109 protein-coding genes and 2 tRNA genes (1 of these 111 cut by a window edge) are annotated in these 114,046 nt (G+C 68.5%); 59 read left to right on the forward strand and 52 right to left on the reverse strand.

The window, feature by feature from the left end:
* The 5 genes from IA22_RS0107285 to dnaA all read right to left on the reverse strand — a co-directional run.
* A protein-coding gene (locus tag IA22_RS0107285) for a DciA family protein (protein WP_015577903.1) crosses the window boundary here: on the reverse strand, nt 1-104 show its start. 457 nt of this gene lie to the left of the window's left edge; the window shows 104 of its 561 coding nt (coding positions 1-104); it begins with the start codon at nt 102-104; its stop codon lies off the left edge, out of view.
* Nucleotides 101-1,231, reverse strand: coding sequence for a DNA replication/repair protein RecF (gene recF, locus IA22_RS0107290; protein WP_014155226.1), 1,131 nt, complete (start codon nt 1,229-1,231; stop codon nt 101-103). Before recF ends, IA22_RS0107285 begins: the two co-directional genes overlap by 4 nt.
* Before the next feature lie 87 nt (nt 1,232-1,318).
* Entirely contained in the window at nt 1,319-2,197 is an 879-nt protein-coding gene (gene gnd, locus IA22_RS0107295; RefSeq protein ID WP_014155225.1) for a phosphogluconate dehydrogenase (NAD(+)-dependent, decarboxylating), read from the reverse strand.
* Nucleotides 2,198-2,342: 145 nt separating this feature from the next.
* Nucleotides 2,343-3,473, reverse strand: a complete 1,131-nt coding sequence (gene dnaN, locus IA22_RS0107300; RefSeq protein WP_014155224.1) for a DNA polymerase III subunit beta — start codon at nt 3,471-3,473, stop codon at nt 2,343-2,345.
* Nucleotides 3,474-4,549: 1,076 nt separating this feature from the next.
* The gene (dnaA, locus tag IA22_RS0107305; protein WP_081889769.1) at nt 4,550-6,322 is read right to left on the reverse strand and encodes a chromosomal replication initiator protein DnaA; all 1,773 of its coding nucleotides are present in this window, start codon (nt 6,320-6,322) and stop codon (nt 4,550-4,552) included.
* A 381-nt stretch (nt 6,323-6,703) separates the two neighbouring features.
* On the opposite strand from dnaA, the gene rpmH reads away from it, so the two are divergent.
* The 9 genes from rpmH to IA22_RS0107335 all read left to right on the forward strand — a co-directional run bounded on the left by rpmH (nt 6,704) and on the right by IA22_RS0107335 (nt 13,620).
* The gene (gene rpmH / locus IA22_RS35100; RefSeq protein WP_014047156.1) at nt 6,704-6,841 is read left to right on the forward strand and encodes a 50S ribosomal protein L34; all 138 of its coding nucleotides are present in this window, start codon (nt 6,704-6,706) and stop codon (nt 6,839-6,841) included.
* Between the two features lie 18 nt (nt 6,842-6,859).
* Nucleotides 6,860-7,231 carry a ribonuclease P protein component gene (gene rnpA / locus IA22_RS35105; protein ID WP_014155222.1) on the forward strand — a complete coding sequence of 124 codons (372 nt, stop codon included), beginning with the start codon at nt 6,860-6,862 and terminating at the stop codon, nt 7,229-7,231.
* Nucleotides 7,228-7,587: a membrane protein insertion efficiency factor YidD gene (yidD, locus tag IA22_RS35110; RefSeq protein WP_014155221.1), complete on the forward strand. Its 360-nt coding sequence runs from the start codon at nt 7,228-7,230 to the stop codon at nt 7,585-7,587. Before rnpA ends, yidD begins: the two co-directional genes overlap by 4 nt.
* A gap of 3 nt (nt 7,588-7,590) precedes the next feature.
* Entirely contained in the window at nt 7,591-8,859 is a 1,269-nt protein-coding gene (gene yidC / locus IA22_RS0107310; RefSeq protein ID WP_015577908.1) for a membrane protein insertase YidC, read from the forward strand.
* Between the two features lie 14 nt (nt 8,860-8,873).
* The gene (locus IA22_RS0107315) at nt 8,874-9,383 is read left to right on the forward strand and encodes a Jag family protein (RefSeq protein ID WP_014155219.1); all 510 of its coding nucleotides are present in this window, start codon (nt 8,874-8,876) and stop codon (nt 9,381-9,383) included.
* 99 nt (nt 9,384-9,482) lie between these two features.
* A complete protein-coding gene (gene rsmG / locus IA22_RS0107320) occupies nt 9,483-10,199 on the forward strand; it encodes a 16S rRNA (guanine(527)-N(7))-methyltransferase RsmG (protein WP_014155218.1) in 717 nt (238 codons plus the stop codon).
* A gap of 305 nt (nt 10,200-10,504) precedes the next feature.
* Nucleotides 10,505-11,599, forward strand: a complete 1,095-nt coding sequence (locus tag IA22_RS0107325) for a ParA family protein (RefSeq protein WP_078468314.1) — start codon at nt 10,505-10,507, stop codon at nt 11,597-11,599.
* On the forward strand, nt 11,596-12,696 hold the full coding sequence (locus IA22_RS0107330) for a ParB/RepB/Spo0J family partition protein (RefSeq protein WP_078640073.1): 1,101 nt from the start codon (nt 11,596-11,598) through the stop codon (nt 12,694-12,696). Before IA22_RS0107325 ends, IA22_RS0107330 begins: the two co-directional genes overlap by 4 nt.
* A gap of 306 nt (nt 12,697-13,002) precedes the next feature.
* On the forward strand, nt 13,003-13,620 hold the full coding sequence (locus tag IA22_RS0107335) for a GNAT family N-acetyltransferase (RefSeq protein ID WP_030123065.1): 618 nt from the start codon (nt 13,003-13,005) through the stop codon (nt 13,618-13,620).
* 81 nt (nt 13,621-13,701) lie between these two features.
* On the opposite strand, the gene trxA is transcribed toward IA22_RS0107335, so the two are convergent.
* The 7 genes from trxA to IA22_RS0107370 all read right to left on the reverse strand — a co-directional run bounded on the left by trxA (nt 13,702) and on the right by IA22_RS0107370 (nt 23,157).
* Nucleotides 13,702-14,037, reverse strand: a complete 336-nt coding sequence (trxA, locus tag IA22_RS0107340; RefSeq protein ID WP_014155214.1) for a thioredoxin — start codon at nt 14,035-14,037, stop codon at nt 13,702-13,704.
* Between the two features lie 43 nt (nt 14,038-14,080).
* Nucleotides 14,081-15,052 carry a thioredoxin-disulfide reductase gene (gene trxB, locus IA22_RS0107345; RefSeq protein ID WP_014155213.1) on the reverse strand — a complete coding sequence of 324 codons (972 nt, stop codon included), beginning with the start codon at nt 15,050-15,052 and terminating at the stop codon, nt 14,081-14,083.
* Nucleotides 15,053-15,178: 126 nt separating this feature from the next.
* Nucleotides 15,179-16,105: an anti-sigma factor family protein gene (locus tag IA22_RS0107350; RefSeq protein ID WP_030123066.1), complete on the reverse strand. Its 927-nt coding sequence runs from the start codon at nt 16,103-16,105 to the stop codon at nt 15,179-15,181.
* A complete protein-coding gene (sigM, locus tag IA22_RS0107355; RefSeq protein WP_030123067.1) occupies nt 16,102-16,803 on the reverse strand; it encodes an RNA polymerase sigma factor SigM in 702 nt (233 codons plus the stop codon). The genes IA22_RS0107350 and sigM overlap by 4 nt, the downstream gene beginning before the upstream one ends.
* A gap of 25 nt (nt 16,804-16,828) precedes the next feature.
* Nucleotides 16,829-18,520, reverse strand: a complete 1,692-nt coding sequence (locus tag IA22_RS0107360) for a protein kinase family protein (protein ID WP_014155210.1) — start codon at nt 18,518-18,520, stop codon at nt 16,829-16,831.
* A 130-nt stretch (nt 18,521-18,650) separates the two neighbouring features.
* Nucleotides 18,651-20,810, reverse strand: coding sequence for a murein biosynthesis integral membrane protein MurJ (murJ, locus tag IA22_RS0107365; RefSeq protein ID WP_030123068.1), 2,160 nt, complete (start codon nt 20,808-20,810; stop codon nt 18,651-18,653).
* A 49-nt stretch (nt 20,811-20,859) separates the two neighbouring features.
* Nucleotides 20,860-23,157, reverse strand: a complete 2,298-nt coding sequence (locus tag IA22_RS0107370; protein ID WP_030123069.1) for a DUF6049 family protein — start codon at nt 23,155-23,157, stop codon at nt 20,860-20,862.
* Between the two features lie 180 nt (nt 23,158-23,337).
* On the opposite strand from IA22_RS0107370, the gene IA22_RS0107375 reads away from it, so the two are divergent.
* Nucleotides 23,338-24,783 carry a CCA tRNA nucleotidyltransferase gene (locus IA22_RS0107375; protein WP_014155207.1) on the forward strand — a complete coding sequence of 482 codons (1,446 nt, stop codon included), beginning with the start codon at nt 23,338-23,340 and terminating at the stop codon, nt 24,781-24,783.
* 130 nt (nt 24,784-24,913) lie between these two features.
* Here IA22_RS0107375 and IA22_RS0107380 read toward each other — a convergent pair whose 3' ends face one another.
* From IA22_RS0107380 to IA22_RS37990, 4 genes are all read right to left on the reverse strand, one after another.
* A complete protein-coding gene (locus IA22_RS0107380) occupies nt 24,914-26,203 on the reverse strand; it encodes an MFS transporter (RefSeq protein WP_030123070.1) in 1,290 nt (429 codons plus the stop codon).
* 96 nt (nt 26,204-26,299) lie between these two features.
* Complete coding sequence (locus IA22_RS0107385) at nt 26,300-27,382, reverse strand: inositol-3-phosphate synthase (RefSeq protein ID WP_015577916.1); 1,083 nt, start codon at nt 27,380-27,382, stop codon at nt 26,300-26,302.
* Between the two features lie 62 nt (nt 27,383-27,444).
* Complete coding sequence (locus IA22_RS0107390; protein WP_030123071.1) at nt 27,445-28,146, reverse strand: PadR family transcriptional regulator; 702 nt, start codon at nt 28,144-28,146, stop codon at nt 27,445-27,447.
* Between the two features lie 504 nt (nt 28,147-28,650).
* Nucleotides 28,651-28,779, reverse strand: a complete 129-nt coding sequence (locus tag IA22_RS37990) for a hypothetical protein (protein ID WP_015577918.1) — start codon at nt 28,777-28,779, stop codon at nt 28,651-28,653.
* A gap of 21 nt (nt 28,780-28,800) precedes the next feature.
* On the opposite strand from IA22_RS37990, the gene IA22_RS0107395 reads away from it, so the two are divergent.
* Entirely contained in the window at nt 28,801-31,203 is a 2,403-nt protein-coding gene (locus IA22_RS0107395) for a transglycosylase domain-containing protein (protein WP_037659035.1), read from the forward strand.
* A gap of 167 nt (nt 31,204-31,370) precedes the next feature.
* A complete protein-coding gene (locus IA22_RS0107400) occupies nt 31,371-32,876 on the forward strand; it encodes a glycosyltransferase family 87 protein (protein ID WP_030123073.1) in 1,506 nt (501 codons plus the stop codon).
* Between the two features lie 13 nt (nt 32,877-32,889).
* On the opposite strand, the gene IA22_RS0107405 is transcribed toward IA22_RS0107400, so the two are convergent.
* The 3 genes from IA22_RS0107405 to IA22_RS0107415 all read right to left on the reverse strand — a co-directional run bounded on the left by IA22_RS0107405 (nt 32,890) and on the right by IA22_RS0107415 (nt 35,659).
* Entirely contained in the window at nt 32,890-33,921 is a 1,032-nt protein-coding gene (locus IA22_RS0107405; RefSeq protein WP_014155201.1) for an alanine racemase, read from the reverse strand.
* Between the two features lie 79 nt (nt 33,922-34,000).
* Nucleotides 34,001-35,119 (reverse strand): lipid II:glycine glycyltransferase FemX, encoded by a 1,119-nt coding sequence (locus tag IA22_RS0107410; protein WP_014155200.1) that lies wholly within the window; start codon nt 35,117-35,119, stop codon nt 34,001-34,003.
* Nucleotides 35,120-35,302: 183 nt separating this feature from the next.
* A complete protein-coding gene (locus IA22_RS0107415; RefSeq protein WP_014155199.1) occupies nt 35,303-35,659 on the reverse strand; it encodes a hypothetical protein in 357 nt (118 codons plus the stop codon).
* A 285-nt stretch (nt 35,660-35,944) separates the two neighbouring features.
* On the opposite strand from IA22_RS0107415, the gene rpsF reads away from it, so the two are divergent.
* The 4 genes from rpsF (at nt 35,945) to rplI (ending at nt 37,669) form a co-directional block, all read left to right on the forward strand.
* Nucleotides 35,945-36,235 (forward strand): 30S ribosomal protein S6, encoded by a 291-nt coding sequence (gene rpsF / locus IA22_RS0107420; RefSeq protein WP_006604399.1) that lies wholly within the window; start codon nt 35,945-35,947, stop codon nt 36,233-36,235.
* Nucleotides 36,236-36,306: 71 nt separating this feature from the next.
* Entirely contained in the window at nt 36,307-36,924 is a 618-nt protein-coding gene (locus IA22_RS0107425; protein ID WP_030123074.1) for a single-stranded DNA-binding protein, read from the forward strand.
* Between the two features lie 43 nt (nt 36,925-36,967).
* Complete coding sequence (gene rpsR, locus IA22_RS0107430) at nt 36,968-37,204, forward strand: 30S ribosomal protein S18 (protein WP_003967857.1); 237 nt, start codon at nt 36,968-36,970, stop codon at nt 37,202-37,204.
* 18 nt (nt 37,205-37,222) lie between these two features.
* Complete coding sequence (rplI, locus tag IA22_RS0107435; protein WP_014155197.1) at nt 37,223-37,669, forward strand: 50S ribosomal protein L9; 447 nt, start codon at nt 37,223-37,225, stop codon at nt 37,667-37,669.
* A gap of 98 nt (nt 37,670-37,767) precedes the next feature.
* Here rplI and IA22_RS0107440 read toward each other — a convergent pair whose 3' ends face one another.
* A complete protein-coding gene (locus tag IA22_RS0107440; RefSeq protein WP_030123075.1) occupies nt 37,768-39,105 on the reverse strand; it encodes an MATE family efflux transporter in 1,338 nt (445 codons plus the stop codon).
* Between the two features lie 476 nt (nt 39,106-39,581).
* Here IA22_RS0107440 and dnaB point away from each other — a divergent pair, with 476 nt between their 5' ends.
* Together dnaB and IA22_RS0107450 are read left to right on the forward strand one after the other, a co-directional pair.
* A complete protein-coding gene (gene dnaB / locus IA22_RS0107445; RefSeq protein ID WP_030123076.1) occupies nt 39,582-41,039 on the forward strand; it encodes a replicative DNA helicase in 1,458 nt (485 codons plus the stop codon).
* Nucleotides 41,040-41,146: 107 nt separating this feature from the next.
* A complete protein-coding gene (locus IA22_RS0107450; protein ID WP_030123077.1) occupies nt 41,147-42,532 on the forward strand; it encodes a serine hydrolase domain-containing protein in 1,386 nt (461 codons plus the stop codon).
* A 153-nt stretch (nt 42,533-42,685) separates the two neighbouring features.
* On the opposite strand, the gene IA22_RS0107455 is transcribed toward IA22_RS0107450, so the two are convergent.
* Genes IA22_RS0107455 through IA22_RS0107465 form a run of 3 tightly spaced genes read right to left on the reverse strand, consistent with a single transcriptional unit; the run spans nt 42,686 to nt 44,831 of the window.
* Nucleotides 42,686-43,849 carry a winged helix DNA-binding domain-containing protein gene (locus IA22_RS0107455; RefSeq protein WP_030123078.1) on the reverse strand — a complete coding sequence of 388 codons (1,164 nt, stop codon included), beginning with the start codon at nt 43,847-43,849 and terminating at the stop codon, nt 42,686-42,688.
* 42 nt (nt 43,850-43,891) lie between these two features.
* A complete protein-coding gene (locus IA22_RS0107460; RefSeq protein WP_015577928.1) occupies nt 43,892-44,344 on the reverse strand; it encodes a GNAT family N-acetyltransferase in 453 nt (150 codons plus the stop codon).
* 28 nt (nt 44,345-44,372) lie between these two features.
* On the reverse strand, nt 44,373-44,831 hold the full coding sequence (locus IA22_RS0107465; protein ID WP_014155191.1) for a MarR family winged helix-turn-helix transcriptional regulator: 459 nt from the start codon (nt 44,829-44,831) through the stop codon (nt 44,373-44,375).
* A 139-nt stretch (nt 44,832-44,970) separates the two neighbouring features.
* Here IA22_RS0107465 and IA22_RS0107470 point away from each other — a divergent pair, with 139 nt between their 5' ends.
* Nucleotides 44,971-46,212 carry an MFS transporter gene (locus IA22_RS0107470; protein WP_030123079.1) on the forward strand — a complete coding sequence of 414 codons (1,242 nt, stop codon included), beginning with the start codon at nt 44,971-44,973 and terminating at the stop codon, nt 46,210-46,212.
* A 158-nt stretch (nt 46,213-46,370) separates the two neighbouring features.
* Here the strand turns inward: IA22_RS0107470 and IA22_RS0107475 are convergent, their stop codons facing one another.
* The 4 genes from IA22_RS0107475 to IA22_RS0107490 form a co-directional block, all read right to left on the reverse strand.
* Nucleotides 46,371-46,850, reverse strand: a complete 480-nt coding sequence (locus tag IA22_RS0107475) for an NUDIX domain-containing protein (protein ID WP_014155189.1) — start codon at nt 46,848-46,850, stop codon at nt 46,371-46,373.
* Between the two features lie 52 nt (nt 46,851-46,902).
* The gene (locus IA22_RS0107480; RefSeq protein ID WP_014155188.1) at nt 46,903-47,799 is read right to left on the reverse strand and encodes a LysR family transcriptional regulator; all 897 of its coding nucleotides are present in this window, start codon (nt 47,797-47,799) and stop codon (nt 46,903-46,905) included.
* A gap of 274 nt (nt 47,800-48,073) precedes the next feature.
* Nucleotides 48,074-49,198 carry a cystathionine gamma-lyase gene (locus IA22_RS0107485; protein WP_030123080.1) on the reverse strand — a complete coding sequence of 375 codons (1,125 nt, stop codon included), beginning with the start codon at nt 49,196-49,198 and terminating at the stop codon, nt 48,074-48,076.
* 65 nt (nt 49,199-49,263) lie between these two features.
* A complete protein-coding gene (locus IA22_RS0107490) occupies nt 49,264-49,641 on the reverse strand; it encodes a phage holin family protein (RefSeq protein WP_015577931.1) in 378 nt (125 codons plus the stop codon).
* A 78-nt stretch (nt 49,642-49,719) separates the two neighbouring features.
* Between IA22_RS0107490 and IA22_RS0107495 the strand changes: the two genes are divergently transcribed.
* The 4 genes from IA22_RS0107495 (at nt 49,720) to IA22_RS0107510 (ending at nt 52,003) form a co-directional block, all read left to right on the forward strand.
* Nucleotides 49,720-50,037 carry a cupin domain-containing protein gene (locus tag IA22_RS0107495; protein WP_015577932.1) on the forward strand — a complete coding sequence of 106 codons (318 nt, stop codon included), beginning with the start codon at nt 49,720-49,722 and terminating at the stop codon, nt 50,035-50,037.
* Between the two features lie 156 nt (nt 50,038-50,193).
* Complete coding sequence (locus tag IA22_RS0107500) at nt 50,194-50,409, forward strand: DUF5326 family protein (protein ID WP_014155184.1); 216 nt, start codon at nt 50,194-50,196, stop codon at nt 50,407-50,409.
* Between the two features lie 287 nt (nt 50,410-50,696).
* On the forward strand, nt 50,697-51,464 hold the full coding sequence (locus tag IA22_RS0107505) for an IclR family transcriptional regulator (protein WP_276323071.1): 768 nt from the start codon (nt 50,697-50,699) through the stop codon (nt 51,462-51,464).
* 101 nt (nt 51,465-51,565) lie between these two features.
* Nucleotides 51,566-52,003 carry an SsgA family sporulation/cell division regulator gene (locus IA22_RS0107510; protein WP_030123081.1) on the forward strand — a complete coding sequence of 146 codons (438 nt, stop codon included), beginning with the start codon at nt 51,566-51,568 and terminating at the stop codon, nt 52,001-52,003.
* 60 nt (nt 52,004-52,063) lie between these two features.
* Here the strand turns inward: IA22_RS0107510 and IA22_RS0107515 are convergent, their stop codons facing one another.
* On the reverse strand, nt 52,064-53,419 hold the full coding sequence (locus tag IA22_RS0107515; protein ID WP_014155181.1) for a YibE/F family protein: 1,356 nt from the start codon (nt 53,417-53,419) through the stop codon (nt 52,064-52,066).
* A gap of 197 nt (nt 53,420-53,616) precedes the next feature.
* Here IA22_RS0107515 and thiC point away from each other — a divergent pair, with 197 nt between their 5' ends.
* A complete protein-coding gene (gene thiC, locus IA22_RS0107520) occupies nt 53,617-55,446 on the forward strand; it encodes a phosphomethylpyrimidine synthase ThiC (RefSeq protein ID WP_014155180.1) in 1,830 nt (609 codons plus the stop codon).
* Between the two features lie 64 nt (nt 55,447-55,510).
* Here the strand turns inward: thiC and IA22_RS0107525 are convergent, their stop codons facing one another.
* The 3 genes from IA22_RS0107525 to IA22_RS0107535 all read right to left on the reverse strand — a co-directional run bounded on the left by IA22_RS0107525 (nt 55,511) and on the right by IA22_RS0107535 (nt 58,865).
* The gene (locus IA22_RS0107525; protein WP_030123082.1) at nt 55,511-56,335 is read right to left on the reverse strand and encodes a hypothetical protein; all 825 of its coding nucleotides are present in this window, start codon (nt 56,333-56,335) and stop codon (nt 55,511-55,513) included.
* Between the two features lie 184 nt (nt 56,336-56,519).
* The gene (locus IA22_RS0107530) at nt 56,520-57,578 is read right to left on the reverse strand and encodes a metallophosphoesterase (protein WP_030123083.1); all 1,059 of its coding nucleotides are present in this window, start codon (nt 57,576-57,578) and stop codon (nt 56,520-56,522) included.
* A 174-nt stretch (nt 57,579-57,752) separates the two neighbouring features.
* Nucleotides 57,753-58,865: a LacI family DNA-binding transcriptional regulator gene (locus IA22_RS0107535; RefSeq protein WP_078468330.1), complete on the reverse strand. Its 1,113-nt coding sequence runs from the start codon at nt 58,863-58,865 to the stop codon at nt 57,753-57,755.
* A 415-nt stretch (nt 58,866-59,280) separates the two neighbouring features.
* Between IA22_RS0107535 and hisC the strand changes: the two genes are divergently transcribed.
* From hisC to IA22_RS0107565, 5 genes are all read left to right on the forward strand, one after another.
* The gene (gene hisC / locus IA22_RS0107545; protein ID WP_014155176.1) at nt 59,281-60,360 is read left to right on the forward strand and encodes a histidinol-phosphate transaminase; all 1,080 of its coding nucleotides are present in this window, start codon (nt 59,281-59,283) and stop codon (nt 60,358-60,360) included.
* A 300-nt stretch (nt 60,361-60,660) separates the two neighbouring features.
* Nucleotides 60,661-62,169, forward strand: a complete 1,509-nt coding sequence (locus IA22_RS0107550) for a cytochrome ubiquinol oxidase subunit I (RefSeq protein WP_014155175.1) — start codon at nt 60,661-60,663, stop codon at nt 62,167-62,169.
* A gap of 19 nt (nt 62,170-62,188) precedes the next feature.
* Nucleotides 62,189-63,190 (forward strand): cytochrome d ubiquinol oxidase subunit II, encoded by a 1,002-nt coding sequence (gene cydB / locus IA22_RS0107555; RefSeq protein WP_014155174.1) that lies wholly within the window; start codon nt 62,189-62,191, stop codon nt 63,188-63,190.
* A gap of 44 nt (nt 63,191-63,234) precedes the next feature.
* Entirely contained in the window at nt 63,235-66,813 is a 3,579-nt protein-coding gene (gene cydD, locus IA22_RS0107560; protein ID WP_030123085.1) for a thiol reductant ABC exporter subunit CydD, read from the forward strand.
* A gap of 61 nt (nt 66,814-66,874) precedes the next feature.
* Entirely contained in the window at nt 66,875-68,581 is a 1,707-nt protein-coding gene (locus tag IA22_RS0107565; RefSeq protein ID WP_030123086.1) for a sensor histidine kinase, read from the forward strand.
* A gap of 53 nt (nt 68,582-68,634) precedes the next feature.
* On the opposite strand, the gene IA22_RS0107570 is transcribed toward IA22_RS0107565, so the two are convergent.
* Nucleotides 68,635-69,477 (reverse strand): Cof-type HAD-IIB family hydrolase, encoded by an 843-nt coding sequence (locus IA22_RS0107570; protein WP_030123087.1) that lies wholly within the window; start codon nt 69,475-69,477, stop codon nt 68,635-68,637.
* Nucleotides 69,478-69,655: 178 nt separating this feature from the next.
* Nucleotides 69,656-70,567: an LLM class flavin-dependent oxidoreductase gene (locus tag IA22_RS0107575; RefSeq protein ID WP_030123088.1), complete on the reverse strand. Its 912-nt coding sequence runs from the start codon at nt 70,565-70,567 to the stop codon at nt 69,656-69,658.
* Nucleotides 70,568-70,764: 197 nt separating this feature from the next.
* Here IA22_RS0107575 and IA22_RS0107580 point away from each other — a divergent pair, with 197 nt between their 5' ends.
* Nucleotides 70,765-71,055 (forward strand): hypothetical protein, encoded by a 291-nt coding sequence (locus IA22_RS0107580; protein ID WP_015577944.1) that lies wholly within the window; start codon nt 70,765-70,767, stop codon nt 71,053-71,055.
* 13 nt (nt 71,056-71,068) lie between these two features.
* Here the strand turns inward: IA22_RS0107580 and IA22_RS0107585 are convergent, their stop codons facing one another.
* Together IA22_RS0107585 and IA22_RS0107590 are read right to left on the reverse strand one after the other, a co-directional pair.
* Complete coding sequence (locus IA22_RS0107585; RefSeq protein ID WP_030123089.1) at nt 71,069-71,611, reverse strand: RNA 2'-phosphotransferase; 543 nt, start codon at nt 71,609-71,611, stop codon at nt 71,069-71,071.
* 382 nt (nt 71,612-71,993) lie between these two features.
* The gene (locus IA22_RS0107590; protein ID WP_030123090.1) at nt 71,994-73,778 is read right to left on the reverse strand and encodes an SDR family oxidoreductase; all 1,785 of its coding nucleotides are present in this window, start codon (nt 73,776-73,778) and stop codon (nt 71,994-71,996) included.
* A 244-nt stretch (nt 73,779-74,022) separates the two neighbouring features.
* On the opposite strand from IA22_RS0107590, the gene IA22_RS0107595 reads away from it, so the two are divergent.
* From IA22_RS0107595 to IA22_RS0107620, 6 genes are all read left to right on the forward strand, one after another.
* On the forward strand, nt 74,023-75,042 hold the full coding sequence (locus tag IA22_RS0107595; RefSeq protein ID WP_234318855.1) for an ABC transporter ATP-binding protein: 1,020 nt from the start codon (nt 74,023-74,025) through the stop codon (nt 75,040-75,042).
* Nucleotides 75,032-75,940 (forward strand): ABC transporter permease, encoded by a 909-nt coding sequence (locus IA22_RS0107600; RefSeq protein WP_014155165.1) that lies wholly within the window; start codon nt 75,032-75,034, stop codon nt 75,938-75,940. The genes IA22_RS0107595 and IA22_RS0107600 overlap by 11 nt, the downstream gene beginning before the upstream one ends.
* Nucleotides 75,937-76,848, forward strand: coding sequence for an ABC transporter ATP-binding protein (locus IA22_RS0107605; protein ID WP_014155164.1), 912 nt, complete (start codon nt 75,937-75,939; stop codon nt 76,846-76,848). The genes IA22_RS0107600 and IA22_RS0107605 overlap by 4 nt, the downstream gene beginning before the upstream one ends.
* 30 nt (nt 76,849-76,878) lie before the next feature.
* The gene (locus IA22_RS0107610; protein ID WP_030123092.1) at nt 76,879-77,598 is read left to right on the forward strand and encodes an ABC transporter permease; all 720 of its coding nucleotides are present in this window, start codon (nt 76,879-76,881) and stop codon (nt 77,596-77,598) included.
* Between the two features lie 279 nt (nt 77,599-77,877).
* Nucleotides 77,878-78,570, forward strand: coding sequence for a hypothetical protein (locus IA22_RS0107615; RefSeq protein WP_030123093.1), 693 nt, complete (start codon nt 77,878-77,880; stop codon nt 78,568-78,570).
* 253 nt (nt 78,571-78,823) lie between these two features.
* Nucleotides 78,824-78,908 (forward strand) — tRNA-Ser (locus IA22_RS0107620).
* A 52-nt stretch (nt 78,909-78,960) separates the two neighbouring features.
* Here the strand turns inward: IA22_RS0107620 and IA22_RS0107625 are convergent.
* The 9 genes from IA22_RS0107625 to IA22_RS0107665 all read right to left on the reverse strand — a co-directional run bounded on the left by IA22_RS0107625 (nt 78,961) and on the right by IA22_RS0107665 (nt 88,739).
* Entirely contained in the window at nt 78,961-79,776 is an 816-nt protein-coding gene (locus tag IA22_RS0107625; protein WP_030123094.1) for an HAD family hydrolase, read from the reverse strand.
* The gene (gene serS, locus IA22_RS0107630; RefSeq protein ID WP_014155160.1) at nt 79,773-81,050 is read right to left on the reverse strand and encodes a serine--tRNA ligase; all 1,278 of its coding nucleotides are present in this window, start codon (nt 81,048-81,050) and stop codon (nt 79,773-79,775) included. Before serS ends, IA22_RS0107625 begins: the two co-directional genes overlap by 4 nt.
* A 592-nt stretch (nt 81,051-81,642) precedes the next feature.
* Nucleotides 81,643-82,578, reverse strand: coding sequence for a prephenate dehydratase (pheA, locus tag IA22_RS0107635; RefSeq protein WP_014155159.1), 936 nt, complete (start codon nt 82,576-82,578; stop codon nt 81,643-81,645).
* Between the two features lie 104 nt (nt 82,579-82,682).
* Nucleotides 82,683-83,996, reverse strand: a complete 1,314-nt coding sequence (gene efeB / locus IA22_RS0107640; RefSeq protein WP_015577954.1) for an iron uptake transporter deferrochelatase/peroxidase subunit — start codon at nt 83,994-83,996, stop codon at nt 82,683-82,685.
* A gap of 5 nt (nt 83,997-84,001) precedes the next feature.
* Nucleotides 84,002-85,927, reverse strand: coding sequence for a copper resistance CopC/CopD family protein (locus tag IA22_RS0107645; protein ID WP_030123096.1), 1,926 nt, complete (start codon nt 85,925-85,927; stop codon nt 84,002-84,004).
* Between the two features lie 14 nt (nt 85,928-85,941).
* Complete coding sequence (locus tag IA22_RS0107650) at nt 85,942-86,388, reverse strand: copper chaperone PCu(A)C (protein WP_014155156.1); 447 nt, start codon at nt 86,386-86,388, stop codon at nt 85,942-85,944.
* On the reverse strand, nt 86,385-87,041 hold the full coding sequence (locus tag IA22_RS0107655; protein WP_030123097.1) for an SCO family protein: 657 nt from the start codon (nt 87,039-87,041) through the stop codon (nt 86,385-86,387). The genes IA22_RS0107650 and IA22_RS0107655 overlap by 4 nt, the downstream gene beginning before the upstream one ends.
* 48 nt (nt 87,042-87,089) lie before the next feature.
* On the reverse strand, nt 87,090-87,818 hold the full coding sequence (locus tag IA22_RS0107660; RefSeq protein ID WP_014155154.1) for a YcnI family copper-binding membrane protein: 729 nt from the start codon (nt 87,816-87,818) through the stop codon (nt 87,090-87,092).
* A gap of 105 nt (nt 87,819-87,923) precedes the next feature.
* Entirely contained in the window at nt 87,924-88,739 is an 816-nt protein-coding gene (locus IA22_RS0107665; RefSeq protein WP_030123098.1) for a hypothetical protein, read from the reverse strand.
* Nucleotides 88,740-88,999: 260 nt separating this feature from the next.
* On the opposite strand from IA22_RS0107665, the gene IA22_RS0107670 reads away from it, so the two are divergent.
* The gene (locus IA22_RS0107670; RefSeq protein WP_015577958.1) at nt 89,000-89,575 is read left to right on the forward strand and encodes an ATP-binding protein; all 576 of its coding nucleotides are present in this window, start codon (nt 89,000-89,002) and stop codon (nt 89,573-89,575) included.
* Nucleotides 89,576-89,622: 47 nt separating this feature from the next.
* Here the strand turns inward: IA22_RS0107670 and IA22_RS0107675 are convergent, their stop codons facing one another.
* Both IA22_RS0107675 and IA22_RS0107680 read right to left on the reverse strand, forming a co-directional pair.
* Nucleotides 89,623-91,086, reverse strand: coding sequence for an aminopeptidase P family protein (locus IA22_RS0107675; protein ID WP_030123099.1), 1,464 nt, complete (start codon nt 91,084-91,086; stop codon nt 89,623-89,625).
* Nucleotides 91,087-91,183: 97 nt separating this feature from the next.
* Nucleotides 91,184-92,608, reverse strand: coding sequence for a PP2C family protein-serine/threonine phosphatase (locus tag IA22_RS0107680; protein WP_237691387.1), 1,425 nt, complete (start codon nt 92,606-92,608; stop codon nt 91,184-91,186).
* Between the two features lie 598 nt (nt 92,609-93,206).
* Between IA22_RS0107680 and IA22_RS0107685 the strand changes: the two genes are divergently transcribed.
* Entirely contained in the window at nt 93,207-93,890 is a 684-nt protein-coding gene (locus IA22_RS0107685; RefSeq protein ID WP_014155150.1) for a bifunctional DNA primase/polymerase, read from the forward strand.
* A gap of 672 nt (nt 93,891-94,562) precedes the next feature.
* Here the strand turns inward: IA22_RS0107685 and IA22_RS0107690 are convergent.
* From IA22_RS0107690 to IA22_RS0107700, 3 genes are all read right to left on the reverse strand, one after another.
* The gene (locus IA22_RS0107690; RefSeq protein WP_030123101.1) at nt 94,563-95,528 is read right to left on the reverse strand and encodes a DUF5926 family protein; all 966 of its coding nucleotides are present in this window, start codon (nt 95,526-95,528) and stop codon (nt 94,563-94,565) included.
* A gap of 148 nt (nt 95,529-95,676) precedes the next feature.
* Nucleotides 95,677-96,276 (reverse strand): ATP-binding protein, encoded by a 600-nt coding sequence (locus tag IA22_RS0107695; protein WP_078468317.1) that lies wholly within the window; start codon nt 96,274-96,276, stop codon nt 95,677-95,679.
* A 131-nt stretch (nt 96,277-96,407) separates the two neighbouring features.
* Complete coding sequence (locus IA22_RS0107700) at nt 96,408-97,244, reverse strand: glycerophosphodiester phosphodiesterase (protein ID WP_030123103.1); 837 nt, start codon at nt 97,242-97,244, stop codon at nt 96,408-96,410.
* 197 nt (nt 97,245-97,441) lie between these two features.
* Between IA22_RS0107700 and IA22_RS0107705 the strand changes: the two genes are divergently transcribed.
* Both IA22_RS0107705 and IA22_RS0107710 read left to right on the forward strand, forming a co-directional pair.
* The gene (locus IA22_RS0107705; RefSeq protein ID WP_030123104.1) at nt 97,442-98,950 is read left to right on the forward strand and encodes a S1C family serine protease; all 1,509 of its coding nucleotides are present in this window, start codon (nt 97,442-97,444) and stop codon (nt 98,948-98,950) included.
* 63 nt (nt 98,951-99,013) lie between these two features.
* A tRNA-Ser gene (locus IA22_RS0107710) sits at nt 99,014-99,100 on the forward strand.
* 150 nt (nt 99,101-99,250) lie between these two features.
* Here IA22_RS0107710 and IA22_RS0107715 read toward each other — a convergent pair.
* Nucleotides 99,251-99,589 (reverse strand): hypothetical protein, encoded by a 339-nt coding sequence (locus IA22_RS0107715; RefSeq protein WP_030123105.1) that lies wholly within the window; start codon nt 99,587-99,589, stop codon nt 99,251-99,253.
* Between the two features lie 47 nt (nt 99,590-99,636).
* Nucleotides 99,637-100,392, reverse strand: a complete 756-nt coding sequence (locus IA22_RS0107720) for a GntR family transcriptional regulator (RefSeq protein ID WP_030123106.1) — start codon at nt 100,390-100,392, stop codon at nt 99,637-99,639.
* Between the two features lie 78 nt (nt 100,393-100,470).
* On the opposite strand from IA22_RS0107720, the gene IA22_RS37510 reads away from it, so the two are divergent.
* The 7 genes from IA22_RS37510 (at nt 100,471) to IA22_RS35125 (ending at nt 105,143) form a co-directional block, all read left to right on the forward strand.
* The gene (locus IA22_RS37510; RefSeq protein ID WP_030123107.1) at nt 100,471-100,749 is read left to right on the forward strand and encodes a hypothetical protein; all 279 of its coding nucleotides are present in this window, start codon (nt 100,471-100,473) and stop codon (nt 100,747-100,749) included.
* 12 nt (nt 100,750-100,761) lie between these two features.
* On the forward strand, nt 100,762-101,073 hold the full coding sequence (locus IA22_RS38200; RefSeq protein ID WP_030123108.1) for a hypothetical protein: 312 nt from the start codon (nt 100,762-100,764) through the stop codon (nt 101,071-101,073).
* A gap of 199 nt (nt 101,074-101,272) precedes the next feature.
* Nucleotides 101,273-101,497 (forward strand): hypothetical protein, encoded by a 225-nt coding sequence (locus IA22_RS0107735; protein WP_030123109.1) that lies wholly within the window; start codon nt 101,273-101,275, stop codon nt 101,495-101,497.
* Nucleotides 101,494-102,237, forward strand: coding sequence for a GntR family transcriptional regulator (locus IA22_RS0107740; RefSeq protein ID WP_030123110.1), 744 nt, complete (start codon nt 101,494-101,496; stop codon nt 102,235-102,237). Before IA22_RS0107735 ends, IA22_RS0107740 begins: the two co-directional genes overlap by 4 nt.
* Nucleotides 102,234-102,536, forward strand: a complete 303-nt coding sequence (locus tag IA22_RS0107745; protein ID WP_030123111.1) for a hypothetical protein — start codon at nt 102,234-102,236, stop codon at nt 102,534-102,536. Before IA22_RS0107740 ends, IA22_RS0107745 begins: the two co-directional genes overlap by 4 nt.
* Before the next feature lie 327 nt (nt 102,537-102,863).
* Nucleotides 102,864-104,342: an RNA-directed DNA polymerase gene (locus tag IA22_RS35120; protein WP_078468319.1), complete on the forward strand. Its 1,479-nt coding sequence runs from the start codon at nt 102,864-102,866 to the stop codon at nt 104,340-104,342.
* 60 nt (nt 104,343-104,402) lie between these two features.
* A complete protein-coding gene (locus IA22_RS35125; RefSeq protein WP_234434513.1) occupies nt 104,403-105,143 on the forward strand; it encodes an SMODS-associated NUDIX domain-containing protein in 741 nt (246 codons plus the stop codon).
* A gap of 345 nt (nt 105,144-105,488) precedes the next feature.
* Here the strand turns inward: IA22_RS35125 and IA22_RS0107750 are convergent, their stop codons facing one another.
* Nucleotides 105,489-105,953 carry an NUDIX hydrolase gene (locus IA22_RS0107750; RefSeq protein WP_030123112.1) on the reverse strand — a complete coding sequence of 155 codons (465 nt, stop codon included), beginning with the start codon at nt 105,951-105,953 and terminating at the stop codon, nt 105,489-105,491.
* Nucleotides 105,954-105,971: 18 nt separating this feature from the next.
* Between IA22_RS0107750 and IA22_RS0107755 the strand changes: the two genes are divergently transcribed.
* The 12 genes from IA22_RS0107755 to IA22_RS0107810 all read left to right on the forward strand — a co-directional run bounded on the left by IA22_RS0107755 (nt 105,972) and on the right by IA22_RS0107810 (nt 113,311).
* Complete coding sequence (locus IA22_RS0107755) at nt 105,972-106,751, forward strand: GntR family transcriptional regulator (RefSeq protein WP_030123113.1); 780 nt, start codon at nt 105,972-105,974, stop codon at nt 106,749-106,751.
* 139 nt (nt 106,752-106,890) lie between these two features.
* The gene (locus IA22_RS0107760) at nt 106,891-107,250 is read left to right on the forward strand and encodes an SCO3933 family regulatory protein (RefSeq protein ID WP_030123114.1); all 360 of its coding nucleotides are present in this window, start codon (nt 106,891-106,893) and stop codon (nt 107,248-107,250) included.
* A gap of 2 nt (nt 107,251-107,252) precedes the next feature.
* Entirely contained in the window at nt 107,253-108,605 is a 1,353-nt protein-coding gene (locus IA22_RS0107765; RefSeq protein WP_030123115.1) for an FtsK/SpoIIIE domain-containing protein, read from the forward strand.
* Nucleotides 108,606-108,685: 80 nt separating this feature from the next.
* Entirely contained in the window at nt 108,686-108,871 is a 186-nt protein-coding gene (locus tag IA22_RS0107770; protein ID WP_030123116.1) for a hypothetical protein, read from the forward strand.
* Nucleotides 108,871-109,536, forward strand: a complete 666-nt coding sequence (locus IA22_RS0107775; RefSeq protein ID WP_030123117.1) for a DUF2637 domain-containing protein — start codon at nt 108,871-108,873, stop codon at nt 109,534-109,536. The genes IA22_RS0107770 and IA22_RS0107775 overlap by 1 nt, the downstream gene beginning before the upstream one ends.
* 18 nt (nt 109,537-109,554) lie before the next feature.
* Nucleotides 109,555-109,740 carry a hypothetical protein gene (locus IA22_RS0107780; protein ID WP_030123118.1) on the forward strand — a complete coding sequence of 62 codons (186 nt, stop codon included), beginning with the start codon at nt 109,555-109,557 and terminating at the stop codon, nt 109,738-109,740.
* Between the two features lie 5 nt (nt 109,741-109,745).
* On the forward strand, nt 109,746-109,928 hold the full coding sequence (locus tag IA22_RS0107785) for a mobile element transfer protein (RefSeq protein WP_030123119.1): 183 nt from the start codon (nt 109,746-109,748) through the stop codon (nt 109,926-109,928).
* A gap of 12 nt (nt 109,929-109,940) precedes the next feature.
* On the forward strand, nt 109,941-110,096 hold the full coding sequence (locus tag IA22_RS36400; RefSeq protein ID WP_106972196.1) for a hypothetical protein: 156 nt from the start codon (nt 109,941-109,943) through the stop codon (nt 110,094-110,096).
* 27 nt (nt 110,097-110,123) lie between these two features.
* Nucleotides 110,124-110,438 carry a hypothetical protein gene (locus IA22_RS0107795; RefSeq protein ID WP_030123120.1) on the forward strand — a complete coding sequence of 105 codons (315 nt, stop codon included), beginning with the start codon at nt 110,124-110,126 and terminating at the stop codon, nt 110,436-110,438.
* A 91-nt stretch (nt 110,439-110,529) separates the two neighbouring features.
* Complete coding sequence (gene repSA, locus IA22_RS0107800) at nt 110,530-111,945, forward strand: replication initiator protein RepSA (protein ID WP_030123121.1); 1,416 nt, start codon at nt 110,530-110,532, stop codon at nt 111,943-111,945.
* Nucleotides 111,946-111,947: 2 nt separating this feature from the next.
* Complete coding sequence (locus IA22_RS0107805; RefSeq protein ID WP_030123122.1) at nt 111,948-112,169, forward strand: helix-turn-helix domain-containing protein; 222 nt, start codon at nt 111,948-111,950, stop codon at nt 112,167-112,169.
* Nucleotides 112,169-113,311, forward strand: coding sequence for a tyrosine-type recombinase/integrase (locus tag IA22_RS0107810; protein WP_030123123.1), 1,143 nt, complete (start codon nt 112,169-112,171; stop codon nt 113,309-113,311). The genes IA22_RS0107805 and IA22_RS0107810 overlap by 1 nt, the downstream gene beginning before the upstream one ends.
* Nucleotides 113,312-114,046: the final 735 nt, after the last annotated feature.

Here is a 114,046-nt window from a genome sequence, read left to right on the forward strand (position 1 = left end):
TCCTTGGCGGCTCGCAGCGCCACGCGTGCCAGATCCACGCCCGAGACCTCCGGCTGCTTCGCCGGGCCCCGCGGGGCACCACCCTGATCGTCCTGGCCGCTCACAGCCGCTCCACCGCCCCGGCGGAGACCGCGTACCGCGCTCCGGCGAGCACGCCCGGAACGTCGTCGTCCACAGCCGCCGTCACCAGTACCTGCTCACCGGGGGCCACCAGCTCCGCCAGCCGCTCACGGCGGCGGGCGTCCAGCTCGGCGAAGACGTCGTCGAGCACCAGAACCGGTTCGTTGCCCTCCGTGCGCAGCAGATCGTACGAGGCCAGCCGCAACGCCAGGGCGTACGACCAGGACTCGCCGTGGCTCGCGTAGCCCTTCGCCGGCATCCCGCGCAGACCCAGCACCAGGTCGTCACGGTGCGGACCGACCAGGGTCACCCCTCGCTCGATCTCCTGCTTACGCGCCTGGACCAGGGCCGCCATCACCTGCTCGTACAGCTCCTCGCGGGTGCGCGCCGGCTCCACCTCGTCACCGACCGAACTGCGGTACTCCAGCGTCACGGGCCCGCCGCCGGGGGCGACGTCCGCGTACGCCTTGTCCGCCAGCGGCTGCAGGGTCGCGATGAGATCCAGCCGCTGCGCGAGCAGCTCCGCCCCCACCCGGCCCAGGTGCTGGTCCCAGACGTCGAGTGTGGACAGGTCCATCGAGCGGCCGCCGTGCCGACGGGCCATGGCGGCGGACTTGAGCAGGGTGTTGCGCTGCTTCAGCACCCGCTCGTAGTCGGAGCGGACACCCGCCATGCGGGGGGAGCGTGCCGTGATCAGCTCGTCGAGAAAGCGACGGCGCTCCCCCGGATCCCCCTTCACGAGCGCCAGGTCCTCCGGTGCGAAGAGCACCGTCCGCACGATCCCCAGGACATCACGCGGCCGGACCTGCGACGACCTGTTGATACGGGCCCGATTCGCGCGCCCCGGATTGAGCTCCAGCTCGATCAGCTGCGACCGCTCGCCCTGGGTGACCGCGGCCCGTACGACGGCACGCTCCGCACCCATCCGCACCAGGGGGGCGTCGGACGACACCCGATGGCTGCCGAGGGTCGCGAGATAGCCGACCGCCTCCACGAGGTTGGTCTTGCCCTGGCCGTTGGCCCCCACGAACGCGGTGACGCCCGGGTCGAGAGGGACCTCGACCCGGGCGTACGAACGGAAGTCGGCCAGCGAGAGATGCGTGACGTGCATGGTCGCCGACCCTTCCGACTGCTTGCTCTGCTGTGTTCAGCTGTGCCGCGGGCAGGCTGCTGCCCACGGCCCCGCTCTCGTGCGGTCCTACTTCTTGTTCTCGACCGCGTGGCCGCCGAACTGGTTGCGCAGCGCGGCGATCATCTTCATCTGCGGCGAGTCGTCCTGCCTCGACGCGAAGCGCGCGAACAGGGACGCGGTGATCGCGGGCAGCGGCACGGCGTTGTCGATGGCGGCCTCGACCGTCCACCGGCCCTCGCCGGAGTCAGCGGCGAAGCCACGGAGCTGGTCGAGGTGCTCGTCGTCGTCGAGCGCGTTGACCGCCAGGTCGAGCAGCCAGGAACGGATGACCGTGCCCTCCTGCCAGGAACGGAAGACCTCGCGCACGTCGGTGACGGAGTCGACCTTCTCCAGGAGCTCCCAGCCCTCGGCGTAGGCCTGCATCATCGCGTACTCGATGCCGTTGTGGACCATCTTGGCGAAGTGGCCGGCACCGACCTTGCCCGCGTGGACGGAACCGAAGTCACCTTCGGGCTTGAGGGCGTCGAAGATCGGCTGGACCTTGGCGACGTTCTCCTCGGTGCCGCCGTACATCAGCGCGTAGCCGTTCTCCAGGCCCCAGACACCGCCGGAGACGCCGCAGTCGACGAAGCCGATGTCCTTGATGCCCAGCTCCACGGCGTGCTTCTCGTCGTCGGTCCAGCGGGAGTTGCCGCCGTCCACGACGACGTCACCCGGGGACAGCAGATCGGCCAGCTCGTCGATGGTCGACTGCGTCGCGGCACCCGCCGGGACCATCACCCACACGACGCGCGGGCCCTTGAGCTTGCCCACAAGCTCTTCGAGGCTGTGGACATCGGCGACGTCCGGGTTGCGGTCGTAACCGATGACCGTGTGCCCTGCGCGGCGGATGCGCTCGCGCATGTTGCCGCCCATCTTGCCGAGGCCGACGAGACCGAGCTCCATCAGAGATTCCTTAAGCGTTGTGCCGATGTGTACCCAGGACCGAGCCTACGCCCGGGCCGGGCAGCACGGCGGGGTGCAGCACGGTGAGCCCGCTCGGCGCTGAGCCTGCCCGCCGGAAACTGCCATGACAGGGAACACGCCGGGATCAGCCGGAGAGGCGGACCGGCATGATCAGGTACTTGTACGCGTCGTCCGCCTCGGCGTCGACAGCGGGCCGGCCGCTGAGCAGCGCGGGCTTGGTCGACGTCGTGAAGGAGAGCTGAGCGACCGGGGAGTCGATCGCGCTGAGCCCGTCCAGCAGGAAGGTCGGGTTGAAGGCGATCGAGATGTCGTCGCCGTCGAGCACGGCGTCCACACGCTCCACAGCCTGTGCGTCGTCGCTGGATCCGGCCTCGAGGATCAGCACGCCCTGCTCGAAGCTGAGCCGCACCGGGGTGTTCCGCTCGGCGACGAGGGCCACGCGCTTGACGGCCTCGACGAACGGGGCGGTCTCGATGACCGCGACCGAGTTGAACTCGGTCGGGAAGAGCGTCCGGTACTTCGGGAGGTCACCCTCGAGCAGTCGCGTGGTCGTCCGGCGTCCGGCGCCCTCGAACCCGATGAGGCCCTCGCCCGCACCCGAGCCGGAGAGCGCCAGCGTCACCGTGTCGCCGCTGGTCAGTGCCTTGGCCGTGTCCAGGAGGGTCTTGGCGGGCACCAGAGCGACGGCCGAGGCCTCAGGGTTCTCGGGCTTCCACAGGAACTCACGCACGGCGAAGCGGTAGCGGTCGGTCGACGCGAGGGTGACGGTGTCGCCCTCGATCTCGATCCGGACGCCGGTCAGGACGGGCAGGGTGTCGTCACGCCCGGCCGCGATGGCGACCTGTGCCGCGGCGGAGGCGAAGACCTCACCGGGAACGGTGCCGGTGGCCGTCGGCATCTGGGGCAGCGCCGGGTACTCCTCCACAGGAAGGGTGTGGAGTGTGAACCGCGAGGAGCCACAGACCACCGTGGCCCGTACACCGTCTGTGGAAATCTCCACCGGCCGGTTCGGCAGGGCGCGGCAGATGTCGGCCAGCAGGCGGCCGGAGACGAGGACCGTCCCGTCCTCCTCGATCTCGGCGTCCACCGAGACCTTGGCCGAGACCTCGTAGTCGAAGCTCGAGAAGCTGAGGGCTCCGTCCTCAGCCTTCAGGAGAAGGCCCGCGAGAACGGGCGCCGGCGGACGGGCCGGGAGGCTGCGGGCCACCCAGGCCACCGCCTCCGCGAGTACATCGCGCTCCACCCGGATCTTCACCGGAACCGCCTCCTGCTGTTGCTCGCTCGCCCTGCTGGCCTTCGTCGTCTGAACGGGGCTCCCTGCCGAAGGGCTGGGGGAGACCGCCGGGGTCCAGTCTGACGTACGGGACCGACACTCGTTGCTGCTCGGGGTCAAGTCGCGCCGGGAGGCGTGCCGAGGTCGCCGCTCGAGTTGTGCACAGGCCCTGCTTCGAAGCTGATTCCTGGCTAACTCTGAGTGGTAGTAGTAGTAGGCCCTGTGGAAACCGTGGATAACGTCGTTTGCGCAGGTCAACATCGGTTTTTTGTCCACTGCCCCTGTGGGTGGCACCGGTGGACAACCACGCGGTTCTGTGGACACGCGAAAGTTCTGCACACCCGATGCACAGGGCGGGGTGACTTCTCCCCAGGGCTGTCCCCAGCTTTACCCCCGTTCCCCACAGCTCAATCCGCCCTCCCGGTGTGACGCCTTTCACTCTCGGCAGTGAAAGGCGGTGTCGGGTTGCCGAACAGTGGACAGGGGTGTGGAGAAGCTGGGGACAACGACGGCGTGCCTGTGGGCCGCCGGTGGACAACATCGTCGAGCACCTGTGGACGAAGATTCTGTCCACAGGCTGTGGATCATCGTTGACCACAAATCCCCAACCATGTGACCTGGCCTGATGGAGTATCGACAGCAGGCCCTGTGGACGCAATCTGGACAACTTCACAGTCCCCAGGCTGTGGATGCCGGATTCCGGCTTCTTCTGTGGAGAAGCCCTCGTCAGAGCCCTGTATTCGAACACTCCACATGGATCGAGCGGTCTCGCGAGCCGTCGGCCGGAGTGGGAGAGCGTGCCTGAAGACCCTCGGAGACGGCCGGCCGCAGCCGCGGAAGCGCGTCCGGAAGGCTCAGGAGCGCTCCAGGACAAGCGGCTCCGGTGACGTGCCGGGCGAGCGTGGCGTGCCGCCGCGGGCCTTTGCGCCGGCCGTCCACGGGCAGCCGCCGGCGCGGGTTACGTCGGCTTACGGCTTCGGCCATGAAGAAGGGCGCCTCATGAGGACCTCGTACGGTCCTCATGAGGCGCCCTGGGCGCGTTCTGCCGACGCCGGGCGTCAGCCGTTCTTGATGCGGTTGGTGAGCTCGGTGACCTGGTTGTAGATGGAACGCCTCTCCGCCATCAGCGCGCGGATCTTCCGGTCGGCGTGCATCACCGTGGTGTGGTCGCGCCCGCCGAACTGGGCACCGATCTTGGGCAGGGAGAGATCCGTCAGCTCGCGGCAGAGGTACATGGCGATCTGGCGCGCCGTCACCAGGACACGGCTGCGGGAGGATCCGCAGAGATCCTCGACCGTCAGCCCGAAGTAGTCGGCGGTCGCCGCCATGATGGCCGGCGCGGTGATCTCGGGAGCGGAGTCCTCGCCGCCGGGGATCAGGTCCTTGAGCACGATCTCGGTCAGGCCGAGATCCACGGGCTGCCGGTTCAGGCTCGCGAACGCCGTCACACGGATGAGCGCGCCCTCCAGCTCACGGATGTTGCGCGAGATCCGTGAGGCGATGAACTCGAGCACCTCCGGCGGGGCGTTGAGCTGCTCCTGGACCGCCTTCTTCCGGAGGATCGCGATACGCGTCTCCAGTTCGGGCGGCTGCACGTCCGTGGTGAGGCCCCATTCGAACCGGTTGCGCAGCCGGTCCTCGAGCGTCACCAGCTGCTTGGGCGGACGGTCCGAGGACAGCACGATCTGCTTGTTGGCGTTGTGGAGCGTGTTGAAGGTGTGGAAGAACTCCTCCTGCGTCGACTCCTTGCTCGCCAGGAACTGGATGTCGTCGACCAGGAGGATGTCCACGTCGCGGTACCGCTTGCGGAAGGTGTCGCCCTTTCCGTCGCGGATCGAGTTGATGAACTCGTTGGTGAACTCCTCGGAGCTCACGTACCGCACCCGGGTGCCGGGGTAGAGGCTCCGCGCGTAGTGGCCGATGGCGTGCAGGAGATGGGTCTTGCCCAGTCCTGACTCCCCATAGATGAAGAGGGGGTTGTACGCCTTCGCGGGAGCCTCGGCGACGGCGACCGCCGCCGCGTGCGCGAAGCGGTTGGAGGCGCCGATGACGAAGGTGTCGAAGAGGTACTTCGGGTTCAGCCGGGCGTGCGGCTCCCCCGGCGCGGACTGGTTGCCCATGGGTCCGCCGCCGGCCCTCCCGGTGCCGGGGCCGCCCTGGCGGTGCTGGGGCTGCTGGTCCTGCAGATCGTGGCGGTCACGGCTGTCCCGCTGCGGCTCGTAGCCCTGGTGTTCGGGCGGCTGCGGACGGTAGTCGTGCTGCGGCTGCTGCGGACGCGGGCTCGCGTAGGGATCACGTTCCTGGTACCCGCCGTGCCTGGGCTGCCAGGAGAGGTCCTCCTGGGCACGGGGCCAGGCTCCGGGCTCAGGGCGGTGCTGCTGGTAGTCGGGGTAGGCGGGGCGGGCCGTCGGCATGCCGTCGTCGGAGGGCCGGGGGCCGTAGTTGTCGTATCCGTCGTTGCGCGAGGGCTCGTCGTGCTGCGGTCCCTGGTACCGGTGGGCCTGCTGCCCCTGGCGGGGCTGGTGCATCGGGGGCGCCGGCGGGGCAGGCGGCTCGCCCGCCGAATCGTCGACGGTGATCGCGATCCTGATCGGGCGCCCGCACTCACGGGTGAGGGTCTCGCTGATCAGAGGTGCGAGCCGGCCCTCCAGGACGCGCTTGCCCCACTCGTTGGGTACGGCCAGCAGCGCGGTGTCGGCGACGAGTGCCAGCGGCTGGCAGCGTTCGATCCACTGCTTGTCCTTCGGCTCGATGCCCTGCTGGCCCTCCCCGAGGAGTTGTTCCAGCACTCGCGGCCACACTGCGGCAAGATCGGCAGGTACATCAGCCACAAGGCACGCTCTCTCGCATGTCCCACGAATGTGTGCTTCTCGGGACGGGATGGGTCGGGTCGGGTGAGGCCCGGCAGGCAGGAAGGAAAAGAACCGGAGTTCAGCCACGGTAGTCAGGCCGACCCGCGCGGTTCAAGTTGTTGTCCACAGGCTGTGTACAGCAGGGGGCGCTGTGGAGCCGGTTTGACCGGATGGCGTAGCCGCGCGTACCGTGACCAGGTCGAGTTGTCGATGGCTGCTGCCGCCTGCCTCCGATGGGCAAACATCACGATCTGTGATTGTGAAGCGGTGCACTAAGGCGTTTACGCGAGTTCCTCGTGGGCGCACGGTGACAGCCAGGCGATGTCCCGCCAACACACGAATCATTTCTGGAGCCCCCGAGTGAGCAAGCGCACCTTCCAGCCGAACAATCGTCGTCGCGCCAAGACCCATGGCTTCCGACTGCGCATGCGTACCCGTGCCGGCCGCGCGATTCTCGCGAACCGCCGTGGCAAGGGTCGCGCAAACCTGTCCGCCTGATCGCGGTCAGGTCATGACGTGCTGCCTACCGAGAATCGGCTGAGGCGGCGCGAGGACTTCGCGGTCGCTGTACGCCGGGGACGTCGGGCCGGACGCCCGCTTCTCGTCGTGCATCTACGCAGCGGTGCTACGGACCCGCACGTGACAGGGGAGAGTGCTCCCCCGCCACGTGCGGGTTTCGTTGTCAGCAAAGCAGTGGGTGGAGCAGTCGTACGCACGGCGGTGAAGCGCAGGCTTCGTCACCTGGTCCGCGATCGGCTTGCTCTGCTGCCCCCCGGTAGCCTTGTTGTCGTACGAGCGCTACCCGGATCGGGTGACGCCGACCATGCACAGCTGGCCCAAGACCTGGACGCCGCCCTTCAGCGGCTGCTGGGAGGGGGCGCGCGATGAAGTACCCGCTGCTGGCTCTCATCAAGCTGTACCAGTGGACGATCAGCCCGCTTCTCGGGCCTGTCTGCCGTTACTACCCGTCGTGTTCCCACTACGGATATACGGCGATCGACCGGCACGGTGCGATCAAGGGAACAGCGCTGACCGCATGGCGCATCCTGCGATGCAATCCGTGGTCACCCGGCGGCGTGGACTATGTACCGCCACGCAAACGTCCGCGTTGGCACGAACTGCTGCGCACCTGGGTGCGCGGCGGCAAGGGCGGGGACTCCGCCGCCGATGTGCCTTCCGGGGGGTCGGTCTCCGAACCCCTGAGCCCGGCCACAGAGACCTCGCCCAAAGCTCAAGGAGCCTGATTAGTGGACACGATTGCCAGTCTGTTCAGCTTTATCACCACGCCTGTTTCGTGGGTCATCGTCCAGTTCCACAAGCTGTACGGAGCGCTCTTCGGCGATGACACGGGGTGGGCCTGGGGCCTGTCCATCGTGTCCCTGGTGGTGCTGATCCGTATCTGTCTGATCCCGCTGTTCGTCAAGCAGATCAAGTCGACGCGGAACATGCAGGTGCTCCAGCCGAAGATGAAGGCGATCCAGGAGCGCTACAAGAACGACAAGCAGCGTCAGTCCGAAGAGATGATGAAGCTGTACAAGGAGACGGGTACCAACCCGCTCTCCTCGTGCCTTCCCATCCTGGCGCAGTCCCCGTTCTTCTTCGCCCTGTATCACGTGCTCTCGGCCATCGCCTCGGGCAAGACGATCGGCGTGATCGACCAGCCACTGCTGGACAGCGCCCGTCAGGCACACATCTTCGGCGCTCCGCTGGCCGCGAAGTTCATGGACAGCGAAGAGAAGGTCTCGGCTCTCGGCGCCTCCCTGACCGATGTCCGTGTCGTCACCGCGATCATGATCGTGATGATGTCCGCGTCGCAGTTCTTCACGCAGCGCCAGCTGATGACGAAGAACGTCGACCTCACGGTGAAGACGCCGTACATGCAGCAGCAGAAGATGCTGATGTACATCTTCCCGGTGATCTTCGCGGTCATGGGCATCAACTTCCCCGTCGGTGTCCTCGTCTACTGGCTGACCACCAACGTCTGGACCATGGGTCAGCAGATGTACGTGATCAACCAGAACCCGACTCCCGGCAGCAAGGCGCAGGACCAGTACCTGAACCGCGTGCTGAAGAGTGTGACCTCGCACGGTGAGGTACGTGGACGGACGCGGCGTAACACCGTCAAGCGGATCGTCGCCAAGGGGCCCGACCGCAACGACATCGAGCGCAAGTTCATCACCGGCCTGGCCAAGCTCGGCCTCGCCGCCCAGGAGGACGGGACGGTGACGAAGAGCGAAGCAGCCGTTCTGGAGGCCGAGGGCGGTGCTGCGCCCAAGCGTCAGCAGCCCAAGCGCCAGACCAAGGCGAAGCGCCACACTGCTGCCACGCCTCCCGCGACGGCGAAAAGCTCCGGCTCCACCGGCTCGGAAGCCAAGACGTCGCTGGAGAAGCGGGACGCCTCGCAGGACGACAAGCCGAAGTCGGCGGACAAGCCCGCCGCGTCCGGCTCCTCACGCCAAGCCAAGTCCGGACAGCGCAAGGGCCCGCAGCGGCCCAAGCACCCGTCCAAGAAGTAAGAAGGAGTCCATCCGTGACGGAAGGCACCACCACCACGGCCGCTGAGGGCAGCGACACTCTGACCCGCCTCGAACAGGAGGGAGAGATCGCGGCTGACTACCTCGAAGGCCTGCTCGACATCGCCGACCTCGACGGCGACATCGACATGGACGTGGAGGCGGACCGGGCCGCGGTCTCGATCATCAGCGAATCGGCGCGTGACCTGCAGAAGCTCGTGGGCCGTGACGGTGAGGTGCTGGAGGCGCTTCAGGAGCTGACGCGCCTGGCCGTTCACCGGGAGACCGGTGACCGCAGTCGCCTGATGCTGGACATCGCCGGCTTCCGTGCCAAGAAGCGTGAGGTCTTGGCCGCGCTGGGTGCCAAGGCCGCGGATGACGTCAAGAGCTCGGGCGAGTCCGTGAAGCTCGAGCCGATGACGCCGTTCGAGCGCAAGGTCGTGCACGACGCGGTCGCGGCAGCGGGTCTGCGCAGCGAGTCCGAGGGCGAGGAGCCGCAGCGCTTCGTCGTCGTTCTCCCGGCCTGACCGGATCCTTGTACTGTCGGCCCCGTCTGTTCGCAGGCGGGGCCGATCTTTGTCAGCCTGATAGTCAGCGTGCTAGTGCGGTACGGAAGGACGGTCCCCGTGACGGAGGAAGCAGAGCTCCCTCAGGCGCCCAAGGAGGCGCAGGCGGTATTCGGTGAGTTCTTCCCAGAAGCTGTCAGGTACGCGGAACTACTCGCTGACGCGGGCGTCAAGCGCGGGCTGATCGGTCCTCGTGAGGTGCCGCGTCTCTGGGAACGCCACCTGCTGAACTGTGCAGTGCTCTCCGAGGTGGTACCCGAGGGTGTCACGGTCTGCGACGTGGGTTCGGGTGCCGGCCTTCCTGGCATTCCTCTGGCATTGGTACGCCCCGACCTGAAGATCACGCTGCTCGAGCCCCTGCTGCGTCGTACGAACTTTCTCCAGGAGGTCGTCGAGCTCCTGGGGCTGAATCATGTGACGGTCGTTCGCGGTCGGGCCGAGGAAGTGCTCGGGACGCTGCAGCCTGTTCATGTGGTGACGGCCCGGGCCGTCGCCCCGCTCGACCGGCTGGCCGGCTGGGGTGTCCCCCTGCTTCGCCCCTACGGCGAGATGCTGGCTCTCAAGGGGGGCACGGCCGAGGAAGAGATCCAGGGAGCTCGTGCGGCGCTGAGCAAGCTCGGAGTGGTGGACACCGAGGTGCTGCACGTCGGTGAGGGGCTCGTTGATCCCACGTCCACCGTTGTTCGTGTGGTGGTCGGAGAGAGCCCCGGAGGTGTGAGGTTCGCCGCAAAGCGGGCCAAGGCCGCGCGGGTGGGGCGCACGCGGCGACGCCGTTGAGGGGCATTGCGCGAGGGCTCCGTCCGGAGCACCTTGTGATCCTTTGCTGCTGTTGATGGTTATCTGCCTTGATGCTCCATGCATGCAGCCATATGCGCTGCCTGCGGAGTGTCGGGTGCCTGCCGCTGGACCGCAGGGGCATCGTGTTTCACGTGAAACGTCGCTCTCTGCTGCAGGGAATCATCGGCCGCGGTCGTGCGGCTGCCACGCCGCGCGACCGCAAGCACGTGCGGGTTACTGAGTTGTCCACAGAACCGGTTTCATCCACAGAACAGTCGGCCTCGCTGGTTCACGACCCCGAAAGCATGGCAGGCTCTGTTCATTGCGAGCCTGAAGTCGAGGAGAGTGAATCCTTGCGGTCCGACGCCAACATCGCGGGACCGATGACCGACCCGGTCCCCGGTCCCCGTACCGAGTCCCTGGGGGACGGTGTTTCACGTGAAACACCGCCACCGATGGACGACACACCTATTGGGCGCGCGGCTCAGCTGGCGGTAGAGGCCCTTGGTCGCGCCGGTGAGGGGCTGCCTCGGCCTGACCGGACGCGCGTCATGGTCGTCGCCAACCAGAAGGGTGGGGTGGGCAAGACGACCTCGACGGTCAACCTCGCCGCTTCGCTCGCACTGCATGGTGCCCGCGTCCTGGTGGTGGACCTCGATCCGCAGGGCAACGCCTCTACGGCTCTGGGGATCGACCACCACGCGGAGGTCCCCTCGATCTACGACGTTCTGGTGGAGAGCATGCCGCTCTCCGAGGTGGTGCAGCCCGTCCCGGATGTCGAAGGTCTCTTCTGCGCGCCGGCAACGATCGACCTCGCTGGTGCGGAGATCGAGCTGGTGTCGCTGGTCGCACGGGAAAGCAGACTGCAGAGGGCGATCCAGGCGTACGACCAGCCGCTGGATTACATCCTCATCGACTGCCCGCCTTCGCTCGGTCTGCTGACAGTCAATGCACTCGTGGCCGGAGCAGAGGTACTCATCCCGATTCAGTGCGAGTACTACGCGCTGGAGGGTCTCGGTCAGCTGCTTCGCAACGTCGACCTGGTGCGGGGACATCTGAACCCTGACCTTCACGTGTCGACGATCCTGCTCACCATGTACGACGGCAGGACTCGACTCGCGTCACAGGTCGCGGAGGAGGTGCGCACCCACTTCGGCAAGGAGGTGCTGCGGACCAGCATTCCGCGTTCGGTGCGCATCTCCGAGGCGCCGAGCTACGGGCAGACCGTCCTGACGTACGATCCGGGCTCCAGCGGGTCTCTGTCCTACCTCGAGGCGGCCCGTGAGATCGCGCTGAGAGGCGTGGGGATCCACTACGAGGCTCAGCATGCTCCGGCGGTCGAGCCTGCCCACACGGGCGTCCAGAACAGTCAGCAGAGTCATTCGGAGGGCATGCAGTGAGCGAGCGTCGTAGAGGGCTGGGGCGTGGGCTCGGTGCGCTGATTCCCGCAGCTCCCCAGGAGAAGCAGGTCGCCGGTCCCGCATCCGGTACGAACGGGGCGGCTGCGTCCCCCACGATGACGGCAGAGCGTGGGGTGGCGGCTGCGAAATTGACGGCGCTTCCGTCCGGCCCTCTGGTGCCGGAACCGAGTTCACCGGTCGGGGAGAAGGAGCCCGCGGCCGAACAGACTGATTCCGCCGGTGCGTACTTCGCTGAGGTTCCCCTCGCCTCGATCACGCCGAACCCGAAGCAACCGCGCGAGGTCTTCGACGAAGACGCCCTCGCGGAGTTGGTTACCTCCATCAAGGAGGTCGGTCTTCTCCAGCCTGTCGTCGTGCGCAAGGTCGCTGACGACCGCTACGAGCTCATCATGGGTGAGCGCCGTTGGAGGGCGTGTGGCGAAGCCGGTCTGGAACGCATCCCGGCCATCGTCCGCGCAACGGATGACGAGAAGCTGCTTCTCGACGCCCTTCTCGAGAATCTGCACCGGGCGCAGCTGAACCCTCTGGAGGAGGCGGCGGCGTACGACCAGCTGTTGAAGGACTTCAAGTGCACCCATGATCAGCTGGCGGACCGCATCGGAAGGTCCCGTCCTCAGGTCTCCAACACACTGCGGCTGCTGAGGCTCTCACCCCCGGTGCAGCGCAGGGTCGCGGCAGGTGTCATTTCGGCCGGCCACGCGAGGGCCTTGCTTTCGGTGGACGACTCCGACGAGCAGGATCGGTTGGCTCACCGCATCGTGGCCGAGGGCCTGTCGGTGCGCGCCGTCGAGGAGATCGTGAACCTTCTCGGATCGGAACCGACGAGTTCCGCGAAGCCCCGGGGCCCCAGAGCCGGCGGTAGGGTTTCGCCGGCTCTGACTGATCTTGCTTCGCGTCTCTCCGATCGGTTCGAGACGCGGGTGAAGGTCGACCTCGGGCAGAAGAAGGGGAAGATCGTCGTCGAGTTCGCCTCGATGGAGGATCTGGACCGCATCCTCGGGAGCCTCGCTCCGGGCGAGGGACGGGTGCTGGAACGGAGTACCGAGGACGAGCAGGCTGTAGCCGACGAGGCCTGATTCTGCTGGGCCGCGAAGGGCGGGCCTGGACCCGGGAAGCCACCCGGATCCTGGCCCGCCCTTTGCCGTCTCTCGGTATCCCCATCACCTCTGGGTGGATACGATGCGTTCTGGTAGGGCGTATCCACCACCGTGATCCACCTCAGAGGAGGCGGGGGCCGTGCGATCAGTGAATCGCAGCCACCTGGTGACAGTCGGATTGGGACTAGGCGCTGTCGGGGGGTTTGTCGGCAGCCTGTTCCGAGAACGGAGTGCGCTGGCCGCCGCGCGCGATGCGGCGGCCGAAGGAAGTGAGGATTCGCCTACATGGGGCGTCGGCTCGTACCGCTCACACTGGACAACCTTCCGGATCTCCCCAGGCGCTGCCGCTCATGTGTCTTCTGGGAACTTGATCCGGTCAGCGGGGAAGCTGCCGTAAAGGCCGGCCGACCCGAACTCGAAAAGGAAGCCTGGATCTCCGCCGTACTGCTGGAGTGGGGCTCCTGCGGACGGGTCGTCTATGTGGATGATGCCGCGGTCGGCTTTGTTCTCTACGCACCGCCTGCGTATGTTCCCCGTTCCACAGCGTTTCCCACCAGCCCTGTCTCTCCGGATGCCGTGCAGTTGATGACCGCGTTGATCGTGCCGGGATTCCAGGGGCAAGGGCTTGGCAGAGTGATGGTTCAGACGGTTGCCAAGGACTTGCTGCGACGCGGCTTCAAAGCGATTGAGGCGTTCGGTGACGCGCGTTGGAAGGAGCCCGCGTGCGTGCTGCCCGCGGATCACCTGCTTGCGGTCGGCTTCAAGACCGTGCGTCCGCATCCGACTCATCCGCGGCTGAGGCTTGAGCTGCGTTCGACCCTTTCCTGGAAGGAAGACGTCGAGTTGGCGTTGGACCGGCTGCTGGGCGTCGTGCAGAAGGAGCCGGCGCTGAGGCCACTCTGATTGCGGCTGTGGATTGCTTCGGAACATGCGAAACGGGCCCATCCTCAGGGATGGGCCCGTTTCACGTGAAACAGTCAGCCGTTACTTCTGGCCGATGAAGTTCTCGAGATCGCGGAGGATCGCGGCCTTGGGCTTGGCACCGACGATGGTCTTGGCGACCTCGCCACCCTGGTACACGTTCAGCGTCGGAATCGACATCACGCCGTACTTTGCCGCAGTGGCCGGGTTCTCGTCGATGTTGAGCTTGACGATCTCGATCTCGTCACCGTGCTCCGCCGCGATGGCCTCCAGCGAAGGCGCGATCTGGCGGCACGGACCGCACCAGGCGGCCCAGAAGTCCACCAGCACGGGCTTGTCGTTCTTCAGGACGTCCTCGTCGAAGGAGTCGTCGGTCACGTTCTTCAGGGCGCCGGCCACGGCGACCTCCTTAACTTCGGGGGGTGGGGTTCGAGGGAAGCGGTCAGACTGCCGGGGTCTTCTCCGGCTCGGCGGGCTTCTCGTCGGAGAGAGCAGCGAGGAAGCGCTCTGCGTCCAGGGCTGCCGAGCAACCGGTTCCGGCAGCCGTGATGGCCTGTCGGTACGTGTGGTCGACGACGTCGCCAGCGCCGAAGACGCCCGTCAGGTTGGTGCGGGTCGAGGGGGCTTCGACCTTGAGGTAGCCCTCGTCGTCAAGATCGAGCTGGCCCTTGAAGAGCTCCGTGCGGGGGTCGTGGCCGACGGCGATGAACAGACCCGTCACCGGAAGCTCGGACGTCTCACCGGTCTTGGTGTTGCGCAGGGTGAGGCTGGAGAGCTTCTGGTCCCCGTGGACCGTGGCCACCTCGCTGTCCCATGCGAACTTGATCTTCGGGTCGGCGAAGGCGCGGTCCTGCATGGCCTTGGAGGCCCGCAGGGAGTCGCGTCGGTGAACGATCGTGACGGACTTGGCGAACCGGGAGAGGAAGGTGGCCTCCTCCATCGCTGTGTCACCGCCGCCGATCACAGCGATGTCCTGGTCCTTGAAGAAGAAGCCGTCGCAGGTGGCACACCAGGAGACTCCACGCCCGGAGAGCGCGTCCTCGTTGGGCAGGCCGAGCTTACGGTGCTGCGACCCCGTGGTGACGATGACAGCCTTGGCGCGGTGCACCGTTCCCGCAGTGTCCGTGACGGTCTTGATCTCTCCGGTGAGGTCGACGGAGACCACGTCGTCGGGGATGAGCTCGGCACCGAAACGCTCAGCCTGAGCGCGCATGTTGTCCATGAGCTCAGGGCCCATGATTCCGTCCTGGAAGCCCGGGAAGTTCTCCACGTCGGTGGTGTTCATCAGCGCACCGCCGGCGGTGACAGCTCCCTCGAACACCAGCGGATTCAGCGACGCGCGAGCGGTGTACAGGGCGGCGGTGTAACCAGCCGGCCCGGAGCCGATGATGATCACATTACGGACGTCGCTCACGGGTTCTTCCTCGTCTCTGCAGACTGCCTACTGCCTACTGGGGTCGGTTCCACGACTCTCACCCCACCCAACGGATCCTACGGGGCGTGCATTCCCGAAAGAGCGGTCCGGCTCCCGGCAAGGGCCTCAGGGACGGGCGTAGGAGTGCGTAAGCAGCAGCTTGCCCTTGGTCGAGGGCTTGGAATCCACACAGGCCGCATCCACGACGTAAGCCTGCACACGACGTGAGTCAGTCGTATGAGGCAGAACGACCAAGAACGCGGCCGTCCCTTCGTAGCTGCCCTCTTCCACCGCCAGGGCGGGAGTAGTCCGGCCCGTGCTCTTCTGCACGCACGGTGGAACAGGCACGACCGGCACGAACAGGCGAGTGCTGGGAGTCGCATCCTCAGGAGGAAGGTTTCCCGGGGACGGCGTGGTGTCCACCGACGGCTCGGCCGGGGCGCTGTCCGGAGCCTCGGACGTCTTCGTCTCGTTCAGAAGAGTGTGAACGCGGCCTTCCAGCGCTCCCTCCGAAAAGTCCTCCTCGCTCTTCTCCGCGGCGCTGACCCCGTGGTCGGCCATCGAACCCGCCGAATCCTGGGACGACGGAAGAGACTGGAAGAGGAAGGCGCTCATGCCGACGGCCGCGGCGCCGAAAGCGGCACCAAGAATCACTGTGCGACGCTTCCGGCGAGCCGGACTCCGGCCGGGACCGGTGGCGCCGCGAGGACGACCGGCCGGCCGCGGCACGGCCGTGGCATCCGTCGGCAGAGCCTCTGTTTCACGTGAAACAGAAGCTGCCTGGGCCGGTGACGTGGCAGCCGACCCTGCCTCCTGTGCCAGAGCAGTGCCTATGCGGCGGGCGACGTCCTCGGGCATGTGGTCGGAAGGGGTGCCGGCGGAGCCCAGCAGCGAGCGGATCTCCTCGAGCGAGGCATGGATGTCGCCGCACTCATCGCAGGAGGCGAGGTGGCTGCGCACGGCCGCCTCGCGTGAAGACGGCAGGAGGCTTTCGGTGAAGTCGGCGATTTCCGAGACATCGGGGTGCTGAGCCATGTCGGCTGCGGATGTCATGCGAGCCCACCTCCACCCTTCACGCCGGCAGGATCTCCGTCACCTGCGTCTCTTGGTCCTGACGCCGGTGGGACGGATGACCTCTGCGTCCGGTTCCTTTCCGTACGGCTGTCCATACTGTCCCCTCTGCTGCGTAGGTGGGTCAGCAGGGGAAGCAGTCTGGCCCGGCCTCGTGCGCAACGGCTCTTCACGGTGCCGGTCGGTACGTCGAGGATGCGGGCTGCTTCGGCGACCGGGTAGGCCTGCATGTCCACGAGGACAAGGGCGGCGCGCTGTTCGGCCGGCAGCGTGGCAAGCGCGGCCAGGAGCTCGCGGTTCAGATCCTGCCGCTCCGCAGGAGCCTCGGCCGACTCATGAGGCTCCATGAGCTGATCGAGCCGCTCGGTGTCGTCGACCGGCGAGGTTTTCCGAGAGGCCGTCTTACGCGCACGGTCGAGACAGGCGTTGACGGTGATCCTGTGCAGCCACGTGGTGACCGCGGACTGCCCGCGGAACGTGTGAGCGGCGCGGAAAGCAGAGACGAGAGCGTCCTGGACGGCGTCAGCAGCCTCCTCCCGGTCGCCGAGGGTGCGCAGGGCCACCGCCCAGAGGCGGTCACGATGCCGCCGTACGAGCTCACCGAAGGCGTCGGGTTCGCCTGCGACGTGCTGGGTCAGGAGATCCTGGTCGCTGATGTCGGCGAATCTGGCGTCGTCCAACGGTGAGCCCCCTCCCCTGATGCCGTCAGCTGGTGACCTTGATGTCCGAGATCTTTCCTCTGTAGTTCCCGTCGTCACCCAGAGGCAGTTCGGTCAGCCAGACCAGAAGGTACCTTGCCTGCACCGGCTTGTCGGGCTTGAGGGACACTTTCGTCCCGGAACCGCCGGCGGCTTTGGTAAAGCCCCCCGGCAGCTGAGGGAGGGACGAGTCCTCGGTGGTCCTCAGCTCGACCGACGTGTTGCCACCGAGGAAGGACACGTCCACGTTTCCGACCTGCTGGACCTTGCCGAGATCGAGAACGACTCCGACGCCTTCCTTGAGCCGTCCGAAGTCGGCGCTGTAGTAGCCGTCAGTGGTCCAGAAGGAGCTTGTGTCGCCGTCGTAGACGTTCTTCGTCGAACCGGGCTTCTCGGAACCGTCGCCGAGCGGATCGTAGTCCTGGGCTCCCACGACCGTGATGGGCTTGCTGGGCTCGGCAGCCTTGTTGTCGTCGCCCCCGCCGTCGGTGGTCTGGGTCGGAGTCGGTTCCCCCGAGTCCTTCCGGTTCAGAACGGTTTCCGCGAGCTGCCAGCTGCCCAGGCCCAGTGCCGCGATGAGCAGCGCGGACACGGCCCATTTGAGTGCCTTGCCCGTGCGGCTCTGGAGAGGGGGCGGCGGGATGATGACGGGCTGCGTGACCGAGGCGGGGCGTGCGGACGGGCGTCCGTAGGTGCCCTGCTGGTAGGTGGTGCGCTGGTACTCGGGCGGTGCGGTGAACGCGGGTTCCGGGGGCAGGATGCGCGGCATGGCCGCGACGGCCTTCGCCAGTTCGTCCGGGGTGGTGCAAGGCTGTTCCTGCCGTGACGCGGTGGCGCCGTCGTTGGCGAGCGCACGCATGGCGAGTTCGGAAAGACCTCGGTGGACGCCCGCCCGCACCTGGTCAGGAGGAATGAGGCCGAGGTCCTTGGGGAGCCCCGAGAGACCGTAGGCGTCACTCTCGTAGGGCCAGCGCCGGGTCAGAGCGGCGTACAGGAGCGCGCCGATCGCCTCGGTGTCCGTCCGAAGGGGCTGATCTGCGGTGATTCCGCGCAGAGCGGCGTTCACGGCCAGACCACGGATCCTGTACTGGCCCGTCGAACTGCGGAGCACCGCGCCCGGAGTGAGGCGCAGATGTGCGAGCCCTTCGCGGTGTGCGGCAGCCATGGCCTGCGAGATCTGGCTCACGAGCTGATAGGCGTCATGAGCTTCCAGAGGCCCGGCGGCGAGCAGTGCCGTGAGCTCGGTGGCGTCGGGGAGCCATTCGTGGACGACGTAGACGAGGTCGCCCTCCTCCACGGCGTCCAGTACCTGCACGAAGCGTGGGTCGCCGAGCAGTGCGGAGGAGCGGGCCGCTGCCAGCACGGAGCGGGCGCGCGGATGATCGGCGGTCAGCAGATGGACACCCACCGCGCGCCTGAGCTTCTCGTCGACGGCACGCCAGCTGCTGAATCCGTCCAACCGGGTGACGCACTCCTCGAGCCGGTAGCGTCCGGCCAGCTTGTGACCGCTGTGCAGGTCAGGGGATGCCGGCACAGCGGCAGGCCTGTCCTGGCCGCTCCGCGCGTCCTTCGAGCTCGCGCTCTCCGCGTCCTCGGCTTGTGCCGTCCCGTCGGTCGTGGCCGCGTCCGCCTTGGCGGTCAACGGCTCGTCGCCGCTGTTGTCGGCCACGTCGACAGCAGCCGTGCTACGTTCCGCCACCGTCGTTCCTGCCTCCCCATCCGTTGCGCGATGCCAGCCAGCTCTGCACAGTCACGCCAATTGTGCCCACACTCCGGCGCTATGCACGACACGCGGTGTCCAGCGATGGTTGTGCGGCTCGGCGTGTGTATCAGCGTCCGAGGCGCCCGCGGACCATGCCGACCATTCCGTTGAGCTCTTCGATCCGCATCTTCTTCGCCGCGACGAAGAAGACACCCAGCAGGACGACGCTGCCACAGACCAGTGCCACCACAGACCCGCCGGCGCCGTCGCCGAGGGCCTTCAGGAGAGCGAAGCCCACGCCGCCGCCGACCACAGCCGCGGGGATCGCGGCCAGGCAGAGACGGGCGTAGGTGCGCACCACACGGGCGCCGTCGAGGTCACCGCCGAGGCGGCTGCTCAGCCGTCGCCATGCGATACCGACACCGACCGCGTACGCCAGCCCGTAGGAGGCCGCCATTCCCACGACTGCCCACTGGGCCGGAAGAATCACGTAGCAGAGGGCCGAGGCCGCCGCGTTGACCGCTGCGACGATCACCGTGTTGTAGAAGGGGGTGCGGGTGTCCTCGTACGCGTAGAAGCCACGCAGCACCACGTACTGCACGGAGTACGGGATGAGGCCGAGGCCGAACGCCATCAGGATGAAGCCCATCGACCGCGCCGCCTCGGTGCCGCTGGAGGCGTAGAGCAGGGTGCACATCGGCAGCCCCAGCGCGAGGAAGGTGAAGGCCACCGGGACGATGGCGACCGCCGAGTTGCGCAGGCCCTGGGAGATGTCGTCCCGGACGGCCCCGGGGTCGTCGTCATGGGCGGCGCGGGAGATGCGAGGGAGCAGGGCCGCCATGACCGAGACGGTGATGATGGCCTGAGGCATGCCCCAGATCAGCTGGGCGTTGGAGTAGGCGAGGAAGCCCGTGCCGTCCTTGCCCGACAGCTTGCCGGCCGAGGTCGCCAGCTGCGTGACGACGATGACGCCCGCCTGGTTGGCCAGGACGAAGAGCACCGTCCACTTGGCGAGCCTGACCGTCTTGCCGAGCCCGTGCCCCTTCCAGTCGAAGCGGGGACGGAAGCGGAACCCTGCCTCCCGGAGGTACGGGATCATGGCCAGAGCCTGGACGACCAGGCCGAGCAGCGTACCGATGCCGAGCAGACGGACACCCTCGGCGGGGATCGTCTCCACGCCCATCCGGGATTCGGCCGACGAGCCGTAGACCCAGATGAACAGGCCGAACGTGACGATCATGACGATGTTGTTGAGGACCGGGGTCCACATCATCGCGCCGAATTTCCCGCGGGCGTTGAGGATCTGCCCCATGACCACGTGCACGCCCATGAAGAAGATGGTCGGCAGGCAGTAGCGGGCGAAGGTGACGGCCACGCTGTTCGCCGCCACGTCGTTCGCGATGGTCGGCGACATCATGTGGATGAGCCACGGAGCGGCGAAGACGGCGATCCCGACGATCACACCGAGGGTGACCATGACCAGGGTCAGCAGCCGGTTGGCGTACGCCTCGCCGCCGTCCTCGTCGTCCTTCATGGACCGGACGAGCTGAGGAACGAAGACGGAGTTGAGCCCGCCGCCCACGGTCAGGATGTAGATCATCGTCGGCAGGGTGTACGCGATGGTGAAGCTGTCACCGAGCAGTGCCGCACCCAGCGCAGCGGTGATCACGAGGCTGCGGACGAAGCCGGTCAGCCGCGATACCAGGGTGCCTGCCGCCATCAGCGCGCTGGACTTCAGTATTCCGGCGGCCCGCCCGCCGGACTTCGGCGGTACGGGTGCCGGGGCCGCCTCGGGTTCGGCCGGAGGGCCCGGCGGACGGCCGGACCCTTCCTGGTCGCGGAAGAGGTGTGCGAAGGCGTCCTGTTCCCCGAGGTCGTCGGAGGCCTGCGTGACCAGGTCGTCCACTCCTACGTACTGGGTGGTCGCGGCGTTGTCGCCGTAGGGAAGGTGCCTGGAGGGGCCTGCGGGCTCCGGGGGCGGCGTCTGGGCCCAGAGTCGGGGGTCAGGGGCGTGCTGGGCTGCCTGAGGCTGCTGGTAGAGAGCCTGAGGCTCCTGGTAGGTGCCTGGAGGCGGCGGAGGATGAGCGGCCCGGTCGTAGAGCGCCTCGGCCACCGGGTCCTGCGCGGCGAGGTCCTGGGCACGGTACGGATCGTGGTCGTACGCGTGCTGCAGGTAGGGATCGGGTGCCTCGCCTTCCTGTCCTGCGCGCGGCGGCACCGGCGGACCGCTGGAAGACCCAGCTCCGCCCGCGCCCTGGCCGCGGTCACCGTCGTACGGCGCGTTCATCGAAACCCCACCTCATTGTCCCCGGCCGACAGGCCCCGACAGACATCGCTCAACGGTCCACTTTCTCACCCGGGCCCGGTGGGTCGCCGCTTTCCGGACCGGTGTCCGACTCCGGGTCACTCGGCTGCTCGGGTTCCTCGCCGTCGTCCTCCGGCGCTCCGCCGGCCACGGTGCGCTTGCGGTGGGTGTACATCCTGATGCCCGCCAGCACCAGCAGCAGCAGGCCGCCCGCGATCACCAGAAGCACCGTCGGCGTGACCTCCGAGACCTTCACCGTGAAGGTCATCGCCTCGCCGTACGGCGTGCCGTCCGCGGTGAAGAGACGAGCCGTGACCTGCGCCTGTCCGTTGGCGTTGGCAGCGGCGTCGAATTTCACGGACTGGCTGTGTCCACCCGCGATCTCGACCGGCTTCTCGGCGACCGCTCCGCCGTCGTTCAGGTCGAGCCGTGTGGCATTGCCCGACGTCAGACGGAGCACGAGGTGATCGACGCCCTGGACCAGTTTGTTCTGCACGGTCACCGGGATCGTGGCGCTGCGCCCCGACAGGGTCACATCCGACTTCGTGATCAGCTGGACCTCGTTGGAGAGGCCCTGCAGATACGTGCGGACCGAGTCGCGGTAGCGCTGTGCCTCCAGCGGACTTCCGCGCCACGACGTCGACACGGAACGGTTGATCGCGTTCCCGAAGGGGGTGACCACCCGGTCGGGCTGCGTGAGGATGACCTGGAAGCTGTCGAGCGAGCTCTGTGTCGTCCTGATGTCCTGGAACGCCTGGGTGGGCAGTTCCTGGTTGCGCAGCTTCTTGGGGTACTGGGAGGCCCTGGGCACCCGCGTCGTGGCCTGTGCGTCAGGCTTCTGTTCCGCGGCCTCGGTCAGGTCGAGAGGCTTCGTCCAGTGCTCTGCCGTGAGGGCCTGCAGGGCGCGCGCCATGGTCTGTGCCTGAGCGGCGGTGGGCGTGCGTTGCGGGGCGACGACGATGCTGCGCTGCTTGTCGGGGGCCTGCTCCGTCACCGCCAGCGTCTGGGCCAGGAATTTCTGGACCGCGAGGGTCGAAGCGCCGGCCTTGGCCATGTCGCCGGTGAACGCGGTGGAGAGCCGATGGTCCGCGACGACCGCGGTGGTGCCACCACCGATCGGGCGGGCCGCAGTCGGCGTGTAGAGCAGTCCGCCGGTCTCCTCGAGGCTGTCGCTTCGGGCGATCACCTTGTGGGCGCCGGCCGATGTGGCGACATCGACGACCGAGGGATCGATCGCACCGTCCACCGGCCAGGCGAAGTCGGTGGACGGTTTCACGTGAAGCACGGTCTCGACCGTCGTGCTCGCGACCTCGGTCGCTGTCTGCAGATGGCTGAGGGCACCGGAGACGTTCTTGCCGCGGTGCGCGATGGAAGCCAGATCGGGGTCGGCGAAGGGCAGGGCGACCACCGTGCCGTCCTTCACGGCAGCCTGCAGATCCGCCAGCCACTTCTTGGCGATGGTCTGGTTCGTTCCGGCGACCGTGGTGTTGCCGGACCTGACGCGGTAGTTCTTGGTCATCGCGTCGACCGAGGCCAGGAGGTCCGGGTCGATCACCCAGGTCACGGGGAGCTGGCGGCCCAGGGACACCAACTGTTCCAGGCGCCCGCCGGGGGCGAGCTCGAGGGCCAGATCGTCGTTGGCGAACACGGGGGTCTGCTGCTCGTCCGAACCCGTCTCGGCGGTGACATGCGCCGATGCGATGAGCGGCCAGAGGAAGGTGAGGTCGGTCTTCTTCTTGGTGTCCTCGGGCTGCCATGGCAGGAAGGTCCGCTGGATGCCGAGCACCTGGTCGTAGGTGTAGTCGGAGGTTCGGCCCGTGAGGGACACCCCGAGCTGGTAGACACCCTCGGAGCCGAGGTCCAGCTTGTCCACCGGGACGGCAAGGGTGAAGTCCTGGCTGACCCCGGATGCCAGTTTGGGGACCTTCAGCGTGTACGAGCCGCCGAGCTTGGCCGGATCACTGCCGGGCAGGTACCCGGTGCGTTTGGCGGTCTGATCGATCTCTCCTCTGCCGGACAGCTTTGGTCCGACGCGCAGGTCGACTTCGGCGTCCGTGACCGTCTTCTTCCCCTTGTTGGTCAAGGTGCCGGAGACGGTGAGGGTGTCGCCCTCGACGGGCGCGCTCGGGGCGAGCGTGTCCAGAGACACATCCACGGTGCGCGAACCGGTAGGGACCTTCGTCTTCCCCTCGGCATGTGCGGAGGGGGTCGCGGGACCGGCAAGGAGGCCGGCGATCAGCGGCGCCCCGACGATCAAGGAGGCTGTGCGCCGGAGCCACCGGCGGGCAGGGGAGGGATTCATCCCCTGAAAGTCTGCCGCCTCGGCCACGCGTATCCGTCCCTCGTCGTCGTCAGCTGGTACTGGTCCTGCCGGTCTCTGCGTCCACGCATGGTAACGATGTGCCCGACGCCTGAGTGCCGGGGACCGTGTCACATGATCGGGAGAGTCTCGCAGGGTCACCGGAAACGATGACGCCCGGGCCGGTCGGGGCACGTACCCTTTTCTGTTGTGCCGAACGCCAACGAAGACAGCCCCCGTGCACTGAGTCATGTGCAGCACCGCGCAGTGAGCGAACTGCTGCGGGTGTCCCCCGTCGCCGACGACCTCGCCCTGCGATTCCAGGAGGCCGGATTCAGCCTCGCGCTGGTCGGAGGATCGGTCCGCGACGCGTTGCTCGGCAGGCTCGGAAACGATCTGGACTTCACGACCGATGCCCGCCCCGAGGACGTGCTCAAGATCGTCCGTCCTTGGGCCGACTCGGTCTGGGAGGTCGGAATCGCGTTCGGCACCGTCGGCTCGCAGAAGGACGGCTATCAGATCGAGGTCACGACCTACCGGTCGGAGGCGTACGACAGGACCTCACGCAAACCCGAGGTCTCCTACGGCGACTCGATCGAGGACGACCTCGTACGCCGTGACTTCACGGTCAACGCCATGGCCGTCGCGCTGCCGCACAAGGAGTTCATCGACCCGCACGGCGGCCTCGACGACTTGGCGCAGCGCGTCCTGCGTACCCCGGGCACGCCTGAGGCGTCGTTCTCCGACGATCCGCTGCGCATGCTGCGTGCCGCACGCTTCGCCGCCCAGCTGGATTTCGAGGTTGCCCCCGACGTCGTCAAGGCCATGACGGACATGGCCGGACGTATCGAGATCGTGTCGGCCGAGAGAATCCGTGAGGAGCTGAACAAGCTCCTGCTCTCCGGACACCCCCGCAAGGGTCTGGGACTCCTTGTGGACACGGGTCTGGCCGGCCACGTGCTGCCCGAGCTTCCCGCCCTTCGCCTGGAAAGTGACGAGCATCACCGCCACAAGGATGTCTACGAGCACTCCTTGACGGTGCTGGAGCAGGCCATCGATCTCGAGGAGGACGGCCCCGATCTCGTCCTGCGACTCGCTGCGCTGCTCCATGACGTCGGCAAGCCGCGGACACGGCGCTTCGAGAAGGATGGTCGCGTCTCCTTCCATCACCACGAAGTGGTGGGGGCCAAGATGACCAAGAAGCGGATGGCCGAGCTGAAGTACTCCAACGACATGGTCAAGGACGTATCGAAGCTGGTCGAGCTGCACCTGCGATTCCACGGATACGGCGACGGGGAGTGGACCGACTCCGCCGTGCGCAGGTATGTGCGGGACGCCGGGCCGCTGTTGGACCGGCTGCACAAGCTGACCCGCTCCGACTGCACGACGCGGAACAAGCGCAAGGCGAATGCTTTGTCGCGCACGTACGACGGGCTTGAGGAGCGCATCGCGCAACTGCAGGAGCAGGAGGAGCTGGAAGCTATCCGGCCCGACCTGGACGGCAACGAGATCATGCGGATCCTCGATGTGGGGCCGGGGCCTGTGATCGGCAAGGCCTATGCGTTCCTGCTGGAGCTTCGCTTGGAGAACGGGCCGATGGAACGCGAGGCCGCGGTCGCCGCCCTCAAGGAGTGGTGGGCCGCACAGGAGGGCTGATGCCAGGTCCGGCACGGGCGGATGGAGCGTGAGGAGTTCCTCGTGTTTCACGTGAAACACGACTGATCCTCCGAAGTGGCCCGGAAGGTTCATGAGGGGCGTTGTTTCACGTGAAACAACGCCCCTCACTTCACTTCGCGGTGCGGGTGTGCTGGACGGCCGCGCTCGCGCGGCGTCGGCGCAGCATGGACACCGACACGATGGCGTACAGCACGGCCACCGTGACCACGACGACGACGGACCGTCCGTCAGCGGGCAGGACGAGTGCGGACATCGCTGCGGCCGCGACGAAGGCGACGTTGAACAGCACGTCGTAGAGCGAAAAGATGCGTCCGCGGTAGGCATCGTCCACGGAGGTCTGCACCTCGGTATCCGTGGCGATCTTTGTCCCCTGGGTCACGAGCCCGAGGATGAAAGCTGCCGCCAGCATCGGGGCAGGGGCGAAGGAGAGCCCCAACGCGGGCTCGAGGAGGGCGGCTCCTCCGGCGCAGCCGGCCAGCCAGCCGTATCGGCCGAAGCGCCCGACCGCCCACGGAGACATCACGGCAGCCGCGAAGTATCCCGTGGCGGATGCGCCGAGTGCGAGGCCGAGGAGGGCCAGGCCGTCGGACTCCCCGTCGGACCAGGCGTAGCGGCACAACATCAGCACCATCACGGTCAGCGCTCCGTAACAGAAGCGGACCACCGTCATGGCGGCCAGGGCGTGCGCCGCGTCCCTCCGTTCGGCCAGATGACGCAGACCCTCGGCCAGCCCTCGTGCGGTGGTGGTGAGGGCCTTCCGGAGCGGCACGTGGTCCAGGTCGCGGTCCGGTCCTAGGAGCGTGCGGGACAACGTCATGGCGGCCAAGGCGGAGAGGAGGTAGAGGGCCGCACCCAGGAGGACCGCGGCGGCGTCCGACCCGTCCGTCAGTACGCGGATGGCCAGGGCGAGACCTCCGCCGGCCGTGGCGGCGAGCGTGCCTGCCGTCGGGGACAGGGAGTTGGCGAGGACGAGCCGTTCGGTGTCGACGACTCGGGGGAGGGCTGCCGACAGCCCGGCCAGTACGAATCGGTTGACCGCAGTGACGCAGAGGGCCGAAGCGTAGAACAGCCAGTCCGGGACTGAGCTCAGGAGCAACAGGGCCGTACAGCAGGCCAGCACGGCGCGAAGCAGGTTTCCGTACAGGAAGACCTGTCGACGGGGCCAGCGGTCGAGCAGGACTCCCGCGAAGGGTCCGATGAGCGAGTACGGCAGCAGCAGCACCGCCATGGCGGAGGCGATGGCGCCGGGCGTCGTCTCGTTCTCCGGCGAGAAGACCACGTAGGTGGCGAGCGCGACCTGGTAGACGCCGTCGGCCGACTGGGAGAGAAGCCGTACGGCAAGTAGGCGGCGGAAGTTGCGAAGGCGCAGGAGTACGCCCAGATCACGCACGACAGGCATGTGTGCAAGCGTCACACATGTGGGGGGCCTCCGGGCGGATTGCCCGGGGACCCCCCAGATGGACAAACGGTGTCACCGAAGTGGTGACAGGCTGGATCAGCGCTCGACGTCGCCCTTGATGAACTTCTCGACGTTCTCGCGGGCCTCGTCGTCGAAGTACTGGACCGGCGGCGACTTCATGAAGTACGAGGAGGCCGAGAGGATCGGGCCACCGATACCGCGGTCCTTGGCGATCTTCGCCGCGCGCACGGCGTCGATGATGACACCGGCGGAGTTCGGGGAGTCCCAGACCTCGAGCTTGTACTCCAGGTTCAGCGGAACGTCACCGAAGGCACGGCCCTCGAGGCGCACGTAGGCCCACTTGCGGTCGTCCAGCCAGGCCACGTAGTCCGAGGGGCCGATGTGGACGTTGTCCGCACCGAGCTCGCGGTCACGGATCTGCGAGGTGACGGCCTGCGTCTTCGAGATCTTCTTCGACTCCAGGCGCTCACGCTCGAGCATGTTCTTGAAGTCCATGTTGCCGCCGACGTTCAGCTGCATCGTCCGGTCCAGGATGACACCCCGGTCCTCGAACAGCTTCGCCATCACACGGTGGGTGATGGTGGCGCCGACCTGGGACTTGATGTCGTCGCCGACGATCGGGACACCGGCCTCGGTGAACTTGTCCGCCCACTCCTTGGTGCCGGCGATGAACACCGGGAGAGCGTTGACGAACGCGACCTTGGCGTCGATGGCGCACTGCGCGTAGAACTTCGCAGCCACTTCGGAGCCGACGGGCAGGTAGCAGACGAGGACGTCGACCTGCTTGTCCTTGAGGACCTGGACGACGTCGACGGGGGCGTCGGCGGACTCCTCGATCGTCTCGCGGTAGTACTTGCCCAGGCCGTCGTGGGTGTGGCCGCGCTGGACGGTCACGCCGGTGTTCGGCACCTCGGCGATCTTGATGGTGTTGTTCTCGCTGGCCCCGATGGCGTCCGCGAGGTCGAGGCCGACCTTCTTCGCGTCGACGTCGAAGGCGGCGACGAACTCGACGTCGCTCACGTGGTAGTCGCCGAACTGGACGTGCATCAGACCGGGCACCTTGCCGGCCGGATCGGCGTCCTTGTAGTACTCGACGCCCTGCACCAGTGAGGCGGCGCAGTTGCCCACGCCGACGATGGCTACGCGAACCGAACCCATGCCGATTGCTCCCTGTGTGTTCTCGGTGTTCCCCGATGACGCCTTGCGGGCCCGCGGGGGTGTCACTTCGTGTCGTCGGACGGATCCGGCCGGGACGTGTCCCGGTGCCGGGGCAGGCCGCCCGTCTCTCCTGATGAGTCGTGCTGAGTGGAGCCCTCGGGCGAGGATCGTCGCTGATCCCGTCCCGACCGCTCGCTCTCGATGAGCTCGTTCAGCCAGCGCACTTCGCGCTCCACGGACTCCATGCCGTGTCGCTGCAGCTCAAGCGTGTAGTCGTCGAGTCGTTCGCGGGTGCGGGCGAGAGAGGCACGCATCTTCTCGAGGCGTTCCTCCAGCCTGCTGCGGCGGCCCTCGAGGACGCGCATCCGCACCTCGCGCTCCGTCTGTCCGAAAAAGGCGAAGCGAGCCGCGAAGTGCTCGTCCTCCCAGGAGTCCGGACCGGTGTGCGACAGCAGCTCCTCGAAGTGCTCCTTACCTTCCGCCGTCAACCGATAGACGATCTTGGCGCGACGCCCCGCCAGCGAGGACGCCGGAGCGACCCCACGGCCTGTTTCGGGCGGCAGGGCCGGAACACTGCCCGGTTCCTCGATCAACCAGCCGTTCGTGACCAGCGTCTTGAGGCAGGGGTAGAGGGTGCCGTAGCTGAAGGCTCGAAAGATGCCCAGCGAGGTGTTGAGGCGCTTGCGCAGCTCGTACCCGTGCATGGGGGACTCACGGAGCAGCCCGAGTACGGCGAATTCGAGGATGCCTGAGCGTCTGCTCACCTTCGCCTCCTCGTCCGCCTGGTGTCCGCGGACCCGTGCATTCAGCTTATGCCGCTCTGATGTATCGACTCGATACATCAGCACGATAGATCGACTCGTGATGTTCGACAAGAGGATGGTTCGTGACCGGCGTCACATCCTCGATTCATAGGGAGCGACTTGCGTAATTTGGGGTGAAGTTCGGTCCACGGAGGTTTTTGACCGTGCGTAGTCTGTGCGGCATGCAGACCACCGGGAACCGCGAGGAGCCGTCGTGCGTCCGTTATCGCGGACTGCCGGAAGTACTGCGGGTGAGCCTTCCGCAGGGCTTGTCCGTATTTCGGGGGGACCGGAACTCAACTGCCGCTTCCAGGCGCTCTCGCCTGCCCGAGGAGTAGTCGTTCGATGAGCGAGCACCGTCGCAAAACGCCGCAACCGCAAGGTGGCGGGCGCGCAGCGGCCAGACGAGCCGCCCAACAGCCTGCTGGACGTCGCACCGACGCGTCACGCAGAGCAAGTCAGGAATCACCCTCCGTGGAACACGGTGAGGAGCCGTCGTACGGCGGCCGCGCCGAGGCCCGTCGCGCGGCCCAGCGCGGCGGAGGCCGGAGGCGGGGAGGTGGCGAAGGCGCCGGTCACGAAGGCCGGAGCCATGAGAACTCCGGCAAGAAGCGGATGATCGACTATCCGCGTGCGGGTAAGTACGGCTTCCGGCGCTGGGTTCCGTCGTGGAAGCTGGTCTCCGGCCTGTGCCTGGGCTTCCTGGGACTCATGATGGGCGCGGCCGGGATCGCGTACGCGTTGGTCGTGCCGCCCGAGCCCAAGGACCTCGCCACCGCCCAGAACAACGTCTACTACTGGGCCGACGACACCCAGATGGTCGCCACGGGTGGCTCCGTCAACCGTCAGTCGCTCGAGTACGCCCAGATTCCCGTAGCGATGCGGAACGCCGTCATCTCGGCCGAGAACAAGTCGTTCGAGGATGACCGGGGCATCGACCCCATGGGCATCGCCCGCGCCTTCTACAACATGGCGAAGGGAGGTGACACCCAGGGCGGTTCGACGATCACCCAGCAGTACGTCAAGAACTCCATGCTCACGCAGGACCAGACCGTGACCCGAAAGGTGAAGGAACTCTTCATCACGCTCAAGGTCGGTGAGACGGTCAAGAAGAACAAGGTCATGGAGGGCTACCTCAACGTCTCCTACTACGGCCGGGGCGCCTCCGGGCTCCAGGCCGCGGCACGTGCGTACTACGGCATAGACGCCACGGAACTGGACGCGAGCCAGTGCGCCTTCCTGGCGACGCTGCTCAAGGGCGCGAGCTACTACGACCCCGCGGGTGCCCCCGACGTCGACCCGGTGAAGGCCTCCGCCAAGGAGAACACCCGGCGTGCCAAGGCGCGCTGGGAGTGGATCCTCGACGAGCAGGTCAAGGACGGCCGGATGAGCGCGGCCGAGCGCGCCAAGTACAAGACGTTCCCCAAGCCGAAGCCGCCGCAGAAGGACGCCAAGCTCGGCGGCCAGACCGGCTACCTGGTCGACCTCGCCACGAAGTACTTCCTCGCGCACAACACGCAGGGCGTCACCGAGAAGGAACTGGCCCGCGGCGGCTACGAGATCCACACGACGTTTGACGAGAAGAAGGTCAAGCAGCTCGAGAAGTCGATCAACGCGGTGTACGACGCCAAGATCGATCCGAAGAAGCGTCCTGACAAGGACACGCACGTCGAGTTCGGTGGCGCGTCGGTGGACACGAAGACGGGCGCCATCATCGCCACGTACGGCGGTCGGAACGCCACGGAGCACTACACCAACAACGCGGACGCGACCGGTGCCCAGGTCGGGTCCACGTTCAAGCCGTTCGTGCTCGCCGCCGGTATGAAGTACGGCAAGCGCGATCCGAAGCTCCCCGCCGACCAGGGCCAGTCGGACCGTACGCTCGTCTCGCCGAAGAGCATCTACAACGGCGACAACAAGCTGAAGATCACCGAATACAACGACCAGGTCTGGCAGAACAAGGACGGCGAGCAGTGGCTCCAGACCAATGACGGGGACAAGAGCTACGGCGACATCACCCTCCGCTACGCCATGCAGGAGTCGGCCAACTCCCCCTACGTCCAGCTGGGCATGGACGTGGGCACCGACAAGGTGAAGGACGTCGCCGTCGCCGCGGGCCTGCGGGACGACGACTACATGGCGGACTCCACCGTTCCGTCGTACTCCATCGGCACCTCTTCGCCGAGTGCCATCCGGATGGCCGGCTCCTACGCCACCTTCGCCACCAGCGGCAAGCAGCGCGAGCCCTTCTCGGTCTCCGAGGTGAAGCACAAGGGCGAGGTCATCTACAAACACGAGACGGTGACCAAGAACGCGCTCGAAAGCGTCATCTCGGACAACGTCACCGACGTGCTGAAGAACGTCGTCGAGAACGGAACGGGCACCCCCGCCCGGATCCCGGGCCGGGACGTGGCCGGCAAGACGGGTACCACGGACGGCAACAAGTCGGCCTGGTTCGTCGGTTACACCCCGCAGATCTCGACCGCCGTCAGCATGTTCCGGATGGACGACGACGAGACGCAGAAGAACCGTGAGTTCCTGGAGATGTACGGGACGGGCGGCGAGAAGTCGATTCACGGTGCCTCGTTCCCCGCGCAGATCTGGCACGACTACATGGTCGAGGCGATGAAGGGGAAGAAGGTCATCGACTTCCCCGAGCCGCAGCCGTACGGCGAGGTCGTCGGAGAGAAGCCCACCCCCAGCCCGACGCCCAGCCCGACACCGTCGCCCTCGGAGTCCACCGAGGAGCCGGAGACCCCGTCGCCCACGCCCACGACCCCGTCCCCCTCGCCGAGCGAGACGTGCCAGCCGCTCGACTGGGAGTGCAAGAACAACCAGAACGGCGGGAGCACCAACGGCAACAACACCGGGGGGACCACGGACGGGACCACCGACGGTGGGACGGACGCCGGAACCACGGACGGCGGGACGGACACCGGAACGACCACGGGAACGACCGACGGTACGACGACCGGTGAGGAGAACGGCCGCGGCGGGATCTTCGGCGGCGGCGGGTAGGACTCGTCCGGGGCGGCACCGATGAGGCGCCGCCCTCCGGGAAGCCCGTCGGGGAACGCCCGGACAGGCGTATGAGGGCCGTCGACACCATCCAGGTGTCGACGGCCCTTCGTGTGTCCCGGAGCGGGCCACGCCCGCACACAGCGCCGTACGGCAGGATGTGCGGCATGCCAAGCGCAGAAGACACGAGCGTGCACCAGGAGCCGTCCGTCGTACCGCCCACGCGACAGGACGAGATCGCCGCAGCGGGCAGTGAACTGATCGGCGGACCCGCGGGCCGCTGGGCACGGTTCGGATCGGGGCCGCTCACACCGCTGCGCGTCATCGCCCTCGTGACGATCGGGATGTTCGCACTCGGCATGGTGCAGAAGCTCCCCTGTTACAACTGGGCGTGGTTCCGCGGCACCAGTTCGCAGTACACACACGCGTGCTACTCCGACATCCCGCACCTCTTCGTCGGACGCGGCTTCGCCGACGGCCTCGTGCCCTACTTCGACCGCCTCGGCGGCGACATGGCGTACCTCGAGTACCCGGTCCTGACCGGCCTCTTCATGCAGGTCGCCTCCTGGCTGACGCTGACCCCGGCCTCGGATCCCGTGCAGCAGCGCGAGCAGATGTACTGGATGGTCAACGCGGGCATGCTGATGATCTGCGCCGTGGTCGTCGCGCTGTGTGTCGCCCGTACGCACCGGCGCCGGCCCTGGGACGGTCTGCTGGTCGCGCTCGCTCCGGCCCTCGCTCTCACCGCCACGATCAACTGGGACCTGCTCGCCGTCGCGCTGACGGCCGCGGCGATGCTCATGTGGTCCCGCGGCAGGAACCTCGCCTTCGGCGTCCTCATCGGCCTCGCCACCGCCGCCAAGCTGTATCCCGTGCTGCTCCTCGGGCCCCTGCTGGTCCTGTGCTGGCGGGCCGGCAAGTGGCGGGCGTACGGGGTGGCGCTCCTCGGCGCGGCGGCGGCCTGGCTGCTGGTGAACGTCCCTGTGATGGCGTACGCGCCGGAGGGGTGGAAGAAGTTCTACACGTTCAGCCAGGAGCGGCAGATCGACTACGGCTCTTTCTGGCTCGTCATCACCCAGCGCACCGGCCGGCCCATCGACGTGAGCACGGTGAACACGGCCTCCGTGCTGATGATGGTCGTGCTGTGCGCCGGTATCGCCGGGCTGGCCCTGGCCGCGCGTCACCGGCCGCGCTTCGCTCAGTTGGCGTTCCTCGTGGTGGCGACCTTCATCCTGACGAACAAGGTCTACTCACCGCAGTACGTGCTCTGGCTGATCCCCCTGGCCGCGCTGGCCAGGCCCCGCTGGCGGGACTTCCTGGTCTGGCAGGCCTGCGAGGTCGCGTACTTCCTGGGGATCTGGTTCTACCTCGCCTACACGACGAGCGGGGACAAGCACCAGGGGCTGCCGCAGGAGGGCTACCAGGTCGCGATCATCCTGCACCTGCTGGGGACGTTGTACCTCTGCGTCGTGATCGTCAGGGACATCCTGAGGCCGGAGCGGGATCCCGTCCGGCACGACGGGTCCGACGATCCGTCGGGCGGGGTGCTCGACGGGGCGCCGGACCGTACGGCGCTCCTGCAGGTGCGCCCTCATCCCTCGCGGAACACAGCACCCGCGGTCGAGGGACCGCGGGTGGAGTGGGGTACCGCCGGCAGGGTGGCCTCCGACTGAGGGAGGGCGTGGTTTATCGGTCCACGAGCCGGTCGAACTGGGTCGTGGTGTGTCGCAGGTGGGCCACCAGTTCGTCGCCGACCTTGGGCTCCTGGGCGTCCGAGGGCACGAACAGGATCGACACCTGCATGTGCGGCGGCTCGGCGAACCAGCGCTGCTTGCCGGCCCAGACGAACGGCGACAGGTTGCGGTTGACCGTGGCGAGCCCGGCGCGTGCCACGCCCTTGGCGCGCGGCATCACCCCGTGCAGGGCCTTCGGGGCCTCCAGGCCGACACCGTGGGAGGTCCCCCCGGCGACCACCACCAGCCAGCCGTCGGACGCCGCCTTCTGCTGGCGGTAGCCGAAACGGTCCCCCTTCACGACGCGGGTGACGTCGAGGACCGCGCCGCGGTACTCCGTCGCCTCGTGGTCGCCGAGCCAGAGCCGCGTGCCGATGCGCGCGCGGAAGCGGGTCTGGGGGAACTGCTGCTGCAGCCGCGCCAGCTCCTCGGCCCGCAGATGGCTGACGAACATCGTGTGCAACGGCAGCCGGGCGGCACGCAGCCGGTCCATCCAGGCGATGACCTCCTCCACCGCGTCCGAGCCGTCCGTGCGGTCGAGCGGCAGATGCAGCGCGAAACCTTCGAGGCGGACGTCCTCGATGGCCGCGTGCAGCTGGCCGAGCTCCTCCTCCTTCACCCCGTGGCGCTTCATCGAGCTCATGCACTCGATGACCACCCGCGCACCCACGAGGGCGTGCACACCGTCGACGGACGAGACGGAGCGGATGACGCGGTCGGGCAGCGGGACCGGCTCCTCACCTCGTCGGAAGGGCGTGAGCACCAGCAGGTCGCCGCTGAACCAGTCCTTGATGCGCGCGGCCTCGTAGGTGGTGCCGACGGCCAGGATGTCGGATCCGAAACGGATCGCCTCGTCGGCCAGCCGCTCGTGTCCGAAGCCGTACCCGTTGCCCTTGCAGACGGGGACGAGTCCTGGGAACTGGTCCAGCACGGACTTCTGGTGCGCCCGCCAGCGCGCGGTGTCGACGTAGAGGGAGAGCGCCATGGCCGGCCCGGAACCTTTCTGGTGGCTGCGGTGTGAGTGAGAGAGGAGAGGCTGATGGACGGGGGTTTCGCGGTGCGGGTCAGCGTCGGGACATGTACATGTCCAGCGCCTTGTGCAGCAGCTTGTTGAGGGGGAAGTCCCATTCGCCGACGTACTCGACGGCTTCGCCGCCGGTGCCGACCTTGAACTGGATCAGCCCGAAGAGGTGGTCGGTCTCGTCCAGCGAGTCGCTGATGCCGCGCAGGTCGTAGACGGTCGCGCCCATCGCGTACGAGTCGCGGAGCATCCGCCACTGCATGGCGTTGGAGGGACGGACCTCGCGCCCGATGTTGTCCGAGGCGCCGTAGGAGTACCAGACGTGCCCGCCGACGACGAGCATCGTGGCGGCCGACAGGTTCACGCCGTTGTGACGCGCGAAGTACAGCCGCATGCGGTTGGGGTCCTCGGAGTTGAGTACCGACCACATGCGCTGGAAGTACGAGAGCGGGCGCGGCCTGAAGTGGTCGCGCACGGCGGTGATCTCGTACAGCCGCTGCCACTCGGCGAGGTCCTCGTAGCCGCCCTGGACCACCTCGACGCCGGCCTTGTCGGCCTTCTTGATGTTGCGCCGCCAGAGCTGGTTGAAGCCCTTGAGCACGTCCTCGAGGGAGCGGTTGGCCAGCGGTACCTGGAAGACGTAGCGGGGCTGTACGTCACCGAAACCGGCGCCGCCGTCCTCGCCCTGCTGCCAGCCCATCTTCCTCAGCCGGTCCGAGACCTCGAAGGCGCGCGGCTCGATGTGGCTCGCCTCGACGTCACGCAGCCGCTTCACGTCCGGGTCCTGGATTCCCGACTTGATGGCGGTCGAGTCCCAGCGGCGGATCACCACGGGAGGGCCCATCTTCACCGAGAAGGCGCCCTGCTGCTTCAGGTGGGCGAGCATCGGCTGGAGCCACTCGTCCAGGTTGGGGGCGTACCAGTTGATGACCGGCCCCTCCGGGAGGTACGCGAGATAGCGCTTGATCTTGGGGAGCTGGCGGTAGAGCACCAGCCCGGCGCCGACGATCTCGCCGTTCTTGTCGAACCATCCCAGGTTCTCCGAGCGCCATTCGGTCTTCACGTCAGCCCACGCCGGGACCTGGCAGTGACTGGCCGAGGGCAGGCTCTGGATGTACGCCAGATGCTGTTCTCGGCTGATGGTCCTCAGGGTCAGGCTCATGCGGGGCGCTCCTCGGCAGGTGTGTCCCCATCGGTCAGGGGCTCCGGCTCTCGCGCCGAAGCCTACTGTGACCGAGGGGCGCCCCGTCTGGCCCGTAGGGACCGGACCGGGCGCCACCCGCGCGGGACCGCCCGCCGGTGCACTGCGCGGGACGGCCGTCCTTGCCGACCGGGGCTGTGCCGGTCAGGTGACGACGCCGCCGAAGAGGCCCCCGTGGGCCATGCCGAGATAGAAGCCGACCGCGGACGCGCCGATCCCCATGATCAGACCGAAACGCTCCCATGTGGTCCGGGAGATGTACTGCCCGTAGGCGCCGGTCAGGATGCCGATCAGCCCGGCCCAGGAGCTGACCAGGTGCAGGCTGTGGAACATCGCCGTCACGAACGCGAGGACTCCGAGGACGCCGGTCACCGCCATCAGTACGTCCTGGAGCGGGTGCGGCCTGCCGTCCGTGGCGAAGAGGGATCCCGTGGCCGGACGGGCCTTGGACGTCGAGCGGGAAGCGGTTCGGCTTCCGGCGGGTCGGACTGCCTGTGCCATGGAGCACCTCCAGTGCGAAGGGCGGTGCAATGTAGCGCCTGTCACACCGCATCTGTCTCGATTGTGCGCCCCGGACACCGGATTTCAACCGGAAGCCGGTCTGCGGGTACTCTGTACAGTCTGCACCGGTGTCTGCCCTGAGCCAGCACTGCGGCCCCCCTCGAATCTCGAAGACGGGCGTTGTCAGTGGCGGCTGTTTTACTCGGAGACACTGTTGCTTACGCATCACGACCCTCCTGCCACGGAACGACCGTGGCCGCTGAGTCCAAAGGAGGTGGGTTCCACATGCGTCACTACGAGGTGATGGTCATCCTCGACCCCGATCTCGAGGAGCGCGCAGTCTCCCCGTTGATCGAGAACTTCCTCTCCGTCGTCCGTGAGGGCAACGGAAAGGTCGAGAAGGTCGACACCTGGGGCCGTCGTCGTCTCTCTTACGAGATCAAGAAGAAGCCCGAGGGCATCTACTCGGTCATCGACCTGCAGGCCGAGCCTGCGGTCGTCAAGGAGCTCGACCGACAGATGAACCTGAACGAGTCGGTCCTCCGGACCAAGGTCCTCCGTCCCGAGACCCACTGAGCATCTAGCTCAGCGGTCATCGGGTTCGAGTAGCAAGCAGCCAGAAGCAATCCCCGCCGAGAGGTTCACCCATGGCAGGCGAGACCGTCATCACGGTCGTCGGCAATCTCGTCGACGACCCCGAGCTGCGCTTCACCCCGTCCGGTGCGGCGGTCGCGAAGTTCCGTGTCGCGTCCACTCCCCGCATCTTCGACCGGCAGACCAATGAGTGGAAGGACGGCGAAGGCCTGTTCCTCACCTGCTCGGTCTGGCGTCAGGCGGCGGAGAACGTCGCGGAGTCGCTCCAGCGAGGCATGCGCGTCGTCGTGCAGGGCCGGCTGAAGCAGCGGTCCTACGAGGACCGTGAGGGCGTCAAGCGCACGGTCTACGAGCTGGACGTCGAGGAAGTCGGCCCCAGCCTGAAGAACGCCACGGCCAAGGTCACCAAGACCACGGGTCGAGGTGGCCAGGGCGGCGGCCAGGGTGGATACGGCGGCGGCCAGCAGGGCGGCGGCAACTGGGGCGGCGGTCCCGGTGGCGGTGGCCAGCAGGGTGGCGGCGGTGCTCCCGCCGACGACCCGTGGGCCACCAACGCTCCCTCCGGCGGCCAGCAGGGCGGGGGCCAGCAGGGCGGCGGGGGCGGCTGGGGCGGAAGCTCCGGCGGCTCCGGCGGTTCCGGCGGCGGCTACTCGGACGAGCCGCCCTTCTAGGGCTGCTCGTACCCCCACTTCTTGATCACACAGGAGAAACACCATGGCGAAGCCGCCTGTGCGCAAGCCTAAGAAGAAGGTCTGCGCGTTCTGCAAGGACAAGACCCAGTACGTGGACTACAAGGACACGAACATGCTGCGGAAGTTCATTTCCGACCGCGGCAAGATCCGTGCCCGCCGCGTCACCGGCAACTGCACTCAGCACCAGCGTGATGTCGCCACGGCAGTCAAGAACAGCCGTGAGATGGCGCTGCTGCCCTACACGTCCACCGCGCGATAAGGGAAGGGTGACCGAATCATGAAGATCATCCTCACCCACGAGGTCACTGGCCTCGGTGCCGCCGGCGACGTCGTGGACGTCAAGGACGGGTACGCCCGCAACTACCTGGTTCCGCGTGGCTTCGCCATTCGCTGGACCAAGGGTGGCGAGAAGGACGTGGCGCAGATCCGCCGCGCCCGCAAGATCCACGAGATCGCGACGATCGAGCAGGCCAACGAGATCAAGGCCAAGCTCGAGGCCGTGAAGGTCCGTCTGGCTGTTCGCTCCGGCGACGCCGGCCGCCTCTTCGGCTCCGTCACCCCGGCCGACATCGCCTCGGCGATCAAGTCCGCTGGTGGTCCGGACGTCGACAAGCGTCGCGTCGAGCTCGGCTCGCCGATCAAGACGCTGGGCGGACACCAGGTGTCCGTCCGTCTGCACCCCGAGGTTGCCGCGAAGCTCGGTATCGAGGTCGTTGCTGCCTAAGGGCACAGCACAGCAGTGTGAGATGAAGGGCCGCACCCACCAGGTGCGGCCCTTCGTCGTTTCACGTGAAACGCAGCGCCGGGGCTCTGCCGGACGAGTCAGCGCGTGGCTCCGGTGACGACCCAGCGGCCTGACCGGGTACGCGTCCACAGCGTCAGCAACCGGACGGTCATCATCAGCGTCATCGCTCCCCAGAGCGCGGTCAGGCCTCCACCGAGGCTGGGCACGAGGAGTGCGACCGGGGCGAAGACCGCCAGGGTCAGGACCATGGCCCAGGCGAGGTAGCGGCCGTCTCCGGCACCCATCAGCACTCCGTCGAGAACGAAGACCACACCGGAGATCGGTTGGGAGAGCGCGACGACCAGGAGCGTGGGCAGGAGAGTGTCCTGTACCGAGGAGTCACTGGTGAACAGCGGAACGAAGAGCGGCCTGGCGAGCATGATCGCTGCCCCGAGGACCACCCCGGAGGCGATTCCCCACTGGACCATACGGCGGCATGCCTCCCGGGCGCCCTTGGCGTCGTTCGCCCCCAGATAACGGCCGATGATGGCCTGCCCGGCGATGGCGATCGCGTCGAGCGCGAAGGCCGTGAGACTCCAGAGCGAGAGGATGATCTGGTGTGCTGCGATATCGGTGTCGCCGAGGCGGGCGGCGACGACGGTAGCGATCATCAGGACCGCCCTCAGTGAAAGCGTGCGAATCAGCAGAGGTACGCCCGCCTGGGCGCAGGCCCGGATTCCCGCAGCATCCGGACGCAGGGATGCTCCGTGCCGCCGGGCCCCACGGACCACGACGACCAGGTACGCGAGCGCCATGCCCACCTGGGCGATGACGGTGCCCCACGCGGACCCTGCGATCCCCAGCCCGGCGCCGTAGACGAGCCCGACGTTGAGCGCTCCGTTGGCCGCGAATCCACCGATCGCCACGTACAGCGGCGTTCGGGTGTTCTGCAGCCCCCGGAGAACTCCCGTCGCCGCGAGCACCACGAGCATCGCCGGGATGCCGAGGCTGGAGATGCGCAGATACGTGGTGGCGTAGGGGGTCGCGGTGTCGGACGCTCCGAAGACGTCGACCAGCCACGGTGCCAGTGGCAGCGCGACGGCGACGACAGCGGCACCGATCAGCAGCGCCAACCAGATTCCGTCCATGCCCTGGCGGATGGCGGAGGCCAGATCTCCTGCTCCTGCCTGACGAGCGACGGCGGCTGTGGTGGCGTACGCAAGGAAGACGAAGACGCTGACCGCGGTCGTCAGAAGTGCCGCTGCGATCGCCAGGCCGGCCAGTTGCGGTGTGCCGAGATGACCGACGATGGCGCTGTCGACCATGACGAAAAGTGGCTCGGCCACCAGGGCGCCGAAGGCCGGCACGGCGAGAGCGATGATCTCTCGGTCGTGTCGGCGGCGTGAGGGTCGCTGATCCGTCGGTGCCTGGGTCATGAGAGTCAATCTAATCTTCCACAGGTAAGAGATGCAATGCGCCTGAGGGTCTTACTTCCTTCAGGTTTTCTCGTTCGGCGATGGAGTGATCGCGGTGATCTTGGGCGGAGGGTAAAAGTTTTTCTCTCCCACAACCCGTGGATGGAGAAAGGCCAGGTCAGGGCCGTCTTTGGGTGGCCCCTATGAGTTTGTCCACAGTGCTGTCCCCCGGTCCGTGCACAGGATCCGAGGAGTTCTCCACAGCATCTGGTCAGTCGTCCACATGCCCTGTGGATAACCAGATTGGCTGACGGTGCGGACCGGCCTACCGTGGAGCGGCGCCCGCACTCCGTTCCGGCTTGGAAGTCCGCAGAACTTGACGCGCCGGAACCGGAGTCGGGCGTCTTGTTTGTCGGTGCCGTGCCGTAAGAAAGAGTGGCACGGCTAGGTCCGCGAAGCGGACGGGAGGAGGTGGCCCGGTGAGCATTCCCGAGCCTTTGGACGACCCCTGGGCCGATGTCGGTCCCAGTGACCGTCTGCCTGTTTCCCGTCAGCGCCGCGGAGAGGGCAAGGGGCGCGAGGAACAGCACGAGCGCGGTCGGGAGAGCGGCTGGGACGGCGGCTCGTCCGGCTTCGAGCGGGTGCCTCCGCAGGACCTCGACGCCGAGCAGTCGGTGCTCGGTGGAATGCTGCTCTCCAAGGACGCCATCGCGGACGTCGTGGAGATCATCAAGGGCCATGACTTCTATCGTCCCGCCCACGAGACCGTGTACACGGCGATCCTCGACCTCTACGCCAAGGGGGAGCCGGCCGACCCGATCACGGTGGCTGCCGAGCTGGTCAAGCGGGGCGAGATCACCAAGGTCGGTGGGGCGCCGTATCTCCACACGCTGGTCCAGTCCGTCCCGACCGCTGCCAACGCCTCGTACTACGCGGAGATCGTTCACGAGCGGGCGGTGCTCCGGCGTCTCGTCGAGGCCGGCACCAAGATCACGCAGATGGGATACGCGGCCGACGGCGACGTGGACGAGATCGTCAACTCGGCCCAGGCCGAGATCTACGCCGTCACGGAGCAGCGCACCAGCGAGGACTACCTGCCGCTGGGCGACATCATGGAGGGCGCTCTCGACGAGATCGAGGCGATCGGCTCCCGCAGCGGTGAGATGACCGGTGTGCCGACCGGGTTCACGGACCTCGACGCCCTGACCAACGGACTGCACCCAGGCCAGATGATCGTCATTGCCGCCCGACCCGCGATGGGCAAGTCCACGTTGGCCCTGGACTTCGCACGCGCTTGTTCCATCAAGAGCAATCTGCCCAGCGTGATCTTCTCCCTCGAAATGGGACGGAACGAGATCGCCATGCGTCTCCTGTCGGCCGAGGCTCGCGTGGCCCTCCACCACATGCGCTCCGGCACCATGACCGACGAGGACTGGACGCGCCTCGCCCGGCGGATGCCGGATGTGTCGGCTGCTCCGCTCTACATCGACGACTCGCCGAACCTGTCCATGATGGAGATCCGGGCGAAGTGCCGTCGCCTCAAGCAACGCAACGAGCTCAAGCTCGTGGTCATCGACTACCTGCAGCTGATGCAGTCCGGCGGAGCCAAGCGGGCCGAGAGCCGCCAGCAGGAGGTATCGGACATGTCCCGAAACCTCAAGCTCCTCGCCAAGGAGCTGGAGCTGCCGGTCATCGCCCTCTCCCAGCTGAACCGTGGACCCGAACAGCGCACGGACAAGAAGCCGATGGTCTCCGACCTTCGTGAATCCGGCTCCATCGAGCAGGACGCCGACATGGTGATCCTGTTGCACCGAGAGGACGCCTACGAGAAGGAGTCACCGCGCGCGGGCGAGGCGGACCTGATCGTGGCCAAGCACCGTAACGGTCCGACGGCGACGATCACCGTGGCCTTCCAGGGCCACTACTCGCGCTTCGTCGACATGGCCCAGACCTGAGGGACTGAGGAACGTCGCCTCGGCGCCTGAAACGTACCGGTCGCGCCGAGGACGGAACTGGGGCGAAACCGTTCGTCAGGCGGTGGCCGGGCAGGTCATCCTTGGGCATGACCTCTTCCGAAAACCTGCTCCCCGGCACCCGGCGTGCCCTGCTCCATCGCGTCGCGACAGCGCAAGCCGAAGGCCGGGCCCCGTCTCTCGTCGCCGCGGTGCGACGGGACGGACAGACCGCGTGGAGTGGCGCGCGCACGTGTGTGGACGGGCATGCACCCGATGGGGACACGCAGTTCAGGATCGGTTCCATCACCAAGACGTTCACCGCCGTGCTGGTGATGCGCCTGCGCGACGAAGGCCTGCTGGATCTGGACGACGCCCTCGAGAAGCACCTGCCGGGCACGGGCAAGGACGTCGGGCGGCTGACCGTCTTCCAGCTGCTCGGTCACGGCGGTGGCCTGCGGGCCGAGACACCTGCCCCCTGGTGGGAGAGGACACCGGGCACCACGCGTGCGGAACTGGCGGATGTGGTCGGGGACGAGCCCCTGATCCACCCGTCCGGTCATCTCCACCACTACTCGAACCCGGGTTACACGCTGCTCGGCTCCCTGGTCGAGGCACTGCGCGGCGACTCCTGGGCCGGCGTGCTGCGCCGCGAGATCTTGGAACCTCTGGGGATGGACCGTACGACTCCGCAGGCCAGTGCTCCGCATGCCGGAGGCTGGGCCGTTCATCCCTGGGCCGACGTCATGCTGCCGGAGCCGGCGGAGGACCTCGGACTGATGGCACCGGCCGGTCAGCTCTGGTCGACCACCAGCGATCTTCTGCGTTTCGCGGGCTTCCTGGCGCAGGGCGATGAGCGGGTGCTGTGTGCGGCCTCGGTCGCGGAGATGCGCGCCCCCGCTGCCCCGCCCGAGACGGGTGACTGGGCCGGAGCGTACGGCCTCGGTCTGCAGGCCCTGCGCCGCGGAAACCGCACGCTCTTCGGGCACTCCGGATCACTGCCCGGGTTCCTGGCCACTCTGCTGTTCAGCGTCGAGGACGATGTGGCGGCCGTCGTGCTCTCGAACGCCACCTCCGGCCCTTTGACCGGCGCGGTCGCCGCGGACCTCATCCAGATCGTCGCCGACGCGGAACCGAGGATGCCGGAACCGTGGCGGCCGCTGCCCGAGGTCGACGCAGGGCTGCTGGCATTGACCGGCCCCTGGTACTGGGGCACCCAGGTACACGCCCTGAAACTGCTCGCCGACGGGGGTCTCGAGTTCCAGCCGCTGCGAGGCGTTGGCCGTGCGGCACGGTTCCGGGCACGCCCCGACGGCACGTGGGTGGGACTCAACGGCTACTACGCGGGGGAGACGCTCCGAGTGGTGCGTGCGGATGACGGCACGGTCGACCATCTCGACCTGGGGTCGTTCGTCTTCACCCGGGAGCCGTACGACAGGAGTGCGGCCATCCCCGGCGGTGTGGACGCGGAGGGTTGGCGAGGTCTCGACCTCTGAGCAGCCGAGAAGCGGCCCGAAGCTCGCGATGAGCGCACGATGGGGAGCATGAGGGAGAGGCCGGTCCGGCGTTTCACGTGAAACACCAACGCCGGGCCGACTTCGCCCTACTCTGCCGAGCAACAGGCCATCGGCTTGCGCGTCGGCGCAGGCTCAGGCAGTCAGCTCGCGTTCCAGAGGCGTACGGAAGCGCGGAGTGATCCGGGCGTCGCCCATCCATGCCGACATCCGCGACGCCTCGGAGGCGACGAGCTCTGAGGCTTCCCCGCCTACGTCGGACAGCAGGCGCCACACCAGCTCACCGTCGGCGCGCTGGGCCCAGCCACCCACGATCCCGCCGTTGAACCACACCGTGGGCCCGATGTTGCCCGCGCGGTCGAACAGGGCGGCGCGGTGGTTCGAGGGCAACTGGAACGTGCGGTCGGCCCACCCCATCGCACTGGGGTCGAGGCCCGGGAGCAGAGCAGCCCACGGCTCGGAGGGAGGCTCTGCGGCGAGATCTCCCGGGATGACCCAGCCGGCTGCCCCGCTGTCGAGCAGTACTTCCTCGGGGGCGATCGCGGCCAGGGCCTCGCGTGTCTCGCGGACGCCCCAGCCGGTCCACCACGCGAGATCTTTTTCGGTCGCGGGACCGTAGGACTGGAGCCAGCGCCGGGCTACTTCCACCCGAGCCCGTGCGGGATCCGATGGGGGCAAAGGCTCCGAGGCCGTCCAGCGGAACTGGCTGGAGGTCCAGGTGCCGCGTGGCCGGTCCCTCCGGATGCGGCCCTCGGCGGCCAGCACACGGATCACCCGGGACGCTACGCCTTGCACCGTCTCCTGTTTCGTCCCGGGGAAGACCGTGATCTTGGTGCGCAATGCCGGTACGACTGCTGAAAGCTCGCTCCCCGTCGCACGGCCCCGCAGGGACAGAACCGCGATTGTCTGCTGCTCGACCGCCGCGAGCCACCGCTCGTCCAGCCCGTTCCCGTCTTCCCTCAGATGCTTGAGGAGCCTCTGCCGTTCTTTGGCTGCCACGCGCCGTGCATGTGACGCGTCGACGGAAGCCGCGACGGCCCGGGACATGGTGAACAGGGTGTTCCGCATGGCGAGGAGACGCACCAAGGAGACGTCCTCGTAGAGCGCTCGCTCCACCGCACCGATGTCGGGGGTGGTGAGCCGTGCACAGGCGGAGAGGAAGACGGCGGCGGCGTCCGTCGCGTGCAGCGCGACGACGGCGTCCGCCACCGCGACGACGGAGGAGGCCCGGGCAGCGGGAGCGAGCAGATGCCGCCGGCCGAGCCTGAGCCTGCGCTGCTCGTCATCGATGCGGTACACGCGAAACCTCCCGAGGTGCGGAACTGGGTGGTGATGCCCCGATCAGAGGGCAAGCTTGAACCCCACGTGGCTTGCGGTGAAGCCGAGCCGCTCATAGAAACGGTGGGCGTCGGTACGCGTGTTGTCCGACGTCAGCTGCACCAACTGGCATCCCTGGCGCCGGGATTCGTCGACCGCCCACTGGATCAGCTGTGTGCCGAGCCCGCTGCCCCGCTCGTCGGCATGGACGCGGACGCCTTCGATGACCGAGCGCGTCGCGCCGCGCCGGGACAGCCCGGGAATGACGGTGAGCTGAAGGTTCCCCACGACGCGGCCTTCGCGCACGGCCACCACCAGATGCTGATTCGGGTCGTCGCACATCCGCCGGAACGCGGACCGGTAAGGCGCGAGGTCGTCCGGGGACTCGCGCTGCGCGCCCAGCGGGTCGTCGGCCAGCATGGCCACGACGGCGGGTATGTCGGCGAGTGCGGCGGGACGTATGTCGAGATCGCTCATGATCGGCAGACTACGCAACCCCGTTGGCTCAGGCGGGGATCTTCAGCGCCTCGACGGTCCGGACCAGGGGAGCGAGCTCCGGGTTCTCGGCAGCTTCGTCGAGAGCGGCGCGGAGCGCGATGTCATTGGTGGGCCTGGCTTCGTTCAGCAGCGTGAGACCCGCTTCTGTGACGTCCGTGTAGATACCCCGGCGATCCGTGTCGCACAGGTACCTGGTGAGCAGCCCACGGTCCTCGAGCCGGGTGACCAGTCGGGTGGTGGCGCTCTGGCTCAGCACCACAGCGTCCGCCACCTGCTTCATCTGCAGGTGCCCACCCGTTCCGCTGTGCTGGCGGCTCAGGACGTCGAGCAGGGAGAACTCCCGCGCGCTGAGGTTGTGGCGGGACTGGAGGGCCCGCTCGATACGACTTTCGATCTTCCCGTGGAGCAGGGAGAGGGCGCACCAGCTCTGCGCGAGGGACGTCAGGGCGGGATCTGTCGCGGTCACGGGTCTCTCCTCCGTACGGGAGCTGCTTGCCTCCAGGATAGGGCACGGACGCAATAGCCCGCGCTTGCAATTAACAGGCGTCTGCAATTATTGTGAACGCTCGTAACGGGCACATGCAATCCTTAAGGAAGTGACATCCATGCCGCTCGCGCTCCTCGCCCTCGCCATAGGGGCTTTCGGTATCGGCACCACCGAGTTCGTGATCATGGGGTTGCTTCCCGATGTCGCGGCTGACTTCCAGGTCTCGATTCCGACTGCCGGCTTCCTCGTCACCGGCTACGCCCTGGGCGTGGTCCTCGGTGCTCCCCTGATGACCGTGCTTGGCACCCGCGTGACCAGGAAGCGCATGCTGATGCTCCTGATGGGGCTCTTCATCGTGGGGAACGTGGTCTCCGCCCTTGCCCCCGTCTTCGGCGTGATGCTTGCCGGGCGAGTGATCGCCTCACTCGCCCACGGCGCCTTCTTCGGTATCGGATCGGTCGTGGCCGCGGATCTGGTCGCTCCGGAGAAGAGGGCAGGTGCCATCGCCATGATGTTCACCGGCCTGACCGTCGCCAATGTCGTCGGAGTTCCGCTGGGAACCTTCATCGGCCAGAATTTCGGCTGGCGCGTGACGTTCTTCGTCGTCGCGGGACTCGGAGTCCTGGGTCTCCTCGGTGTGGCGAAGCTCGTGCCGGAGCAGCCGAAGGCTCAGGGGGTGCGCATCAGCCACGAGCTGGCTGCGTTCCGCAACGTCCAGGTGCTGCTCGCCATGGCGATGACGGTGCTGGGGTTCGGCGGTGTCTTCGCGGCGATCACCTACATCACGCCGATGATGACGGACACTGCCGGCTTCGCCACGTCGTCCGTCACTTGGCTCCTGGTCCTCTTCGGCCTGGGCATGGTCGGCGGCAACCTGCTCGGCGGCAAGTTCGCCGACCGCCATCTGATGCCGATGCTGTACGTGTCGCTCGGTGCGCTCGCCACGGTCCTGGCCCTCTTCACCGTGACTGCGCACAACAAGATCGCCGCAGCGGTGACCATCGTTCTCATCGGGGCCCTCGGCTTCGCGACCGTGCCGCCGCTCCAGAAGCGTGTACTCGACCAGGCGGCCGGTGCTCCCACCCTGGCCTCGGCGGTCAACATCGGAGCCTTCAACCTCGGGAACGCTCTCTCGGCGTGGCTCGGAGGCATCGTGATCGCAGCCGGGTTCGGGTACACCGCGCCCAACTGGGTCGGTGCTGCACTCGCCGCCTCGGCGCTGCTGCTGGCCGTAATCTCCGGTTCGATCGAGCGTCGGACGTTCGCCGGTGATCCGGCTGCGGCACACGCTTCCGTGCCTGTCGCGGACGTCGGCCTCAGCGAGTCCGCCCCCACGGCTTCGGTGCCGATGGCGCGTTGACGAAGAGGCGCCGCAGAGGTTTCACGTGAAACACGGTGTCACGCGGGAATCGGACGGCCGGGCGACAGTGCGTTCGTCCACGGCTGCCCGCCGAGGTGCACGCGGGCAGCCAGGGCCGTCCGCCGTACACCCCACCTGGACCCGACCCGAACCGGGGATCAGCCCAGATCGGGCGCATGCAGCGCCCGTACACCCTCGATGTTGGCGTCCAGGTAGTGCCGAAGCGACAGGGGCACGAGGTGCACGGCTGCGATTCCGACGCGGCTGAAGGGCACACGGACGACGTCGTACTCTCCGCAGGGTTCGTCGATTTCCGGTCCGTGCCGACGCGAGAGATCCATCGACGCCAGTCGGCAGACGAAGAAATACTGCACCTTCACACCTTTGACGCCGCCACCGGCAATGTGCTCGACGGTGTCGACGAAGCAGGGCACCACGTCGACGACCTTGGCGCCGAGCTCCTCGTCGACCTCGCGGTGCAACGCCTCGACGACGGTGGCGTCCTCAGGCTCCACGCCACCACCCGGTGTGACCCAGTACGGGTCGACACCTGGCTTGGTGCGCTTGATCAGGATGAGGTCATCGCCGTCGAGCAGGACGGCGCGAGCTGTGCGCTTGACCACGGGGCGTTCGGTCATGGCAAGAGCGTGGCCCAGGAAACCCGGTCTGAAACGCCTGCCGGCCGTCCGGTCACCAGTCCACGGCAGCACGCACCAGCCACTCGTGCGCCCGCGCAATGTGCGGGAGCCCGAGTGTGCCGGTCCTCGCGATGAGGAAGTACGTGCGCAGGGGCGGTACCGGTGGGTCGAGCAGCGCCACGACCTCACCCCGCTCCAGCGCGCCCTCGCAGAGATAGCGCGGGAGCACCGCGAGGCCCGCGCCCGCTGCCGCGCACTCCAGAACAGCCCGGAGATCCGGTGCGATCACGGCGGCCGCAGCGGCCGGGCTGCTGTCGAAGACCGTGGCCCAGTAGTGCGAGATCAAAGGGAGACTCTCGTGCACTTCCACCACCGGAAGCTGCTCCAGAAGCACGGACCCCTTGTGTCGCAGCGTTCCGGGCCCCAGGTGCCCCGCCCAGCGCGGCGCTGCGACCAGGACGTGCTCCTCGTCGCAGAGGGTGGTCGATGTCATCAGTCCACCTCGCGGACGGGCCGTGGTGATGGCCAGATCGTGGTGCCCGGCCGCCAGCCCTTCCCACATGTCCTCGGCGTTCGTGACAAAAGTGCTGCGTAGCGCGAGCCCCTGGGAGATCAGCGGCGTGAGGGCCGGCAGCGCCCGGACGGAGGTGAACTCGGGCGGACCGGCCAGGTGCAGTGTCCGCGTTCCCGACTCCTCGTCGAGCCCCGCCTCGACGATGTCGACCAGCGCGTCGAGGTGAGGGGCTGCGCGGTGGGCGAGTTCGTCACCCACCGTGGTCGGGGTGACCCCGCGGGCCCTGCGCAGGAAGAGCGGGCGGCCCAGTTGCCGTTCCAGGGCGCGTATCTGTGAGGTGACGGCGGGTTGTGAGAGTCCGAGCAGGGCGGCGGCCCGGGTGAAGGATCCGGCCCTGTGCACCGTCACGAACGTGCGCAGCAGGGACAGGTCCACGGTCCGCCCTCTCCACTCCGGCTGACGCTGCGTCGGACCGCACCGTCCCTTACGACCGCCTCAACTATAAATATGTCGATAGCTGGCTGTCGTTACTGTGATTGGACACTGACGCACAGTCAATTAGCCTTGTCCAGACGGTTCTCGGCGCAGGAACCGGGGCGGTCCGAGCCACGAGGGGGGAGGCTCGGACCGCTCGTCCCGAGCGGGGCCGGTCCGGTGGACGGGGACGCCTGTCCCGGACCGGTCCTGCCAGGACCGTATGCGCGGGGCGTCAGCGCACCGAGGCGTCCAGCGCCCGTGCCACGTCCGCCAGCAGGTCCTCGGGGTCCTCGGCGCCCACCGAGAACCGGATGAAGCCCGCCGGTACCGCGTCACCGCCCCAGCGCGCACGCCGCTCGGCGGTGGAACGGACGCCGCCGAAGCTCGTCGCGTCGTCCACCAGCCGCAGCGCGCCCAGGAAACGCTCAGCGGTCTGCTCGTCCGCCAGCTCGAACGAGACCACCGAGCCGAAGCGCCGCATCTGTCGCACGGCGATCGGGTACGAGGGGTCCGTGGGCAATCCCGGGTAGCGGAGCCCCGACACGTCCGCACGCGCGGTCAGGGCCTCGGCCAAGGCCAGAGCCGTCGTGCACTGACGGTCGATCCGCAGCTGCAGAGTCGCCAGCGAGCGATGTGCGAGCCAGGCCTCCATGGGGCCGGGAATGGCGCCGACGACCTTGCGCCAGCGCCGCACCCCGGCCGAGAGCAGTGGGTCCCGGCAGCTCACGTGCCCCAGAAGGATGTCCCCGTGCCCGGTCATGCCCTTGGTGTCGCTGGCCACCGAGAAGTCGGCGCCCAGCTCCAGAGGACGCTGGCCGAGAGAGGTGGCCAGAGTGTTGTCGACCGCTACCAGGACGCCCGCGGCATGCGCCGCCTCGACGAGCCGGCGCACATCACAGACGTCGAGCCCGGGATTGGAGGGAGTCTCGATCCAGAGGAGCTTGGCGCCCTCCAGGAGCTCCAGCTGGGCGTCGCCACCGGTGGGCGCGGTGCGGACCTCGACGCCGTACGCCTCCAACTGCTCGCGCACCAGGGGCAGCGCCTGGTATCCGTCGTTCGGCAGGACCACGACGTCGCCGGTACGAGCCTGGGACAGCAGCACTGCGGAGACGGCCGCCATACCGGAGGCGAAGACCGTCGTCTCCACCTCCTGCCCGGGCGCTTCCAGCTCGCCGATGGCCCGCTCCAGGTGGGTCCAGGTCGGATTGGTCTCCCGGCCGTACGTGTAAGGACCGACGGGTTCGCCGGACAGATGGAAGTGCGCGGCGAAGACCGGACCGGGGAGAGTGGGCTCGTACTGTTCCGGTTCGGGCAGGCCCGCTCGTACGGCGCGTGTCCCGTCACCCATGGTGCTCATTCCCATTACCTCGTCTCTCCCCGGTGCTCACCGGTCCGCTCCGCACTGTGTCATCAGGGGACCGTTCAGTCCTCGTCGGGGAGCACCACATTGAGCGCCCAGGACACGACCGAGATGATCAGGCCGCCCAGGACCGCGGTCCAGAAGCCCTCGACGTGGAAGTTCAGACCGACGACGTCGGCGAGCCAGGAGGTCAGCATCAGCATCAGCGCGTTGACCACGAGGGTGATCAGCCCGAGCGTCAGGATGAACAGGGGCAGGGTGAGCAGCTTCACCACCGGCTTGACGACGAAGTTCACCAAGCCGAAGAGCAGGGCCACCAGTATCAGGGTGAGGGTCTTGCGGCCGGTGTTGTCCCCGGTCAGCGTGATGTCCTGGAGCAGCCAGATGGCCACGGCCAGCGCACCCGCGTTGGCGATCGTCTTGACTACGAAATTCTTCATGTGTCTGATCGTTGCAGACATGATCCGTGGCCGGCACCGGCCGGGTGTACGAGCACATGCGCGAGGGGCGGACGGACGATGAAGGCATTCAGGCTGGACGAACTGGAGGCGGAGCGCGCCGCCAACGACGGCGCCTATCTGCAGTTCGTCCGGGAACGCAACATGTCCGTCGGTCTGTACGCCCTGGACGCCGGCGCGCTCGACCCCCAGCAACCCCATCAGCAGGACGAGGTGTACTTCGTCGTCAGCGGCAGGGCATCCATCACGGTGGGTACGGAGACCACGCAGGTGGGACGGGGAAGCGTCGTGTACGTACCCGCCGGGGTCGCCCACAAGTTCCATCACATCACCGAGGACCTCCGGGTGATGGTGGTCTTCTCCCCGCCGGAGGGCTGAGCGGTCGGCCTCCGGGTTTTCACCGGTACCCGTGGTCCGGGATCTTGATGTTCCCTAGGGGATCGCTCAGGGGACTTCAAGGGCTCCCGGCCCCCCGCAGGCCATGCCCGCGCCCTTAGCATCGGAGCAGGAACTCACGGAGACGAGGTAACGGTGATGGCGGTGCGGGAGATTTTCGCGGGGATGCCCTGGTGGGTGAAGTGGGTCGCGGTGCCTCTCATCGCGATCGTCGTGTTCGGTGGCCTGATCGCCAGCGTGGTCGGGTTCGTCATCGGGCTGCTGTTCAAGCTGCTGGTGTTCGTCGTCCTCGTGGGTGGCCTGATCTTTGTCGTCCGGAAGTTCATGTCCTCGTCCGAGCGCGGGGGCTGGTAGGAGGACGGCGCGGACACGCGGTCACAGCGTGTACGCGGAGCGGGGGACGGGTCACACATTCGGCGATTAGCCCAGCTGAGCTAAGTCCAGGACGAAACCCCCCTCGTGACTGAACGTGCGGATACAGTGACGTACCGCTGCCGCCAGCTGGGAAATGACGGTCTGTCACCATCCTGCCCAGTGGTTCGTGCGACCGTCCGGTCTCCGGACCCCAGGCTCGCGGCGGGCCCGTGGGGGCGGCCCCCGCGGGAGGGCTGAGAGCCCGTCACCATGCCTGGGGGTGACCTGTGACCACGGCATCGAGTACCGCTGTCCCGACGTTGATCGGTTCTGTTCAGCGGGCGCTGAGACTTATGGAGGCTGTGGGCACCCATCGGGACGGGGCGCCGGCGAAGCAGCTCGCCCGGGAGGCCGGTCTTCCCCTCCCCACCGCCTACCACCTGCTGCGCACCCTGACCCATGAGGGATACCTCCGCAGGGAGAACGGCGTCTTCCTTTTCGGGGCCGCGGCCGAGAGGCTGGGCGGAGGTGCCGCCACTCCACGTCCCGGAGTGATCGTCGACTCCCTCGCGCACTGGGCGCACGTCATCGGCGCCCCCGTGTACTGCGCCCTCTACAAGGACGGCGAGATCGAGATGGTCGCCGTCGCCGACACTCCCGCCGCACCCGCGGTGCGCGAGTGGGCCTCGTTCCGGGAGACAGGTCACGCCCACGCCCTCGGGCAGTGTCTTCTCGGGCAGCTCGACGAGCGTGCGCGCGAGGACCACCTGGACCGGCACCCCGTCCGGCCGCTGACGCGTTACTCCGTAAGGGACCGTCAGGCGCTGCTGTGCCGGCTGAGAGCGATGAAACGTACGGAACCCGTCGTCGAACGGCAGGAGTACGCCATGGGCACGGTCTGTGCGGCCATTCCGATCACTGTCGGTTCCGCCGTCGCGGCCATGGCTGTTTCTCTCCCCCTGGATCAGGAAGAACGGTTGCTCCCCGCAGTCGAACAACTACGCTGCGAAGTGACCACCCTCTTGCGCTCGTTCGTGTTCTCTATCAGTATCTGAAAAATCACTCCTTGTGATCTGCTATCGCGTGCATCACGATGGCGTCAATAGGGCCATGGGGGATCATTCCTGGCCAGTTTCATCTACTGCGGGGTTGAACGATGCGCGAGTCGGTTCAAGCAGAGGTCATGATGAGCTTCCTCGTCTCCGAGGAGCTCTCCTTCCGTATTCCTGTGGAGCTCCGGTACGAGGTCAGTGATCCGTATGCGATCCGGATGACCTTCCACCTGCCAGGTGACGCCCCCGTCACCTGGGCATTCGGCCGTGAGCTGCTGCTCGACGGTCTCAACAGCCCCAGTGGTGACGGCGATGTGCACATCGGCCCGATCGAGCCCGAAGGGCTGTCGGATGTACACATCCGCCTTCAGGTCGGTGCGGACCGAGCGCTCTTCAGGGCCGGCACGGCACCTCTTGTGGCCTTCCTCGATCGGACGGACAAGCTGGTGCCACTCGGGCAGGAGCACACGCTGGGTGACTTCGACGGCAATCTGGAAGAGGCGTTGGGCCGCATTCTCGCCAAGGAACAGAACGCCGGCTGATCGGGCGGATCCGGCTGAACACCGAGCGCCGGCGACCGGCCACGCGTCCGGTGTCCCGGCTCATGCTTTGCGGCGTCGGCCCTTCCCGGTCCGTACGGGTGCTGGAGCTCCGGCTTCCGCGCCGAGCCCCGTGCGGTCCGCGGAGACCACCAGGGCCGCGAGCACCGTCGTCACCGGCACCGAGGCGACCAGCCCGATCGATCCGACCAGCGTCCTCACGATCTCCTCCGCGACCAGTTCGCTGTTGGCCACGGTGCCCACGCTGCTCTGCGCGATCGAGAAGAGCAGTAGCAGCGGCAGGGCCGCGCCCGCGTAGGCGAGCACGAGCGTGTTGACGACCGAGGCGATGTGGTCGCGGCCGATCCGGATGCCCGCGCGGTAGAGCCGGCGCACGCCCATCGTCGGGTCGGCCTGATGCAGTTCCCAGACCGCCGACGTCTGGGTGACCGTCACGTCGTCGAGGACGCCGAGCGAGCCGATGATCACACCGGCCAGCAGCAGGCCGCTCATGTCGATGTCCGGGTACAGCCCGTGGATGAGCCCGGTGTTGTCATCGGTGTTCCCGGACAGGCTGGCCCAGCCGATGAAGAGGGAGCCCAGCAGTCCGATCAGCACCAGCGAGATGAGCGTGCCGATGACGGCCACCGAGGTGCGGGCCGTCAGTCCGTGGCAGGCGTAGAGGGCGATCAGCATGATCGCACTGGCCCCGATCACTGCCACGACCAGGGGATTCGACCCCTGGAGGATCGCCGGCAGGATGAACAGGGTCAGAACGGCGAAGGAGACGGCCAGGGCGATCAGCGCCATCAGTCCGCGCAGCCTGCCCACGACGACCACCGCGAGGGCGAAGAGCCCGGCGAGCACTGCCATCGGAACCGTACGGTCCACGTCGGTGACCGAGTACTGCAGATCCCGGGGTGCGTCGGGTGCGTAGGCCACGACCACGCCTTGGCCCTCGTGCAGTTGCCGCGGGGCATCGGGCTGGACGACCTCGACGAACGTACGGCCCTTGTCCTCACCGGTCGTCACCTCGACCGTGGCCTTCTTGCACTGGCCCGTCTGCTCGTTGACGGCCTCCCGTCCCGACGGCGTCGAGGTGTCGCCGGTCGGAGGCACCTGTGAGGCGTTGACGTCGGCGCAGTCGACCGACACGACCTTCGTCACCCGCCCGTCCTGGGTCTGCCGGTCGAACCCGACACCTGTGCGCTCATGGGCTGGGGTGCCGCCGGGCCAGAACGCCACGAGGCCGACCAGCACGGCGGTCGCGAAGGGGATCACCACGGCCGCGATGACCTTGCGCAGGTGCTTGGAGACGGGCGCGGCCGGGCCGTGACTGTGGCTGTGGGCGTGCACATGGCTCTGAGTGCTGCCTGTCGCGTGGCCGGGGGATTCGGGGGCGTTTCCGGGGGACGTCACCCGGCGATCATCCCAAGAACTGCGGAGGCCCTCTGGTCAGCACGCCAGAAAGGAGGCTAGCGTGGAGCGACATCTGTACACGCGGGAGCTCGGAGCACCGGGCTGAGAGGGCGCTGACCTCCGTATATCCATACGGGACACGCTGCGTCGACCGCCGAACCTGTTACCGGGTAATGCCGGCGTAGGGAGTAGGTCTCATGACCACAGCGGACGCACGCACGCCTGCCTCGATGCGGAATGCGCAGATACCGACGGACGACGTGGACCCGGCGGTCAGCGCCGGCACGGAGAACGACGAGGCCGGGAAGTCCATCGGCTGGCACAAGGGTTACGTCCAGGGCTCACGCCCGGACCTCCGGGTGCCGGTCCGTCAGGTGCACCTCACCAACGGCAACGACGTGACGCTGTACGACACGTCCGGGCCGTACACCGACCCCGCCGTCGACACCGATGTGCGCCGGGGCCTCGCCCCGCTACGGGAGAACTGGATCATCGCCCGCGGAGACACCGAGGAGTACGCGGGCCGGCCCGCCCGGCCCGAGGACGACGGGCTGAAGCACACCTCACCGCGCGGAGGGCTGCGGAACCTCGACGCGGTCTTCCCGGGCCGGCAGCGGCAGCCACGCCGCAGTCGCGACGGCCGGCCGGTCACCCAACTCGCGTACGCCCGCCGGGGCGAGATCACCCCGGAGATGGAGTACGTCGCGATCAGGGAGAACGTCGGACCCGAGGTCGTGCGCGAGGAGATCGCCGCAGGCCGGGCGGTTCTGCCGGCCAACGTCAACCACCCCGAGATCGAGCCGATGATCATCGGCAAGCGATTCCTGGTGAAGGTGAACGCCAACATCGGCAACTCCGCGGTCACCTCCTCCATCGAGGAGGAGGTGGACAAGATGACCTGGGCCACCAAGTGGGGTGCGGACACGGTCATGGACCTGTCCACCGGCCGGAACATCCACACCACCCGCGAGTGGGTCCTGCGCAACTCCCCCGTGCCGATCGGCACCGTCCCCCTCTACCAGGCGCTCGAGAAGGTCGACGGCCGGGCCGAGGAACTGACGTGGGAGATCTACAAGGACACGGTCGTCGAGCAGGCGGAGCAGGGCGTCGACTACATGACGGTGCACGCCGGCGTCCGGCTGCCGTACGTCCCGCTGACGGCACGCCGCAAGACCGGGATCGTCTCGCGCGGCGGGTCCATCATGGCGGCCTGGTGCCTGGCGCATCACAAGGAGTCGTTCCTCTACGAGCACTTCGAGGAGCTGTGCGAGATCCTCGCGGCCTACGACGTGACCTACTCGCTCGGCGACGGCCTGCGTCCCGGTTCGATCGCCGACGCGAACGACGAGGCGCAGTTCGCGGAACTCCGTACGCTCGGTGAGCTCAACACCGTCGCCAAGCGGTTCGGTGTGCAGACGATGATCGAGGGCCCGGGCCACGTCCCGATGCACAAGATCAAGGAGAACATCGACCTGCAGCAGGAGATCTGCGAGGAGGCGCCGTTCTACACGCTGGGGCCGCTCACCACCGATGTGGCCCCCGCGTACGACCACATCACCTCCGGCATCGGCGCGGCGATGATCGCCTGGTGGGGAACGGCGATGCTCTGCTACGTCACGCCCAAGGAGCACCTGGGGCTGCCGAACCGTGACGACGTGAAGACCGGCGTCATCACGTACAAGATCGCCGCACACGCGGCGGACCTGGCCAAGGGGCACCCCGGGGCGCAGGAGTGGGACGACGCGCTGTCGGACGCCAGGTTCGAGTTCCGCTGGGAGGACCAGTTCAACCTGGCCCTCGACCCCGACACCGCGCGGGAGTTCCACGACGAGACGCTGCCGGCCGAGCCGGCGAAGACGGCGCACTTCTGCTCGATGTGCGGGCCCAAGTTCTGCTCGATGAAGATCTCTCACGACATCCGGCGGGAGCACGGGGCCGAGCAGGCCGAGATCGAGGCGGGGATGGCCGAGAAGTCCAGGGAGTTCGCGGCGGCGGGCAACCGGGTCTATCTGCCGCTCGCGGACTGACACCAGGGTCTCCTGGTACGGGGCCTGTCCGGCCGGGTCACCCTGGCCGGACCGGCCCGGCGGGTCACTCCGGCCGGTGCTCGGGGCCGCCGAAGTCCGGGCTGGTGAAGTCGGGGCTGGTGAAGGTGGGGCGGGGGCCGGCCGAGGGGCCGTCCCCCGGCCCGGAGAAGTCCGGTCTGCTGTAACCGATCTTCGGTATGCGGTTGGCCGAGCGGTGCGGCGTCCGTGAGGCGTGGCCGGCGGTCGGGTCGGCCAGCGCGTCCCGGAGGAAGGGCAGGATGCCGCGCTCCAGCAGGGCGTGCCGCCAGGCCTCCCGGGCGCGCGCCACGTCCTCCGGCAGTTCCTCCTCCTCGTCCACGGCCGGCAGCGCGTTGGCGCCGTTGCGCAGGGCGGTGACGAGGAGCCCGACAGCGGCGACGAGGATGGCGGCGGCGGCGACGGCGGCGAAGAACCATCCGGCGGCGACCATCGTCCCGGCGAAGGCCGGGGCGGGGTCCAGCGCCTTCAGGGGGTACCCGATCAGCAGGAATATCAAGGCGGCCGTGGCCGCGAGGAGGGGAGCGAGCACGGCGATGACCGCGAGCGTACCGGCGCCCTCGGGAGCGGCCTCGTCCAAGGCCGGTTCGAGGACGGAGGAGCGGGCCTCGGGGTCCTCCGGTCCGCGCAACTCGCCGCGGACCTTCACGTAGTGCTCGTACTCGGTGGCGGCGGCCGCGGTGATCAGGGGCGTGGCGTCGAGCACCATCGTCCGCAGCTGTTCCGTGTTGAGACGGTCGCCCACCCCGTCCAGATCGGGCCGTTCGTGAGCATGACGCAGTGCGTCGGCAAGGATCCGCTCGTACTCCGGGCGGTCCTCGGCCAGCAGGTGCGGAGCGCTTTTCATGTGCATCCCCCGATGCTCCGTAGGGCCTGTCCGGCCGTGCGGCGGCCGGATGATCAGGCGGAAACGGAGGAGAGCCTGCTACTGATACGCCGATGGTAGAGCGCCTACGGCACAGGGTGACAGGGGGTTTCCGGAAATAGGCCCGACGCGCCGACCGCTCCGGGACGTGACGGCCCTTCCCCGACGGCCCTCAGTCATGCAGCGGGAGTTGGACGACCAGCAGCTTTCCGGCCATGGTCACTCCGCCGTCCATCGCGATGGCGAGTCCTTCCGCGTAGACGTGCGGACCGTCCACCACGGGCCGTGCGACGTCCTCGCCCTCCTCCGACCCGACCTCCCCGAGCAGGTACGGAATGGGGCTGTGACCGTGGACGACGCGCTGCCCGCCGTAGGTCGCCATCAGTTCGCGGACGGCCTCGGCGCCGCCCTCGTCGCGGAAGGCGAAGCGCTTGGTGAGCTTACGGAAGAGGTCCCAGCACTCGTCGGCGTCGTTGCGCGTGAGAATGGCGTGCACCGTGTCGTTGACGTCCTCGATGGTGTTTCCGTAGTCGAGGTAGGCCGTCGTGTCGGAGTGCATGAGCAGATGCCCGTCCTCCTCGACGACCGCGTCGAGCCGGGCCATCCACTGCAGGTGGACGTCCTGGAGCCGCTCCATGTCCGTCTTCTGGCCGCCGTTGAGCAGCCAGGCTGCCTGGAACGTCGCGGTACCGGCCCCGGAGTTCACCGGGGTGTCGGCGAACCTCTTCGCACCGAGCAGGAGCAGTTCGTGGTTGCCCATGAGCGCTTTGCAGTACCCGCCGGCCGCCGCGGCCTCCGCGGAGAGCCGCATGACGAGGTCGATGACGCCGATGCCGTCGGGGCCCCGGTCGGTGAAGTCGCCGAGAAACCAGAGCCTGGCGTTGCCGGCCGCCCACCGGCCGTCGGCGTCCACGAGACCCTGCTCGGCCAGGGCGGCCAGCAGCTCCTCCAGGTAGCCGTGGACGTCACCGACGACGAACAGCGGACCGCGGCCCGTTTCGCCGGCCGGCCGGGCGTCCGGAACGGCCTGCACCTGGACGGTGTCGCCGCGGTTGATCACGGGCAGATCGCGCTCGGTGGGGGTGTACCCCTCCGGCGGCTCGTCGCCCACCGCGACGTCGCCGGGGTGCGGCAGGGCCGCTCCCATCGGTACCTGCGCGTACGGCGGTACGCGGAAGTCGCGCAACGTCGCTGTCCGCACCACGGGTTCCTGACCGGCCCCCTGAGTCATCGACCCCTCCACCACCGTCGCGCCTCCGTACACCTGACGGTCCCTGCCTGGCAGAGGTGGTCCGCGGTGTCGTGCGCCCATCATAGGAATGCGGATCGTTCTGTGTGACGCACCAGGGGTGGTGAATCCGTGCGCACACCTGGTTCATCGGCCGTTTGGTCCGGATTAATACGATCAGTCCCCGGCGGGAGATCGCGGAGCGCTGACCGTGGTGCGCGGCGGCCGCCGTTGCGAGGACGTGCGGATGATGAGCTCCGTCGGTATCACCTGCTCCACAGGGCCGTCGTGTTCGACCCCTTCGATGGCGTCGATGAGGAGCTGGACGACCGCTGTGCCGATCCTGCGGGGCTTCAGCGAGAGCGTGGTGATGGGGGGTTCGGTCGACGCGTACACGGTGGACTCGCTGCAGCAGACGAGCAGGAGGTCCTCAGGGACCCGCAGGCCGTAGCGGCGGGCCGCGGCGAGCAGATCCGTGCCGTTGGGGTCGAAGAGCCCGTAGACGGCGTCAGGGCGGTCCGGGCGGGCCAGCAGGCGATCGGCGGCCACGGCTCCGGCGCAGGGGTCGTGTGCCGGGTAGGACTCGTAGACGGGGTCCTGGCCGACCCGCTCGCACCAGTGGAGGTAGGCGGTGGTGGAGAGCCGGGTGTACGTGTCGGTGGTCGTACCGGTCAGCAGGCCGATGCGGCGGGCTCCCGCTGCCGCGAGATGGTCCAGCAGGTCGAGTACGGCTGCCCGGTGATCGTTGTCGACCCAGGCGGTGACCGGCAGGGTGCCCGCCGGGCGTCCGTCGGAGACGACGGGCAGGCCCTGGCGCACGAGTTCGGTGACGACCGGGTCCTGGTCGGAGGGGTCGATGACGACCGTGCCGTCGAGTGCCACGTTCGACCAGACGTCGTGGCGTGACGTGGCGGGAAGGATCACGAGGGCGTAGCCGCGGGCGAGCGCCGCCGAGGTGGCGGCTCTCGCCATCTCCGCGAAGTACGCGAACTCGGTGAAGGTGAAAGGTTCATCCCCGTACGTGGTCACGGTCAGGCCGATGAGCCCCGACTTGCCGGTGCGGAGTGTCCGGGCCGCCGCGGACGGGCGGTAGCCCAGCCGCTCGGCGACCTCGCGGACATGCCGGCGGGTGGCGTCCGGGAGCCTGCCCTTGCCGTTGAGCGCGTCGGAAACGGTCGTGATGGAGACTCCGGCCGCCGCGGCCACATCCCGGATCCCCGCCCGTGCCTGTCGGCCGCTGCGCCGGGGCGTCTCTGTCCGGCTCACCTGGTGCTTCCCTGCTGCTGTCATGGCGAGCCGATAGTAGGGGGCCGATGCCGGGTTGGGCCGGTCGCATATGCGCATGTCGACAGGCACGTTTCTGCATGATCATAAACGTTTAAATGCCTTGTAAATCAAGGGCGTTGATGGGAGCGAGATTAATGTGTCATGCATCGACGCGCATGTACCTGCTGAACGGCCCATGTCTCGAAGAGGTCTCAACTCACCTGTTCGAGGGATGCGCGCCACGGAGTGCGCGACCGGCGCACGGGATGACGGGCGACGCTCCCCCTCCCCGCTGCCCTCGGACGCCCGCCGCGGCGGTGCGTGGCCGGTGCTCCCGTCCGGAGGGGCCGATTTCCGGATCCTGGGCCGTTCGCACAGGTGCCCAATCCTCATATGGTGAGCAGTATTGATGTGTACGGATGGTCGAGGAGGACCTGCGGTGAGCGAGACGAGCCCCAAGCTGCGTGCCGAGCTGGACGGCGTCCCTGCGTACGTGCCGGGCAAGCCGGCTTCCACGGACGGACCGGTGGCCTTCAAGCTGTCCTCCAACGAGAACCCGTATCCCCCGTTGCCCGGTGTCATGGAGTCCGTGCTCTCCGCGGCCGCCGCCTTCAACAGGTACCCGGACATGGCCTGTACCGGTCTGATGAACGAGCTGGCCGACCGGTTCGGCGTGCCGGTCTCCCATCTGGCCACCGGCACGGGCTCGGTCGGTGTCGCCCAGCAGCTGCTCCAGGCCACGTCGGGCCCGGGGGACGAGGTCATCTACGCCTGGCGTTCGTTCGAGGCGTACCCGATCATCACGCAGATCAGCGGCGCGACCTCGGTGAAAGTGCCGCTGACCAGCGGTGAGGTGCACGATCTCGACGCCATGGCCGGTGCGGTGACCGACAGGACGCGGATGATCTTCGTCTGCAACCCGAACAATCCGACCGGCACGGTGGTGCGCCGGGCGGAGCTGGAGCGGTTCCTGGACCGTGTCCCGGACGACGTCCTGGTCGTGCTCGACGAGGCGTACAAGGAGTTCATCCGCGACGCCGACGTGCCGGACGGTATCGAGATCTACCGGGACCGCCCCAATGTCGCGGTGCTCCGGACCTTCTCCAAGGCGTACGGCCTGGCGGGTCTGCGGGTCGGTTTCGCGGTGGCGCACGAGCCCGTGGCGGCGGCACTGCGCAAGACGGCCGTCCCCTTCGGGGTCAGCCAGGTCGCCCAGGACGCCGCCGTGGCGTCCCTGCGCGCCGAGGACGAGCTGCTGGGGCGGGTCGGATCGCTGGTCGGTGAGCGTTCCCGGGTGTTCGACGGGCTCGTGCGGCAGGGCTGGACCGTCCCGGAGTCGCAGGCCAACTTCGTCTGGCTGAGGCTCGGGGACCGGACGCTCGACTTCGCCGGGGTCTGCGAGCGCGCCGGTGTGGTCGTGCGGCCTTTCGCCGGTGAGGGCGTGCGGGTCACGATCGGGGAGGCCGAGGCCAACGACGTGTTCCTGAAGGTCGCGGAGTCCTTCCGGCAGGAGCTGTAGCCGCGCGGCCGTACCCGCGGCCCCTCCCGGTGGCCCCGCACCTCGATCGCCGAGGTGCGGGGCCACCGCTGTTCCCGCTGCCTTCCGCCCGCCGGATCCGTCCGGAGGGGGTGTCCGGTTTCGACTGGCTCGGCCCGGTCGGCCGGAAACCACCCCCCACCCGATGGCTTCGAAAACACGTGCGCCATAATTGCTTGTGAATGTGAACGCGTTCACAAGCGAGCCCCGTTTCCTCCCGTGATCGGGTGGTTCGACCGGGCGTCCCGCGGCTGTGATCACGGCGACGTAAGGAGAAGAGTCGTGGACCTGGCTCTGGCACCAGAGACCCTGGCGCGATGGCAGTTCGGCATCACCACCGTCTACCACTTCCTGTTCGTCCCCCTGACGATCTCTCTCGCCGCGCTCACCGCCGGCCTGCAGACCGCCTGGGTGCGCACGGACAACGAGAAGTACCTCAGGGCGACCAAGTTCTGGGGCAAGCTCTTTCTGATCAACATCGCCATGGGCGTGGTCACGGGCATCGTCCAGGAGTTCCAGTTCGGCATGAACTGGTCCGACTACTCCCGGTTCGTCGGTGACGTCTTCGGCGCACCGCTCGCCTTCGAGGCGTTGATCGCCTTCTTCTTCGAGTCCACCTTCATCGGGCTGTGGATCTTCGGCTGGGACAAGCTGCCGAAGAAGATCCATCTCGCCTGCATATGGATGGTGTCCATCGGCACGATCCTCTCGACCTTCTTCATCCTGGCCGCCAACTCCTGGATGCAGCATCCGGTCGGCTACCGGATCAACGAGGAACGCGGCCGTGCCGAGCTCACCGACTTCTGGAAGGTGCTCACCCAGGACACCGCGCTCACCCAGTTCTTCCACACCATCACGGCGGCCTTCCTCGTCGGCGGCGCCTTCATGGTCGGCATCTCCGCCTTCCACCTGGCCCGCAAGAAGCACATCCGGGTGATGCGCACCTCACTGCGGGTCGGGCTGGTCACGGTGGTGGCGGCGGGGATGCTCACCGCGGTCAGCGGAGACACCCTCGGCAAGGTGATGTTCAAGCAGCAGCCGATGAAGATGGCCGCGGCGGAGGCGCTGTGGGAGGGCGAGGACGGTGCCCCCTTCTCGCTCTTCGCGGTCGGGGACGTCGCCGAGGGGCACAACGACGTGGAGGTCTCCATACCCGGAGTGCTCTCGTTCCTCGCGGACAACACCTTCACCTCGTACGTTCCCGGCATCAACGACATCAACAAGGAGCTGCAGGAGACCTACGGGCCCGGTGACTACCGCCCCAACATCCCGGTCGCCTTCTGGAGCTTCCGCTGGATGATCGGCTTCGGCATGGCGTCGTTCGGGCTCGGTCTGCTCGGGCTGTGGCTGACGCGGCGGAAGTTCCTGCTGCCGGCCGCGCTGCGCACGGGCGAGGACGAGGTGCCGAAGCTGGTGCTGTTCAGGAACAAGGCGCTGAGCCCGAAGCTCGCCAAGCTGTACTGGATCACCGCCCTGTGGACCATGCTCTTCCCCCTGATCGCCAATTCCTGGGGCTGGATCTTCACCGAGATGGGGCGGCAGCCCTGGGTGGTGTACGGGGTGTTCCAGACCCGGGACGCCGTCTCCCCGGGAGTCTCGCAAGGGGAGATCCTCACCTCCATGATCGGCTTCACCGCGCTCTACGCGGTGCTCGCCGTCATCGAGGTCAAGCTCCTCCTGAAGTACGTCAAGGCGGGTCCGCCGGAGCTCACCGAAGCCGACCTCAACCCGCCCACCCGGATCGGCGGTCACGACGAGGACGCCGACCGGCCGATGGCCTTCTCCTACTGAGATCAAGCGGAGCTGAGAGATGGAACTCCACGACGTCTGGTTCGTGCTCATCGCCGTCCTGTGGACCGGCTACTTCTTCCTGGAGGGATTCGACTTCGGAATCGGGGTCCTCACCAAGCTGCTGGCCCGGGACCGCAAGGAGCGCCGAGTCCTGATCAACACGATCGGGCCGGTCTGGGACGGGAACGAGGTGTGGCTGCTCAGCGCGGGCGGCGCGACCTTCGCGGCGTTCCCCGAGTGGTACGCCACGCTGTTCTCCGGCTTCTACCTGCCCCTGCTGGTCATTCTGCTCTGCCTGATCGTGCGCGGGGTGGCGTTCGAGTACCGGGCGAAGCGGCCCGAGGAGCGCTGGCAGGCCAACTGGGAGCACGCGATCTTCTGGACCTCGCTGATCCCGGCCTTCCTCTGGGGTGTGGCCTTCGGAAACATCGTCCGCGGCGTGAAGATCGACGCCGACATGGAGTACGTCGGCAACCTCTGGGACCTGCTCAACCCGTACGCCATCCTGGGCGGGCTGGTGACGCTGTCGCTCTTCACCTTCCACGGGGCGGTGTTCGCCGGGCTCAAGACCGTCGGCGACATCAGGTCGCGGGCCCGAGGACTGGCCGTGAAGCTGGGCCTGGCCACCGCGGTGCTCGCGCTGGGCTTCCTCGTGTGGACCCAGGCGGAGAACGGCAACGTCCGGAGCCTGGTCGCGATGATCATCGCTGTGGTGTCGCTGGTCCTGGCCATCGGCGCCGTTTCGGCGGGCCGCGAGGGCTGGTCCTTCGCGTTCTCCGGAGTGACCATCGCCGCAGCCGTCGCGATGCTCTTCCTGACGCTCTTCCCGAACGTCATGCCGTCCTCGCTCGACGACGCCTGGAGCCTGACCGTCTCCAACGCATCGTCCAGCCCGTACACCCTCAAGATCATGACCTGGTGCGCGGGCATCGCCACTCCGGTGGTGCTGCTGTACCAGGGGTGGACGTACTGGGTGTTCCGGAAGCGCATCGGCACGCACCACATCGCCGACGCGCACTGAACCGGCCGAGTCAATGACATGAGCTCACTGGGGAGCTGTTTCACGTGAAACCGATCGACCCGCGTCTCCTCCGGTACGCCCGGGCCACCCGGTTCTTCCTGGCGGCCGTGGTGGCCCTGGGGCTGGTCGGAGCCGCTCTGGTCATCGCCCAGGCGATGCTCGTCGCCGAAGTGGTGGTGGGCGGGTTCGAGGACGGGCTGTCCGTCGCCGGACTCCGCACGCCGCTGCTCCTGCTCGCCGCTGTCGCGCTGGGAAGGGCGGGCGTGGCCTGGCTGACCGAACTGGCCGCGTACAGGGCGAGTGCCGCGGTCAAGTCCGAGCTGCGTGGCCGGCTCATGGAGCGGGCCTCCGACCTGGGCCCGGACTGGCTGGGAGGACAGCGCACCGGGTCGCTCATCGCGCTCGCCACACGAGGTGTCGACGCTCTCGACGACTACTTCTCCCGCTATCTCCCGCAGTTGGGCCTCGCGGTCGTCGTCCCGGTGGCCGTGCTGGCCCGGATCGTCACCGAGGACTGGGTCTCCGCGGCGATCATCGTGGTGACTCTGCCACTCATTCCGCTCTTCATGATCCTGATCGGATGGGCGACCCAGTCCCGGATGGACCGCCAGTGGAAGCTGCTGTCACGGCTCTCCGGACACTTCCTCGACGTGGTGGCCGGGCTCCCCACCCTGAAGGTCTTCGGCCGGGCGAAGGCGCAGGCCGAGTCGATCCGTAGCATCACCTCGCAGTACCGCCGGGCCACGCTGAAGACCCTCCGGATCGCCTTCCTGTCCTCCTTCGCGCTGGAGCTGCTGGCTACTCTCTCCGTCGCGCTGGTCGCGGTGACGATCGGAATGCGGCTGGTCCACGGGGAGCTCGACCTGTACACGGGGCTGGTCGTTCTCATCCTGGCCCCGGAGGCCTACCTCCCGATCCGCCAGGTAGGTGCCCAGTACCACGCGGCAGCGGAAGGGCTCTCCGCCGCGGAGGAGATCTTCGCGGTGCTGGAGACCGAGCCCGTGGCCGGTGGCTCCCAGGACGTGCCGCAGCAACTGCGGTTGGAACTGGACGGCGTGACGGTCCGGCACCGGGGCCGGACCGAGCCCTCGCTGGATGCCGCATCCCTCGTGGTCGAACCCGGGGAAACCGTCGCCCTGACGGGTCCCAGCGGGGTCGGTAAGTCCACGCTGCTCAGCGTGGTGCTGGGTTTCACGGTCCCGGACCAGGGGCGGGTGCGGGTCGGTGGAACCGAACTGTCCGCTCTCTCCCAGGAACGCTGGCGCGGGCAGATCGCGTGGGTGCCTCAGCGGCCGCACCTCTTCGCCGGAACGATCGCCGAGAACGTACGACTGGCCCGCCCGGAGGCGGACGACGCGGCGGTCATGTCCGCGCTCCGGGAGGCAGGGGCGTACGACTTCGTGGCCGCGCTGCCGGACGGCGCCGACACACCGCTCGGCGAGGACGGAGCAGGTCTCTCCGCGGGCCAGCGGCAGCGGCTCGCGCTCGCGAGGGCCTTCCTCGCCGACCGGCCTCTGCTGCTGCTGGACGAGCCGACCGCGAGTCTGGACGGCGAGACTGAGGCGGGCATCGTCGACGCGGTACGGAGGCTGGCCGAGGGCCGCACCGTGCTGCTGGTCGTCCACCGGCCGGCACTCCTCTCGGTCGCGGACCGGGTCGTGGCCCTCGAACCGGGCCCGGACGGGCTGCCGGCGGGGAAGGCGCCGGTCGGTACGACGGCTTCGGGTGTCCCGGACTCCCCGGACACCGCCTTCGCGGTCCGGGACGGCGACGCGCGACGGAACACGGGGGAGCCGGCCGTGGGCGAGGAGGTCCGTTCGCTGCTCCAGGACACCGCTCCCCGGGCCGGTGGCCGTGTGCTCGCCCGGGTCAGGGAGGCCGCCGGTTCCCAGCACGGGAAACTGGGCCTGGCCCTTCTGCTGGGCAGCCTCGCCGTGGGGTCGTCCGTCGGCCTCATGGCTGTCTCCGGATGGCTGATCTCGCGTGCCTCCGAGCAGCCCCCGGTGCTGTACCTGATGGTCGCGGTGACCGCGACCCGGGCCTTCGGCATGGGTAGGGCCGTCTTCCGCTACGCGGAGCGGCTGGTGTCCCACGACGCCGTGCTCAGGATGCTCGCCGAGCTCCGGGTGGCGGTGTACCGCGGCCTGGAGCGTGTCGCGCCCGCCGGTCTCCGGGCCACGCGACGTGGCGACCTGCTGTCCCGGCTGGTCTCCGACGTGGACGCCCTGCAGGACTACTGGCTTCGGTGGCTGCTGCCCGCCGGCACCGCGCTGGCCGTCGGGACCGGGGCGGTGGCCTTCACCGGCTGGATGCTGCCGGAGGCGGGCCTGGTTCTGGCCGCCGGACTGCTCCTCGCCGGCGTGGGTGTGCCGTGGCTCAGCGGGGTCTGCGCCCGTCGCGCCGAGCGCCAACTGGCGCCCGCCCGGTCCGCGCTGGCCGTCCGGGTCGCCGACCTTCTCGGCGGGACGGCCGAACTCACCGTCGCGGGCGCGCTGCCCGCCCGCAGGGAGCAGGTGCGCACGGCCGACGGCCTGCTCACCCGGATCGCGTCGCGAGCGGCGACCGCGACCGCGCTGGGCGGCGGGCTCTCGGCCCTCATCTGTGGGCTCACCGTGGTGGGCGCGGCGGTCTTCGCGCTGCCGGCGGTGTCGGACGGACGCCTGGCGGGTGTGGAACTCGCCGTGGTCGTCCTCACACCCCTCGCGGCTTTCGAGGCGGTGACGGGACTGCCGCTCGCGGTGCAGTACCGGCAGCGGGTCGAGCGGAGCGCGGAGCGGGTCTTCGAGGTGCTGGACGCCCCCGTGCAGGTCGAGGAACCGGCCACGCCGGCCGACGTGCCCGCTTCCCCCTTCCCGCTCGACGTACGCGGGCTGTCCGCCCGGTACGAGGGTGCGGAGCGGGACGCGCTGCACGCGCTCGATCTGACACTGGGCCCCGGCAAGCGGGTCGCCGTCGTGGGCCCGTCGGGTTCCGGGAAGACCACACTCGCCCAGGTCCTGCTCCGCTTCCTGGACGCCCGGGAGGGGACGTACCGTCTCGGCGGCACGGAGGCCTCCGCGCTGGACGGCGACACGGTCCGGACCTTCGTCGGACTGTGCGCCCAGGACGCGCACGTCTTCGACAGCTCCATCCGTGAGAATCTGCGGCTCGCCCGGCCCGGTGCGACCGATGACCGGCTGCGGGACGCCCTCGCCGCGGCCAGGCTGCTGGACTGGACGCTGTCCCTGCCCGACGGTCTGGACACACTGGTGGGCGAACACGGGGCCCGGCTGTCCGGCGGTCAGCGACAGCGGCTGGCACTGGCCCGCGCGCTCCTGGCCGACTTCCCCGTGCTCGTGCTCGACGAGCCCGCGGAGCACCTCGACCTGGAGACGGCCGACGCGCTGACCGCCGACCTGCTGGCCGCGACCGAGGGACGTACGACCGTGCTGATCACCCATAGGCTGGCCGGGCTCGACGCGGTGGACGAGGTTCTGGTGCTGGACGGGGGCCGGCTGGTGCAGCAGGGGCCGTACGACGCCCTGGCCGCGCAGGACGGTCCGTTCCGCCGGATGCTCCGACGAGAGCAGGAACCGATGCCCGCCGCGGCGGGACGGAGGCAGGCGGTGTCCGTACGGGGCTGAGGGACAGCCGGTCCCGGGATTCCGACTTTCCGTACCATCGGGGGCTTATTACGCTCGGGTCATGCCCGAGCCCGACCCGAAGGACTCGTCCGGATCCGCGCGGCAGACCGTCGGAGGTCCGCGAGGGCTCTCCGCGGAGCTGACCGCACGACTGCCGCGGCTGCTGGAGGCAACGAGGTCCGTGGGTACGGGCCTCGAGCTCCACGCCGCCCTCGCATGCATCTGTGAGGCCGCCGCCGAACTCGCCCACGCCCGTTACGCGGCCATCGGTGTCGTCGAGACGCCCGGTGAGGACCTCTGCGACTTCATCACCCACGGGGTGTCGGAGGAGGCCGCCCGGGCGATCGGCCGACCGCCCGACGGGCACACCGGGCTCCTCGGCGCACTGATCCAGGAAGGTGTGCCCATCCGCCTGGAGGATCTGAGGACGGACCCGCGCTTCGCCGGTTTCCCGGCGGGCCACCCGACGATGCGTACCTTCCTCGGGGTCCCGGTCCAGGACCAGGGCCGGACCTTCGGCAATCTCTACGTCGCGGAGAAACAGGGCGGGAACGCGTTCGGCGACGGCGAACTGCACATGCTGCGCGTGCTGGCCACGGAGGCCGGGATCGCCATCGGGCACGCGCGGATGTACGAGGCGGCCCGCAGGCGTGAGCAGTGGATCGACGGTTCGGTGGCCGTCACCACCGCCCTCCTCTCGGGAGGGGACGCCGACGAGGCTCTCGCCGTCGTCGCCGAACAGGCGCGCCGTCTCGCCGACGCCGAGGTCGGCATCGTGCTGCTCCCGGCCGCTCAGGGCGGCCTGGAGATCGTGGCCGTCGCCGGGGACACACCGTCCGCCTCCCTCGGCGTGATCATCCCGCCGCAGAGCCCCGTGGTCGCCGCGCTGCTGCGAGGCGAGGAGGTGTTCCTGGACGACTCGGCGACCGACCCCCGGCTGATCACCAGGCTGGCCGATCAGTACGGCCCGCACATGCTGCTCCCCTTGCGCAGCGGAGGCCGGGTGCTCGGAGCCCTGTCCATCCCGCGGATCCGGGGCGGCCGGCCGTTCACCCGGGCCGAGCGGACGCTGGCCACCCATTTCGCCGCGCAGGCCGCACTCGCCCTGAAACTGGCCGAGGCCCAGCGGGACCGTGAGCGGCTCGCCGTCTACGAGGACCGCGACCGGATCGCCCGGGACCTGCACGACCTCGTCATCCAGCGTCTGTTCGCCACCGGAATCATGCTGGAGGGCGCTCAGCGGCGCTCTACGGTCCCCGCGGTGCAGGCCGGCATCGGACGGGCCGTCGACGAGCTGGACGTGACCATCCAGGAGATCCGGACCGCCATCTTCGCGTTGCAGCAGGAGCCTGCGGAGGCTCCGTCGGGGCTGCGGACCAGGGTGCTGCGGGAGATCAACATGGCCGCGGTCCCCCTGGGTTTCATGCCCGCGCACCGGTTTCTGGGGCCGGTCGACTCGCTCGTGGGGGAGCTCGCCGGCAAGAACCTCGTCGCGGCGCTGCGCGAGGCGCTGTCCAACGTGTTCCGTCACGCGAGGGCGTCGAGGGCCGAGGTGACGGTGGACGCGACCGCGGTGCTGCCGGACGGGCGGGACGCGGTACGGCTGACGGTGGCCGACGACGGGGTCGGGATCCAGGAAGGCGGACGGCGAAGTGGGTTGCGCAACCTCGCGCGGCGGGCGGAGTCCCTCGGCGGCGCGAGCTGGTTCGGGCCGGGAGCCGGGGAGGGCAGCGGCGGCACGACGGTGACCTGGGAGGTGCCGCTCTGACACACGGCGGCCGATGCCCGGGACGGCACCGGCGGGCCGCCCCGCGGGTGATCTCAGCGCGCGGCGAGGATCCGCTCGATCACGACCGCGACACCGTCCTCGTCGTTCGTGAGGGTCACCCCGGACGCCGCGGCCACGGCGGCCGGATGGGCGTTGCCCATGGCGAACGACGCACCGGCCCAGCTCAGCATCTCGACGTCGTTGGGCATGTCTCCGAACGCCACCACCTCGTCCGGTGAGATTCCGCGCTCCGCGCAGCAGGCGGCGAGCGTGGCGGCCTTGGAGACTCCGGGGCCGCTGATCTCCAGCAGCGCGGTGGGGCTGGACCGGGTGAAGGACGCACGGTCCCCCGCGAGGTCACGGGCCAGCGAGAGGAAGGCGTCCGGAGCGAGTTCGGGGTGGTGGGCGAGGACCTTCAGGACCGGCGTCCCGGTGCCCGGAACCTCCTCGTGGAGCAGCTTCTCCGCGACGGCGACCGTGGCACCCGGGTCCATGTGGAACGGCGGGTAGGCCGGTTCGTAATGGATGCCGGTGGCCAGCTCGACGGCGAAGGAGACTCCGGGAGCCGCCTCGCGCAGGGTGTCGACCACGGCCAGGGCGACAGCGCGGTCCAGCGGATACGCCCGGAGGAGCGTGCCGTCGTGGAGATCGGCGACCGCTGCCCCGTTCGCGCAGATCGCCATGCCGTGACGCTGCACATGGGGGCTGACGACGTCCATCCAGCGGGCCGGCCTGCCGGTGACGAAGAAGACCTCGATTCCCGCCTCTTCCGCGGCGGCCAGTGCGGCCGTCGTGCGGTCCGACAGGGTCTTGTCGTCGCGTAGGAGGGTGCCGTCCAGATCGGTGGCGATCAGCCGGGTCACGGCAGGCAGAGGCGAGTCGATAGCTGAGGTCACCCGGCCATTCTCCCGTACGGAGTCGCACGGGCGTGCAGAGGGGCGCACATCTGAGTGGGTGAGCCCATGAGCTGCGGTACCTGACTCCGGCATATGCCGAAGGCTGGTACGGGCGGACGTACCCGGTCGGAGGCTGTGACGGCGTCCCCGCCCCACGCGGAGGCGGGGACGCGCGCGGTCAGCCGAACTGGGCCAGGGCCTCGGTGGCGATCCGCTCGAACAGGGGGGTGTCCAGCTCGAACACGGAGTCCGGCACCGGCCAGTGGACGACGATCTCGGTGAAGCCGAGCTCGAAGTGCGTTCCCGCGAAGTCCACGAAGGCGTCGAACGACTCCAGGGGGCTGCCGGGTGTGAACCCGGTGAGCAGGACCTTGTCCAGTTCGGAGACGTCGCGACCGGCTTCCTCGCAGGCCGCGCCCAGCCGTGCGATCTGACCGCGGACGGCTTCCACGGACTGGTCGGGCGTCCCGGACTCGAACAGTTTCGGGTCACCCGTCGTCACCCAGGCCTGCCCGTACCGCGCCGCCAGCCGCATCCCGCGCGGGCCGGTCGCGGCGACCCCGAAGGGCAGCCGGGGACGCTGCACGCAGCCGGGGATGTTCCGGGCCTCGTTCGCGCTGTAGAACCGCCCTTCCTGCGTGACGGTCGGCTCCCGGAGCAGCTGGTCGAGCAGCGGGACGAACTCCTCGAAGTGGTCGGCACGTTCACGGGGGGTCCACGGCTCCTCGGCGCTCCCCCGCAGTGTGGTGGCGTCGAAGCCGTTCCCGCCGGCTCCGATCCCGAGGGTGACCCGGCCGTCGGACACGTCGTCCAGGGTGATGAGTTCCTTCGCGAGCGTCACCGGGTGCCGGAAGTTGGGCGAGGTCACGAGCGTGCCCAGACGCAGCCTCTCGGTGGCCGAGGCGGCGGCCGTCAGGGTCGGTACGGCTCCGAACCAGGGGCCGTCGCGGAACGTCCGCCACGCCAGGTGGTCGTAGGTGTAGGCCGCGTGGAACCCCAGCTCCTCGGCGCGTACCCACAGCGGTCGGCCGCCCTGGTTCCAGCGGTGGATGGGCAGGATCACGGTGCTCAGTCGACGGGAGGAGGTCATGGTCACGACTCTACGGCGGTCCACCGGGGCCTTTGTCGGCCACCGGGCGCCGGGGTGCGGGGGAGGAACGCCTCCGCGGACGGGCGGCAGTGGTTGCCGGAGGCGGGAGCCGGGACGACGCTGGAAGGGAGCCCGGTCGGCTCCGTCCCTACGTGCGCACGGCGCCGGGCTCGGTACGCCGGAAGGAATGACTCGTCATGAGGATGCTGCTCACCGCACAGATGGACACCGAGACGGCGAACCGGTCGGTGGCCGAGGGAACCATGGCCAAGGTGATCGAGGAGGTCGTCGACCAGCTCGACCCCGAAGCGGCCTACTTCACCGTCCAGAACGGCCGGCGCACCTGCCTCATGGTGTTCGACATGCAGGACTCGGCCCAGATGCCACCGACCCTGGAGCCGCTGTTCCACGCGAAGTCCACGATCGCTCTGCAGCCCGTCATGAACCTCGACGACCTGCGCGAGGGACTCGGCGGTATGAAGCACTGATCCGCCGCACGCGTCATTCCCGCAGACGCAGGTAGAGCGGCGGCACGTGGTCGGTGAGCCAGACCCCGTTGGCGGTGACGTGGAAGGAGTGGCCGGCCCGGTGCATGGCTCCCGAGTCCACCGGGAGGACGACGGGGGCTCCGCGCCGGGCTCCGACACGGACCGCGGTCCCACGGTCGGGGGAGAGATGGACATGGTGCCGGTTCATGGGCCGGAGCCCTTCGGTGCGGATGGTCTCCAGCGCCTCCGCCACGGTCCCGTGGTAGAGGTACGCGGGCGGTTCCGCCGTCGGCAGGCCGAGATCCACGGTGACGGAGTGGCCCTGGTTGGCCCGGATGCGATCGCCTTCCACGGCGAAGCGCTGCTTGTCGTTGGCCGCCACCACGTGGTCGAGTTCGTCCCGCGTGAGGGCGAAGCCGTGGCGGGCACAGGCCCGCAGCAGTTCCTCGACGGGTACCCAGCCCTGTGCGTCGAGGCTGATTCCGATCCGGCCGGGTTCATGCCGGAGATGCTTCGACAGGTACTTGGACACCTTGACGGTGCGTCTTTCGTCCATCTCGCCAGAGTGCCCGCGCCGCGTCTCCTGGTGCACCTGGATTTCATCCGGGGGAGACGGTCTTTTTGATCCCGTCAGGTTTGATCCACAACCAACTCAACTTATCCACAGGCCGTTTGATGAATCTGTGGACAACCCGCATGGTTTTTGGGGGCGTTGGGCAACTGGCGTACGCAATGACCGACATGGAAGGTATGCACCAGAATGTCCGTGAACAATCAGCCGCAAGTGTCCAGGGGTTGAGCAACTGCCGCCGCAAACAGTGGACATGCCCAAGGTGACTGTGTAGCAGCCGACTTGCTCGGGCGGACGTCGTCGGGTCAGCTACTCAGCACGATCCAGGTGGGGTTGAAGCATGACCGGGACCAACCCCTCCCGCCCGTCACAGTGGTGGCTTCACCCGTGCGACGGCCCGCACCATCCGTGGACTGATCCGCGCCAGCAGCCGAGCGCCGCGGGCCTCCGGTGTCACCGGTACCACGGCCCTGTTGTGCACCACGGCGTCGAGAATCGCGCGGGCCACCTTCTCCGGCGGGTAGTTGCGGAGGGAGTACAGCCGAGTCGTCCGCTTCCGGAGACGCTGTTGCTCGGCCGCGTCGGTGCCGGTGAAGCGCGCCGTCCCGGTGATGCCCGTGGCGACGAACCCCGGGCACACCGCACTGACCCCGATCGACCGCTCGGCCAGTTCCGCGCGCAGGCACTCGCTGAGCATCAGCACCGCCGCCTTGGAGGTGCTGTACGCGGGCAGCGCACGTGACGGCTGATAGGCGGCGGCCGAGGCGATGTTGACGATGTGGCCCCCCTGCCCGCGGTCGGCCATCTGCCTGCCGAAGATTCGGCAGCCGTGGATGACGCCCCACAGATTGACGTCGAGTACGTTCCGCCAGTCCTCGCTCGTCGTGTCGAGGAAGGAACCCGAGAGGCCGATACCCGCGTTGTTCACCAGGACGTCCACGACACCGCATTCGGCGGCGACCCTCTCCGCGAGTTCCTCCATGGCCTGTTCGTCCCCGACGTCGACCGTTTCGGCCCATGCGGCAGGCGCGCCGGCCAGGCGGGCGGTCTCCGCGGTCCGGGCCACGCCCTCGGCGTCCCGGTCCACGGCCACCACGCGGGCCCCGGCCCGTGCGAACGACAGCGCCGTGGCGCGCCCGATCCCCGAAGCGGCTCCCGTCACCAGCACCAACTGGCCCCCGAAACGGTCCGCATGAGCACCACGGGCGGCCGCCGGTGCCGGCGCATCCGTGATCTCGGGATCACCGGGGCCGCCGGCCTCGCAGGCGGCGACGAACTCGCCGATCCAGGACGACAGCTGATCCGGCCTGGTGCGCGGGACCCAGTGCTTCGCGGGCAACGTGCGCCGCACCAACCGGGGCACCCAGGTCTCCAGTTCGTCGTGGAGCGACGGGGAGAGGAAGGCGTCACCGGTCGGAGTGATCAGCTGTACCGGTACGTGCGCGTGGGCGTCCGGGCGCGGTCGGCGCAGCCGGGTCCGGATGTTGTCCCGGTAGAGCCAGGCCCCGTGCGCCGCGTCCTGCGGGAGTGACGCCGTCGGGTATCCGTCCGCGGGCACCTTCTCCATCCGCCGCAGGATGCGCGGCCACTGCCTGCCGAGCGGTCCGCGCCAGGCCATCTCCGGGAGAACGGGCGTGTGCAGCGCGTACACGTACCAGGACTTGGCGCCCTGGCCGAGCAGTTGCCCCACCCGGCGGGGGCTCGGCCGGGAGGTCCGCTGCTGGATCCAGTGCCCGAAGTGGTCGAGGGACGGGCCGGACATCGATGTGAACGAGGCGATGCGGCCCTTGGTCCGTTCCACCGTGGCGAACTCCCAGGACTGGACCGAACCCCAGTCGTGGCCGACCACGTGGACCGGCCGGTCCGGGCTCACGGCGTCCACCACGGCCAGGAAGTCGTCGGTCAGCTTCTCGAGTGTGAAACCACCGCGCAGCGGCTCGGGGGCCGTCGACCTGCCGTGGCCCCGCACGTCGTAGAGGACCACGTGCCAGTGGTCCGCCAGTCGCCGGGCGACCTCGGACCAGACCTCCTTGCTGTCCGGATAGCCGTGCACCAGCACGATCGTCGGCTGCGCGGAGTCACCCAACTCGGCGACACACAGCTCGATCCCACCCGTTCGCACCCAGCGCTCACGCGCGCTTGGCAGATCCACGCCGCCTCCTCGTCCCTGTGCCGGCGTCGCGGTACGCGTCCGTAACGTGACACCGCCGAATGTGGCAACCGCGGGACGGTCGCGTCAAGGGATCATCCGAACCTGCCCCGGTACCGAGCCGGCACACGGAGCACCGCCTCCTTCCTCGTGGGGTCCCCCTACGGGTCCGTACGCCTGGAGTCGGACGCCGATCCAGCCGCCTGGTCTGACGACTCCTGTGGTACGCGCCACTACCGTCGACGACGTGACTGTGATCGCAACCGAAAGCCTGAGCAAGCGGTTCCCGAGGGTGACCGCGCTTGACCGGCTCTCCTTGGACATCGGACCGGGCGTGACCGGCCTGGTGGGTTCCAACGGGGCCGGCAAGTCCACACTGATCAAGATCCTGCTGGGTCTGTCCCCCGCCACCGAAGGCCGGGCCGCGGTGCTCGGGCTCGACGTGGCCACCGAGGGCGCCGCGATCAGGGAGCGGGTCGGGTACATGCCCGAGCACGACTGCCTCCCTCCCGACGTCTCCGCGACCGAGTTCGTCGTCCACATGGCGAGGATGTCCGGGCTGCCGCCCACCGCCGCGCGTGAACGCACCGCGGACACCCTGCGCCACGTCGGTCTGTACGAGGAGCGCTACCGCCCCATCGGCGGTTACTCGACCGGCATGAAGCAGCGTGTGAAGCTGGCCCAGGCCCTGGTCCACGACCCGAAGCTGGTCCTCCTCGACGAGCCGACCAACGGTCTGGACCCCGTGGGCCGCGACGAGATGCTCGGTCTGATCCGCCGCGTCCACACCGATTTCGGCATCTCGGTGCTGGTCACCTCCCACCTCCTGGGGGAGCTGGAGCGGACCTGCGACCACGTCGTCGTCATCGACGGTGGATCACTGCTGCGGTCCAGCTCGACCAGCGACTTCACCTCGGTCACCACGACCCTGGCGGTCGAGGTGACCGACAGCGACGACCATCCGGACGGTACGGACGCCCTGCGCAAGGTCCTCACCGAGGCCGGGATCACGTTCGTCGGCCACGACGGACTCGACGCCGAGGGGCTGCCGGGAGCGGGCCACATCCTCCTGGTCGAGGCGACGGGCGAGGAGACCTACGACCTGGTCCGCGACAGTGTCGCCGGGCTCGGACTGGGCCTCATCCGGATGGAACAGCGTCGCCACCGGATCGCCGAGGTCTTCCGCGCCGGAGAGGCGCACCGTGCGGCCCCGGCCGCCACCGCCGGCGTCGGACAGCAGAAGGGGAGCGGTCACCATGAGCACTGAGACAGGGACCGTGGCCGGGAGCGACTCCTCCCGCATCCACAACATCGGATACCGCTCCTACGACGGGGTCCGGCTGGGCCGTTCCTACGCCCGCCGCTCCCTCTACTCGCAGTCCCTGAGGGGCTCGTTCGGACTGGGGAGGTCCGCGAAGTCCAAGGTGCTGCCGATGCTTCTGTGCGGCGTGATGTGCCTGGTGGCACTGATCCTCGTAGCGGTCGCCATCGCCACGCCCAACATGACGAAGCTCCCGATCAAGTACACGGACTTCGCGATCTACCTGCAGGCCGTGATCGGGCTCTTCATCGCCTCCCAGGCGCCGCAGTCCGTGTCCCGGGACCTGCGTTTCAAGAGCGTGCCGTTGTACTTCTCGCGGCCGATCGAGCGAGCCGACTACGTCGTGGCCAAGTACGCCGCCATGGCGTCGGCCCTGCTCATCCTCACCGGGCTGCCCCTCGTCATCCTCTACGTGGGTTCACTGCTCGCGAAGTTCGACTTCGCCGACCAGACCAAGGGCTTCGGGCAGGGGATGGTCTCGGTGGCACTGCTCTCCGTGCTGTTCGCCGGGCTGGGCCTGGTCGTCGCCGCCCTGACACCCCGCCGGGGCTTCGGGGTCGCCGCGGTGATCGCGGTCATGACCATCACCTACGGCGCGGTCTCCACGGTCCAGGCGATCGCCTGGCAGACCAGCTCGGCCGACGCCATCACCTGGCTGGGCCTGTTCTCCCCGATCACCCTGATCGACGGGGTGCAGACCGCCTTCCTCGGCGCCGCGTCCGCCTTCCCCGGCGGCGAGGGCCCCGGAGCCGCGGCGGGCGTGGTGTATCTGATCGTTGTCCTCGCGCTCGTCGCCGGCTCGTACGCCGTACTGATGCGCCGCTACCGGAGGGTCGGGCTGTGACCACCATCGAGATCGACCACACCTCGCGCTGGTTCGGCAACGTGGTCGCCGTCAACGACGTCAGCATGTCCGTGGGGCCCGGGGTCACGGGGCTGCTCGGCCCCAACGGAGCCGGCAAGTCCACGCTGATCAACATGATGGCCGGCTTCCTCGCGCCGTCCACCGGCAAGGTGACGCTCGACGGCACGCAGATCTGGCGCAACGAGTCGGTCTACAAGGCCATCGGGATCGTGCCCGAGCGTGAGGGCATGTACGACTTCCTGACCGGCCGCGAATTCGTCGTCGCCAACGCGGAGCTGCACGGACTGGGCGACGCGGCAGCGGCGAAGGCGCTGGCCACGGTCGAGATGGAGTACGCGCAGGACCGCAAGATCTCCACGTACAGCAAGGGCATGCGCCAGCGCGTGAAGATGGCGTCCGCCCTGGTGCACGACCCGTCGGTGCTGCTGCTGGACGAGCCGTTCAACGGCATGGACCCGCGTCAGCGGATGCAGCTGATGGACCTGCTGCGTCGGATGGGGGCGGAGGGGCGCACCGTGCTCTTCTCCTCCCACATTCTGGAGGAGGTCGAGCAGCTCGCCTCGCACATCGAGGTGATCGTGGCGGGCCGGCACGCCGCGTCCGGCGACTTCCGCAAGATCCGCCGGCTGATGACGGACCGGCCGCACCGCTACCTCGTACGGTCCAGCGACGACCGGGCGCTGGCGGCGGCGCTCATCGCGGACCCCTCGACCGCGGGGATCGAGGTCGACGTGACGGAGCGGGCCCTGCGTATCCAGGCGGTCGACTTCGGCCGCTTCACCACACTGCTGCCGAAGGTGGCGCGTGAGAACGGCATCCGGCTGCTGACCGTGTCCCCGTCCGACGAGTCCCTCGAATCGGTCTTTTCCTATCTCGTAGCGGCCTGAGTAGTGGCCTGAAAGGAGCTGTGAAGCGTCATGTACGACCCCACAGTCGCCCGGCTCACCTACCGGGCCCTGCTCGGCCGGCGCCGGGCCGCCATCCTGTTCGTCCTGCCGGTCCTGCTGGTGGCCATCGCCGTGGCGGTGCGGGCGTTCGCCGGCGCCGACGACCAGGTGGCCTCCGGCGTGCTGGGCGGCTTCGCCATCGCCACGATGGTCCCGCTCATCGGCGTCATCGCGGGGACCGGCGCCATCGGTCCGGAGATCGACGACGGCTCGATCGTCTATCTGCTGGCCAAGCCGGTGAAGCGGCCCACCATCATCTTCACCAAGCTCATCGTGGCCGTCGGCGTGACCATGCTGTTCTCGGCCCTGCCGACACTGATCGCCGGGCTCGTCCTCAACGGCAACGGCGGGCAGATCGCGGTGGCCTACACGATCGCGGCACTGGTCGCCTCGATCGCGTACAGCGCACTGTTCCTCCTGCTCGGTACGGTCAGCCGGCACGCGGTCGTCTTCGGCCTCGTGTACGCCCTGGTGTGGGAGGCGCTCTTCGGCAGCCTCGTACCGGGCGCGCGGACGCTCAGCGTGCAGCAGTGGTCCCTCTCGGTCGCCGAGAAGGTCGCCGGGGACGGCCTGGTCACCTCGGACGTCGGCCTGCCGCTGGCAACCGTCCTGCTGGCCGGTGTCACGGTCGTCGCCACGTGGTACGCGGGCCAGAAGCTGCGCGCGCTGAAGCTCGCCGGCGAGGAGTGAGGCCCGTCGCCATCGGTGCAACCCCCGCCCCTCGGGCGGGGGTTGTCCCATGTCAGGCGGGACGCGCGGCGTGACGTACCCGGTGCCGGCTCGTTGGCAGGGTGCGTGGAGGCAACTGGAATCCGTGGCGTCGAGCTTTCGTGAATCAGGGGAATGCCGGCATCGGTGAGGCAGCGCCCGCCGACCGGTCATCGAGCAGGTGGCAACCGTGAGCGCCCTCCACCCCGAGGCCCGGGGACAGGGCGGCCCTTGTCGTTCCCGCGCACGAAAGGCACACCTATGCCCACCGAAGTCGCCCTGCTCGAATCCCCGGCACTCCGGGTCGAGCAGATGGGGCGCGTCGAAGCTCTCGACAAGGTCAAGAGCCTTGTCATGCTCCCCGACGGAATTCACCTCCGCACAGAGAACGTGGCCCGTTACTTCGAAGTATCCACAGCCGCGGTCAGGCGGCTGACCGACCGGCACCAGCCGGAGCTGACCGACAACGGAATGAAGGTGCTGAGAGGTGCTGACCTGCGCACCTTCCATAGCGACATGCTGTCGCTATGGAAGGGGGAGGGGCCTGGAAGTTATCCACAGGCAAGCACGCAGCTGCGGCTGTACACCCGCCGGACCGTCCTCAATGTCGCCATGCTTCTTCGCGACAGCGACATCGCACGCAGCGTCCGGACCCATCTCCTCGACGCCGAGGAGGACCTCCGGGCGTTGTACGTCTCCCTCGAACGTCGGGTCACCCGGATCGAGGGCTGCCTCCTCGGAGTGGGAAGCGCGCTCCAGGAGCTCGGCCCCGTGCTGGGGCGGATGTCGCAACGGCTGGACTCGCTCGACCGGAAGCTCGACGTCACCCATCAGGTCGTCGGTGCGATCAGCCTCCGGCTCACCGACGTCTCGCAGGACGTCGTCCGGCTCGACACGCGGATGGACGACCTCTCCCGCCGGCTGCGGGCTCCGGGCCGCCGCACGGACGGCTGAGGACTCGCCCGGGGCCACCCCGAGGAAAAGGGGTGGTCCCGGGCGACGGCCTCGGGCACAGTGAAGGGACGGCGCCCGCGGCGGCGCCCGTGAGGACCGGGAGAGGAGCGCGGCGATGACCAGGAGGACGAGTCCGTCGAGTTCCCCGCAGGGTGGTCCGCGGCCGACGCCCAGGTAGCTTCTTCAGCTGCCCGGCGGCGCCGCCGCGACAGTACCCCCGGGTGGCCTTCAGCGCATCGCGCGGCCACCTCCCGGAGGATTGGCCGAGTGGTAAGGCAGCGGCTTGCTAAGCCGTCGTCGGGGTTTCCCCCGCGCGCGTTCGATCCGCGCATCCTCCGCACACAGCGAGCCGGCGCCCCGGTGGCCGGTACCCGAGACGCCCCGTGCCCGCTACGCGCGCGGGGCCGTCCGGAGCAGCTCCTCCAGCACGACCGCGATGCCGTCGTGCTCGTTCGACGCGGTGATCTCGTGCGCCACGGCCTTCAGGTCGTCGTGCGCGTTGGCCATGGCGACACCGTGCTGCGCCCAGCCGAACATCGGGATGTCGTTGGGCATGTCGCCGAAGGCCAGGGTGTCCGCGGCCTTGAGCCCCAGACGGCGGGCCGCCAGGGAGAGTCCGGTCGCCTTGCTCAGCCCCAGGGGCAGGATCTCCACGACACCCGGGCCCGCCATGACGACGTTCACGAGACTGCCGACGGCCTGCCGCGCGGCGTGCGCGAGGGCGTCGTCGTCGAGCTCCGGGTGCTGTATGTAGACCTTGTTGAGCGGAGCGGACCACATCTCGGCGGGGTCGTTCATGTAGAGCGCGGGCAGGGGGCCTTCCTGCACCCGGTAACCCGGCCCGACCAGCACCTCGCCCTCGAGGCCGTCACGGCTCGCCGCCAGCGCGAGCGGTCCGACCTCCGCCTCGATCTTGGACAGGGCGAGCCCCGCGAGCTGCCGGTCCAGGGTGAGCGAGGTCAGCAGCCTGTGCTCACCCGCGTCGTAGACCTGGGCGCCCTGCCCGCACACCGCGAGACCCTCGTAGCCCAGGTCGTCCAGGATGTGCCGGGTCCACGGCACCGCGCGTCCGGTGACGACGATGTGCGCGGCACCGGCCGCGGTGACCGCGGCCAGGGCCTCGCGCGTGCGGCCGGAGACCGTGTGGTCGTCACGCAGCAGGGTGCCGTCGAGATCGGTCGCGACGAGCTTGTACGGGAACGTCACTTGGAGACCGGCTCCAGCAGCTCGCGCCCACCGAGGTACGGGCGGAGGGCCTCGGGCACACGGACCGAACCGTCGGGCAGCTGGTGGTTCTCCAGGATCGCCACGATCGTGCGCGGTACGGCGCAGAGCGTGCCGTTCAGCGTCGCCAGCGGCTGGACCTTCTTGCCGTCCCGCATACGGACGGAGAGCCGGCGTGCCTGGAAGCCGTCACAGTTCGACGCGGAGGTCAGCTCGCGGTACTTGCCCTGGGTGGGGATCCACGCCTCGCAGTCGAACTTGCGCGAGGCCGAGGCGCCCAGGTCCCCGGTGGCGACGTCGATCACCTGGAACGGCAGCTCCAGGCCGGTGAGCCACTGCTTCTCCCAGTCCAGGAGCCGGCGGTGCTCGGCCTCGGCGTCCGTGGGGTCGACGTACGAGAACATCTCGACCTTCTCGAACTGGTGGACCCGGAAGATGCCGCGGGTGTCCTTGCCGTAGGTGCCCGCCTCACGGCGGAAGCACGGCGAGTAGCCGGCGTACCGCAGGGGCAGCTTGTCGGCGTCGATGATCTCGTCCATGTGGTACGCGGCGAGCGGGACCTCGGAGGTGCCGACCAGGTAGTAGTCGTCCTTCTCCAGGTGGTAGACGTTCTCCGCGGCCTGGCCGAGGAAGCCCGTGCCCTCCATGGCGCGCGGGCGCACCAGGGCCGGGGTGATCATGGGGACGAAACCGGCCTCGGTGGCCTGCGCGATCGCCGCGTTGACCAGGGCGAGTTCGAGCAGGGCGCCGACGCCGGTCAGGTAGTAGAAGCGGGATCCGGAGACCTTGGCGCCGCGCTCCATGTCGATGGCGCCCAGTGCCTCGCCGAGCTCCAGGTGGTCCTTGGGCTCGAAGCCCTCGGCGCCGAAGTCGCGGATCGTGCCGTGCGTCTCCAGGACGACGAAGTCCTCCTCGCCCCCCACCGGCACGTCCTCGTGGACGATGTTGCCGAGCTGCAGGAGCAGCCGTTTGGCCTCGGCGTCCGCCTCGTCCTGTGCGGCGTCGGCGGCCTTGACCCCGGCCTTGAGCTGATCGGCCTTCTTCAGGAGCTCGGCGCGCTCCTCGGGAGTGGCCTTGGGGATCAGCTTGCCGAGCGACTTCTGCTCGGAGCGGAGTTCGTCGAAGCGGACGCCGGACGACCTGCGCAGCTCGTCGGCGGAGAGCAGGGCGTCGACGAGTGCGACGTCCTCTCCACGGGCGCGCTGGGAGGCGCGAACACGGTCGGGGTCCTCACGGAGCAGGCGAAGGTCAATCACCCCTCAAGGCTACCGGTGCGGGGATCCGCCGCTCGAACCGATATCGACGAGCGTGGCGCTTTGCCCGAATTGCCGGTATCGCTAATCCTGATGAATCGAGGAGGTGGATGAAGGGTGGAGATCGCCAGGAAAAGGGCCCATTGCCTCGAAAAGGGGGCGGGTCCGCCTGCGGCCTGACGTATCGGCGTTGTGTGCGGGGGGAGTTGGGAGGCGTCGGGCGGGCGGGTTGTCCACAGGCTGCGGTGGATTCAATTAGTTATCCACAGGCTGTGAAGAAGCTCTGTGGATGCCAGGGGAGATCGTTCCGAAAGTGGCACGAAGGGGCAGGGATTCGCGGCTCAAACCTCGTTCGTGCACTCATTCGGGTGGGTATTCCTCGCTCCAATGAGTTGATCAAGGGAATGAGGGCGACACGAGAGAGGCTGGGCCCCTAGAGGTATCCAGGTCGAGAGGGGTGATTTGTCGACCATGTCGCGTTGAGGTGTCGACTTGTCCCCAGGCCGGGACCGCCCCCTGTGGATAACCCTGTGTGTGGCGTGAAAATCTGCAGGTAGGACCGGCAGGCACGCGGCCGGTCCTCCGGGGTGGGCTTTCAGACCCGGCCGTCCTGGCTGCGGGCCAGCCAGTCGGACGCCTCGGTGAAGTCGGTGTCCGACGTCCCCGTCCGGAGCGCCCCCACCTCGTCGGGCGTCACCCCCGCGCGCGGATAGGAACCGAGGAACCGCACATTGGGGCAGATCCGCTTCAGCCCCATCAACGCCTCGCCGACGCGGCGGTCCGCGATGTGCCCCTCCGCGTCCACGGCGAAGCAGTAGTTCCCGATGCCCTCCCCGGTGGGCCGGGACTGGATCAGCATCAGGTTGACCCCGCGGACGGCGAACTCCTGGAGCAGTTCGAGCAGTGCTCCCGGGTGGTCGTCGCCGAGCCAGATCACGACGGAGGTCTTGTCGGCTCCCGTGGGCGCGGACGGCCTGGCCGGGCGCCCGACCAGCACGAAGCGGGTCTGGGCGTTCTCCGCGTCGTGGATCTCGGTCACCAGCGGCTCGAGCCCGTAGGTCGCCGCCGCGAACTCGCCGGCGAAGGCGGCGTCGTAGCGGCCCTCCTGGACCAGCCGGGCCCCGTCCGCGTTCGAGGCGGCCGATTCCCACACCGCGTTGGGCAGATGCGCCGCCATCCAGTTGCGGACCTGGGGCTGGGCGGCGGGGTGGGCCGTGACGGTCTTGATGTCCGAGAGCTTGGTCCCGGGACGCACCAGCAGGGCGAACGTGATGGAGAGCAGTACCTCGCGGTAGATCATCAGCGGAGCGCCCGTGGTCAGCTCGTCGAGCGTCGCGGTGATCCCGCCCTCCACGGAGTTCTCGATGGGGACGAGAGCCGCGGCGGCCTGGCCGTTGCGTACGGCGTCCAGTGCGGCCGGCACGGAGACCATGGGGACCAGTTCACGGGTGGCGGCTTCGGGAAGCGTACGGAGGGCCACCTCGGTGAAGGTGCCTTCGGGGCCGAGGTAGGCGTAGCGCGTGGCTGACATACGGTCACCCTAGTGGGCCGACGGAAGGGGCTGTGCGCCTCACGCCGGCCTCCGGACGGGCGCCCCGTTCTCCCCGGTGCGGGGCAGGACGAGGCCACTGCCGCTCATGACTCCAGCAGGCGCTGCCCCACGTACTCCCCTGCCCCGGCACCCCCGGGTACGGCGAACAGGCCGCTCGCCTCGTGCCGGATGAACGGTGAGAGGGCGTCCCCGCGGTCCAGTTTGCGCTGCACCGGGATGAAGCCCTTGAACGGATCGGCCTGCCAGCAGACGAAGAGCAGTCCGGCGTCCGGGGTGCCGTCGTCGGAGATGCCGTCGTGGTACGAGAACGGGCGCCGCAGCATCGCGGCGCCACCGTTCTTCTCGGGGGAGGAGATCCTGGCGTGGGCGTTGGAGGGGATCAGCGGCTTTCCGTCCGGCCCTGTCCTGTCCAGGTCCATCGGGGTGCTCTCCGAACCACCGCTGAGAGGGGCGCCGTCCGCCTTGCGCCGTCCGATGACCTGTTCCTGGCGCTCGACCGTGAGCTCCTCCCAGTCGTCCAGGAGCATCCTGATCCGCCGGACCACGGCGTACGAACCGCCGGCCATCCAGGCGGACGCCGAGGAGTCGTCGGACGGCACGAAGATGCGCTTCTCGAAGTCGCTCTCCGCCGGGCGGGGGTTGTTCGTGCCGTCGACCTGGCCCATCAGATTGCGTGCGGTCATCGGCCGTGCCGTGGCGCCCGGAGTGCGGTTGAAGCCGTTCATCTGCCACCGCACCCGGGCCGAGGAGCCGGCCTCCTTCTGCAGGGCGCGCAGGGCGTGGAAGGCGACGAGCGCGTCGTCCGCACCGATCTGTACCCAGAGGTCGCCGTCGGACCGCTTGGCGTCGAGGTGATCGGAGGAGAAGGCGGGCAGCGGGTCCAGGGCCGCCGGTCGCCGGTCGTCCAGTCCGGTACGGGCGAAGAAGGTGCGGCCGAATCCGAATGTGACGGTCAGGGAGGACGGGCCCGCGTCCAGTGCCACCCCGGTGTCGTGACCCGGGCCGCCCTTCGCCACCTCACCGGCCATCAGCCGTTGCGCCACCGCCGACCACCGGCGCAGCAGGGCGGCCGCCTCCTTGCGCCCCGCGCCGGGCACCAGATCGAAGGCGACCAGGTGCCCGCGCGCCTGAAGCGGAGTGGTGATCCCCGCTTGGTGTTTCCCGTGAAACATCGCCTCGGTCGAGCCGACCGTGGTCAGCGCCGTCCGCTCCTCGCGCGTCGTGGCGTAGGTGGTCGCGCCACCGGCCGCGCCGAGGACGAGGCCTGCCGCTCCGGCCGCTCCCGCGCTGCCGATCAGCCGTCGCCGGGAGACGCCACCGGCACCGTCGGGACGCGACTCCTCGCGGTTCCCGGCGGCGGTGCCGCTCTTCCTGAGGCCGTTCTTCTTCTTGCTCACCCTGCTCAGCCGATCTTCACGTTCTTGTCGATGGTGGTCTGGTCGATGTCCGACGTCCGCACGGTCACGGCGATCTTCCAGTCGCCCGCCATCGGGATCTGCACGCCGCTCGCGGTCCAGTGGCCCTCGGTGAGGCGGTCGGGTACGACCGGCAGCGGGCCGATGTCCTTGGACTCCAGCGTGAAGGCGAGCTTCACCTCGGGGACGTCCAGCGGACGTCCGTCGGGTCCGTCGATCCACACGTGCGCGCTGTTCGCGCCGGTCCCGCCGGGCGATATGTCCAGGCGTACCGTGCCCTTGCCGTTCTGGCCGCCGGTGTCGAAGGGCAGGCTCAGGTTCACCTCGCCGCCGGTCGCCGGCACCGCCGCGGCGGTGCTGCCGCGGGCGGCCTCCTCCTCCGTGCGACCGGGTTCCGTGGACGTCAGGATCGTCGTGACGACGAGCAGCACCACGGCGATGCCCGTCTCCACCATCACCGAACGCCGCAGCCCCGAGCGGTCCGGGTCGGCGTCGCGGGCGCGCTTCTCCTTCGTGGCCGTCAGGGCGGCGCGCTGCCGGGAGAGCTGCGCGGCGCGCTCCGGAGCGACCTCCTCGTCGCCCTCGGAGTCCGGTACGGCCGGTTCCGACTCCGTCGAGGCCGCCTCCGGGGGTGCGGCCGGTCCGGTGCGTTCGGCCAGTCGTGCGGTCCACCGCCGGGAGACCCACGCGACCCCGACGAGCACGGCGACGAGCGCCACCTTCACGAGGAGCAGCTGCCCGTACCGCGTACCGGTCAGGGCCGACCACGAACCGACCTGACGCCAGGACTGGTAGAGCCCGGTCGCGGCAAGGACGAGCACACTGCCGAACGCCACGCGTGAGAACCGCCGGACCGCGTCGTCCGTGACGTCGGGCGTGCGGTGGAGGGCGACCAGCAGAGCGGCGAGTCCGCCCAGCCAGCCGGCGACGGCGAGCAGGTGGAGCATGTCCACCGGCATGGCGATCCCCGGCTGGATCCCTGTCGAGGCGTGCTCGGCCAGGGCCCAGGTCCCGGCGATCCCGGCGGCGATGACGACTCCGCCGGTCGCGAGCCCGAAGGTGAGGTCCTTTTTCTCCTTCTCGTCCTCGCGCTTGGCGTACGCGCCGAAGAGGACGGCGACGAAGAGCGCGGAGGCTCCCAGGAGCAGCAGCCGGGAGACCAGCGCGGCTCCCGGCTTGGTGTCGAGCGCGGACTGGAGGCCGTCCAGGTCGAAGGCGTCGGACAGTTCGCCCGACCCGGTGTAGGGGTTGCGCAGGAGCAGCATGGCCAGGGTGGCCGCGGTGAGGGTGACCCAGCCGCGTACGACGAGCCGCTGCAGCGGCCGTGCGCCGGCGCCCTTCTGCCAGCAGGCGAGCACGAAGGCCGAACCGCCCGCGAGCAGGATGAATCCCGCGTACGCGGCGTACCGCGCGATGCCGTAGAGCATCCCCACGAGTCCGCCGCCGGCCTCGGTCGAGGGCAGTGCCACGGTCGTCTCCGAGGGGGCGCCCACGGAGAAGGTGAAGGCTCCCGAGACGGGATGGCTGTCGGCGGACACGGCCTGCCAGGCCACGGTGTACGTGCCGTCGGGCAGTCCGCTGTGGAGCTGGATGCCGTAGCGAACGGCACCGCCGCTCGTCCGGTCACTGGGCGCGCCGGTGTCGGCCCGCTTCCCGCTGGGGTCGAGGACCCGGATCGAGTCGTCGCCCATGGCGATCTGCTCGGAGAAGGTGAGCGTGACGTCCGTGGGGGCGGCGGCGACCACCGCCCCGTCCTGCGGGTCGCTCCCGGTGAGGGCGGCGTGTGCGGACGCGGGGCTCGCGCCCGCCAGCACCAGACCGAACAGCAGGCTGATCAGCGTGGCGAGGAGCGCGACCGCTGCGAGCGGCCGTCGTATCGGGGAGGGCCCGAAGTGCGGGGCGGTGGCTGTCATGGGGCGTCAGTACCTCACTGCTTCTTCGGGTTGTAGGTGGTCTCCTTCACGGGAATGTCGACCGTGATGGGGTCGGCTTTCTCGAAGTGCAGTTCCACGGAGACCGTCTCTCCCCGCTTCGGCTGCTGCTTCAGCTCCGTGAACATGATGTGGTTGCCACCGCGTTCGAGGTCGAGCTCGCCACCGGCGGGCACCTCGAACGACGTCACCATCCGCATCGTGTTGTTCTTCGTCTCGTGGATGGACACGTTGTCGGAGAGCGAGCTGGTCACCGAGGTGAGCCGGTCCGCGGTGCCGCCGCTGTTCTTCACCAGGAGGAAACCGGCCGCCATGTCGCTGACGGGCTGGGGCATGAAGGCGCCGGTCACCTCCAGCCGCGGCACACTGTCCGAGGAACACGCCGTCAGCGCCAGACCGGTGGTGAGGGCCAGGCCCACGGCGACGGCCGTTCGGCGGTTCACGGGGTCTCCCCCTTGACGAGCTTCGGGAGGTCCTCGGTGTAGTCCTCGGCCGTGGTGTCCTCGCTGTAGAGCACGTACCCCTTGTCCGTCTTCGGGGAGAACGCGATCACCTGGGCCCCGTGCATCGAGACGACCGTGCCGTCCTTCTCCTTCTTCGGCGGGTCGATGCCGATGCCGATCTGCCGTGCCCCCGCCTGGATGGTCGGGAAGTCGCCGGTGAGGCCGGTGAAGCCGGGATCCTGCGCCTTGAGCCAGCTGCCCAGGGACGCCGGGGTGTCCCGCTCGGGGTCGGTCGTGACGAAGACGACCTGGAGCTTCTCCTGGTCCGCCTTGGGCAGAGCGCGCTTCGCCACGGCGATGTTGCTCATGGTCAGCGGGCAGACGTCGGGGCAGTTGGTGTAGCCGAAGTAGATGAGCGTCGGCTTGCCCTTGGTCCGCTCACGCAGGTCGTACTTCGCGCCGTGTGTGTCGGTGAGGACGAGATCGGGTTTGGTGAACGGCTGGTCGAGCACGGTCGCCGGAGCGGATCCGGTCCCGGAGGAGACCTCGGCGACGGAATTGTCCGCCGAGTCCCCTCCGCTGCCGCAGGCCGACAGGGTCAGCGCGGCCACGGCGGCGAACGCCGCGGCCAGCACCTTCTTCTTGCTGTGCATGGAGCTCAGTTCCTGATCTGTGGATACGGGTTGGCGGAGCCGGTGGGATCAGGCGTTGCGGCGACGGCCGGCGAGTACGCCGAACGCGACACCCGCGACACCCACGACGATGCCGACGATGCCCAGGACACGGGCGGTGCTGTCGCTGTTCGAGGACGAGGTGTCGTCCGAGGACGCCGTCGTCTTCTCCTTCGCCGCTTCGCCGCTCTTGTCGTCGGCGGGGGCACCGTGGGCGTCGGCCGCCGGGGCGCTCAGCGCGAGGACGGGGGCCGGGCTCTCGGGCTCCTCGCCGCCCTCGGCGGGCTCCTCGATCCAGCGGACGACTTCCTTGTTGCTGTACGTCTGGAGCGCCTTGAAGACCATCTGGTCGGTGTCCTCGGGCAGCTGCCCGACCGAGAGCGGGAACTGCTGGAAGAAACCGGGCTCGATCCCCTTGCCGTCCGCGGTCCAGGTGACCTTGGAGACCGCCTCGTCGATCTTCTTGCCGTGCACCTCGAGCGGCTTGGCCAGCTTGCTCCTGGTGACGTCGATCTTCCAGCCCGCCACCGGCTGGGGGCTGACGGAGGCCAGCGGGTGGTCCGTCGGGAAGTTGACCTCGAGCTTGACGGTGGACGCGTCGTCGCGCTCGTTGGGGACCTTGAAGTTGACGGTGGCGTAGCCGCCCTTGGCGGCCTCGCCCTGCGGCTGCACGCTGACGTGCGCGGAGGCGGTACCGGCGAGCAGCAGGACGGTGGACGCGGCGACGCCGCCGGCGAGGGCGATGCGGGAAACGTTCATGACAGGGATCACTCCACGAGGCATGAGGAAAAGGTGGGTCCGGCGCGCGGAGGCGCGACGGCATCACGACCGCCTCCTCACCGGAATCCTGGTGGAGGGGTCGTGTCAGGCTGCGCGTACGTATACGGGCGGCGGGCCGCGCCTGGTCACCATGTGCTGAAGAGGGTCTCCGGTGGCCGGCAGGGCGGCGTCGTCGGCGCTGCGGAACACGACCGGCCCGGTCGTGGGCCGCCCGGGAAGTCCCGCACGCAGTGCGCGTACGAGTGCCAGCGCCGCCCGCAGGGCGCGCAGCCTGGCCCCGGCCGCGAGCTGGCGGCCGCCCTGCGCGGAGAGCCTGGCCAGCCGGAAGAGCGCGATCTCGCCCCGGCGCAGCAGCCAGCCGGTGGCGAGCGCCGCGAGCAGGTGCCCCAGGAACATGGGCAGGCTGGGCAGTCCGGACATGACCGAGGCCAGGAGCGTCGGGTCGGCCGGGTGGGCGGTCGCCGCCCCCAGGTGGGCCGGGGCCTGGCCCACCGTCTCGGGGTCGATGCCCGCGGTGGTCACGATGCGGTGCGCTTCACCGGCGCTCAGCTGTGCCGGTCCGGCTCCGCACACCAGCCCGGCGGCGAAGCGGATCAACGAGTCGTCCCCGGAGCCCGTCGCGGTGGCCGACGCGTGGTGTCCCAGCCCGAAGAGGACGTGCAGGGCGAGCTGTCCGGCCGCGAGGGCGGCGGTGATCGACAGGAGGGTCCGCTCACGTCCGGCGAGGAGCACCACCGCGGCGAAGACTCCGGCGAAGCCGGCCAGCAGACTCCACCCGGGCACACGCGCGCCCGCGGCAAGACCATGTCCGGCGGAGGCGAGCACGACGCAGACCGCGGTGAACACCGCGGTCCTCAGAAGCCGCATACCGGCTCCGGCGCGTGCGACAGGCATAGACATGGCCGGGTCATCATCCCACTGGACACCCGGCCTCCGTACGGCAGGTCCGGAAGGTCGGCATCCGTCCCCATCGGGGAGTGATCAGGGTGTGTTGCGCCTGTTCGTGGGCGCTCCGTGGCGATGATCCGGACACGTCATACACCCGTGAGCGGAATAACCGCATCCGCCGAATGAGCGCTGTCACGGCGGATCCGTGCTTACGACGTGCTCATCGCGGCAATACGTAACGGTATGTCGAGCCGCAGCCAGGAGGCTGGAGCATGAGCATGTGGTGGTCACTCCATCTGCGGCGCGAAGCTGCGAGCGTCCCGCTCGCCCGGCGATTCCTGCTCGGCACCATGGAGACGGCGGGCGTGGACCCGGACATCTCCTACGACCTCTCGGTCGCACTCACCGAAGCCTGCGCGAACGCCGTCGAACACGGCGGGGCGCAGGGCGAGGCGGGCACGGGCCTCACGTCCACCGGAGGCAGGCAGTCCGGGGCGGCCTGCGGGCAGTACCGGGTGACGGCCTATCTGGACGGCGAGAAGTGCCGTATCGAAGTCGCCGACTCGGGACCGGGGTTCCCGTCCCGGCGCGCGCTTCGCGCCGCCGCACAGGCATCCGCCGGGTGTCCGCCGGAACAGCAGCCGTCCGCCTCGCACCCGGCGGGAGGCCCCGCGGGCGCACGCACCGCCAAGCGCCCGGCGGACACGGCCGAGAGCGGGCGCGGGCTCTGCCTGATCGAGGAACTCGCCGACCACGTCCACTTCGGCAACCGGCCGGGGCGTGGTGCGGTGGTGAGCTTCGACAAGGTCCTGAAATGGCGGGAGGGCGCGCTGCTCATGGTGTCCTGAGCAGCGCGCCCTCCCGCGCACGGGCACGGTCGCCCGCGCCGGCCGGGTCAGCCCTTGAGCCGTGCCATCCAGGCCTCGACCTCGTCGGACCGGCGCGGCAGCGCGGCGGAGAGGTTCCGGTTGCCGTCCTCGGTCACGAGGATGTCGTCCTCGATGCGCACGCCGATGCCCCGGTACTCCTCGGGCACGGTGAGGTCGTCGGCCTGGAAGTACAGTCCGGGCTCGACGGTGAGGCAGACCCCGGGCTCCAGGGTGCCGTTGACGTACGACTCCGTCCGCGCGGCGGCGCAGTCGTGGACGTCCATGCCGAGCATGTGACCGGTGCCGTGCAGCGTCCAGCGACGCTGCAGACCCAGCTCCAGGACCTTCTCCACGGACAGGTCACCGAGGAGGCCCCACTCGACCAGCTTCTCGGCGAGGACCCGCTGGGCGGCGTCGTGGAAGTCGCGGAAGCCGGCGCCGGGCTTCACCGCGGCGATGCCCGCCTCCTGGGCCTCGTACACGGCGTCGTAGATCTTCCGCTGCAGCGGCGAGAACGTGCCGTTGATGGGCAGCGTCCTGGTCACGTCGGCGGTGTAGTACTCGTCGGTCTCCACGCCCGCGTCGAGGAGCAGGAGTTCACCGGAGCGGACCGCGCCGTCGTTGCGGACCCAGTGCAGCGTGGTGGCGTGCGGGCCGGCCGCGCAGATCGAGCCGTAGCCGATGTCGTTGCCGTCGACGCGGGCGCGCAGGAAGAAGGTGCCCTCGATGTAGCGCTCGCTCGTGGCCTCCGCCCGGTCGAGGACCTTCACGACGTCCTCGAAGCCGCGCGTCGTGGCGTCGCAGGCCTTCTGCAGTTCGGCGATCTCGAAGGCGTCCTTGACCAGGCGGGCCTCGGACAGGAAGACGCGGAGCTCTTCGTCGCGCTCCCCGGTGACCTTGTCGGCGAGGGCGGCTTCGATGCCCGCGTCGTGGCCGCGGACGTTGCGCACCGGACCGGTGGCCTCGGCCAGCGCCGCCGGGAGCTCACGGACGTCCTTCGCCGGGATGCCGAGCAGCTGCTCGGCCTCGCCGAGGGAGTTGCGGCGGCCGACCCAGAGCTCGCCCTGACCGTCGAGCCAGAACTCGCCGTTCCCGCGGTCGGACCGGGGCAGCAGGTAGATCGTCGCCTCGTGGCCGCCGTCCGCCGGCTCGAGCACCAGGACACCGTCCTGGGTCCGGTCGCCGGTGAGGTAGGCGTACTCGGTGGAGGCGCGGAAGGCGTACTCGGTGTCGTTGGAGCGGGTCTTCAGGTTGCCCGCGGGGACGACGAGCCGCTCGCCGGGGAAGCGCGCGGAGAGCGCGGCACGGCGGGCGGCGGTGTACGAGGCCTGGGCGACAGGCTCCAGGCCGTGCAGCTCGGTGTCGGCCCAGCCGGACTTCATGTTCTCGGCGAGCTCATCGGAGATGCCCGGGTACAGGCCGTTCTTCCGCTGCTTGATCGGCTCTGCTTCTGCTGTCTCCGGGGTCTCCGGGGCGAGCTCCTCAGACACGTTATGTCCTCCTTGTACGACACTGGACCTTCCCCATCGTACGGGCGTACGGAAGGGGGCCCAGAGGCGGAAGACCTCTTACCGGTGGAGGGCCGGCTCAGCCGAAGCGCACGGCCAGCAGGGCGACGTCCTCCGTGCCACCGCTCCGGTCCTGGCCGTCGGGCAGGACGGCCCGCAGGACGTGGTCCGCGACGGCTCCGGGATCCTGGCGCAGGACCTTCGGGACGCCGGCCGCGGCCGAGTGCAGCCGTGCGAAGGCCCGGTCCGTGGTGCTCCCGGTGCGGCGCAGCAGACCGTCGGTGTAGAACAGGACCGTCTCGCCGGGCAGGGGCCTGAACTCCACACTCGGTGCCTCCCAGCAGGAGAGCATGCCCAGGGGTGCGGAGAGCGTGGTCTCCACGAACTCGGTACGACGGTCGCCGGTCACCAGCGGCGGGGTGTGCCCGGCGCCGGCGAACAGAACCGTGCGCCGGTCCGGCTCGCAGTACGCGTAGAGGGCGGTCGCCGCGGCGGCCGGTTCCGTCAGCCGCAGCAGCAGTTCGAGATCGGAGAGCACGGCGACGGGGTCCTCGCCCTCCAGGACGGCGTAGGCCCGCAGGCCGGCGCGCAGACGGCTCATGGCCGCCAGGGCGGACGGCCCGGAGCCGCCGGCCGAGCCGACGGCCAGGCCGAGTGCGTCGTCGGGGAGGGTCAGCGCGTCGTACCAGTCGCCGCCGCCCTCGGGGGCGGACAGGTGGCGGGCGGCCAGACGCACCCCGGGGACCTGGGGCAGCCTGCCGGGACGGAACTCCTCGGCGATCGCCGCTGCTTCCGCCCGGGTGCGCTCGAGTTCGAGCAGGCGGGTCAGGTGCTCGGCGGCGTAGCGGGCGTACACCCCGACGAGATGACGCCGGTTCTCCGGCGGCTCGGCGGGTTCGTCGTACAGCCAGACGAGCACGCCCAGCCTTCCGGCGGCCACGGTGGTGAGGGGCTGCGTGTAGCTGGCGGCGTACCCGAGACGGGCCGCGACCTCGCGCCAGCGGGGGTCGAGGCCGGTGTCGCCCAGGATGTCGGGGCTGGCCAGGGGGCCGTCGGTATCGGGGAGGCCCTCGAGGAACCGGCCGTACGCGGTGGCACCGCGGGGCACCGTCTCGATGTGCCCCAGTTCGGCGTGGGCGAGGCCGAGCCCGATCGTGCGGGACGGCCCGCCGCCGTCGGACGGCTCCAGGACGAGGAGCCCCCGGCCGGCTCCGACGAGGGCCGCCCCGGCGCTCAGGATCTCGTGCAGGGCGCTGTCCAGCGTGCCGGTCCCGGCCAGTCGTTCGGTGAGTTCGTGCAACGTGGTGAGGTCGGACACCCACCCGGCCAGCCGGTCCTGGATGAAGGCTCCCGGCGCGGCGCTCGCGCCTTCCGGCGGCGCGGCAGTCTGCGTTGAAACGGGAACCATGGAATCGATTCCAGCCACTTTCGGAGGATGGGGGGCGCTCATGGCAGTCGGCTTTCCGACTGGTGCGTTCCGTCGAATAGCATCGCAAACCCCCATGTCGTGCTGCGCCGCTATCGGTGCAACCACATGTACACGCCCCCACATGTACACGCAAAAGTAAGGCGATGTCCAGCATTGTCCTTACGATATTTATGGTGTCCATGGGACACTCAACTTGGCTGAAAAGTGCACCCCGGGGCGGCTTTTTGCGATCGACTGGGGGCGCTCGACAGGGGGCACCCTCGGGGTGAAATGCCGGAGGGAGCGTCATCCCGGGCATCCTGGGTACGTAATCGTCGATGGCCAGGGGCAGTTGCGACCGCCCCGGAACCCGACAGCGAGCCCGGGCGTCCACCTACATGACGGCTGCCCGCCCACCCCCGAGTTGCGGGGTTGCACAAGGGACGGCACGCGCGGTGCGCACGCCGACCGCGCGATGTACTGGCTGGACTCGGCTCGGCTCAACCCGGTTCGACTCGGATCAGCTCCATTCTGTTCGGTTCCACTCTGCTCTGCTCGGCTCACGCTCGGCACGACGACCGTCCGTACCGCAGTTCCGATGAGCAAGCATGCAAAGCGAAGAGACGCACACGTGGTGTAACGAGCACGTGGTGCGATGTGGACCTCGGCGTTCAACGGAAAGGAACGAGCGCACATGCGCGAGATCCTCGGAAGGCGACGCAGGCACCGGCCCCGGCGCAAGGAAAGCTCCGCCCAGCTCGACGCGGCGCTGATCTCCGCCACCGCCCGGAAGTGGCCCGTGCTCCCCGGAGCAGGGCTGGCGACGGGGGCCGCACGCGGCGGCCGCGGCCGCGGCTGTGCCTGCCCCGACCCCGAGTGCGCCGTACCCGGCGCACACCCCTTCGACCCCGGCCTCCTCGCGGCGACCACCGACGCCCGCATGGTGCGCTGGTGGTGGACCAACAGGCCTACCGCCCCCGTCATCCTGGCCACCGGTGGTCAGGCCCCCTGCGCCCTGAGCCTGCCGGCCGTCGCGGGCGCCCGGGCGCTGACCGCGCTCGACGGCATGGGCCTGCGGCTCGGCCCCGTCGTGGCGACGCCCACCAGGTGGTCGCTGCTGGTCGCTCCGTACACCCTGGAACGCCTCGGTGAACTGCTGCACGCCCAGGACCGGGTGCCCAGCTCTCTGCGGTTCCACGGGGAGGGCGGCTATCTCGTCCTGCCTCCGTCCGAGGTGGGTACGGGGCAGGTGCGCTGGGAGCGCGCACCGGAGGCCGGTAGCGACGCGGTGTGGCTTCCGGACGTGGAATCCGTCCTGGACGCCCTCGTCGAGGCGAGCAACAGCGCTCCGGACGGCGGCAGCCGGCTCACGTACTGAGCGGCCGGGGTCCCACCGACGCGGGAACAGCGGGCGGCTCACTCCGTAGGGGTGTGATGCCGCCCGGTTCCGCGTCTGCGTGACCGAATGGCCGGTACACCGTGTCCGTGTAATTGCACCATCAGTAAAAGCCGGTCCCACCGGCTTTCCGGCGGTTGTTCGCCGATTGCCGAATCAGGTTCGGCCGGGCCCCACCCGGTGACGGGGAACGGTGCCCGCGGAGTCGCCGAGGTGAATGCCTTCCGTGCGCGCCCATTCGCGGCACCCGGCGGCGAGCCCGGGTTTCTGTCCGAAAGCGAACGCCCTTACGGGTGGTGGGCGCGCGGTGCGAAGTCCGTCGCCGGCGGGCGTACGTGCGGCCCGGGCGCGGCCGTTGCCGCACGTGGACCTGGGCCGGGACGGATGAACCGGGGCCGGGACGGACCCGGTGCCGGGCGGACGCCGCAGGCCCGCCGGTACGCCGAATGCTCCGGCGTACGCCCCGTAGGCCGAGCCCGGAAACGAGAACGCCCGGCCGCTGGCGACGGGGGATGCACCAGCGACCGGACTTCCAGAACCGTAACAAGAGATCTGCCGTTAGCAAATTCGATCTCGCCTATTCGGACAGCGATTTACCGACGGGTACGGGGAGTTGTGACGGGAGTCACCGTCACTTCCCGGATCTCGTCACCGTCAGCTGAGCGTCACCTGGCGGTTGGTGAGCCCGCCGCGTGCGCGTCGCTCCTCGCCGGTCAGCGGAGCGTCCGAGGCGAGAGCCTCGACGAGCCGCTCCGCGAACTGTGCCGCGGGCTTCTCGCACTCCTCGGCGCCCATCGCGCTCGGCAGGTCCCAGACCGGGACCATGAGTCCGTGGGCGCGGAACGAGCCCACCAGACGGGTTCCCTCGCCGAGCGACGACGTGCCCGCAGCGTGCAGCCGGGCCAAGGCGTCGAGCAGCTGCTCCTCGGGGTGCGGCATCACCCAGCGCAGGTGGTTCTTCTCCGGCGTCTCGCACCAGTAGGCGGCGTCCACCCCGGAGAGTCGGGTGGTCGGGATGGCCGCCGCGTTGGCGCGCTCCAGGGAGGCGGACACCTCCGCCGTGGCGTTCTCCGCGTCGGGGACCCAGAACTCGAACCCGGAGTGCACGACGGGCTCGAACGCGGCGTCCGGGTCGAGCACGTCCTGCAGCCGCGGGCCGTCGGCGGGTACCCGGCGGGCGGCGACCGGCGTACCGGGCTCGGCCTCCAGCGCGCGCTGCAGGGTGTCCGCGAGGTCACGGCTGAGGTCGCCGGACGAGGTGTCGTTCTGCAGGGCGAGCAGCACCGAACCGTCGTCCCGGCGGAGCGCCGGCCACGCCATCGGCAGCACCGTCGCCAGCGAGACGGAGGGGACGCCGTCCGGAAGACCGCCCTTCAGCGTCAGCTCGACGGTGGCGGCGGGGACCAGCTCGCGCAGGGCGATCCAGTCGCACTCCCCGGCGATTCCCTGGAAGGGACGCTGGACCAGCTCGGTCACGGCCTGGGCGGCGGCGCGTCCGTGACATGCCTTGTAGCGGCGGCCCGAACCGCACGGGCAGGGCTCGCGAGCTCCTACGACCGGGATTTCACCGTCCTTGAGCTGCGGCTTCCCGGCCTTGGACTGAGGGCGCTTCTTGGCCATGGTGGGCGTTCTCCCGATTGCGACAGTGCGGTCTCGGGCGCGAGCCTAGCCGTCCCGGTCGTCGCCGGGGCACTCCTGCGGCGGCAGCCCTCGGGCCACCGTGCGGTACCGCGTGCCGTGCCGCTCTCGGCCCGCGTCGTCGAAGGCGTCAGCCCGCGTCGTCGAACGCGTCGAGAACGTCGGCGAGCTCCAGTCCGTCGAGCGAACCGAAACCGCTCATTCCGTGCAGTCCGTCCAGCGTGGACCGTCCGCGGCGTGCGGACCGCGCGGGACCCGGGGCCGCCGTGGGGAAGCCGCCGTGTCCGTGCCGGCCCGAGGAGACCCTGGCCCAGACGGTGACCTCGCCGATCGTGTCGTCCCGCACGCCCCACTCCTTGGCGAGGGAGCTGATGATGTTGAGTCCGCGTCCGCCGCGCGCCGTGACCGACGGTGTGGAGGGGACGGGCCTGGTCGGGCCGCCGCCGTCCGTGACCTCGACGGTCAGGTCGCCACGTCTGTCCACACGCCATGCGGCACGGATGTCACCGTCCCCCACCTCCGAATGCTTCCCCAGCGGCCTGCCGTGCCGGCAGGCGTTGCTGAGGAGTTCGGAAAGGATCAGTACGGCGTCATCGACCACGGTGTCCGAGACGCCGTTGCTGCGCAGTTGCTCACGCATACGGTGCCGTGCCTGTCCCACGCCCGCAGGGCCATGGGGTACGGCCATGCTCGACGACGTCGGCACTTCTTGTGCCACCACAAACGCCACCCCCGAGACCTCCTTCGCCCCACGCCACGGATTGGATGCCCTCCTGGACTGCGCCGGAAACCGGGCATGTCTGTGTCAGTGATGCACTCGTAACGATCGATCGCGGAGTGAATGCGCCGGTGCACCCCCTGTTACCGGTGCTCGGTACGACCAAGTTGCGACAGCACCTGTTTCGGTCGGTTCGTGATGATCGCTTCCACTCCGAGGCGTACGCAGAGCTCGACGTCCTCCGGCTCGTTCACGGTCCAGACGTGCACCCGGTGCCCCGCCCGGTGCAGCCGTTCGATGTAGCCGGGGTGGTTGCGTACGATCCGCATCCCCGGGCCGGCGATCCTGGCCCCGGCCGGGAGCCGCCCGTCGCGCAGCCTCGGCGAGACGAACTGCATCAGGAACACCGTGGGCAGGGTGGGGGCGGCGGCCCGTACGCGGTACAGGGACCGGGCGGAGAAGCTCATGACGCGTACCGGCGACGGTCCGTCCGCGGGCGGCGCGTCCAGGCCGAACCGCTTGAGCAGGTGGAGCAGCCGCTCCTCCACCTGTCCCGCCCAGCGGGTGGGGTGCTTCGTCTCGACGGCCAGCTGGAGCGGCCGGCCGGTGGCGCGGACGTCGTGGACCAGTTCGAGGAGCCGTTCCAGGGTGAGCACGGACGTGAGCTCACCCGGCACGGGGTCCCAGTCCGGGGACTCCTCGTGATCCTTCCAGGACCCGAAGTCGAAGGCGGCGAGGTCGGCCAGTTCCAGGGCGGATACGGCGCCCCGGCCGTTCGACGTGCGGTTCACCCTGCGGTCGTGCACACAGACCAGCTGCCCGTCGGCGGTGAGGCGGACATCGCACTCCAGGGCGTCCGCTCCGTCCTCCACGGCCTTCCGGTACGCGGCCAGGGTGTGCTCGGGGGCGTCGTCCGAGGCCCCGCGGTGCGCGATGACCTGGATGGGAGGCTGTGGTGAGGGTAGGCGTGCGTCGGTCACCGCGTCATCGTGTCATCGAGACGCGTCGGGTGCCGACACCTTGTCGCACGCGACCGTTTTGCCTGATGTAAAGATTGGTGTGCGGATGCACAGGTCCTGTTTACAGTGGCCTGACGTGCTGTGGGAAAAGCTGACCGCAGACACGTGCACAGCGGATCTCTTGCCGAATGCCGAGTGGAACCGAGGAGTAAAGAGCTGTGAGCACCGAGAACGAGGGCAACGAGGGCAACGCGGTTCCGTCCGCACCGTCTGTTCCGTCCGCACCTCCCGTGCCGGCTGCCGCTCCCGAAGGCGCCCCGCAGGGAGCCCCGCCCGCGCCGCAGACGCCGCCTGCCGCACCCGCGGACGCACCGACGGCCCAGGTCCCTGGTGCGGCGCACCAGGGAGGTGTGGGCCCGTCCACCGAAGGCGTGGGTCCGTCCACCGCCGCGCAGGAGCAGTACCCGTACGCGCCGCCGTCGCCCCAGCAGCCTCCGGCCGGTTCGGCCGCCTGGCCGCCGCCCCCGCCCGCCGTCCCCTCCTACGCCGACGGCGGGAGCCCCCCGGCCTGGGGAGCCCCGGTGCCCTCGGACGAGCAGCCCCGCAAGCGCCGCGCGAGCGGCCTGGTCGCCGCGGTGGCGGTGGCGGCACTGGTCGCCGGCGGCGTAGGCGGAGCCCTCGGCTACTGGGCCGCGGACAGCAGCGGATCCGGCTCCTCGGGGTCGACCACGGTGGCGGCCTCCAACAGCCCGAAGGACTTCAAGCGCGAGGCCGGCACGGTCGCGGGCGTGGCGGCGAGCGCCCTGCCCAGCGTGGTCACCATCGACGCGAAGTCCGGCGACGGCGAGGGCGGCACGGGCACCGGCTTCGTGTACGACAAGGAGGGCCACATCCTCACGAACAACCACGTGGTGGCCTCCGCGGCGGACAGCGGTCAGCTGACCGCGACGTTCTCGAACGGCAAGAAGTACGACGCCGAGGTGATCGGCCGGGCCCAGGGCTACGACGTGGCCGTGCTGAAGCTGAAGAACGCCCCGGACGGACTGACCCCGCTGGCCCTGGGGGACTCGGACAAGGTCGCGGTCGGTGATTCCACCATCGCGATCGGGGCCCCCTTCGGCCTCTCCAACACGGTCACCACCGGCATCATCAGCGCGAAGAACCGCCCGGTGGCCTCCGGTGACGGCTCCAGCAACAAGAACTCGTACATGAGCGCCCTGCAGACCGACGCCTCGATCAACCCGGGCAACTCGGGCGGGCCGCTCCTGGACGCGGGTGGTGCGGTCATCGGCATCAACTCCGCCATCCAGTCCACCAGCGGCGGCGGCGTCGGCCAGTCCCAGGCCGGTTCGATCGGCCTCGGCTTCGCCATCCCGGTCAACCAGGCCAAGAACGTCGCCGAGCAGCTGATCAAGACGGGCCAGCCCGTCTACCCGGTGATCGGCGCGACGGTGACGATGGAGGAGAAGACCGGCGGCGCGGCCATCTCGAACGAGGGCGCGGGCGGCACCCCGGCCGTCACCCCGGACGGTCCCGCGGCCAAGGCGGGGCTGAAGGCCGGCGACGTGATCACCAAGTTCAACGACACTGCGGTCGAGAGCGGGCCGACGCTGATCGGCGAGATCTGGACCCACAAGCCGGGCGACAAGGTCACGCTGACCTACAAGCGCGACGGCAGGACGGAGACGGCCGAACTCACCCTGGGCGAGCGCAAGGGCGACAGCTGACCGGCTAGGCTGTTCCACGCATCGAGCCGTCCCCCGGCCTCCGGGGGCGCGGTGACGACGCGGGGTGGGTTGCCCGAGCGGCCTAAGGGAACGGTCTTGAAAACCGTCGTCGCAGCGATGTGACCGTGGGTTCAAATCCCACACCCACCGCAGGCGAGAGGCCCCCGACCAGTACGTATGGTCGGGGGTCTTTGCCATGCCCGTTCCCCGCCGGGCACCGCTGTTCCCCCTGGCTTCCCGCTCTGTCGGGCACGGAAGGGGCACGCGGGGGGCACGGAGACAGACACCAGCACCTGCACCTCAGTCGCCTGCGAACCACACGTAGCTGCCCGGGGTTGCTGCGCACTGTTCGAGTACCGCCGCGAGATCGTCCAGTGCCGCGCGCTGGCGCTCGTCCGCGCACTGTTCTTTCAGGCGGGGCACTTCGATGAGTGCTGCTGCGGCTTCCTGCTCGTTCATCACCGTGTCTCCGTAGAGATCGACGGCTGGAAGGCGACCAGGGACGCCGAGATAGTGAAGCGACCCAAGCGCGTCGGCCAACGCCTCGGCGTGCCCGTAGCAGCGTCGCAGAAACGTCCTGCGCGCCTTCTTCCAGTTGCGCGCCGGGCGAGCAGAGTGCAGTTCCACATCGATTCCCACGCACGCATGATGCCGTAGTGACACTTCCCGCAAGGGGGTACGGCCGCTCAGCGATGGATCGGGATCTCGTAGACGATCTCGCAGTGCGCTGCGGGCACCACGATGTCCGCCGTCTCCACGGGGCGGCCCTGGTCGCTGTAGTACGTCCGCCGGATGTGCGTCACGAGTGCGGCCTTCTGTATGCCGAGTAGCGATGCCTCTTCGGCGGTCGCGTGCCGCGGTTCAGGCTGCTCCACCGCATGGCTGACGGTGACTCCGATCGCGGCCATGCGGTTCACGACTCCCGCCCCGGCGTGCGGCCCTCCCTCGGGGAGGACGACGAGTGTGCCGGCGGTGAGGTCGTAGGGCTCCCAACTCGTCGACAGCTGCACCGGCCTGCCGTCCGCCAAGAACTCGTACGTCGTACGCACGCACAGTTCGCCCTCGACGATCCCGAGCCGCGCCGCGATCTCCACCGGGGCGGGCACCTTCGCGTCGGTCCGGCTCTCCCAGTCGCCCTGTCTGCCGAGCGCCTTCATGTCCTGGCGGAACGGAGCTCCGCCGGGCTGCTCGCGCGCCGTTGACCGGACGACCCGTACTCGCTGCCGGGTCTCGGCGACGTATGTGCCCGATCCGGCCCGGCCCTCCAGCACGCCGTGGGAGATCAGCAACTCCTGAGCCCGGCGAACCACGTTCTCGCCCACGCCGTACTCCTGGCCGATCTGGGCGCGGGAGGGGAGGCGGTCGCCCGGTTCCCAGACGTGCTCCGCGATGCGCCGCCGGAGTTCGTCGGCGATGCGGAGATACGGCGGTTGCTCAGACATATGGAAAATCTAGTCCACTAGCTCTAATCTAGTTAACTAGCTTCACTGAAAGTGATCGCTGGCGACGGAGGCTGCCCTGTGCCCGCTTCGGGAGTGACCGCGGCGGCCATCGCCGCCCGACTGTCCGCCATCGGGCTCCCCACGCGCGTGGAGGAGCACAAGCGGTTCACGACGGTCGAGGCGGAAGTACCGGAAACGCTCTCCGCTGAGTCATGGCGGGAGGTCCTGGACGTGGTGGCTGAGGCCGATCGATTCGGACTCCTGGCCACCAGTGTGAACGGCCGCACCTTATGGGCGGCTGTACGCAAAATGGTCCCCACGACGGGCGATGTCGGGGGACCGGGCTATCAGCGATAGGAGCTGAACAGCATGCTCAACCGTATCCGCCGTGCCGCCTCGTTCACCAGAGAGCGGTACTTCTCGAAGGGCCGGCATCGCCGCCCCTTAACGCCCTCCCGGCCGCTGGCTGCTCGCACCGTTATCGCACCCGCTGACGCTTCGGCCGTCGCCCTGGGTCGGGCTTCGGCGGGCGCGGTCCACCGTTACCCGCTGAGGGGTGAGGACGTCGCGCTTGTCCGTCCGTACCTGCTGGCGTGGGAAGAGCGAGTTCGGACGCGCACGGTGCTCGTCGCCCCCCAACTCCCCGCCGACGCCTGGTCGGCCCTCGCGGGGGTCCACTGATGCCTCCTCGCCGACAACCGCACCCCACGGGCACAGCTCCCGTCCCGTACCGCTCGATCGCGTGCTGGATCGGCACGCACCACTCCTGCATCGAGCCCTCCCCGTCTTTGGCGCCGGCCGACGTACCGGTGATCTACGAGGTGTGTGACTGCCCGTGCCACTCGACCCCCGACCCTTATGTGCCTACGGAGGTCACGGCGTGAGGGGCCGAGCACCAGGCGGCGCGCTGGTTTCCCCCGTCGAGGTCACTGCGGCCACGGTGCAGCGCGGCGACATCATCCAACTCGGCGGCCAGGCCTACCGGGTGCGAGACCTTCTCCAGCTCCCGCAGGGGGCCAAGCAACTGGTCTTCGAATCGGGCGAACTGCTGGCCATACACACGCGTACCCGGCTCATCGCCCTGCGACTGCTGAGAAGGCGGTGACCGGCTCCGTGCCTTCTCGTCACCACGACATCGCCGACGACCTCCGCCACCAGATCAAGACGGGCAGCATCAAGCCTGGCGAACGCCTCCCGTCCGAAGCCGGCCTGGCCGTCCGGTACAGAGTCAGCACAGTGACCCTGCGACGTGCTCTCGCTGTGCTCCAGGGCGAAGGACTCGTCGAGAAGATCCACGGCAAGGGCAACTACGTCCGTCACCCCCGCCGCAAGATCATGTACGTCGGCGGCTGGGGCACGCTGGACCCCTGGACCGCTGCTGAGCCGACGTTGCGCGTCACGGTTCGCAGCACCACGGTTCCGGCCTCCGTGCACCTGACGACGTTGCTGAAGGTGCCAACGGGAAGCCCCCTCGCGGAGTACTCCTGCCTCAGCATCGAACAAGGGTCGCCGCACGGCCTGGCCCGCATCTACATCCCGCGCGACTTAGTCCCGGCCGGAGTCCTCGACGACGACTCCGCGTGCCGGGAGGCGGTCACTAGATTCGCCGTCCTCGGCCCGTCGCCGGCCACCGTCCGAGAGACGGTCTGCGCCCGCTCACCGACCCCAGATGAAGCGTCGGCCCTCCGGATCGGATCCACCGCGGTTGTCCTCGCGATCACCCGTGTCGCCACTGACTCCACTGGACGCGTCATCGAAGCGGCGCTCCTGGCCTTCCCGGGAAATCGCGTCGATGCCGTCTTCACCGCCCACCATGTGCTCGACGAGAGGCAGACACAAGGATGACGGCACCGAACGAAATGCGACTGCTTCCGTGGACGGGCCCAGAGGGCAGGCCCTGCTTCCTGAGCACCGACGACCGGGGCGGCTACATGTCCCGTCTGGCAGACCACATCGAGGCGGTCCAACTCGGCACGGCGGCCGAACTGCTGGAAGAGGCCGCGGAAGCCTTCGACGACCAGGACGTGGACCTGACGGACCTGCGCTGCCTGGGCCACGCCCTGACGGGCTCCCTGAGGGACGTGCTTCGGGTTGCGGCCAGCCGTGGTCATCTGCTCACAGTGCGCGAGCCTCACCGAATCTGATAGAGGCTGCGGCACAACGGCGCCAGCCGAGCACAGACTCCCGAGGGGAACCCGAGTGAAGTTCTCGGGTTCCCCTCCCCGTTGTGTTATGCCAGTTCGGTTGCTCGCCGCAACGAGGTAGCCAGACCGGCGGGATGCCCCGAGGGTCGGTTCCTAGGACACCACGCGTGCCGCGAGCTTGGGAACCACGCATGGCTCGTGCTCAAACATCGCCTGGCTTACATAACTGGTCCCTAGCGGGACGTAGTTGAGTAACCTGGGAGGGTTACGTCCATCCCCGGCCGAGCTGTCCTGCCGGGCCGTCAGGACAGGAGCCCTCGCGTAACTATGGCTCGGGTTAGTGCAAATTTTTTAGACAAGGCTTGGTCGAGACTCTACGGCGGGCATGGGCAGTCGGAGATTCCCGACGTTATCAATTTGCGAGACATATCCTCTAACTGGCCTAAGTTTCGAGCAGAGGTAATAAAGAGCCTTCGGAGTGGACAGGTTGGACCCGATTATGTCGAGATCATAGACCTGCCCAAGAACCCCGTCGGGGTCCGCCCAATTGCGCGACTAACAGTGCACGATCGTCTCGTTTATGACACGCTAGTATTTGCGATCGCTGATCTGATTGATCATCAGGTCGGGGATGCGGTCTATAGCGCCCGTTGGAGCAATGGGGGAAAGGAATTCTGGACACCTGTTAACTCTTGGGTGAACATGCAGAAGCAAGGCGTCAAGATAATTAACTCGGCCCCCTTTCAGCTTGCCCGAACTGACGTAGTGTCTTTTTATGAGCACATTGACGTGAGCACACTTTCGGTGGACCTGCAAACCTTAAATGCTAATCCGAGAGTGTTGGGGCTTCTGGATAAATACCTGCAGATGTTCCAGTCATCCAGCCATGCGTGGGGAATACCGCAAGGGCCTGATTCTTCGGGCATCCTTGCAAATATGTACCTCTTGCCGGTGGACGAGTTCGTATACAGGTCTAAGGTCAATTATCTACGATACTCGGACGATATGATGATTTTCGACACCGATTGGACCGCCCTGCGAAGTATTTTGTTGGAGATCAACTCCATTTTGCGGTCTCGACGGCTTTCAATGTCTGCAGCGAAGACGGACATCTTTGATAATTCCGAGTCGGTCACGCAGTTGGAAAACCTTGAGAAAGATGCAATCAATTATGGGCTAAAAATTGGCGAGATGGGCGCTGATGATCGACTTTATAAACTCTTCACTCAGGCCATATCGGGGAACCAGAAGGATCGAGATGTAAAATTTGCGCTCTACCGCATGGGAGTATGGCTCAGTGATGACCGTGCAATTCCCTGGGTCATGAAGAACTTGATAGAGAGCCACCATTTGGCTGGCAACTTGTTGGACTATTTGGAGTGCTTCCCAAGTCGCCGTATTGCTATCGGTAGGGTGCTCGCATCCACGCTGTCCCTCGTAGCCGGGAAGGATTACGACTATCTGGAGCAGCGCGTGCTTCAATCTGCAGCGCGCCAGGAAATCAGGTCGCGTAAGATTCGGGATCATTCCTGGCAGATCCTGCAGAATAAAAACAAATCCAACCTGCCGCGGGAGTTTGCTGCGCGGTATCTGGGGAGATTTAGCTCGCCGGCGGACGGTCAGCTTCTGCGACGCCAGTATGAGGATGAGGCGAATCCTAGTGTCCGTCGTGCTCTGCTTGTTGCCATGTACGAGGCTCGTTCAGTTTCCAATGGGCTGCTTGAGCGGCTCGCTGGATCGGAATCGGAACTGGCCTGGGTTTGTCGCTATCTACTCAAAAACCCGAAAATCCCTCTGCCTAGATAGTTGGTGACAATTATGGTCCGACTAGTGTCTTATTTTCTTGCCGCACTGGTGAGCGGAATAGTGAGTTTCTACCTGCCTAACCCGACAGCGGTCAACCTTGTGGCGGGATTTAGTGTGGGAATGCTCATACCTACACTCGATGAAGTTGGTAAAAATCGTCAAGATATAAGACACCTATGGTACTCGACCAGGTATAGGAATCGGAGCATTCGTGTTTCCACTTCTTACTTGTTCAGGATTAAGCTCGATGACAAGTACCTTCTGATCCGTGGGCGCAGATTCCCGCAGTTCCAGCCAGTCGGTGGTGTTCACAAAGTGACGGCACAAGGCAGCGGTAAGTTGCTTGCTATGGGGGTGACGGATGACGATCTAGTGCCTTTCGATGCGTCGAGTAGGGGTGATCTTCGCGTTCGTGTACCCGGGCGCCAAATCGCACGCTTCTTTAACTGGTTTAATTCACGACAGGGGCGCGAGGATTCTCCGTGGCGTGAGTTCCAAGAGGAGCTCGTTGCTTCCTCGATTTTGCCGAGTTCTCATTTTCCGCACATCATGCACAACTATGTCAGGCGCGATGTGGATAAAATTCGCTATAGCCCTCATGCGCAATCGCTTGAAATCTTGGTCGCAGACATTTATGAGCTAACGCCGAATCTTGACCAAGAGGCTGAGCTCCGCAGTCTTATGAATTCAGGGCACCCGGATTTGCTGTGGGCAACCACGCAACAGATAAGCCGACGGGGGTCTATTCCGGGGCAGAGGCATCAAGTTGATATTGCTGCGCATGCTCAACGGATCCTGTAGAGCGCGCATAGGTCGGCGGAGCGGGTTTGGCCGGTGTCCTGCCCGGTTTGGGGTCGAGCATGATCAGGGGGCCGTACGCTGGCCGGCAACTCGGGCAGGCTGTGATCCTGCCCGGAATTTGAACGAGTGGCCCCCTGGTCTTGCTCGGCGCGGGACCCGAACCGGGGAGGTGGCTAAAGCCGTGGAGCCGACCGCCCCAGCCACAGCGGGGCCCCCACCTTCTGCCCGCAGCTCGCCAGCGCGCCGCCGGGCGCGGCTAGCCGGGGCGGAGACAGGAGGCAGGCCGCGCCGCAGAGGCGGCGCGCGCCCGCGCCGTGCGCGGGCCTTGATGAAGTAGAGAAAGTCTTATCCCGCTGTGATCAGTTGCTTGCCGTCGTGGCTCCGCACGTGAGGCCCGTTGCCGTCCAAGGCGTCCAGGAGACGGACCGCGTAGACCTCGGCCATGCGCTCGTTGACCTCGTCGGGTGTGAGCCAGGAGACGGCTGTCGACTCACTTGATGTGCGCTCGGTGCCGCCGGAGGGCTTGCAGCGGAATACCAGGGCGACGATGCCTCGGGTCGTGTTCTTGTAGACGCCGGTGAGCTGATCCACCTTGACGTGAATGCCTGTCTCTTCCCAGACCTCGCGGGCAACGCCGGCTTCCGGCGTCTCGTTGAGTTCGAGGATGCCGCCGGGGAGTTCCCAGGTGCCGTTGTCGGCTCGGCGGATCGCCAGGAGGCGGCCGTCCTCGCGCACCACTACTCCGGCGACGGACACGGAGTGCAGGGGAGTGGGTGCCGCTTCCTGTGATTGACTCATGTAGAGGAGCATAGGAGGCAGGGAAGGACTATGGGAACTGCGGCGGGAGGGGCCGGTTCCGGTCCTCGGTATGTGCAGATCGCTGATGACCTCGTGCAGCAGATCCGGGCGGGGGTGCTCAAGGCCGGCGACATGGTGCCGAGCGAGTCCGAGCTGGTGGATCGCTACGGGGTCTCCGGCGGGACGATCCGTAAGGCCATGGTCGAGGTACGGACGAGTGGGCTCGTCGAGACCAGGCATGGCAAAGGCTCGATCGTGAAAAATCGGCCCCCCGTACGGCACCGCTCCTCCGATCGGTTCCGGCGCTCGCTCCGCCAAGGTGGCCAGGCTGCCTACCTCGCGGAGTCGGCCCAGTCCGGCGCCACCGCGAAAGTCAGCGTCCTCTACATCGGTCCCATGGACGCGCCCGAGGATGCGGCCGAGCGTCTGGGCGTTCCCGCCGGTACACAGGTGTTGGCCCGCCGGCGCCTCTACTTCCGTAACGGCACCCCGGTGGAGACCGCCTCGTCGTACCTGCCCTGGGACGTGGTGAAGGAGATCCCGGAGCTGTTCGCCGAGAACCCCGGGGGCGGCGGCATCTATGCCCGACTCGAAGACCACGGGCATGAGTTCGCGGAGTTCGTCGAGACGCTGCAAGCGCGCCCGGCCTCGAAGTCGGAGGCGTCGGAACTGACGCTTAGCCCGGGTGCGCCCGTGGTTCACCTGATCCGGGAGGCCCGGACGACTGCGGGTCGGGTGGTCGAGGTGTGCGACACGCTCATGGCCGCTGACCAGTTCGTTTTCGAGTATCGGATCCCTGCTGACGACTGACGTCCCCTCAACTTTCCGCAACCCGTCGTGAGTTCTTCTTCGCGACGGGTTGACTCATGTACAGGAGTCGGGCACTCTTCTTCATGTCACTCATATACATGAGTGGCGGAGTTCAGCATCTATAGAGGAGTGATCTGCTGTGCGTCAGATTCCCGTCGACACCTCCAGCGCTGTCGTGATGGTCGCCAAGCCTCCGCTGGTCAAGGTCCGTGACCGCCGCACCGGTGAGATCGCCACCGACATGGAGACCGGTGCTCAGCTCATGACCGTGGACGTGATGTTCGCGGCGAACGAGGAGGTGGAGATCCTGTCCGTCACCGTTCCGGAGCCCGGGATCACCGGTGAGCTGTCCATGGGTACGCCGGTCGCGCTCACCGGCCTGGTCGCCCGTCCGTGGGAGAACGACTTCAACGGCCAGCGGCGGCACGGCATCGCGTTCCGCGCGGTCGCCGTCACCTCGCTCGCCGACGTCGCCGCCGCAGGGTCGAAGGCGGCCTAGTCATGACCGCCTTCACGGTCGCTCTGGTGCTGGTCGTCGCCGCTGCGGGTCTCCTGCGGTGGCGGCGGCCCGCCTGGTACTGGCTGGCCTTCGGGGTCACTCTGGCCGCGCTGCGGGTCTTGGTCCGGTACCGCTCGGTCATGGACGCGTGCGGGTTGACCGTTCCGCCGGCGCGGTGGCGGTTAGCTCTGGCTCGGGCCACCAACCAGCCGATACCTGAGCCCCGCCCACCGCGTATCCGGCGACTGCGGCCGACTCGCACCGGCCTGGTCCTCCGACTCAAGCTCGGTCCCGGCCAAGACGTCTTCGACATCGCTGCGGCCTCGGACCGGCTTCGGCACTCGTTCTCGATGTTCGGCGTGACCTCGCGTGAGGTGCGGTCCGGTGTCGTCGAGGTGCGGATGACCGGATACGACGTGCTCAAGCGGGTGCAGATGCCTGCTGAGACGGAGACCCGGGCGATGCGGGTACCGGTCGCCCTCCGGGAGGACGGGTCGGTGCACTACCGCGACTACCGCGCGATACCTCATGCCCTCACCCTCGGCGCCACGGAGTCCGGCAAGTCGGTCTACCAACGCAACCTGGTCGCCGGCCTTGCTCCTCTGGACGTTGCCCTCGTCGGCATCGACTGCAAGCAAGGGGTCGAACTCTTCCCGCTGGCGCGCCGGTTCTCAGCGCTGGCCGACAGCCCGGACACCGCTGCCGAACTCCTCGATGCACTCGTGGCGCGGATGGCGGACGTCTACCGCCTCATCCGTACCCAGCAGCGCATCACCGTCGATGTACCGGACGCGGAGATCGCCGCCGACATCTGGGACCTGCCTGATGGGCTCCGCCCGACCCCGGTCGTCGTCCTGGTCGACGAGGTGGCCGAACTCGCTCTGTACGCAACGAAGGAGGAGGAGAGGCGGCGGGACCGCATCATCACCGCCTTGGTCCGTCTCGCGCAGCTCGGCCGCGCCGCCGGTATCTACCTCGAAATCTGCGGACAGCGCTTCGGCTCCGAACTCGGCAAGGGCATCACCATGCTCCGCGCCCAACTCACCGGCCGCACCGCCCACCGTCTCAACGACGAGACCTCCGCCAACATGGCCTTCGGCGACATCGCCCCGGACGCGGTCCTCGCCGCCATCCAGATTCCCGCCGAACTGCGAGGCCTCGCCATCGCGGGAGACGCGTCCGGCGGTTGGCACCGCATCCGTGCTCCGCACACCTCGCTCCGCCAGGCCGTGAACCTCTGCAACCGGTACGCCGACAGGACCCCTGACCTGCCCGAGCTGGCCCCTTTCCGGCCCACCACCGGCACCGCCACCGAACTTGTGCCATCGGCGAAGGCCTCTCCGGCCACCGCCTGAACTCTCCCCCCACCCGGTAGGCGTGACCGTCTTCGCGCCGAGTCCCTACCACCGCCATGCCCAGAGAAGGGAGAACCGCCATGTGCCCCGACTGCGAGGACTTCGCCCGGACCGTGCTCCTGCTCGGCCAACTCGCCCTGTACGCCGACATGGCCGACGCCGACCTCGACTTCGTGGACGTCGTCAGCCCGTCCCTCGCCGTATCGCTGCCGGAGCCGCCGCCGGGCACGTTCCCGGACGACTCCGACCCCGCTGAGGACTCCTGATGGGCGCCCGTCACGGTCTCCGGATCGACGCGGTGTTGATCCAGGCGGTCATCGCCGGAGCTCTGTCCTTCGCCCACCTGCACGACCTCGCCGCCGCGGCCGGACAGGACGGCTGGAAGGCATGGGCCTACCCGGTCAGCGTCGACCTGCTCCTTGTCGCCGCCTGGCGTCGGCTGCGCAGCGAGGGTCCGTCCCGGTTGGCCTGGTGCTGGTTCCTGATCGCCCTGTTCGCCTCGCTCGGCGCCAACGTCGCCACCGCCGGGTTCCTCGACCTGGCCGACCCGCCGGCCCCGCTCCGGCTCGGCATCGCCGGATGGCCCGCACTCGCCTTCCTCGGCGGCACACTCCTCGCCCACTCGTCGGGGAAGCCGGAGCCAGCTCCGCCAGCCGCCGTCACGGAGACAAAGGACGTCGAGCCAGCGCGTACGCCTGACGCCGCCCCGATCCCATCCCTGGCCGATGAACCCCCTGCGACAACGCCCCTGTCCTCGCAACCGGCCGCGCCCCCGGATCCGCCCGTTCCCGCCGTGCTGATCGACCACGCCCGCAAGGTCGCCGACGAGTACCGCACCCGCACCGGATCACCGATCGACACCGACACCCTCCGCTCCCGCCTCGGCGTTCCGCCCCACCTCGCCGACGCCATCGCCGCCCGCCTCAGCTGACCGCAACGGAGAACTGAGATGACCCACGATCCCGCCGACCTGACCGTGGACGACTACCTCGACGGAGCGCGTGAGATGGCCGCAGCCGGACGCCCCTTCCTCGCCCACCTGCTCGCCGAGGAAGCCGCACGGCGCGTCGACGACCCGGCCACCGCCCGCAGCATCCGCGCCCAGTACACCGACCCGACGACCGACAGGGGCTGACCGACATGCCCGCCCGCGACAGCTTCCACTCCGTGATGCGTATCGGCCCCGTGCAGATCGGCACCCACCGCGACCGCACCGCCCACGCCGCCGTCTGCACTGCCGACCGCTGCGGCTGGTCCGCCGACTACTCCAGCCGGACCGCCGCCCAACTCGCCGCCCGTACCCATCGCTGCACCGTCCGATAGGAGACAGCGTCCATGGACGTCCCCCTCTGGATCGCCCTGCTGGTCGTCGGCTACCTCGGCATCAAGCTCTTCCGCCCGCCGGCGTGGCTGATCTGCGTACTCCTCCTCGGCGGCTACCTCCTCGCCGACAGCCTCGTCGCCTCCGTCATCGACACCGCCGTCAAGTAACCCGCGCCCGGGAGAGGAGAACCACCCATGTTCCAGCCCAAGATCCCGACCATGCCGCAGCCCTCGGGCCTGGTCACCCCGCCCGCCGTCGTCCAGCCGACCACCATCACGCCGGGCACGCCTGCCCCGGCACCCGCCGCCGCCCCTGAGCCGTCCCGTCCGGTCGTACAGCTCACCCCCGGCACCGCGGTCGCGCTCGTCGGTGCCGGTACTGCCGTCGTCCTGGTCGTCGGCACCGTCTTGGTCTCGCTGCTCCTGGCGGTCGCCGTCACCAGCGCATCGGTCGCCGTCTGTGCGGTCGTCGTGCGCTCCCTGATCGCGTCCGACGCCAAACGCCGCTGACCGGCCCCCGGGCGGCCTCGATACCGCCAAGCATCCGCCGCCCGGGAGCCGTACCCACCGATCGATCTCGCAACCGGAAGGAACTCCCAGCATGGCCCACCGGCCCTCACCCTCGGAACAGAAGCGGTCCATGCCCGCCCCACAGCTCGACCCGACCGTCCTCGGGGACGTCCTCCGGGTGGCCTCGGCCTCCGACTACACCCGCTGGGAGGACCAGATCCGCCGTACCGGCGGCTGTGCCGACCCCGTCCATCTGAGCGGCTGGGTAACCCATAAGGACAAGACCACCGGCGAGACCCTGCACCGCTACTCGACCGCGTACGAGCCGGGCGGACGCCTCCGTATCGCCTGCGGCAACCGCCGTGCCTCCCGCTGCCCCTCCTGTGCCTGGACCTACGCGGGCGACACCTACCACCTGATCCGTGCCGGCCTCGCCGGAGACGATCGCCGCGACATCACCGCCGCTGTCCGCGACCACCCGCGCGTCTTCGCCACCCTCACCGCACCCTCGTTCGGCCCCGTCCACAACCGCCCCGACCGGGGCACCTGCGGTTGCGGCACGGCACACGCCCCGGACTCCGGAGACCTGGGCTCCGCCCTTGACCCGGAGACCTACGACTACGCGGGCGCCGTGCTTTTCAACAACCACGCCGGGGAGCTCTGGCAGCGTTTCACCACCCGACTCCGCCGCGAACTCGCCATCCACGCAGGAATCCCACGCCGTGAGCTGGGCGACCATCTCCGCGTCTCCTTCGGCAAGGTCGCGGAGTTCCAGAAGCGCGGAGCCCTCCACTTCCACGCCGTCATACGTCTCGACGGCCCGGAGGGACCTCGTACGCCGCCGCCCTCTTGGGCCACGGTCGATCTCCTCACCGACGCGATACGCGCCGCAGCCGCGCACTCGTACACGTCGGTCTCCGTCCCGGCTGCCGGTGAACAGTCGGCCCGGACCTTCCGGTGGGGCCGACAGCTCGACGTCCGCCCGGTCAAGGCTTTCGGCGACGGTTCAGATGTCACCGAACAGGCTGTTGCCTCGTACGTGGCCAAGTACGCCACCAAAGCCGCCGAGAACACCGGCACCCTGGACCGCCGCATCGGCGAACTCGCCGAACTCGACCGCCACCGCGTTCCCGATCACACCCGTCGGCTCATCACCGCATGCCGTGAGCTCGACACCCTCTATCCGGACCGGCGTCTCTGGGCCTGGGCCCACATGCTCGGCTTTCGCGGCCACTTCTCGTCCAAGTCCCGCACCTACTCGACCACCCTCGGCGCCCTCCGCCAGGAACGCGCCGACTATCGCGCTGCGCAGGAAGCGACGGTCCTCGGCCTGGCCGACCGTGAACCGGACACCGTCCTCGTCCTGGCGGACTGGCAGTACGTCGGCCACGGGCACACCCCCGGCGAAGGGGCTCTGGCCGCCACCATCGCCCGTGACCTCCAGACCAACCGCGAGACCGCCCGGGACGCACTGAAGGACCGCACTGCCAACGAGGGGGAGTGGTGACCGTGGCGGACCGACTGCTCACCGTGAATCAGGTCGCCGAACGCCTCGGCACCGGCCTCCGCTTCCCACGCCGGCTCATCGAGGAACGCCGCATCACGTTCGTCAAGGTCGGCCGACATGTCCGCATCCCCGAGAGCGCCGTGGAGGAGTACGTCAGTGCCCACACGGTGGCGCCGATCGTCCTGCGGCCCACCTCGGCGTACTCGTACCGGAGGGCTGCCTGATGGCCGCCAAGCGTAAAGCCCGCCGCGCCTTCGGCCGGATTCGGAAGCTGCCGTCCGGCCGGTTCCAGGCTCGGTATCCGGGGCCTGACGGCGTGCTGCGTGCAGCTGATCAGACGTTCGCGACAACGACGGACGCCGATCGCTGGCTGGCACGGAAGCGAATCGAGATAGAGGAGGGCCGCTGGCTCGACCCCGCCGAGGGACGGACCACCGTCCGCGATTGGTCGGCACGATGGCTCACCGCGGTCTCCCCGCAGCTCAAGCACAAGACACAGGCGTCGTACCGATCCCTGATCAACTCGCTGATCGTTCCGGCGCTCGGTGATCGTGAGCTGTCCAGCCTTCGGCCGATCACCATCGTCGAATGGGTCGGTGCGATGAAGACCCGTGGTCTCAGCGCCTCGCGGATCAGGCAGGCCTACCGGGTGCTCTCGCAGATCATGCGGGCGGCCGTCGACAACGAGATGATCGGGCAGACCCCGTGCAGGGGTGTGAAGCTGCCTCGCATGCCGCAGACCGAGCCGCACATCCTCACCCCGCTGGAAGCCTCACGGATCGTGCGGAACGCGACGAAACCGCATGACCTGCTGATCTCCTTGCTCGCCTACGCGGGTCTGCGGGTCGGAGAGGCGTTCGCGCTGCGGCGGGCGGACATCGATGTGTCCGGCGGCCTGGTCCTCGTCGATGAGAACCTGGCCGAAGCGAATGGCACCCTCGTCTTCGACACACCCAAGTCCCATCAGAAGCGGGTCCTGCGGATCGGGCCGTCACTCGCGGCGCGGATCGGCCGGCACCTGGAGACGCTGCCCGGCGGGGAGGACGCTCTCCTCTTCGTCACGCCCGGCGGCAAGCCTCTGCGCTACAACCAGTGGCGCAAGGCGTACTTCGACCCCGCCGTGGCGGCGGCCGGGCTCACCGACGTCACGCCGCACGATCTCCGCGCCTCGCACGGGACGTGGGTCGCCGACCGGTACGGCGTGATGACCGCCGCGCGGCGGCTGGGGCACTCGAACGCGAGCGTGACCACTCGGCACTACGCCCGGCCCGTGGCTGGTCGAGACGACCAGGTGGCGGAAGCGGCGGACAGCTGGCTCAGTGGGTCGGACACCGACGACGGCCCTGCCGGTGTCGCTTCGAGCTGACCACCCTGCCTCTCCTGCCAGTTGAACGGCCCCTGACCATGTACCTGGTCGGGGGCCGCTTTCCTGATCAACCCCTTGGACGGCCCGGCCCGGCACGAGGTAAAACCCGATGTATGACCGTCCTCTACTGCGCCAGATGTGGGGTCGCGCTCACTGGAGACCTGGTGGCGCTGCCGATCGTTCCGGAAGTGGCTGACTCCGATCATGGCCGGGACAAGAAGACCGGTCGGGCTTGCTCCACTGTTCCCAGGGGGCACTATGCCATCGACCCCAACCCCTGGGGCGCTCCGTTCGTCGTCGCCGACGTATCCTCCCGCCTTGCTCGCAGCACGGGACGCGAGCTGCTGAGAGCCGACTCCCATGTCACCACGTCCGCCGGAGCCCGTGACAGCTTTGTCCTTCACCCGGACGATGCTGTGCCGCGTCTTGAACCCTTCACCCTCGGGGACAACTGGCTTGGGTGCTGCGGTCCCACCGGCGCGCACGGCCCCAACCTGGCCTGCCCCTGCGGCTCCCGCCTGGCCACTTGGGCGGCCGATTGTTTGGGCCCGAATGAACTTCACCTTGACCCGGTCCGTGTCTACGCCTGGCATCAAGAGTCACGATGCTGAGCGAGGGACACGTAGCGGGCACGAAGCCGATGACAACGGCTCCGTCAGGAGGCCTGTACCCGTCTGACCTGCGGCGGAGTCCAGAAGCCGCCCGACCCGCGAAAGGTCTTGAAAACCGTCGTGG

The organism is Kitasatospora papulosa, from assembly GCF_000717245.1.
In the GTDB taxonomy this organism is placed as follows: Bacteria; Actinomycetota; Actinomycetes; order Streptomycetales; family Streptomycetaceae; genus Streptomyces; species Streptomyces papulosus.

Bases quoted from the DNA above. Each gene is read 5' to 3' on its own strand.
- recF (WP_014155226.1), bottom strand. From the start codon at position 1,231: ATGCACGTCACGCATCTCTCGCTGGCCGACTTCCGTTCGTACGCCCGG.
- gnd (WP_014155225.1), bottom strand. From the start codon at position 2,197: ATGGAGCTCGGTCTCGTCGGCCTCGGCAAGATGGGCGGCAACATGCGC.
- yidD (WP_014155221.1), top strand. From the start codon at position 7,228: ATGAAGTACCCGCTGCTGGCTCTCATCAAGCTGTACCAGTGGACGATC.
- IA22_RS0107325 (WP_078468314.1), top strand. From the start codon at position 10,505: ATGGCAGGCTCTGTTCATTGCGAGCCTGAAGTCGAGGAGAGTGAATCC.
- IA22_RS0107335 (WP_030123065.1), top strand. From the start codon at position 13,003: ATGGGGCGTCGGCTCGTACCGCTCACACTGGACAACCTTCCGGATCTC.
- IA22_RS0107350 (WP_030123066.1), bottom strand. From the start codon at position 16,105: ATGACATCCGCAGCCGACATGGCTCAGCACCCCGATGTCTCGGAAATC.
- murJ (WP_030123068.1), bottom strand. From the start codon at position 20,810: ATGAACGCGCCGTACGACGGTGACCGCGGCCAGGGCGCGGGCGGAGCT.
- IA22_RS0107380 (WP_030123070.1), bottom strand. From the start codon at position 26,203: ATGCCTGTCGTGCGTGATCTGGGCGTACTCCTGCGCCTTCGCAACTTC.
- IA22_RS0107385 (WP_015577916.1), bottom strand. From the start codon at position 27,382: ATGGGTTCGGTTCGCGTAGCCATCGTCGGCGTGGGCAACTGCGCCGCC.
- IA22_RS37990 (WP_015577918.1), bottom strand. From the start codon at position 28,779: ATGGCTCCGGCCTTCGTGACCGGCGCCTTCGCCACCTCCCCGCCTCCG.
- IA22_RS0107395 (WP_037659035.1), top strand. From the start codon at position 28,801: ATGATCGACTATCCGCGTGCGGGTAAGTACGGCTTCCGGCGCTGGGTT.
- IA22_RS0107400 (WP_030123073.1), top strand. From the start codon at position 31,371: ATGCCAAGCGCAGAAGACACGAGCGTGCACCAGGAGCCGTCCGTCGTA.
- IA22_RS0107405 (WP_014155201.1), bottom strand. From the start codon at position 33,921: ATGGCGCTCTCCCTCTACGTCGACACCGCGCGCTGGCGGGCGCACCAG.
- IA22_RS0107410 (WP_014155200.1), bottom strand. From the start codon at position 35,119: ATGAGCCTGACCCTGAGGACCATCAGCCGAGAACAGCATCTGGCGTAC.
- IA22_RS0107415 (WP_014155199.1), bottom strand. From the start codon at position 35,659: ATGGCACAGGCAGTCCGACCCGCCGGAAGCCGAACCGCTTCCCGCTCG.
- rpsF (WP_006604399.1), top strand. From the start codon at position 35,945: ATGCGTCACTACGAGGTGATGGTCATCCTCGACCCCGATCTCGAGGAG.
- IA22_RS0107425 (WP_030123074.1), top strand. From the start codon at position 36,307: ATGGCAGGCGAGACCGTCATCACGGTCGTCGGCAATCTCGTCGACGAC.
- rpsR (WP_003967857.1), top strand. From the start codon at position 36,968: ATGGCGAAGCCGCCTGTGCGCAAGCCTAAGAAGAAGGTCTGCGCGTTC.
- rplI (WP_014155197.1), top strand. From the start codon at position 37,223: ATGAAGATCATCCTCACCCACGAGGTCACTGGCCTCGGTGCCGCCGGC.
- IA22_RS0107440 (WP_030123075.1), bottom strand. From the start codon at position 39,105: ATGACCCAGGCACCGACGGATCAGCGACCCTCACGCCGCCGACACGAC.
- IA22_RS0107450 (WP_030123077.1), top strand. From the start codon at position 41,147: ATGACCTCTTCCGAAAACCTGCTCCCCGGCACCCGGCGTGCCCTGCTC.
- IA22_RS0107460 (WP_015577928.1), bottom strand. From the start codon at position 44,344: ATGAGCGATCTCGACATACGTCCCGCCGCACTCGCCGACATACCCGCC.
- IA22_RS0107470 (WP_030123079.1), top strand. From the start codon at position 44,971: ATGCCGCTCGCGCTCCTCGCCCTCGCCATAGGGGCTTTCGGTATCGGC.
- IA22_RS0107475 (WP_014155189.1), bottom strand. From the start codon at position 46,850: ATGACCGAACGCCCCGTGGTCAAGCGCACAGCTCGCGCCGTCCTGCTC.
- IA22_RS0107485 (WP_030123080.1), bottom strand. From the start codon at position 49,198: ATGAGCACCATGGGTGACGGGACACGCGCCGTACGAGCGGGCCTGCCC.
- IA22_RS0107490 (WP_015577931.1), bottom strand. From the start codon at position 49,641: ATGAAGAATTTCGTAGTCAAGACGATCGCCAACGCGGGTGCGCTGGCC.
- IA22_RS0107495 (WP_015577932.1), top strand. From the start codon at position 49,720: ATGAAGGCATTCAGGCTGGACGAACTGGAGGCGGAGCGCGCCGCCAAC.
- IA22_RS0107500 (WP_014155184.1), top strand. From the start codon at position 50,194: ATGGCGGTGCGGGAGATTTTCGCGGGGATGCCCTGGTGGGTGAAGTGG.
- IA22_RS0107510 (WP_030123081.1), top strand. From the start codon at position 51,566: ATGCGCGAGTCGGTTCAAGCAGAGGTCATGATGAGCTTCCTCGTCTCC.
- thiC (WP_014155180.1), top strand. From the start codon at position 53,617: ATGACCACAGCGGACGCACGCACGCCTGCCTCGATGCGGAATGCGCAG.
- IA22_RS0107525 (WP_030123082.1), bottom strand. From the start codon at position 56,335: ATGCACATGAAAAGCGCTCCGCACCTGCTGGCCGAGGACCGCCCGGAG.
- IA22_RS0107530 (WP_030123083.1), bottom strand. From the start codon at position 57,578: ATGACTCAGGGGGCCGGTCAGGAACCCGTGGTGCGGACAGCGACGTTG.
- IA22_RS0107535 (WP_078468330.1), bottom strand. From the start codon at position 58,865: ATGACAGCAGCAGGGAAGCACCAGGTGAGCCGGACAGAGACGCCCCGG.
- cydB (WP_014155174.1), top strand. From the start codon at position 62,189: ATGGAACTCCACGACGTCTGGTTCGTGCTCATCGCCGTCCTGTGGACC.
- IA22_RS0107565 (WP_030123086.1), top strand. From the start codon at position 66,875: ATGCCCGAGCCCGACCCGAAGGACTCGTCCGGATCCGCGCGGCAGACC.
- IA22_RS0107575 (WP_030123088.1), bottom strand. From the start codon at position 70,567: ATGACCTCCTCCCGTCGACTGAGCACCGTGATCCTGCCCATCCACCGC.
- IA22_RS0107580 (WP_015577944.1), top strand. From the start codon at position 70,765: ATGAGGATGCTGCTCACCGCACAGATGGACACCGAGACGGCGAACCGG.
- IA22_RS0107585 (WP_030123089.1), bottom strand. From the start codon at position 71,611: ATGGACGAAAGACGCACCGTCAAGGTGTCCAAGTACCTGTCGAAGCAT.
- IA22_RS0107600 (WP_014155165.1), top strand. From the start codon at position 75,032: ATGAGCACTGAGACAGGGACCGTGGCCGGGAGCGACTCCTCCCGCATC.
- IA22_RS0107610 (WP_030123092.1), top strand. From the start codon at position 76,879: ATGTACGACCCCACAGTCGCCCGGCTCACCTACCGGGCCCTGCTCGGC.
- IA22_RS0107615 (WP_030123093.1), top strand. From the start codon at position 77,878: ATGCCCACCGAAGTCGCCCTGCTCGAATCCCCGGCACTCCGGGTCGAG.
- pheA (WP_014155159.1), bottom strand. From the start codon at position 82,578: ATGTCAGCCACGCGCTACGCCTACCTCGGCCCCGAAGGCACCTTCACC.
- IA22_RS0107645 (WP_030123096.1), bottom strand. From the start codon at position 85,927: ATGACAGCCACCGCCCCGCACTTCGGGCCCTCCCCGATACGACGGCCG.
- IA22_RS0107655 (WP_030123097.1), bottom strand. From the start codon at position 87,041: ATGCACAGCAAGAAGAAGGTGCTGGCCGCGGCGTTCGCCGCCGTGGCC.
- IA22_RS0107660 (WP_014155154.1), bottom strand. From the start codon at position 87,818: ATGAACGTTTCCCGCATCGCCCTCGCCGGCGGCGTCGCCGCGTCCACC.
- IA22_RS0107665 (WP_030123098.1), bottom strand. From the start codon at position 88,739: ATGTCTATGCCTGTCGCACGCGCCGGAGCCGGTATGCGGCTTCTGAGG.
- IA22_RS0107670 (WP_015577958.1), top strand. From the start codon at position 89,000: ATGAGCATGTGGTGGTCACTCCATCTGCGGCGCGAAGCTGCGAGCGTC.
- IA22_RS0107680 (WP_237691387.1), bottom strand. From the start codon at position 92,608: ATGGGGGTTTGCGATGCTATTCGACGGAACGCACCAGTCGGAAAGCCG.
- IA22_RS0107685 (WP_014155150.1), top strand. From the start codon at position 93,207: ATGCGCGAGATCCTCGGAAGGCGACGCAGGCACCGGCCCCGGCGCAAG.
- IA22_RS0107690 (WP_030123101.1), bottom strand. From the start codon at position 95,528: ATGGCCAAGAAGCGCCCTCAGTCCAAGGCCGGGAAGCCGCAGCTCAAG.
- IA22_RS0107720 (WP_030123106.1), bottom strand. From the start codon at position 100,392: ATGTCTGAGCAACCGCCGTATCTCCGCATCGCCGACGAACTCCGGCGG.
- IA22_RS38200 (WP_030123108.1), top strand. From the start codon at position 100,762: ATGCTCAACCGTATCCGCCGTGCCGCCTCGTTCACCAGAGAGCGGTAC.
- IA22_RS0107745 (WP_030123111.1), top strand. From the start codon at position 102,234: ATGACGGCACCGAACGAAATGCGACTGCTTCCGTGGACGGGCCCAGAG.
- IA22_RS35120 (WP_078468319.1), top strand. From the start codon at position 102,864: ATGGCTCGGGTTAGTGCAAATTTTTTAGACAAGGCTTGGTCGAGACTC.
- IA22_RS0107750 (WP_030123112.1), bottom strand. From the start codon at position 105,953: ATGCTCCTCTACATGAGTCAATCACAGGAAGCGGCACCCACTCCCCTG.
- IA22_RS0107755 (WP_030123113.1), top strand. From the start codon at position 105,972: ATGGGAACTGCGGCGGGAGGGGCCGGTTCCGGTCCTCGGTATGTGCAG.
- IA22_RS0107765 (WP_030123115.1), top strand. From the start codon at position 107,253: ATGACCGCCTTCACGGTCGCTCTGGTGCTGGTCGTCGCCGCTGCGGGT.
- IA22_RS0107770 (WP_030123116.1), top strand. From the start codon at position 108,686: ATGTGCCCCGACTGCGAGGACTTCGCCCGGACCGTGCTCCTGCTCGGC.
- IA22_RS0107775 (WP_030123117.1), top strand. From the start codon at position 108,871: ATGGGCGCCCGTCACGGTCTCCGGATCGACGCGGTGTTGATCCAGGCG.
- IA22_RS0107780 (WP_030123118.1), top strand. From the start codon at position 109,555: ATGACCCACGATCCCGCCGACCTGACCGTGGACGACTACCTCGACGGA.
- IA22_RS0107785 (WP_030123119.1), top strand. From the start codon at position 109,746: ATGCCCGCCCGCGACAGCTTCCACTCCGTGATGCGTATCGGCCCCGTG.
- IA22_RS36400 (WP_106972196.1), top strand. From the start codon at position 109,941: ATGGACGTCCCCCTCTGGATCGCCCTGCTGGTCGTCGGCTACCTCGGC.
- IA22_RS0107795 (WP_030123120.1), top strand. From the start codon at position 110,124: ATGTTCCAGCCCAAGATCCCGACCATGCCGCAGCCCTCGGGCCTGGTC.
- repSA (WP_030123121.1), top strand. From the start codon at position 110,530: ATGGCCCACCGGCCCTCACCCTCGGAACAGAAGCGGTCCATGCCCGCC.
- IA22_RS0107810 (WP_030123123.1), top strand. From the start codon at position 112,169: ATGGCCGCCAAGCGTAAAGCCCGCCGCGCCTTCGGCCGGATTCGGAAG.